At 38.0% G+C, this 115,343-nt stretch carries 109 protein-coding genes and 2 pseudogenes (1 of these 111 running past the window's edge); 27 read left to right on the plus strand and 84 right to left on the minus strand.

Annotated features, from left to right (window positions below):
* Positions 1 to 197 precede the first annotated feature (197 nt).
* From FZF09_RS13435 to FZF09_RS13505, 15 genes are all read right to left on the minus strand, one after another.
* Positions 198 to 1,217 carry a TRAP transporter substrate-binding protein gene (locus FZF09_RS13435; RefSeq protein ID WP_158737128.1) on the minus strand — a complete coding sequence of 340 codons (1,020 nt, stop codon included), beginning with the start codon at positions 1,215 to 1,217 and terminating at the stop codon, positions 198 to 200.
* Between the two features lie 167 nt (positions 1,218 to 1,384).
* Complete coding sequence (locus tag FZF09_RS13440; RefSeq protein ID WP_158737129.1) at positions 1,385 to 2,266, minus strand: hydroxymethylglutaryl-CoA lyase; 882 nt, start codon at positions 2,264 to 2,266, stop codon at positions 1,385 to 1,387.
* 345 nt (positions 2,267 to 2,611) lie between these two features.
* A complete protein-coding gene (locus FZF09_RS13445) occupies positions 2,612 to 3,517 on the minus strand; it encodes a CE1 family esterase (RefSeq protein WP_158737130.1) in 906 nt (301 codons plus the stop codon).
* A 15-nt stretch (positions 3,518 to 3,532) separates the two neighbouring features.
* Complete coding sequence (locus tag FZF09_RS13450; protein ID WP_158737131.1) at positions 3,533 to 4,945, minus strand: dihydrolipoyl dehydrogenase family protein; 1,413 nt, start codon at positions 4,943 to 4,945, stop codon at positions 3,533 to 3,535.
* Entirely contained in the window at positions 4,946 to 6,127 is a 1,182-nt protein-coding gene (locus FZF09_RS13455) for a dihydrolipoamide acetyltransferase family protein (RefSeq protein WP_158737132.1), read from the minus strand.
* A 33-nt stretch (positions 6,128 to 6,160) separates the two neighbouring features.
* Positions 6,161 to 7,159 carry an alpha-ketoacid dehydrogenase subunit beta gene (locus FZF09_RS13460; RefSeq protein WP_158737133.1) on the minus strand — a complete coding sequence of 333 codons (999 nt, stop codon included), beginning with the start codon at positions 7,157 to 7,159 and terminating at the stop codon, positions 6,161 to 6,163.
* Positions 7,159 to 8,226, minus strand: coding sequence for a pyruvate dehydrogenase (acetyl-transferring) E1 component subunit alpha (gene pdhA / locus FZF09_RS13465; protein WP_158737134.1), 1,068 nt, complete (start codon positions 8,224 to 8,226; stop codon positions 7,159 to 7,161). Before pdhA ends, FZF09_RS13460 begins: the two co-directional genes overlap by 1 nt.
* 977 nt (positions 8,227 to 9,203) lie before the next feature.
* On the minus strand, positions 9,204 to 10,088 hold the full coding sequence (locus tag FZF09_RS13470) for a glycine betaine ABC transporter substrate-binding protein (RefSeq protein WP_158737135.1): 885 nt from the start codon (positions 10,086 to 10,088) through the stop codon (positions 9,204 to 9,206).
* Between the two features lie 23 nt (positions 10,089 to 10,111).
* The gene (locus FZF09_RS13475) at positions 10,112 to 10,942 is read right to left on the minus strand and encodes an ABC transporter permease (RefSeq protein ID WP_158737136.1); all 831 of its coding nucleotides are present in this window, start codon (positions 10,940 to 10,942) and stop codon (positions 10,112 to 10,114) included.
* A complete protein-coding gene (locus FZF09_RS13480) occupies positions 10,939 to 12,138 on the minus strand; it encodes a quaternary amine ABC transporter ATP-binding protein (RefSeq protein ID WP_158737137.1) in 1,200 nt (399 codons plus the stop codon). Before FZF09_RS13480 ends, FZF09_RS13475 begins: the two co-directional genes overlap by 4 nt.
* A 35-nt stretch (positions 12,139 to 12,173) precedes the next feature.
* Positions 12,174 to 12,650: a thioesterase family protein gene (locus tag FZF09_RS13485; protein WP_158737138.1), complete on the minus strand. Its 477-nt coding sequence runs from the start codon at positions 12,648 to 12,650 to the stop codon at positions 12,174 to 12,176.
* Positions 12,643 to 13,626, minus strand: a complete 984-nt coding sequence (locus FZF09_RS13490; RefSeq protein ID WP_158737139.1) for an L-carnitine dehydrogenase — start codon at positions 13,624 to 13,626, stop codon at positions 12,643 to 12,645. The genes FZF09_RS13485 and FZF09_RS13490 overlap by 8 nt, the downstream gene beginning before the upstream one ends.
* A gap of 110 nt (positions 13,627 to 13,736) precedes the next feature.
* Positions 13,737 to 14,615 carry a beta-keto acid cleavage family enzyme gene (locus FZF09_RS13495; protein WP_158737140.1) on the minus strand — a complete coding sequence of 293 codons (879 nt, stop codon included), beginning with the start codon at positions 14,613 to 14,615 and terminating at the stop codon, positions 13,737 to 13,739.
* On the minus strand, positions 14,616 to 15,167 hold the full coding sequence (locus FZF09_RS13500; protein ID WP_158737141.1) for a GbsR/MarR family transcriptional regulator: 552 nt from the start codon (positions 15,165 to 15,167) through the stop codon (positions 14,616 to 14,618).
* 818 nt (positions 15,168 to 15,985) lie between these two features.
* Complete coding sequence (locus tag FZF09_RS13505) at positions 15,986 to 16,195, minus strand: hypothetical protein (protein WP_158737142.1); 210 nt, start codon at positions 16,193 to 16,195, stop codon at positions 15,986 to 15,988.
* A gap of 102 nt (positions 16,196 to 16,297) precedes the next feature.
* Between FZF09_RS13505 and FZF09_RS13510 the strand changes: the two genes are divergently transcribed.
* Positions 16,298 to 16,558 (plus strand): DUF6154 family protein, encoded by a 261-nt coding sequence (locus tag FZF09_RS13510; protein ID WP_158737143.1) that lies wholly within the window; start codon positions 16,298 to 16,300, stop codon positions 16,556 to 16,558.
* A gap of 467 nt (positions 16,559 to 17,025) precedes the next feature.
* On the opposite strand, the gene FZF09_RS13515 is transcribed toward FZF09_RS13510, so the two are convergent.
* The 15 genes from FZF09_RS13515 to FZF09_RS13580 all read right to left on the minus strand — a co-directional run bounded on the left by FZF09_RS13515 (position 17,026) and on the right by FZF09_RS13580 (position 34,570).
* Entirely contained in the window at positions 17,026 to 17,739 is a 714-nt protein-coding gene (locus FZF09_RS13515; RefSeq protein ID WP_158737144.1) for a FadR/GntR family transcriptional regulator, read from the minus strand.
* 66 nt (positions 17,740 to 17,805) lie between these two features.
* Positions 17,806 to 18,510: a LutC/YkgG family protein gene (locus FZF09_RS13520; protein WP_158737145.1), complete on the minus strand. Its 705-nt coding sequence runs from the start codon at positions 18,508 to 18,510 to the stop codon at positions 17,806 to 17,808.
* Complete coding sequence (locus FZF09_RS13525; RefSeq protein ID WP_158737146.1) at positions 18,510 to 19,934, minus strand: LutB/LldF family L-lactate oxidation iron-sulfur protein; 1,425 nt, start codon at positions 19,932 to 19,934, stop codon at positions 18,510 to 18,512. Before FZF09_RS13525 ends, FZF09_RS13520 begins: the two co-directional genes overlap by 1 nt.
* A gap of 16 nt (positions 19,935 to 19,950) precedes the next feature.
* Positions 19,951 to 20,673: a (Fe-S)-binding protein gene (locus tag FZF09_RS13530; RefSeq protein ID WP_158737147.1), complete on the minus strand. Its 723-nt coding sequence runs from the start codon at positions 20,671 to 20,673 to the stop codon at positions 19,951 to 19,953.
* A gap of 15 nt (positions 20,674 to 20,688) precedes the next feature.
* Positions 20,689 to 22,476, minus strand: a complete 1,788-nt coding sequence (locus FZF09_RS13535; protein ID WP_158737148.1) for an L-lactate permease — start codon at positions 22,474 to 22,476, stop codon at positions 20,689 to 20,691.
* Positions 22,477 to 22,709: 233 nt separating this feature from the next.
* The gene (locus FZF09_RS13540) at positions 22,710 to 23,147 is read right to left on the minus strand and encodes a DinB family protein (protein ID WP_233269503.1); all 438 of its coding nucleotides are present in this window, start codon (positions 23,145 to 23,147) and stop codon (positions 22,710 to 22,712) included.
* Between the two features lie 196 nt (positions 23,148 to 23,343).
* Positions 23,344 to 25,524, minus strand: a complete 2,181-nt coding sequence (locus FZF09_RS13545; RefSeq protein WP_158737149.1) for a malate synthase G — start codon at positions 25,522 to 25,524, stop codon at positions 23,344 to 23,346.
* 297 nt (positions 25,525 to 25,821) lie between these two features.
* Positions 25,822 to 25,956 carry a hypothetical protein gene (locus tag FZF09_RS23080; RefSeq protein ID WP_255450563.1) on the minus strand — a complete coding sequence of 45 codons (135 nt, stop codon included), beginning with the start codon at positions 25,954 to 25,956 and terminating at the stop codon, positions 25,822 to 25,824.
* 154 nt (positions 25,957 to 26,110) lie between these two features.
* Positions 26,111 to 26,881: an IclR family transcriptional regulator gene (locus FZF09_RS13550; RefSeq protein WP_158737150.1), complete on the minus strand. Its 771-nt coding sequence runs from the start codon at positions 26,879 to 26,881 to the stop codon at positions 26,111 to 26,113.
* A gap of 122 nt (positions 26,882 to 27,003) precedes the next feature.
* Positions 27,004 to 28,125, minus strand: coding sequence for an oxidoreductase (locus tag FZF09_RS13555; protein WP_158737151.1), 1,122 nt, complete (start codon positions 28,123 to 28,125; stop codon positions 27,004 to 27,006).
* A 29-nt stretch (positions 28,126 to 28,154) separates the two neighbouring features.
* The gene (locus tag FZF09_RS13560) at positions 28,155 to 29,132 is read right to left on the minus strand and encodes a zinc-binding dehydrogenase (RefSeq protein WP_158737152.1); all 978 of its coding nucleotides are present in this window, start codon (positions 29,130 to 29,132) and stop codon (positions 28,155 to 28,157) included.
* Between the two features lie 399 nt (positions 29,133 to 29,531).
* A complete protein-coding gene (locus FZF09_RS13565; protein ID WP_158737153.1) occupies positions 29,532 to 30,101 on the minus strand; it encodes a glycerol-3-phosphate responsive antiterminator in 570 nt (189 codons plus the stop codon).
* A gap of 29 nt (positions 30,102 to 30,130) precedes the next feature.
* Positions 30,131 to 31,816, minus strand: a complete 1,686-nt coding sequence (locus FZF09_RS13570) for a glycerol-3-phosphate dehydrogenase/oxidase (protein ID WP_158737154.1) — start codon at positions 31,814 to 31,816, stop codon at positions 30,131 to 30,133.
* Between the two features lie 385 nt (positions 31,817 to 32,201).
* Entirely contained in the window at positions 32,202 to 33,692 is a 1,491-nt protein-coding gene (gene glpK, locus FZF09_RS13575) for a glycerol kinase GlpK (protein WP_158737155.1), read from the minus strand.
* A gap of 29 nt (positions 33,693 to 33,721) precedes the next feature.
* On the minus strand, positions 33,722 to 34,570 hold the full coding sequence (locus FZF09_RS13580; RefSeq protein WP_158737156.1) for an MIP/aquaporin family protein: 849 nt from the start codon (positions 34,568 to 34,570) through the stop codon (positions 33,722 to 33,724).
* Between the two features lie 406 nt (positions 34,571 to 34,976).
* Between FZF09_RS13580 and lhgO the strand changes: the two genes are divergently transcribed.
* A complete protein-coding gene (gene lhgO, locus FZF09_RS13585; protein WP_158737157.1) occupies positions 34,977 to 36,161 on the plus strand; it encodes an L-2-hydroxyglutarate oxidase in 1,185 nt (394 codons plus the stop codon).
* Between the two features lies 1 nt (position 36,162).
* Here the strand turns inward: lhgO and FZF09_RS13590 are convergent, their stop codons facing one another.
* The gene (locus FZF09_RS13590; protein ID WP_158737158.1) at positions 36,163 to 37,506 is read right to left on the minus strand and encodes a (Fe-S)-binding protein; all 1,344 of its coding nucleotides are present in this window, start codon (positions 37,504 to 37,506) and stop codon (positions 36,163 to 36,165) included.
* Positions 37,499 to 38,902: an FAD-binding oxidoreductase gene (locus FZF09_RS13595; RefSeq protein WP_158737159.1), complete on the minus strand. Its 1,404-nt coding sequence runs from the start codon at positions 38,900 to 38,902 to the stop codon at positions 37,499 to 37,501. Before FZF09_RS13595 ends, FZF09_RS13590 begins: the two co-directional genes overlap by 8 nt.
* A gap of 339 nt (positions 38,903 to 39,241) precedes the next feature.
* On the opposite strand from FZF09_RS13595, the gene trhO reads away from it, so the two are divergent.
* Positions 39,242 to 40,207: an oxygen-dependent tRNA uridine(34) hydroxylase TrhO gene (trhO, locus tag FZF09_RS13600; protein ID WP_158737160.1), complete on the plus strand. Its 966-nt coding sequence runs from the start codon at positions 39,242 to 39,244 to the stop codon at positions 40,205 to 40,207.
* Between the two features lie 246 nt (positions 40,208 to 40,453).
* Here the strand turns inward: trhO and FZF09_RS13605 are convergent, their stop codons facing one another.
* The 11 genes from FZF09_RS13605 to FZF09_RS13655 form a co-directional block, all read right to left on the minus strand.
* Positions 40,454 to 41,512 (minus strand): LacI family DNA-binding transcriptional regulator, encoded by a 1,059-nt coding sequence (locus FZF09_RS13605; RefSeq protein ID WP_370514458.1) that lies wholly within the window; start codon positions 41,510 to 41,512, stop codon positions 40,454 to 40,456.
* Between the two features lie 68 nt (positions 41,513 to 41,580).
* A complete protein-coding gene (locus tag FZF09_RS13610; RefSeq protein WP_158737161.1) occupies positions 41,581 to 42,627 on the minus strand; it encodes a Gfo/Idh/MocA family protein in 1,047 nt (348 codons plus the stop codon).
* Positions 42,628 to 42,811: 184 nt separating this feature from the next.
* Positions 42,812 to 43,837, minus strand: coding sequence for an inositol 2-dehydrogenase (iolG, locus tag FZF09_RS13615; protein ID WP_158737283.1), 1,026 nt, complete (start codon positions 43,835 to 43,837; stop codon positions 42,812 to 42,814).
* Between the two features lie 29 nt (positions 43,838 to 43,866).
* Positions 43,867 to 45,612 carry a solute:sodium symporter family transporter gene (locus tag FZF09_RS13620; RefSeq protein WP_158737162.1) on the minus strand — a complete coding sequence of 582 codons (1,746 nt, stop codon included), beginning with the start codon at positions 45,610 to 45,612 and terminating at the stop codon, positions 43,867 to 43,869.
* A 618-nt stretch (positions 45,613 to 46,230) separates the two neighbouring features.
* A complete protein-coding gene (locus tag FZF09_RS13625; protein WP_304503066.1) occupies positions 46,231 to 47,241 on the minus strand; it encodes a Gfo/Idh/MocA family oxidoreductase in 1,011 nt (336 codons plus the stop codon).
* A gap of 64 nt (positions 47,242 to 47,305) precedes the next feature.
* Positions 47,306 to 48,319, minus strand: a complete 1,014-nt coding sequence (locus FZF09_RS13630; protein WP_158737163.1) for a Gfo/Idh/MocA family oxidoreductase — start codon at positions 48,317 to 48,319, stop codon at positions 47,306 to 47,308.
* Between the two features lies 1 nt (position 48,320).
* Complete coding sequence (locus FZF09_RS13635; RefSeq protein WP_158737164.1) at positions 48,321 to 49,166, minus strand: sugar phosphate isomerase/epimerase family protein; 846 nt, start codon at positions 49,164 to 49,166, stop codon at positions 48,321 to 48,323.
* A gap of 147 nt (positions 49,167 to 49,313) precedes the next feature.
* Positions 49,314 to 50,228 (minus strand): myo-inosose-2 dehydratase, encoded by a 915-nt coding sequence (gene iolE, locus FZF09_RS13640; protein WP_158737165.1) that lies wholly within the window; start codon positions 50,226 to 50,228, stop codon positions 49,314 to 49,316.
* Between the two features lie 394 nt (positions 50,229 to 50,622).
* Entirely contained in the window at positions 50,623 to 51,432 is an 810-nt protein-coding gene (locus tag FZF09_RS13645; RefSeq protein WP_158737166.1) for an IclR family transcriptional regulator, read from the minus strand.
* A 233-nt stretch (positions 51,433 to 51,665) separates the two neighbouring features.
* Complete coding sequence (locus FZF09_RS13650) at positions 51,666 to 52,685, minus strand: transketolase family protein (protein ID WP_158737167.1); 1,020 nt, start codon at positions 52,683 to 52,685, stop codon at positions 51,666 to 51,668.
* Entirely contained in the window at positions 52,663 to 53,520 is an 858-nt protein-coding gene (locus tag FZF09_RS13655) for a transketolase (RefSeq protein WP_233269504.1), read from the minus strand. Before FZF09_RS13655 ends, FZF09_RS13650 begins: the two co-directional genes overlap by 23 nt.
* A 274-nt stretch (positions 53,521 to 53,794) precedes the next feature.
* Between FZF09_RS13655 and FZF09_RS13660 the strand changes: the two genes are divergently transcribed.
* The 4 genes and pseudogenes from FZF09_RS13660 (at position 53,795) to FZF09_RS13675 (ending at position 56,244) form a co-directional block, all read left to right on the plus strand.
* Positions 53,795 to 54,589, plus strand: a complete 795-nt coding sequence (locus FZF09_RS13660) for a sulfite exporter TauE/SafE family protein (protein WP_158737168.1) — start codon at positions 53,795 to 53,797, stop codon at positions 54,587 to 54,589.
* Between the two features lie 15 nt (positions 54,590 to 54,604).
* Positions 54,605 to 55,123, plus strand: coding sequence for a LysR family transcriptional regulator (locus FZF09_RS23085; RefSeq protein WP_158737169.1), 519 nt, complete (start codon positions 54,605 to 54,607; stop codon positions 55,121 to 55,123).
* A gap of 10 nt (positions 55,124 to 55,133) precedes the next feature.
* Positions 55,134 to 55,520 (plus strand): annotated as a pseudogene (locus tag FZF09_RS23090) (LysR substrate-binding domain-containing protein); the annotation flags it as partial.
* A 100-nt stretch (positions 55,521 to 55,620) separates the two neighbouring features.
* Complete coding sequence (locus tag FZF09_RS13675) at positions 55,621 to 56,244, plus strand: LysE family translocator (protein WP_158737170.1); 624 nt, start codon at positions 55,621 to 55,623, stop codon at positions 56,242 to 56,244.
* A 92-nt stretch (positions 56,245 to 56,336) separates the two neighbouring features.
* Here FZF09_RS13675 and FZF09_RS13680 read toward each other — a convergent pair whose 3' ends face one another.
* Positions 56,337 to 56,831 (minus strand): LysM peptidoglycan-binding domain-containing protein, encoded by a 495-nt coding sequence (locus tag FZF09_RS13680; protein WP_158737171.1) that lies wholly within the window; start codon positions 56,829 to 56,831, stop codon positions 56,337 to 56,339.
* Positions 56,832 to 56,986: 155 nt separating this feature from the next.
* Entirely contained in the window at positions 56,987 to 57,676 is a 690-nt protein-coding gene (locus tag FZF09_RS13685; protein ID WP_158737172.1) for an SIMPL domain-containing protein, read from the minus strand.
* Positions 57,677 to 58,000: 324 nt separating this feature from the next.
* Between FZF09_RS13685 and FZF09_RS13690 the strand changes: the two genes are divergently transcribed.
* Together FZF09_RS13690 and FZF09_RS13695 are read left to right on the plus strand one after the other, a co-directional pair.
* Positions 58,001 to 58,147 carry a YwzD family small protein gene (locus FZF09_RS13690; protein WP_158737173.1) on the plus strand — a complete coding sequence of 49 codons (147 nt, stop codon included), beginning with the start codon at positions 58,001 to 58,003 and terminating at the stop codon, positions 58,145 to 58,147.
* A gap of 185 nt (positions 58,148 to 58,332) precedes the next feature.
* Positions 58,333 to 59,214 carry a glycosyltransferase gene (locus FZF09_RS13695; RefSeq protein WP_158737174.1) on the plus strand — a complete coding sequence of 294 codons (882 nt, stop codon included), beginning with the start codon at positions 58,333 to 58,335 and terminating at the stop codon, positions 59,212 to 59,214.
* A gap of 64 nt (positions 59,215 to 59,278) precedes the next feature.
* Here the strand turns inward: FZF09_RS13695 and wecB are convergent, their stop codons facing one another.
* A complete protein-coding gene (gene wecB, locus FZF09_RS13700; RefSeq protein ID WP_158737175.1) occupies positions 59,279 to 60,364 on the minus strand; it encodes a non-hydrolyzing UDP-N-acetylglucosamine 2-epimerase in 1,086 nt (361 codons plus the stop codon).
* 252 nt (positions 60,365 to 60,616) lie between these two features.
* Positions 60,617 to 62,032 carry a polysaccharide biosynthesis protein gene (locus tag FZF09_RS13705; protein ID WP_158737176.1) on the minus strand — a complete coding sequence of 472 codons (1,416 nt, stop codon included), beginning with the start codon at positions 62,030 to 62,032 and terminating at the stop codon, positions 60,617 to 60,619.
* A gap of 471 nt (positions 62,033 to 62,503) precedes the next feature.
* Here FZF09_RS13705 and FZF09_RS13710 point away from each other — a divergent pair, with 471 nt between their 5' ends.
* Positions 62,504 to 63,718 (plus strand): glycosyltransferase, encoded by a 1,215-nt coding sequence (locus FZF09_RS13710; protein ID WP_158737177.1) that lies wholly within the window; start codon positions 62,504 to 62,506, stop codon positions 63,716 to 63,718.
* Positions 63,719 to 64,007: 289 nt separating this feature from the next.
* On the opposite strand, the gene FZF09_RS13715 is transcribed toward FZF09_RS13710, so the two are convergent.
* Positions 64,008 to 64,685: an N-acetyltransferase gene (locus FZF09_RS13715; RefSeq protein WP_158737178.1), complete on the minus strand. Its 678-nt coding sequence runs from the start codon at positions 64,683 to 64,685 to the stop codon at positions 64,008 to 64,010.
* A gap of 130 nt (positions 64,686 to 64,815) precedes the next feature.
* A complete protein-coding gene (locus tag FZF09_RS13720) occupies positions 64,816 to 65,634 on the minus strand; it encodes an FkbM family methyltransferase (protein ID WP_158737179.1) in 819 nt (272 codons plus the stop codon).
* 340 nt (positions 65,635 to 65,974) lie between these two features.
* On the opposite strand from FZF09_RS13720, the gene metK reads away from it, so the two are divergent.
* Positions 65,975 to 67,207: a methionine adenosyltransferase gene (gene metK / locus FZF09_RS13725; protein ID WP_158737180.1), complete on the plus strand. Its 1,233-nt coding sequence runs from the start codon at positions 65,975 to 65,977 to the stop codon at positions 67,205 to 67,207.
* Between the two features lie 281 nt (positions 67,208 to 67,488).
* Here metK and FZF09_RS13730 read toward each other — a convergent pair whose 3' ends face one another.
* Positions 67,489 to 68,565 (minus strand): glycosyltransferase family protein, encoded by a 1,077-nt coding sequence (locus FZF09_RS13730; protein ID WP_158737181.1) that lies wholly within the window; start codon positions 68,563 to 68,565, stop codon positions 67,489 to 67,491.
* A 272-nt stretch (positions 68,566 to 68,837) separates the two neighbouring features.
* Between FZF09_RS13730 and FZF09_RS13735 the strand changes: the two genes are divergently transcribed.
* A complete protein-coding gene (locus FZF09_RS13735; protein ID WP_304503068.1) occupies positions 68,838 to 69,443 on the plus strand; it encodes an acetyltransferase in 606 nt (201 codons plus the stop codon).
* A 367-nt stretch (positions 69,444 to 69,810) separates the two neighbouring features.
* Positions 69,811 to 70,941, plus strand: a complete 1,131-nt coding sequence (locus tag FZF09_RS13740; protein WP_158737288.1) for a DegT/DnrJ/EryC1/StrS family aminotransferase — start codon at positions 69,811 to 69,813, stop codon at positions 70,939 to 70,941.
* Between the two features lie 206 nt (positions 70,942 to 71,147).
* Here FZF09_RS13740 and FZF09_RS13745 read toward each other — a convergent pair whose 3' ends face one another.
* The 6 genes from FZF09_RS13745 to FZF09_RS13770 form a co-directional block, all read right to left on the minus strand.
* The gene (locus FZF09_RS13745; protein WP_199256799.1) at positions 71,148 to 72,233 is read right to left on the minus strand and encodes a DegT/DnrJ/EryC1/StrS family aminotransferase; all 1,086 of its coding nucleotides are present in this window, start codon (positions 72,231 to 72,233) and stop codon (positions 71,148 to 71,150) included.
* A 224-nt stretch (positions 72,234 to 72,457) separates the two neighbouring features.
* Entirely contained in the window at positions 72,458 to 73,423 is a 966-nt protein-coding gene (locus FZF09_RS13750; protein WP_158737183.1) for a Gfo/Idh/MocA family protein, read from the minus strand.
* A 118-nt stretch (positions 73,424 to 73,541) separates the two neighbouring features.
* Positions 73,542 to 74,255 (minus strand): glycosyltransferase family A protein, encoded by a 714-nt coding sequence (locus tag FZF09_RS13755; RefSeq protein ID WP_158737184.1) that lies wholly within the window; start codon positions 74,253 to 74,255, stop codon positions 73,542 to 73,544.
* A gap of 36 nt (positions 74,256 to 74,291) precedes the next feature.
* A complete protein-coding gene (locus FZF09_RS13760; RefSeq protein ID WP_158737185.1) occupies positions 74,292 to 75,017 on the minus strand; it encodes a GT-D fold domain-containing glycosyltransferase in 726 nt (241 codons plus the stop codon).
* A gap of 151 nt (positions 75,018 to 75,168) precedes the next feature.
* Positions 75,169 to 75,852 (minus strand): glycosyltransferase family 2 protein, encoded by a 684-nt coding sequence (locus FZF09_RS13765; protein WP_158737186.1) that lies wholly within the window; start codon positions 75,850 to 75,852, stop codon positions 75,169 to 75,171.
* 341 nt (positions 75,853 to 76,193) lie between these two features.
* Positions 76,194 to 77,501, minus strand: coding sequence for a nucleotide sugar dehydrogenase (locus FZF09_RS13770; protein WP_370514460.1), 1,308 nt, complete (start codon positions 77,499 to 77,501; stop codon positions 76,194 to 76,196).
* A 392-nt stretch (positions 77,502 to 77,893) separates the two neighbouring features.
* Here FZF09_RS13770 and FZF09_RS13775 point away from each other — a divergent pair, with 392 nt between their 5' ends.
* Positions 77,894 to 78,580 (plus strand): galactosyltransferase-related protein, encoded by a 687-nt coding sequence (locus tag FZF09_RS13775; protein WP_158737187.1) that lies wholly within the window; start codon positions 77,894 to 77,896, stop codon positions 78,578 to 78,580.
* Positions 78,581 to 78,669: 89 nt separating this feature from the next.
* Here FZF09_RS13775 and FZF09_RS13780 read toward each other — a convergent pair whose 3' ends face one another.
* The 4 genes from FZF09_RS13780 to FZF09_RS13790 all read right to left on the minus strand — a co-directional run bounded on the left by FZF09_RS13780 (position 78,670) and on the right by FZF09_RS13790 (position 82,121).
* Positions 78,670 to 79,035, minus strand: coding sequence for a M67 family metallopeptidase (locus FZF09_RS13780; protein ID WP_158737188.1), 366 nt, complete (start codon positions 79,033 to 79,035; stop codon positions 78,670 to 78,672).
* Between the two features lie 46 nt (positions 79,036 to 79,081).
* The gene (locus FZF09_RS23095; protein WP_255450569.1) at positions 79,082 to 79,207 is read right to left on the minus strand and encodes a hypothetical protein; all 126 of its coding nucleotides are present in this window, start codon (positions 79,205 to 79,207) and stop codon (positions 79,082 to 79,084) included.
* On the minus strand, positions 79,197 to 80,744 hold the full coding sequence (locus FZF09_RS13785) for a hypothetical protein (protein ID WP_158737189.1): 1,548 nt from the start codon (positions 80,742 to 80,744) through the stop codon (positions 79,197 to 79,199). The genes FZF09_RS23095 and FZF09_RS13785 overlap by 11 nt, the downstream gene beginning before the upstream one ends.
* A 213-nt stretch (positions 80,745 to 80,957) precedes the next feature.
* Positions 80,958 to 82,121, minus strand: a complete 1,164-nt coding sequence (locus tag FZF09_RS13790; RefSeq protein WP_158737190.1) for a BMQ_0737 family morphogenetic spore coat protein — start codon at positions 82,119 to 82,121, stop codon at positions 80,958 to 80,960.
* A gap of 192 nt (positions 82,122 to 82,313) precedes the next feature.
* On the opposite strand from FZF09_RS13790, the gene FZF09_RS13795 reads away from it, so the two are divergent.
* Both FZF09_RS13795 and FZF09_RS13800 read left to right on the plus strand, forming a co-directional pair.
* Positions 82,314 to 83,528: a hypothetical protein gene (locus tag FZF09_RS13795; protein ID WP_158737191.1), complete on the plus strand. Its 1,215-nt coding sequence runs from the start codon at positions 82,314 to 82,316 to the stop codon at positions 83,526 to 83,528.
* A gap of 711 nt (positions 83,529 to 84,239) precedes the next feature.
* Positions 84,240 to 86,174 (plus strand): hypothetical protein, encoded by a 1,935-nt coding sequence (locus FZF09_RS13800; RefSeq protein ID WP_158737192.1) that lies wholly within the window; start codon positions 84,240 to 84,242, stop codon positions 86,172 to 86,174.
* A 116-nt stretch (positions 86,175 to 86,290) separates the two neighbouring features.
* Here the strand turns inward: FZF09_RS13800 and FZF09_RS13805 are convergent, their stop codons facing one another.
* From FZF09_RS13805 to FZF09_RS13820, 4 genes are all read right to left on the minus strand, one after another.
* Entirely contained in the window at positions 86,291 to 87,754 is a 1,464-nt protein-coding gene (locus FZF09_RS13805; RefSeq protein ID WP_158737193.1) for a catalase, read from the minus strand.
* 286 nt (positions 87,755 to 88,040) lie between these two features.
* Positions 88,041 to 88,229, minus strand: a complete 189-nt coding sequence (locus FZF09_RS13810; RefSeq protein ID WP_158737194.1) for a hypothetical protein — start codon at positions 88,227 to 88,229, stop codon at positions 88,041 to 88,043.
* A gap of 58 nt (positions 88,230 to 88,287) precedes the next feature.
* Complete coding sequence (locus FZF09_RS13815) at positions 88,288 to 89,112, minus strand: aldo/keto reductase (RefSeq protein WP_158737195.1); 825 nt, start codon at positions 89,110 to 89,112, stop codon at positions 88,288 to 88,290.
* A gap of 243 nt (positions 89,113 to 89,355) precedes the next feature.
* Positions 89,356 to 89,628, minus strand: coding sequence for an HU family DNA-binding protein (locus tag FZF09_RS13820; protein ID WP_091587735.1), 273 nt, complete (start codon positions 89,626 to 89,628; stop codon positions 89,356 to 89,358).
* A 292-nt stretch (positions 89,629 to 89,920) separates the two neighbouring features.
* On the opposite strand from FZF09_RS13820, the gene FZF09_RS13825 reads away from it, so the two are divergent.
* The gene (locus tag FZF09_RS13825; protein ID WP_199256794.1) at positions 89,921 to 90,076 is read left to right on the plus strand and encodes a YjcZ family sporulation protein; all 156 of its coding nucleotides are present in this window, start codon (positions 89,921 to 89,923) and stop codon (positions 90,074 to 90,076) included.
* Between the two features lie 56 nt (positions 90,077 to 90,132).
* Here the strand turns inward: FZF09_RS13825 and FZF09_RS23355 are convergent, their stop codons facing one another.
* The 4 genes from FZF09_RS23355 to FZF09_RS13840 all read right to left on the minus strand — a co-directional run bounded on the left by FZF09_RS23355 (position 90,133) and on the right by FZF09_RS13840 (position 94,001).
* Positions 90,133 to 90,324: a M15 family metallopeptidase gene (locus FZF09_RS23355; RefSeq protein WP_370514464.1), complete on the minus strand. Its 192-nt coding sequence runs from the start codon at positions 90,322 to 90,324 to the stop codon at positions 90,133 to 90,135.
* A complete protein-coding gene (locus FZF09_RS23360; protein ID WP_370514461.1) occupies positions 90,308 to 90,673 on the minus strand; it encodes a M15 family metallopeptidase in 366 nt (121 codons plus the stop codon). The genes FZF09_RS23355 and FZF09_RS23360 overlap by 17 nt, the downstream gene beginning before the upstream one ends.
* 708 nt (positions 90,674 to 91,381) lie before the next feature.
* Positions 91,382 to 91,873: an HI0074 family nucleotidyltransferase substrate-binding subunit gene (locus FZF09_RS13835; protein WP_233269510.1), complete on the minus strand. Its 492-nt coding sequence runs from the start codon at positions 91,871 to 91,873 to the stop codon at positions 91,382 to 91,384.
* A 106-nt stretch (positions 91,874 to 91,979) separates the two neighbouring features.
* The gene (locus FZF09_RS13840; protein WP_158737196.1) at positions 91,980 to 94,001 is read right to left on the minus strand and encodes a molybdopterin oxidoreductase family protein; all 2,022 of its coding nucleotides are present in this window, start codon (positions 93,999 to 94,001) and stop codon (positions 91,980 to 91,982) included.
* 109 nt (positions 94,002 to 94,110) lie between these two features.
* Here FZF09_RS13840 and FZF09_RS13845 point away from each other — a divergent pair, with 109 nt between their 5' ends.
* Entirely contained in the window at positions 94,111 to 94,248 is a 138-nt protein-coding gene (locus FZF09_RS13845) for a hypothetical protein (RefSeq protein ID WP_158737197.1), read from the plus strand.
* Here the strand turns inward: FZF09_RS13845 and FZF09_RS13850 are convergent, their stop codons facing one another.
* Positions 94,249 to 96,351, minus strand: a complete 2,103-nt coding sequence (locus tag FZF09_RS13850) for a sensor histidine kinase (RefSeq protein WP_158737198.1) — start codon at positions 96,349 to 96,351, stop codon at positions 94,249 to 94,251.
* A 134-nt stretch (positions 96,352 to 96,485) separates the two neighbouring features.
* On the opposite strand from FZF09_RS13850, the gene FZF09_RS13855 reads away from it, so the two are divergent.
* Entirely contained in the window at positions 96,486 to 96,884 is a 399-nt protein-coding gene (locus tag FZF09_RS13855) for an ArsR/SmtB family transcription factor (RefSeq protein WP_158737199.1), read from the plus strand.
* A gap of 60 nt (positions 96,885 to 96,944) precedes the next feature.
* On the plus strand, positions 96,945 to 97,595 hold the full coding sequence (locus FZF09_RS13860; RefSeq protein ID WP_158737200.1) for a LysE family translocator: 651 nt from the start codon (positions 96,945 to 96,947) through the stop codon (positions 97,593 to 97,595).
* A gap of 38 nt (positions 97,596 to 97,633) precedes the next feature.
* On the opposite strand, the gene FZF09_RS13865 is transcribed toward FZF09_RS13860, so the two are convergent.
* The 6 genes from FZF09_RS13865 to FZF09_RS13890 all read right to left on the minus strand — a co-directional run bounded on the left by FZF09_RS13865 (position 97,634) and on the right by FZF09_RS13890 (position 104,469).
* Positions 97,634 to 98,509, minus strand: coding sequence for an aldo/keto reductase (locus FZF09_RS13865; protein WP_158737201.1), 876 nt, complete (start codon positions 98,507 to 98,509; stop codon positions 97,634 to 97,636).
* A 17-nt stretch (positions 98,510 to 98,526) separates the two neighbouring features.
* Entirely contained in the window at positions 98,527 to 100,026 is a 1,500-nt protein-coding gene (locus FZF09_RS13870; protein ID WP_233269505.1) for an MDR family MFS transporter, read from the minus strand.
* On the minus strand, positions 100,004 to 100,885 hold the full coding sequence (locus tag FZF09_RS13875; RefSeq protein WP_158737202.1) for a TetR/AcrR family transcriptional regulator: 882 nt from the start codon (positions 100,883 to 100,885) through the stop codon (positions 100,004 to 100,006). Before FZF09_RS13875 ends, FZF09_RS13870 begins: the two co-directional genes overlap by 23 nt.
* A gap of 508 nt (positions 100,886 to 101,393) precedes the next feature.
* Positions 101,394 to 102,584: an FtsW/RodA/SpoVE family cell cycle protein gene (locus FZF09_RS13880; protein ID WP_158737203.1), complete on the minus strand. Its 1,191-nt coding sequence runs from the start codon at positions 102,582 to 102,584 to the stop codon at positions 101,394 to 101,396.
* Between the two features lie 162 nt (positions 102,585 to 102,746).
* Positions 102,747 to 102,905 (minus strand): hypothetical protein, encoded by a 159-nt coding sequence (locus FZF09_RS13885; protein ID WP_158737204.1) that lies wholly within the window; start codon positions 102,903 to 102,905, stop codon positions 102,747 to 102,749.
* Between the two features lies 1 nt (position 102,906).
* Positions 102,907 to 104,469, minus strand: a complete 1,563-nt coding sequence (locus tag FZF09_RS13890; protein ID WP_158737205.1) for an FAD-dependent oxidoreductase — start codon at positions 104,467 to 104,469, stop codon at positions 102,907 to 102,909.
* A 184-nt stretch (positions 104,470 to 104,653) separates the two neighbouring features.
* Between FZF09_RS13890 and FZF09_RS13895 the strand changes: the two genes are divergently transcribed.
* From FZF09_RS13895 to FZF09_RS13910, 6 genes and pseudogenes are all read left to right on the plus strand, one after another.
* On the plus strand, positions 104,654 to 104,872 hold the full coding sequence (locus tag FZF09_RS13895; protein WP_158737206.1) for a stress-induced protein, KGG, repeat-containing protein: 219 nt from the start codon (positions 104,654 to 104,656) through the stop codon (positions 104,870 to 104,872).
* Between the two features lie 229 nt (positions 104,873 to 105,101).
* Positions 105,102 to 105,268 (plus strand): annotated as a pseudogene (locus FZF09_RS23365) (manganese catalase family protein).
* Between the two features lie 108 nt (positions 105,269 to 105,376).
* Positions 105,377 to 105,487 (plus strand): manganese catalase family protein, encoded by a 111-nt coding sequence (locus FZF09_RS23370; RefSeq protein WP_370514462.1) that lies wholly within the window; start codon positions 105,377 to 105,379, stop codon positions 105,485 to 105,487.
* The gene (locus tag FZF09_RS23375; protein ID WP_370514465.1) at positions 105,477 to 105,695 is read left to right on the plus strand and encodes a manganese catalase family protein; all 219 of its coding nucleotides are present in this window, start codon (positions 105,477 to 105,479) and stop codon (positions 105,693 to 105,695) included. Before FZF09_RS23370 ends, FZF09_RS23375 begins: the two co-directional genes overlap by 11 nt.
* Positions 105,696 to 105,721: 26 nt before the next feature.
* Positions 105,722 to 105,901: a YjzC family protein gene (locus FZF09_RS13905; RefSeq protein ID WP_158737207.1), complete on the plus strand. Its 180-nt coding sequence runs from the start codon at positions 105,722 to 105,724 to the stop codon at positions 105,899 to 105,901.
* A 347-nt stretch (positions 105,902 to 106,248) separates the two neighbouring features.
* The gene (locus FZF09_RS13910; protein ID WP_158737208.1) at positions 106,249 to 106,545 is read left to right on the plus strand and encodes a YrhK family protein; all 297 of its coding nucleotides are present in this window, start codon (positions 106,249 to 106,251) and stop codon (positions 106,543 to 106,545) included.
* 194 nt (positions 106,546 to 106,739) lie between these two features.
* Here the strand turns inward: FZF09_RS13910 and FZF09_RS13915 are convergent, their stop codons facing one another.
* From FZF09_RS13915 to FZF09_RS13930, 4 genes are all read right to left on the minus strand, one after another.
* Positions 106,740 to 107,840, minus strand: coding sequence for a M20 family metallopeptidase (locus tag FZF09_RS13915; protein ID WP_158737209.1), 1,101 nt, complete (start codon positions 107,838 to 107,840; stop codon positions 106,740 to 106,742).
* Between the two features lie 96 nt (positions 107,841 to 107,936).
* Positions 107,937 to 109,001, minus strand: coding sequence for an ATP-grasp domain-containing protein (locus tag FZF09_RS13920; RefSeq protein WP_158737210.1), 1,065 nt, complete (start codon positions 108,999 to 109,001; stop codon positions 107,937 to 107,939).
* 165 nt (positions 109,002 to 109,166) lie between these two features.
* A complete protein-coding gene (locus tag FZF09_RS13925) occupies positions 109,167 to 110,003 on the minus strand; it encodes a 1,4-dihydroxy-6-naphtoate synthase (protein ID WP_158737211.1) in 837 nt (278 codons plus the stop codon).
* Positions 110,004 to 110,651, minus strand: coding sequence for a futalosine hydrolase (locus tag FZF09_RS13930; RefSeq protein ID WP_158737212.1), 648 nt, complete (start codon positions 110,649 to 110,651; stop codon positions 110,004 to 110,006). It lies immediately after the preceding gene.
* A 158-nt stretch (positions 110,652 to 110,809) separates the two neighbouring features.
* Between FZF09_RS13930 and FZF09_RS13935 the strand changes: the two genes are divergently transcribed.
* Positions 110,810 to 111,646 carry an alpha/beta fold hydrolase gene (locus FZF09_RS13935; RefSeq protein ID WP_158737213.1) on the plus strand — a complete coding sequence of 279 codons (837 nt, stop codon included), beginning with the start codon at positions 110,810 to 110,812 and terminating at the stop codon, positions 111,644 to 111,646.
* Between the two features lie 51 nt (positions 111,647 to 111,697).
* On the opposite strand, the gene FZF09_RS13940 is transcribed toward FZF09_RS13935, so the two are convergent.
* From FZF09_RS13940 to FZF09_RS13960, 5 genes are all read right to left on the minus strand, one after another.
* Positions 111,698 to 113,413, minus strand: a complete 1,716-nt coding sequence (locus tag FZF09_RS13940) for a DUF6044 family protein (protein ID WP_158737214.1) — start codon at positions 113,411 to 113,413, stop codon at positions 111,698 to 111,700.
* Entirely contained in the window at positions 113,407 to 114,537 is a 1,131-nt protein-coding gene (gene rffA, locus FZF09_RS13945; protein WP_158737215.1) for a dTDP-4-amino-4,6-dideoxygalactose transaminase, read from the minus strand. The genes FZF09_RS13940 and rffA overlap by 7 nt, the downstream gene beginning before the upstream one ends.
* Entirely contained in the window at positions 114,524 to 114,721 is a 198-nt protein-coding gene (locus FZF09_RS13950) for a hypothetical protein (protein WP_158737216.1), read from the minus strand. Before FZF09_RS13950 ends, rffA begins: the two co-directional genes overlap by 14 nt.
* Positions 114,722 to 114,798: 77 nt before the next feature.
* Positions 114,799 to 115,164, minus strand: a complete 366-nt coding sequence (locus tag FZF09_RS13955; protein ID WP_158737217.1) for an EamA family transporter — start codon at positions 115,162 to 115,164, stop codon at positions 114,799 to 114,801.
* 21 nt (positions 115,165 to 115,185) lie between these two features.
* Positions 115,186 to 115,343, minus strand: the end of a protein-coding gene (locus tag FZF09_RS13960) for a GNAT family N-acetyltransferase (RefSeq protein ID WP_158737218.1). It continues 514 nt past the right edge of the window; the window shows 158 of its 672 coding nt (coding positions 515–672); its start codon lies off the right edge, out of view; it ends in the stop codon at positions 115,186 to 115,188.

Consider the following 115,343-nt stretch of genomic DNA (forward strand, 5'->3'; position numbering starts at 1 on the left):
GTCGCGGTTTTAGCAAAAGTTCCTCTTTATCGTGTGCGCCTGAGCGGCTGGGCGCTGAAGCTAGACATGTAAAACGCCAACTATTTATAATTTCTTACCTTTTAAAGAAAAAAGAGTCCTTCTTGGGCTTGTACTCTTTTCCCTCTATTACAAACCCAAGAAGCGTACGGAAAAAACATAACAGATTGAAATAATAATTAGTCTTGGTTAGCTTCTTCAATATCTTCCTCTAACCCTGGGGCTAACATTGTTTCCACAATTTCATCTGTAGCAGGCATGGCTGCTTGTCGAAATTCTTCTTTGTCCACTTCAATTATTTCCATACCTTCCTCTTCTATTGTTTTTACAAATTCTTTGTTTTCTTCCTCAACTATATCTGCTAGATAATCTACTGTGTCTTGAACAGCTTCCTCTAAAGCATTTTGTTGATTTTCATTTAATTTGTCCTGCCATGTTTTTTCACTTACTAAAAACTCATACACCGCTTCGATGTGACCTACATCAATTGCATAATCCTGATATTCCCACATCTGTCTGCCTACAATATTATTAAGGGTATTTTCTTGTGCATCGACTGTGCCTGTTTGCAATGCTGACACAATTTCGCTTGCAGATATAGGGGTTGGAAGGGCACCCAGCTCTTCAAAAACAGGAATCCATGTTTCAAATTCAGGCATTCTTATTTTTAATCCTTCTAATTCTTCAGGATTAGAAAAGGGTTTATTTGAAGTAACCCAGCGCCCACCATAGCTTTGCATACCTAACGTCCGTATCCCGCCTTCTTCTATAGCTTTTTCATTAATCTGCTGTCTCATGTCATCATCGATAAACTTCTGCATAGCTTCGAAGTCTTTAAATAGAAACGGAACATTAATGGCATTGTACTCGGGATAATAAGCGTCTGCATGCAACACCCCCATTCCTAGATCAATTTCTCCAGCTTCCATTTGGCTTAACTGTTCATTTTCGCCTCCTAATTGCCCTCCCATGAAATATTCTACTTCAATAGAACCGTCACTTAATTCAGTAATACGTTCATCAAAATGTTCTCTCATAGCTGCTGTGATTCCTGAATCATCGTTTGTTGTAGCAAAAGTCAGATGTACTGTATCGTCAGAGCTTCCAGTGGTTTCATCAGATCCTCCAGCACTTTCTTCTTCTCCGCATCCTGCAAGTAAAAAAACAACGGCTAAGGGCCCCATTAAATATTTTTTCATTTTCCCACCTCTTCATATTCTCATATTGACAACGCTTACAAAATAATATTTAATCCCTACTACATAAATAGAGACTTTGATTAAGTTAAACTAATTTTCTTTCCAATTTTATTCATCCAATACATTTATTCTAAATATTAAGAAATTGTATACATTAATGAGTGAAGTTAACTCTTAACCTTATTTTGTTTTTCGTACAGTACTTCTGGAAAATCGTGATCAAACGTTTTTACATCATCCAATTTGATTTCAAAGTTGGTACCTTGCCGCTCCATAAATTCTAACACTTGGCTTGCTTTAATATTCCCGGGCGACCCCGGAGCATATGGACAACCCCCTAAACCTGCCTGTGCTACATCATACAATCTAACTCCTGCCTGCATGCCTGCTAAAACATTTGTTAAACCATACCCATAGGTATCGTGCAGATGCAGACTAATTAGTGTATCAGGAAACTTATCCGCTAACCTGCTGCAATATTCATACACCATTTTAGGAGTAGCTGTTCCTATTGTATCACCAAGTCCCAATTCATCGACCCCGCTGTCAATCAATCGTTCTGCAATTCTTTCTACCTCTGAATAAGGTACGACTCCGGAATAAGGACACGTAAATGCAGTAGCAATCCCCCCGACTATTTTTCTCTTGTCTTGCCGGGCCTGCTGTATTAAATCTCCTACTGCATTTAAAGATTCATCCGTGGTTTTATTAAGATTCGCTTTATTATGAGCATTACTTGCCGATAGAAAAAATTTAGCCGTACCAATACCTGTATTCATAAACCTCTCAAGACCTTTTTGATTAGGAATTAACGCCTCATACTCTACCCCCTCTACTAACGGGAGTTGTCTTGCTAGTTCGTCAGCATCACTAAGAGCCGGCACCCATTTCGGGTGTACAAACGATGTTACTTCAATACAAGAAAATCCAGCATTAATAATACGATCTAGCCAACGTAGTTTATTTTTTGTACTCAAGTGATAATTTTCGTTTTGCAAACCATCTCTTAAGGTTACGTCTCGAACATTTATTTCTTCTGGAAATATCAAGTGTTTTGCTCCTTTCTGTTCGTTATTTTAATATTTTTTTGTATCCATCACATTTTCTATTTCTGTTGTTTATTGACTAAACGTGATGACCCTGTTTTAACGTTATTGTTATTCCTTGTTGTATGTACCTTCATTAAATAGATTACAATCTGTCCTAGTTAACATGACTTCCCTCCTGACAAGCTACTGTTCAGCATAAATAATCTGAAAATTCAATTAATGTATACACTTAATTTCTCTAAACATATCAATGTCCAGTGTTTTTGTCAATATGTTTTAAAAATTATTAATTATTGTAAATTTAGTATGAAAATGAAAAATCTTCATTCTGTCATTATTCATCTCCTAATTAAATGATTTCTGTTGATGTAATAATTGAAACGAGTCCCATAGCAATTTGCTAGTATTTATTTGGCTGCTTACCTTACCGAACGCTGGAACTTGCACTTTCGGACCACCCGGCCAAGTATGCCCTCCTCCTTTCACCGTGTAAAGAACTGCTGTCATCCCCCCCTTTTCTGCCACGTAAAGACTTCCTTCTACACGTGTGGGATCGTTAAGAGATATAGGAGATAAGCGTTCATTTCTTATTTCCCAGGAAGAAGCAGATTGATAGGTCCACCATTCTACCGTCGACTTCGCTCCTAACAATCCATCGACTTCATAAGACACCTCCCCTTTTGCATCTTCCTCTGCATATGGCACAACAGGGTCCTCATTTCCCATCACAAATATTAATGGCGGCAGCACACCAACCTCCTTCTTTTTATAAATTTCCGGTAGTGGACCAGCTACAGCTCCCACAGCTGAAAATGTGTCCGGCATTTCTATTGCCAGTCTTAAACTAAAACTAGCTCCATTCGAAAAACCAGTTGCATATACTTGATCAAAAGCAATGTTATGCGTTAAGTTCCATTGGTTCAGCAATTCTTCAACAAATTCGACATCTTTTACTCCCGCTTCATAGGCCAGACTTCCTTCTTTTCCTTCATTCCATTGTTTTGAACGAGGATCCTCATTCTTTAATTGTTTAGAGTCAGGATAAATAACAATAAATTGTTCTGATTCTGCTAACTTATGAAAGTTCGTTAATCTGCTGTGATAGTTTGCATCGCTGCCTGCTCCGTGAAAGCTGAAAAGTAGAGGGACTGATGTGTCATCCTGAAGGGAGGCAGGTATATAATATAAATACTTTCTTGTCTCTCCTGCTGTTTCTATTGTTTCTTCGACAAGTTCTCCTTTTGTAACCACTTTTCCACCCCTTTTCTAAGGTTGATGCACTGCTTTTCCGAGAAGTCCTTCTGCTGCTTCTAACCATGCTTCATTGATACTTGGGTGAGGATAATAGGGATAAGTGACATCTTCCACGCGCCCTCCCATTTCAAGAACTTGAACGGCAGCGGTAATCATTTCTGCTGATCCGTACCCAATAGCATGATACCCTAAAATAACGTCTGTTTCTTTTTCGCTGATGATTTTAACAAGTCCTTCTGGTTCATTGGACAGGGCAGCGTAGCCGTTCGCTCGCAGTGGAAATTGGCTTATTAAGATATCATGTCCTTCCTGCAGAGCTTCCTCTTCGGTCAGACCAACAACCGCAATTGGTTTTACCGTATGAACGACTACTGGACAAAGACCCGGCTCCCATTCACTATTTTTTCCTGCTGCCTGTTCACCAGCTGCTTTACCCTGCTTGATTGCTTCTACGGCTAGAGAGCCTGATGCTGTAACATCGCCGACAGCATAGATATGCGATTTACTCGTCTGAGTCGTATTCGTTATAGGTATAAATCCATTTTCCGTTTTTTCAACTCCACACGCTTCTAGTTGCAGCAAGTTTGTGTTAGCTGACTGCTCACCAGCTGCAAATAGATGGGATGCTTCTATTGTGGTTTCCCCTTTAGAAGTGACGACGGTCACATGAACGTCTTCTTTGGACGCGTTCACATTTGTGATTTTTGCTTCTTTGTATACTTTTATTTTTCTTTTTTTCAATAATCGAGAAAGTTCTTTATTAATACTATTATCAAAAGAAAATTCACGTTTTTCTTTATCCAGTATCATTGATATTTTAGATCCAAAGCTGGCGAATACAGATGCTGCCTCTAATGTCGTATAATCCGATCCATATAATATAAGATGTTTGGGGATTTCTTCTAATCTATAAAGAGAAGCACCAAGTATTATTCTCTCGTTGTTAGCTGGTATTTCTTCCGGAAGCTTATAAGATGCTCCTGCAGCGATAATTGCCTGCTCAAATTTATATTTTTCAAAAGCATCTTGTCGTTCAACACCTATTTCCGTATCGGATATAAAAGAAGCAGTACCTTGGATACGCTCAATTTTATATTTTTTCAATAATGCTTCTACTCCCTGGTTAAGAGAACCTATAATTTTATCTTTACGTTCTTGGAGTGTTTTCAAATCAATGGAAGGTTCACCATTTCCGTGAATACCGAAAAACTCCATTTCTTTCGCTTTTTGTATCCTCCCTGCTGCTTCGGTAAAAAGCTTAGAGGGTATACAGCTGTCATGTAAACACATTCCACCTGTCTTGTTCTGTTCAATGATCGCTACTTCTTTACCTAGCTGAGCAGCACGGACAGCCGCATGATAGCCTCCAGGGCCGCCTCCGATAACGACAACTTCTATTTCGTGAGCAAAATCTCCAACCACCATTTATATCAGCTCCACAAACAAAAGGTTCGGTTCTTCTATTAATTGAATGAAATAACTCATGAATGCACTAGCTTCAGCTCCTGTCGTTACACGTCTGTCACAAGTAAGCGAAACGTCCATTAACTGGCGGATATGGATTTCCTTTTGATACACAGCCGGTTTTTCTTTTATTCGATGAAAGGTCATCATGTTTCCTTTTGAATAGCCAATCGGTGTTGGACGAACCGGGGGTTGCTCAGGGTCTATGTTGCTTACAGCAAAGGTAATCTTACCTTTTTGATTTTCTTTCCCTTGTTTTGCTTGCTCTGTTACAGTTTTTAGTGTTTCATCGATCTGAGAAATAGACAGGTTTTGTACATCTTCCAATACTGGAACTCTCATCCCGTTCTCCAACTCTGTAACCAGCCCCAAATGGCATCTTTCTTCTCCACTATTTAAGGACTGATAGTGGCGGAGAGCTTCTCGCAAAGCTTTTATTAAAAACGCCTGAACGGTTATTTCCAAGTTGTACCGGTTATATAATTTATCTTTTATTTCTAAAATATTGGTCATATCTACTTCGTTCCAATAAGTGAATGAAGGCAGGACAAAGAAAGAACCGGTCTCTCGCTGTTGTTGATCATCTGTACTTTGCATAGCTGTTGATTCTGATATCGGTGCTTTAATATCAGAAGTATCATTGCTGTCATCACCATGCTTTTGCAGTCTGATATATGCATAGACATCATCCTCAACAACTCTGCCCGCCGGCCCGCTGCCTTTAATTTGTTCAATATCAACATCGTTATCTCGGGCAATTTTTCTCGTGTATGGTGCAGCGATTACTCTCTTTCGCCGAGGCGGGGTTACAACCGCGTTAAAACTGGAAATAGCAGCTCCACCAGTTGGAGAGGGGGCTTCTTCTTTTGACTGGATATGTTCTGCTTTTGGTTCGTGCTCGCCTTTTTGACCATCATTAATAAGAAGAATCGTTTCTCCAACTTCGACCACATCTCCTACTTCTGCCTTTATTTCATCGATAGTACCTGCTTTTGGTGCTGACAATTCAGCACTCATTTTATCTGTTTGAACCTCTACAAGCGGTTGATCATTTTTAACGGTATCGCCCGGCTGCACATAATAATTCAAAATTTCAGCTTCATGCATGCCCTCGCCAATATCATGAAGTTTTACTTCTATCATTGGGACGTCTCCTTTCCTTTAAATTGATATACTTCAAAACGATATACTCCGCTGTATGGCGTTTTTTATCTTTTCCGGGCTTGGAATATACTCATTTTCCAATGAATAAACAGGTACCGGTATGTCAAATCCGCATACCCTTTCTACAGGGGAACGCAGATATAAAAACGATGTATCATTAATTACCGACATAACTTCTCCGCTAACACCTCCAGTAGCTGGGGCCTCATGAACGATGAGTGCTCTTCCTGTTTTTTGTACGGAAGCTGCAATGGTGTCTTTATCCATTGGATACAGAGTCCGTAAGTCAATGACTTCACATGAGACATTTTGTTCCTTTTCGATTTGCTCTACAGCCTTCATCGTTTCAATTGTCATCGCTCCCCACGTGAAAACAGAGATATCTTCCCCTTCTTTTCGCACTGCTGCTTTTCCGAGTTTTATTGTATATTTTTCTTCCGGCACCTCCACTCGAGAAGAGCGATAACAACGCATGGGCTCTAAAAATAAAACAGGGTTCGGATCGTTAACACTTTCAATGAGAAGCCCTTTTGCATCATACGCATTTGATGGGACAACTACTTTAATACCAGGCATATGCGTAAATAGAGCTTCGACACTATCGGAATGAATTTCTGGAGCTTTCACCCCTGCACCGTACGGAGCACGAATAACGATCGGAGCTGTATAACGTCCCATAGAACGCTGGCGTATCCGGGTCGCGTGGGTCATTATCTGATTAAAAGCTGGATAAATGAAACCGAAAAACTGCATTTCCGCAATTGGCTTAAAACCGTTGACTGCAAGACCAATGGAGGTTCCAATGATACCGGATTCAGCAAGCGGTGTATCAATAATCCGTTCTTTTCCAAACTCCTCATAGAGTCCTTCTGTCGCTCGAAACACCCCGCCGTTCACGCCGACATCCTGCCCCATCACTAACACGTTTTCATCTTCTGCAAGCATTGTTCTCATAGCATCATTAATACCTTGAATCATAGTCATTTTTTTCATTTGAACAGATGTCGTCATTAGGATTTCCTCCCTTTTACCGCTAGATGTTCATCAATTTGTTCTTGTATCGTCCAAGTTGGCACATCAAACACATGATCAAATAATTGACTCATATCAGGCTCTGGATAATTTTCCATTTCTTCCAAGGCTGTTTCGATTTCTTTATTAATATCTTCTTGCAATGCTGCCGTCCAGGCGTCTTCCCATTCCCCTTCATTTTTCAAATATCGTTCCAGCCGCAGAAGTGGATCAGTTGTCTCCCGCCTTTTCTCACTTTCTGATTGATCTCGGTATTTTGAAGGATCATCTGCCGTTGTATGTGCTCCATAGCGCCAAGTCACCGCTTCCAGTAACGTCGGCCCCTCCCCCTTACGAGCACGTTCAACCGCTTCTTTTACTGCAAAATAAACAGCCAATATATCATTTCCGTCTACACGGGCACATTCCATATCATAGCCTAGTCCTTTTTGGGCAATCGTCTTCGTATTCATTTGCTTTTCCATCGGCACACTGATTGCAAATCCATTATTCTGGTTAAAAAACACTGCCGGCACCTGGAAAACGCTTGCAAAATTTAACCCTTCATGAAAATCCCCCTCTGATGTAGCACCATCTCCAAAGTACACGAGGGATACACGATCACTGCCGCGTTTTTTCTCGGCCCACGCAGCGCCGGCCGCATGTGGGAGCTGGGATGCAATTGGAATAGCAGGCGGAAAAATATTAATTCCTTCAGGAGGAAGCCCCCCTTCAATTCGCCCCCGCCAATTTAACAAAAGATTTCTCATGGAGTGACCAAACGTTAATGTTGCTGCATGATCGCGATATGTCGGAAACATCCAATCGCCTTTTTCTAATGCCGCAGCACTGCCAACTTGTGCTGCTTCCTGACCCTCATATTGCACATATGTTCCTATCCGGCCCTGACGCTGCAGTTTCACCGATTTTTTGTCCAGTAGACGAGCTCTTAGCATGAGATAATAGAAATGTTTTATTTGTTCAATCGATATTTTGTCTATCCCAGCGTCTGGATTGACTTTTCCTTCTTCGTTTAAGATTTGCTGCATAGGAAATTTATCTAACATTGTTTACGTGCCACCTTCCTTTTTCTTAAGAATTATTGATAGCAAATTTTCCAGCACATTCATTTTAGTTTTTTAAAAAATCCGTAAAATATTAATATTATGAAAATGTGTTTTTAACCATGAATAGTCTCTGTGTGGACAAATCCATAACAGGGTGAATCAATTAAGAAATTTATTTAACCAGCTTTGTTATTTATTCGTCCGCTTATTATTGAATCAATAATCGGTGGTTAATTGTAATGTTATAGCTGTTTAAATATTCACTCAAGAATGTCATTTAAAGCTTAAATGCTTTTAAGCAGTAAAATGATTGTGTATTTTTATATGTGAGATATTAAGTCATTAATTGTGTAACCCTTGATTTAAAAGAATTTTTAATAAAAACCAAACAGTTAGTGGACAGCTTTCATATACGATAATTGTTTTAGTTATATATGAAATCCATATATACAACGCTTGCCATTTCCGCATAAAATAGTAATTGGGAAAACTTGGATTACTTATCCTTTGATCCTTTTACTAAAGTAAGAAAAGCGCAAGCGTCCTGGTCAGCCGCGACAGATTCTGGAGCTTTCGCGCAGGATCGCCTGCGGCCCCGAGTCGAAAGGGAAGGCATAAGACGTTCAGCTCATTTTAATGAACTTCCACTAAGATCGCACACGTCGACGCATAGGATGTGCTAATATCGCCAATGCCACAGGACGTGGCGTTTTTGGCGACGAGTGTGCAACGTAGAAGTCACCACATCGTGTGGAAGGACGTCCTGTGACAACGCTGAACGGGCTTGCACAGGATGTGTTGACTTTTGCGTTGCGACAGGACGTTCCGGTTTTAGTAAAAGTTCCTCTTTATCGTGTGCGCCTGAGCGGCTGGGCGCTGAAGCTAGACATGTAAAACGCCAACTATTTATAATTTCTTACCTTTAAAAAAGAGCAGGTTTCCCCTGCCCTTTGCATAATTTTTCGTATGAAGTTGGTTTAATCGTTCTTCATTTCTTCGATTTCATCTTGATGATCGTCAACCCACTCTTGCGCTACTTCTTCTGGACCTCGCTCATTTTCATCGATTTCGACAATCATTTTTTCAACATCTTCAATATTAATGCTCCAGTTGCTCAAAAATTCATATGCTTCTGGCGCTTCTTCTTGCAAGTTACTATTCGTAATAACCCGTACTTCCGAGGTCTCAAAGAATTCCTGCGGGTCTTCAAGCACTTTTAAGTCATAATCATTAAACATAGGGTGTGGACGCCAGCCGTAAAACACTACTGGTTCTTCATTTTGAATTTTACGGGAAGCCTCGGCAAGCATTCCTCCCTCACTGGACGCTACTACTTCCATATCTAAGTCATAGCCTTCTGTCATTTCACGAGAGGTTTCTGTTGCTTCTGCTCCCTCTTCTATACTGTACATCTCATTATCAAACTTATCTTCGTTCCCTTTTAAATCTTCCATAGAATCAATTTCTTCCATATAAGATGGGACAACCCAGCCAATTTCTGCTTCTGGATAACTTACAGCTGTTTCGTCAATACTGTCTCCAAATTGTTCTATATAATTTTTATGCATTGGAAACCAGCCATCCATAAATACATCAAGGTCTCCTCTAGATAGACCGGTAAATACTCCCCCGACATCGGCTTCCGTTCTTTCTACTTCATATCCCATGTCCTCAAGAATGAGAGCTGCCACTTCTGTTGGAGGAACTGTACTGCTCCATGGTGTTACACCTATATTAATCGTTTCTCCACTACCGGGAGACCCTTCATTTCCTCCGCTTGCTTCTTGCTCTTCTGAATCCCCGCATGCTGCTAGTGCAGTGATACTCATAGCTGCTAGTATACTAATACCTATTTTTTTCATAAAATATCCACTCCTCTATTGATTTAAAGTTTATCTCCGATCCCTTGGGTAAGCCGGTCAATAATAATCGCTAATACGACTATTCCTAAACCGCCAGTTAAGCCTAGTCCTACATTAACGTTCGATATACCTGACAGAACGGTTGAGCCAAGTCCTGGTGCTCCAATCATGGAGGCGATAACAGCCATGGAAAGAGCCAGCATAATGGTTTGATTTACGCCAGCCATAATGGTTTGAAGAGACATTGGAAGTTCCACTTTAAACAACATCTGCCAAGTAGTAGAGCCAAATGCTTTCGAAGCTTCCACAATATCTTCTGGAACTTGTCTAATTCCTAAATTAGTCATTCTTACAGCTGGCGGAGTTGCAAAAATAAAAGTAGAAATAACTGCAGGAACACCGCCGAGGCCGAATAATAAAATAGCTGGAATCAGGTAAACGAAACTTGGCAAAGTCTGCATAAAATCAAGCACCGGCCGAGTTAATTGATTCATAAATCGATTCTTGGCACTTATAATACCAAGTGGTACGCCAATAATGACTGATAACAGGGTCGCGACAATAACAATTGCTACCGTCTGCATGGCTTCGGGCCATAAATCCACCGCACCTAAATAGATACATCCTGCAAGTGAGAATAACCCTACCCCTTTGCCTGCTAACCAAAAAGATAAAACCACGACAATGAATGTTAGAAGAAAAGGTGGAACAATAAGCAATCCATCTGTGACTCCATCTACTATCAACTCAATACCGTCACTCAATTGATTGAAGAAATCACCGAGTTCTGGGAGGAGCCATCCATTTACAAAGGAATTAGTCCAATCTTCTAAAGGGAGGTGCAAGTTTTTCATACTGCGCTCACCTCTTCTTTCTCCTTACCTAACACGAGACCTGATAGAATAGAAACGCGCGATATAATTCCTGTTAATCTGCCCTCTTCTGTAACCGTAATAGGGTATTTTGTCTCAGCTGCATAAGCAATCAATTCGTGAAGAGGAGTATCTTGTCTAGTAGAATGATAGTCAGTACGTAAAACCTCTTCCATAGATATATCATTTTTATATGCTTTAATAGCATCATCAATCGTTAATAATCCAATAAGACGTTTTGTTTTATCGACTACGAAAATACTAGATACACCTGCTTCTTCCATCTTTCTTACAGCTACTCTAGGCCCGTCTTTATAAGCGGCTAACACGGCTGGTTTTTTCATGACGTGAGCAGCGGTAAGTACTTTCGAACGGTCAACATCTTTCACAAAATTCGATACATATTCGTCTGCTGGATGTTCTAGTATTTGTTCTGCCGTACCAACTTGTACAATCCGTCCGTCTTTCATAATTGCGATTCGGTCTCCAAGTTTTAAAGCTTCATCCAAATCATGAGTGATAAAAAGAACGGTTTTGTTTAATTTATTTTGTAAATCTAGCAATTCATCTTGCATTTCTTGACGAATGAGAGGATCGAGTGCACTAAACGCTTCGTCCATTAATAGAATGTCTGTGTCATTTGCCAGCGCTCTTGCCAACCCAACCCGCTGCTGCATTCCACCGCTTAATTGATCTGGATAACTATTTTCATAGCCTTTCAAGCCAACATCTTCAATGGCACGACGTGCTTGTTCCTCTCGTTTACTTTTTTCAACCCCTTGAATTTCAAGTCCGTACGCCACATTGGCAAGTACTGTTCGAAAAGGGAAAAGGCCGAACTTTTGAAAGACCATCCCTAATTTTTCTCTTCTCGTCTCGGTTAATGTTTGCTTGTCCATCTTTGTAATGTCTTCATCATCGATTAGCACATTGCCATCAGTAGGATCAATCAAACGATTGATTAATCGAATTAGTGTTGATTTTCCACTTCCGGAAAGCCCCATAATAACAAAGATTTCTCCGGCTTCCACAGAAAATGAAGTTCGATTAACACCGACTGTCATGCCTGTTTTTTCAAGAATCTTATCTTTCGTTTCTCCTTGCTCTAGATAGTTCAGCCCTTCTTTTGGGGAGGAACCAAATATTTTCGTTAATTCTTGTACGTTGATTTTACTCATGAACCATTCTCCTTTGAATGCTTCTTTCCTATAATTTATTTTTTCCTAATTCCAATTTTTCTTCCCGCTCGTTCAGGAACAGACCAGCTTTCTTGTTGTTTACTCGCAGCCTTTATTACGTCATACACCTCTTCAGGGAATGGAGAAGGCCGCTCTTCCTTGATATCAATGCCCATTAGCATTTGTTCACTTACTGCCAATTCTTCTCCATTTTTATTTGTCATGAAAAAAAATACGTGCATTCGCTTTGCATCATAGTCAAGCAGTTGAAAAGTGATATCTAGCTCTTCACCTTCATGGGCTTCTTTCAAATAACATAAATGAGTCTCAAGCGTATATACCGTATATTGGAAGTGCTCTCTTCCGGCTTCATCCAAACCGATTAATTCCATCAATTTATTAACAGCTAAACTGAATACGCTGGCATATGCGGCATCGTTCATATGTCCGTTATAGTCTACCCACTCACGTTGAACAGTTTCTGACGTAATGGGTTTTGTGAAATCAACCATTAGAAAGCTCCTTTTTGTTTTCCATTATGCTTTGTGGTTCTGGCCAGTATTCTTCTACTAAATCAAGCAGCCGTACTAAAAATTCATTTCGCTTAGCTTCTAATTCTTCAACAGAATGATTTCCAGCACTCGTCTCACAGCCTTCAATCACACGTTCTTTCAACTCATCCGTTAATTCGGGGGCTTCTAGTTTTGTCCAAGGCAGTTTTAATGCTGGTCCAAATTGATGCAGCATGTGGCGCATGCCTTCTTCTCCACCTGCTAGATGAAAAGTTAAAAATGGTCCCATTTGTGCCCAGCGCAGTCCAGCTCCATAAGTGATGGCTGCATCGACCTCTTCGGTTGTAGCTACTCCGTCATTAACAAGATGCAAGGCTTCCCGCCACAAAGCCTCCATCAAGCGGTCTGCTACGTGGCCTTCAATCTCCCGTTCGATTCGAAGCGGCTTCATTTCAACCTTATTATAGATTGCTTCAGCTTGAGAAATGCTCTCTTGGCTTGTAGCTGTACCACCTACAATCTCAACCAGAGGAAGCAGGTACACCGGATGAAAAGGATGGGCTACAATCACTCTTTCAGGATGGCTGCAGTCTTGCTGCAATACTGACGGTGTAATACCGGAAGTACTAGAAGCTATAATAGCGTCTGTATCAGCATGTTTGTCGATTTCTGCCAACACTTTTCGCTTAAGTTCTTCTCTTTCTGGGACATTTTCTTGGATCAAACAAACATTCTGAACAGCTTCTTTCAAATTATGTGTAAAAGACAGCCGTTCCACAGAAGCTCCCGCAGCTAGACCTCTTTGTTCCATATAAGGCCATGCATGTTTAACCTTTTTTCTCATTTGAGCTTCTGCCCCATCTGCAGGGTCTGTGGCTATTACATTAAACCCTTGAGCTAAAAACCTTGTAATCCATCCTGCGCCGATAACACCAGTTCCCACTACTGCCACCGTTTGTTGTTTTTGTGTCGACATGGTTGTTTTCCTCCTGTTGATATATAAATAATTACATTTTTTCCTATAAATGGATATATAAAGACTGATATTCTAAGGATGGACATACAGCCTATATCCTATTTTATTTTCTATGGTTTTCTTAATTTTAATTTTTCACGCGCTTCTTGGGGAGTTAGTACATTTGCTCCTAGACTTTGCACAATGTTTACTGCTTTATCTGTCAGCTGTTCATTTGTTGCTAATACGCCTTTTTTCAAATAAAGATTATCTTCTAGTCCTACTCTAACGTTTCCGCCTTGTAGTACTGACTCTGCGGCAATAGGCATTTGCATAGCACCTATTCCAAAAGCTGCCCAATTACTGTCTTCTGGGATACGTTGTTTCATGTATGAAATGGTTTCGGCATCTGCTGCTGCGCCCCACGGTATTCCTAAACAAAATTGGAATAATGGCTGTTCTTCAACTAATTCTTCTTTCATTAATTGATTAGCAAACCGGATATGTCCCGTATCAAAGCATTCAAGTTCTGGTTTAACTCCACTTTTTTTAATTAATTCGGCTTGTTTTCTCAGCCAGTCAGCTGGGCTAATGTAAATCTGATCTCCAAAATTCACACTTCCGCAATCTAGAGTGCAAATTTCAGGGAGGAGCAGTCCAACCGGCTCATGACGCTCTTCAGGGGTTTGAATGTCCGTTCCTTCTCCGCCTCTTGTGGGATCTTCATCACTTGGAACCCAATCTCCGCCGCCGCCGGCTGTAATATTAATGATGACGTCCGTATCTGATTCTCGGATTCGTTCGACAACTTCTTGAAATAAGCTTACATCATGGCTAAGCTGGCCGGATTTAGGGTCACGCACATGAATATGGGCAATAGCTGCTCCCGCTTTTGCTGCTTTTATGGCAGAATCAGCAATCTCTTTCGGTGTTACCGGCACTTCAGGGTTTTTTGAAGCTGTATCTCCTGCGCCCGTTACAGCGCATGAAATAATAACATTTTTATTCATTTACTTTTCCTCCTTCGGATTTTTAGGCACATGATTGAATATTTCTCCGCTCTCAAAGAATTCTATCAGCCGTTGAATCCAGTCATAATATTCAATCCATTGATGTATTTCATGTAGAAGATCATTCACCTGTTCTTCCGCTTCCTCGGTCAGTTCTTCTTCTTTTTGAATCGTTTCTAACCTTGTTCTTAATCGTTGTTCAAAATACTTGCTTTTATTTATCGCTTTTCTCCAATTCGACGTGAATAGGGAGATAAACGTTTGATAATAGTCTTGTTCCACCTGATATAAATCTTTGCGAACTCCTGCTTGAAATACACGCTCTGCGATATTCAGATCAATCATTTCACGAACAACTTGACTCATTCTCGTTTTGCTCATTCCTGTTTCTTTTGAAAGTTCATCTAGCGTCATAGGTTCTCGATTCATATAAATAATACCTAACACTCTGCCCACCGTCGTGGATACGCCAAAGGAATGCATATTATCAGCAATCTTTTCTACAAATTGTGTTTGTGTTTGCTGAATATCATTAAACGCCTTTTCTTTCATCGTCATCCCCCTATCAACTTTTCTGTTTATGAACTTTATCATACAACGAACCAAAGCCAAAAATTCAATCAAATAAGAAATCAATAGATATAACAAGAAATATAAAGATATCTCTCTATAAACTTTATAAACAAAAAAGTTTATATAATTTCCGTAAATATTGTGCAGTTTATAAACTTTATATTTTATAAATTGCACACATTGGTATAAAAAATACCAGTCTGCCGGTCATTTTGGCAAGACTGGTTTATTTCATTATTTTTCCTTTTGCACCAATATTTTTTCATTGTACGTAGAAACCTTTATTTTTCATATTTTTCCATTTGTGTATGCAATTTTTAAGGCACAAAACAAAATGAGCCTAACCGATTATGTCTGGTTTTATTAAATATTTAAAATTTCAACCTCTTCTTCTATTCATTCAGCACCATCATACTCTATTTTTCCTCGATCCATTACAAATAAATAATTACCTGCTTTTTCGGTAAACGCCTTGTTTGGTTCAACAATGATCACGGATAAATATTTAACTTACCGTCTTGGATTTTTTTCACCAGGCTCATCAATATGCTGCCTTCGAAAAAAGCTTCAGTCATAGAACAGCAGAAGCTTTTCAGAAGCGATAGGTACCATATCTTAATAACATGAAACATAAGAGGAAGCAGACTATTTCTCTTTAATCAGGGGAAATATTAATTCACTTGATAAATTGTTAAATAAATGAATTGTTTATTTTGGGCTGTCCCTAAAGGTTTTTTCAGCTGAAGTTTATTAAAAAATGTAGCCACTCCGACTTAAGGGACAACCCCGGCTCTTTATTATGAGTTATTAAACGTTTGAGAGATCTCCTTTTCAGCAAAATCTTCATTGGCTGCTTCTAATTGTTTATGCTCACCCACAGAATCACCTGCAAAATTGTCTTCCGTATCAAAAGGTTTGTTCATTTTTAAACTAGTATGAGCACCAATTTCACCTGTAGTATTAGCCTGTGTTGGAAAATTAAATTTCTTTTTTGATTGCTTTTTCATTTTCTTCACCTCTCTTATAGCATGTGAGTTTTTTTAAGAATAAAACCTGTAAATTAAACTTATGCTACATATACGTCTAAGTATTGGGAAAGGATCGGTACCATGGAATTTGTAGATGACCTGTACGACTTATATAAAAATAAACTCACTGGAGACGAAGAAGACGCATTAATTATTATTGAAGGAATTATCCAAACCTTTAGCAGAAAAGACGTGAATCAGTTAATAGATAATCTTTCAGAAAAAGAGCGTTACGACATGCTCGCATTATTTCTATATGAAAAATTTCGGCAGAAAATGGCTGAAGAAGGGATTGGGCAAACGAAGAACCGAGATGAAGAAAATGCAAAATATTATCATTAAGTAACTCTTATTTTCAGCTTCCTATTCTTATCCTGTTGCACCAGCACTTTTGTAGGTTTTATTAACTAATAGCAAATTTTATTGACATAAGAAAAGCGCAAGCGGCCCGGAGTCGAAAGGGAAGACATAAGACGTTCAACTCATTTTAATGAACTTCTCCTAAGATCGCACACGTCGACGCATAGGATGTGCTAATGTCGCTAATCCCACAGGACGTGGCTTTTTTGGCGACGAGTGTGCAACGTAGAAGTCACCACATCGTGTGGAAGTACGTCCTGTGCCAACGCTGAACTGGCTTGCACTGAAGGTGTTGACTTTTGCGTTGCGACAGGACGTTCGCGGTTTTAGTAAAAGTTCCTCTTTATCGTGTGCGCCTGAGCGGCTGGGCGCTGAAGCTAGACTTCAAAAACGCCAACTATTTATAATTTCTTACCTTTTAAAAAAAGATGCCCGCTGATGGACATCTTTTAGCTTTCTAACCCTTTTATTATCGTTTTTTCCACATTGGTTAAATGTTCAAACATACCTGTTCTTGCCCGCTCGGCATCTTCTGCTTTAATCGCAGCATAAATAAGTTCGTGTTCTTCATAAAGTCGTTCTAGCGTTTGTTTTTCCGAAAACAGCCAAACACGCCTGCTTTCAAACATGGTTTTTCGAAGTGTGTCTGAAAGCTGGTTCATCATATCAAGCATTAATTTATTTTGAGAAGCCTCTGCAATAGTTAAATGAAAAGCTACATCTGCAGATTCGCCAACATTGTTTTCACCGGAAGCATGCTTCATATCTTGCAGGGCATTGTCTATGGAAATTAAATGATTTGCCGTTCTTTTTTTTGCCGCCAGCTCAGCTGCTCCTACTTCCATGATTTTCCTTATCTCAAACAATTCAAGCATTTCTTTTTTCGAAATAATTCGTTCAGGTTTCATCGGATCAAGTACGCTGGAAAAATCATAATTGTTTACAAACGTGCCTTCCCCTTGCTTAATTGTTACAATCCCCACTGCCCGAAGTGCGCTCAACGCTTCACGTACAGCTGATCTGCTCACTTGAAATTGATCCGAAAGCTGAACGACAGAATCCAGTTTTTCCCCAGGCTGCACGTCGCCTCGTTTAATCATTTCTTCTATTTGCTCTCGAACTATTTCCGAGATTTTTTTAGATTCAATTTGTTTAAAGCTCATGCAGGAGTCTCCTTCATTGCCTTTTGAGCTATCATTATATCACAAGAGCCGCTCAATTTTCTTCCATTACCTGTCATCGATTAAAATATAACAAGCTCTTACTGGACCATGCACTCCCACCACCAGGTTCAGTTCAATGTCCGCACTATTACTTGGACCAGAAATAAAATTTATACAGGACGGAACTCGATGACCAGCTTTGGCTTCTTCATGAATTTTTTTGTTCACTTGGCTCATGCGCGGTACGATCGTACTTAATGGAATCAAAGCAATATAATAAGTTGGAAGCAGACTTACAGATTGCCCTTTTCCGCCTCCGTTCATCAAAACGACTGTACCTGATTCTGCCAGCGTATAATCAGAAAATGTAATACCGACATCAGCCTGCTCAGTGATTTTAATATCATCTTCATCAGGCGCCGAGCCCCAGATGTTTACATCAGGCCTTTCTACAAAAGGCGCCAATCCATACTCTACAAAACGAGGATCGTCCCAAATCGAAGCTTTTTCAGCCCCATACTCTTTCATCACATTATCAATTACAGCAGCCAGCCCGTCTATATTTGTTTCTCTAACATCCGTATGAATCGCTGTGCATTGCTCTTTCAACACATCAACAAGCTGATCGGTTGTATAATCAGCCATTATATCCCATTGAGGCTGTTTTTGATAAGAGGGCCGCTCTACACCGGAGGTTTTTCGTTCACGTCCAAGTTTTTCAGCAATATTATTTAAAAAGGATTCTTTATTTTGTATTGTTCCTTGCCTCATCAAGAATCCTCCTTCTTTCTGTTTTTAAACCAATCACGGAAACGCTCTTTCTCTGGAGCAGGAAAGCTTCGCACGTCCGTCCATCCACTGAGCGGTCCAGGGCCTTTTTCTATAAATCCATCTTTTGAAAATGGCGATAACATGTAAGGCGCCGTTTTTGCAGCCATCTGGAACAGTCCCGGCGAACTTGCTGCTAATCCGAAACCTTTCATCGCATATCTTTCACCAATAGATGTTTTCTTTTCTTTTTCGGCAATGACTTTTCGATGTTCAATCAGCAGTTCATGAAGAGGTATTTTTACTGGACAAGCGTCTGTACAGGCGGCACAGAGACTTGATGCGTACGGCAAATCTTTATGGTCTTCATAGCCTTCAAGTAACGGAGAGAGTACTGCACCGATCGGGCCTGGATATATAGATCCGTAAGAATGGCCGCCGACATGGCGGTATATCGGGCACACATTGATACAGGCTGCACAACGTATGCAGTGAAGCGCTGATTGGAATGCAGTCCCGAGAATGTTGGAACGTCCGTTATCTACAATAACGAGATGGAATTCTTCTGGTCCATCCAGGTCGCCTTCTTCACGAGGTCCGCTAAGACCTGTTACATAGCTTGTCAGTTTCTGGCCGACGGCGCTTCTGCACAGCATACTAACCAAAACATCGAGCTCTTCCCATGTAGGGACAATTCTCTCCATACCCATTACGCTGATTTGCGTTTTCGGGATCGTTGTAGCAAGACGGGCATTTCCTTCATTGGTAACAAGCGCAACACTTCCCGATTCTGCCACAGCAAAGTTACAGCCAGTGATACCGATATCCGCTTCTAAAAATTCTTGGCGGAGCTGTTCACGCGCAAACTGCGTTAATTCTTCGGGCTTAGACGTTTTATCGTACCCTTTTAACCGTTCAAACGTTTCGCGAATTTGTTCTTTGTTTTTATGCAGAGCTGGAGCGACGATGTGAGATGGTGGATCGTGATCATCAATTTGCAGAATATATTCTCCGAGGTCTGATTCAATCACTTCACAGCCTGCTCTTTCTAAAGCATCGTTCATGCTGATTTCTTCGGTCACCATCGATTTTGATTTAATAATTTTGTTAGCTTCTTTTTTAGCCGCTACTTCTTTCACATATTCATTCGCTTCTTCTGCGGTTTGAGCAAAAAACACATGTCCCCCATTTTTTACAACATTTTCACTAAGCTGTTCTAAATAAAAATCGAGGTTTTCGAGAGTGTGTGAACGAATTTCCTCTGAAAGTGTCCTCCACTCTTCCCACTGGCCTAAGTCTTCCTCTGCTTTTGCTTTATTTGTATGAAGCCTGCCTTGAGCTTCTCGGACAGTTTCTCTCATATAAGAGTCGTCAAGCCCTTTATTCACACGGCTCTCAAAAGAACGTTCCCCAATTTTCATTGGCATAGCCGATTCCTCCTTTTTAGGCTTCCCTGCTGTTGAGCACTTGCGCAATGTGCATAACTTTAATAGGTTTATTTTTCCGGTTCATACGTCCACCAATGTTCATTAAACAGCCGCTGTCTGCTCCTATTAAAATATCAGCTTCCGTTTCTTCCACGTGATTTACTTTTTCATCTACCATCTGTTCTGAGATAGAGGTCATTTTTACAGCAAAGGTGCCGCCAAAACCACAGCAGTTTTGCTTATTCGGCAGATCTTTCAACTGAAGTCCTTTTACGTTTGATAGAAGCTGAAACGGAGCTTCCTTTTCTCCAAGCAACCTAGTCATGTGGCAGGATGTATGATACGTCGCTTTTGCCTCTAGAAATGCTCCAGTATTCGTAACATGCAGCACTCTATATAAAAACTGCGTTAGCTCATACGTTTTTTCTGCCAGGGCTTCAGCTTTTTCTTTCCATTTCGGTTCATCTTCTAATAGTTGTGGATATTCTTTAAGCATCGCAGCGCATGAACCGGAAGGAGTGACAACGGCATTGGCATGTTCAAACGTATTTATCATATGCTTTGCGGCTTTCTTTGTATCTTTATGGTAGCCGCTGTTGTATGCAGGCTGCCCGCAGCAAGTCTGATTTTCCGGAAAATCTATTTCACACCCATGTCTTTCTAACAGCTCGACCATATCTTTTCCGACGCCAGGATAAAACACATCGCCAAGACATGTAATAAATAGAGATACTTTCATTAATTATCCGCCTCCTTAGGCACTTCGGTTCCATTTGTAAAACTTTTGCTCTGCTTTATTTTGAAGCTGTCCTTGATAGCAAGCATAAAGGAACAATACAACGATAATTGCAGCCATCACTGTTCCAATATTGAGGCCAAAACCGTGAATGAATATATATCCTGCTCCTCCAGCGAAGAACACATAGTAAACAGTTGGTATTAAGGTCTTTCTAATTAGTTCTCCTTCTTTTCCAATTAATCCTGCAGCAGCCGAAGCCGCGACAACATTATGCACACAAATCATATTTCCAGCAGCACCACCGACTGCTTGAAGAGCAACGACAATCGATGGATTAATACCGACATTTTGTGCGGTTCCAAATTGGAATAAAGAAAACATCATGTTACTAATCGTATTACTTCCTGCTACAAAAGCTCCTAATGCTCCAATGGCCGGTGCAACAGCTGGCCAATTGCTTCCTGCAAGCCCCGAAACACTTTCTGCAAGCACAAGCGGCATGCTTTCAAAACCCCCACTGTTGGTGTCGGAATTAATAAAAACTTGGACCATTGGTACAGAAAAAAGCAATGCAGGTGACGCTGCTAAAATTGTTTTTCCTGACTCTTTCCAGGCCCTTCCGTATGCGGAACGATTCATTTTATATAAGAACGCAGATAATACAGAAACTATTAATAATATGAACCCGGGTAAAAATAAAGGGGTGCTTTCGATAGAAATCGAGCTCCCAAACACATTTTCTGCTTTTATGACAAATACTTTAAGCCATTCACCAAATGGAAGCGACTGCAAACGCGTGATAACAAGCAATGCCCCTACAATAATATATGGAATCCATGCTTTTACTGGGGATATCGGCTGCAAGGTTTGAGCAGGTTCAATGTTCAGATTTCCAGTCCAAGCCGGATCCCATGTGGAAGATGGTGCAAAATCCCAATCTTTTTTCGGCATAAATAATCCTTTTTTAGCAGCAGGCACGACAATCGCAAGTCCGATCAATCCGCCAAACATCGCAGGGAACTCAGGACCAAGTAAATTTGCTACTAAAGCAAAAGGGATCGTAAATGAGAGCCCCGCAAATAATGCAAACTTCCAAACGGCCAGACCTTCTTTAATCGAACGATTTTCTCCAAAAAAGAACGTCAGCATGGTAACCATAAACAGCGGAATCAGCAAACCGACAATTCCATGAAAAATGGCTACTTCTCCACCAATCATGCGAACATATTGTTCTAATGTCATTCCTATTGAGGCTGCTGTTTCTTCTACAGCAGAAGAGCCGGCAAGGCCCGACTGCACTCCTATTAATATCGGTGTTCCGACTGCCCCATATGAAACGGGGGCAGATTGAATAATTAAGGCAACCATGACAGCGCCCATCGCTGGAAATCCAACTGCAACTAATAATGGAGCTATAATAGCAGCCGGTGTGCCCCAACCAGATGCACCTTCAATAAAAGAACCAAATAACCAGCAAATAATAATAGCTTGAATTCGTCGATCCGGACTAATATCAGTAAACCCTTGACGAATAGTTTGTATCGCGCCGCTTTCTTTTAACGTGTTCAGCATTAATATGGCGCCGAACACAATAAAGAGAACTTCCAAAGCCGTAGTAATTCCTTGCATACTAGCCCCTGCAATCTGATTAACAGGTACTTCCCAAACAAAATACGCAACCAATACTGTGACGAGAAAAGCAATCGGCATCGCCTTTTTTGCCGGCCAGCGAAGAATTACAAGAAAAAATAATACTGTTATGATAGGTATTATGGCTAATAATGACAAGGCTCCTGTACTCAATTGTTCCACTCCTTTTTACTATACAACACATAGTGTCATTAGGTCATCAGATGTCTAATATGTAAGTGTTTTCATAATAACAATGTTTGGGATCGTTTTCAATAGGAAAATGAGAAAAGTCCGGCCTAAGTATAAAAAAAGCTTCTTATTAATGTAATAAAACATTTATAAGAAACTAAGAAACAACTATTTATTTTTATACTTTGAAATATGATAGTTTTCTACTGAGGTATTCACATGTTCCAATCTCTTCGCCACTGTTCAGGTAATTTAATTCCAGCTTGTTGAAACGCTATATAGTATTGCCCTTGATGGATGCCTTCATGTTGAATGGCTATGTGAAGCAGTTCCTCCGGTGTAATATATTCCTGATACATAAGAATTTGGTGCTTCTGTGTTTCTTCAAACGCCCAGGACAATTCTTCAGTGCTTCGTCTTAATTCAAGAATGATAGATGCATCTTCTGGCACTAAATGTCCTGGAAATTCTACTTTACCTGTCATAAGAGAACCAGCGTAAACGCCTCTGACTCGAATCATGTGCATAAACCATTTTCGAATTGTTCCCAATTCAGCAATTAATGGCTTATCCCATAACTTTTCGGGTAATTCTTCGGCCAATTGGTTTGTCATATCAGCGGCATATATGAAACCATTGGTATTAATTATCACCACACCCTTTTAAAGTTATTGTTTCTTCATTTAAATCAATTTTCCTGCTGAAATCACAATAAATGTTTAGAAAACTCGGCTTATCCAATAACACACGTCCGGTACGGTAAATGACGCAGTTTAACTTAAACTGATGACAATACTTAACAGGTAAAAAAAGCTGCCCCGTCTTAAATCGGAGCAGCTTTGTCTAACATTATTTCTGTGCCGGTATTTTCTTTTTAGCTTCGATGCGGCGCTGATGAAGAATTGGTTCTGTATATCCACTTGGCTGGTCATAGCCTTGAAAGACTAGGTCACACGCAGCTTGGAAGGCAACAGACTCATCGTAGTTTTCAGACAATGGTCTATATCCCGGTACGCCTTTATTTTGTTCATCTACCACTTTTGCCATCCGCTTCAGTGTCTCTAGGACTTGATCTTTTGTACAAATACCCTGATGAAGCCAGCTTGCCATGTGCTGACTGGAAATACGAAGGGTTGCCCTGTCTTCCATCAAGCCGACATTATTAATGTCCGGTACTTTCGAACAGCCGATGCCCATTTCCACCCAACGCACAACATAACCTAAAATACCTTGGGCGTTATTATCGAGTTCTTGTTGAATTTCTTCTGCACTCCAATTTGGCTCTTCTGTGACAGGGATTTGAAGAATCTCATCTTCAAGATTTTCTGAGCTTTCTAGTAAATGTTTCTGAACTTCTTTTACATCTACTTGATGATAATGAAGGGCATGCAAAGTAGCTGCAGTAGGTGAAGGCACCCACGCTGTATTGGCACCAGCTTTTAATTGGCCTGCTTTTTGTGCCAGCATATCTGCCATTAATTCAGGCATAGCCCACATCCCTTTACCAATTTGGGCATGGCCTTGCAATCCTGATTCTAACCCTTTAAATACATTTGATTTTTCATACGCCTGGAGCCACGTAGACGTTTTCATTTCCCCTTTTCGTATCATCGGACCAGCTTCCATAGAGGTATGAATCTCATCTCCTGTACGATCCAAGAACCCAGTATTAATAAATATAATTCTCTCTTTTACTTCTCGAATACAAGCTTTCAGGTTCAAAGACGTTCGCCGCTCTTCATCCATGACCCCGATTTTTAAGGTATGACGTTCAAGTCCTAACAAATCTTCTATTTTATTAAACAACTTGTCAGCAAAAGCGACTTCTTTTGATCCATGCATTTTTGGCTTAACGATATATACGGAACCTTTATCAGAGTTTTTATATTTTCCATTTTCTAAAAGATCATGTTTAGCAATTAAACTTGTGATTGCTCCGTCTAAAATCCCTTCAGGTACTTCTTCCCCGTTTTTATCTAAAACAGCATTGATCGTCATTAAATGGCCGACATTTCGTATCAGCATATGTGATCTTCCCGGAAGTGTCAGTTCTTCCCCATTTGAGGATTGATACGTACGATCTAGGTTGAGGGACCGAGTTACGGTTTTCGCCCCTTTTTGGAAAGTTTCCGTTAGGTCACCTTTCATCAATCCAAGCCAGTTTCGATAGACAAGCACTTTATCTTCGGCATCTACCGCTGCAACGGAATCTTCACAATCCATAATTGATGTGATAGCGGATTCAAATAAAATATCTTTAACACCTGCCAGATCTGATTTGCCTATTGCATGTTCTGGATCAATTTGAATTTCAAAATGAAGATCGTTGTTTCGTACCAAAACGGCTGTAGGTTGTTCTTTGCTTCCTTGGTAACCTGCAAATTTGGCAGCATCCTTGAGAGTTGAAGCAGCACCGCTTTCAAGCGTTACTTTAAGGGTATCGTTATCGATGGCATAACTCACTACTTCTTTATGGGACCCTTTCTCTAATGGAATAATTTCATCGAGAAAATTTTTCGCATATTCTATAACTTTTTGACCGCGGGTTGGATTATATTCACTAGTCTTTTCTGCACCGCCTTCTTCACTGATCGCATCTGTTCCATATAATGCATCATACAAACTTCCCCATCTTGCATTCGCTGCATTTAATGCATATCTTGCGTTACTCATTGGCACCACTAGCTGCGGACCCGCCTGCAGGGCAATTTCATCATCCACATTTTGGGTCGATACTTGAAAGTCCTCTACTTTTGGTTCTAAATAATTTATTTCCTTTAAAAAATTCTTATACTGATTGAAATCAAATGAACCTTTATGTTCTTTATGCCAGCTATGGATTTTTTCCTGGATGTCATCACGTGTTTCTAATAATTCTCTATTTTCAGGTGCCAGGTCATGAATAATATTATCCAGTCCCTGCCAGAACTTTTCACTTTCTATACCAGTCCCCGGTATAGCTTCTTGATTAATAAATTCATACAGTTCAGATGCTACTTGTAAATTACCTGTTTTCACATAATTACTCATTGTCATTGCTCCTCTCATATTGTTGCTTATTATGAAACGTTGTTTCTATTTGTTTATATTTTATCACGACCTCATTACTTTTTCAATTGTTCAGACATTTTTTAAAGGAAACTTGGCTTGCGGGGAGTCTTTTAGCGAAGTCGATTACCTAGTTGCACTTATAATGATCTCCTCGAAATTTTGACAACGTAAATGATTCATCCACTGTCGTACTTGTGCCCCGAGGGTGAAAGCCGCCTTCCGTACAATCGCTGTAATGTTCGTTTTGATAATCAAAATAGCAATTATGAAATTGATTCAAAGTATAAGAAAAGCGCAAGCGCCTTGCTCACGAGCGACAAGTCCTGGAGAGTCGGCATATGGAAAGCTGATCTTTGCTTTCCATTGACGAACCGAAGGAATCTCGAGCGAGTAGGCGCTTGCGCTAGACATGTAAAACGCCTAATATTTATAATTTCTTACCTTTTTAGAAAAACTTGGTTTGTCGCCCAGTCCTTAATGGCGAAAGCCTTATTTTTTCTTATACTTTAACCCTTTAATAATGTTAAACTTTCTTAAATTATAAAAAAATGGAGAACAAGTTATATTAAACTTCTTCTCCACTGTTACCGCCATAACCCAGTCGGCGCGAGACTCGACTGCCAATGTCCAAAAATTTATTTTTTAAATCATTCATCCTCTCTTCCCCCATTCGAATGGAAGGGCCGGAAATACTGATAGCACCTGCAATTTCGCCTCGGAAATTAAATATGGGAACGGCAATACATGTAATGCCTACTTCATTTTCTTCTCTTTCGATCCCATATCCCCGGTATCTAATTTCCTTAATGTTTTCCATTAATTTATCAGGTTCCGTTATCGTTTTGTCTGTATGAGGAGGCAGTCCTTTCTGATTAATAATTTCTCTCACTTCCCCTTCTGGTAAATAAGCTAAAATCGTTTTTCCAGCACTTGTACAATGCATCGGCGCTCTTTTGCCAACCTGTGAATGCATTCGAAGCGTTTCATTACCTTCCAGCTTTTCAATGTAGACAGCTTCTTTTTGCGAATAAATAACCAGGTGAATCACTTCATTCGTTAATTCTTCAAGCTCCTTAAGATAAGGTGCTGCTTCTTTACGAATATCAATAGAATCAAGCAGTTTTGAGCTCAATTCTAAATATTGGTATCCTAAGCGGTACTTTTTCGTTTCTGCATCCTGTTCAATAAATCCGTGCTCCATTAGTGTAGAAAGTAAACGGAATATAGAACTTTTGTTTAATTCTAGCTTACTGGCTAATTCCGTAACCCCGTACCCATCTTTTTTTGTACTGACCAGTTTAATAATCGTCAATGCTCTATCTACTGATTTAACCATGCCGATCCCTCACTTATTTCCCGGTTCACACAACCTTCAAATATAATGTCCGTCCATTATAACATTATTTAGAAAGTAAAAACTTTGTCCGCAAGTGGACAAAGTTTTTGATGTATCAAATATTAATCCTCTCTTACCAGTCCTTGTTCTAATTCAAAGTCCTTCACGTAAGCTTTCGGAAGCATAATCTTTTCTTTGTCAAAATCGTCTAGATTCATATTTTTACGTACTCGATTAGGAGTATCTGGGTTTGCTAGAGCCTGGCGGGCAATCGCAATAAAGTCTGCAGCTTTTTGATCAATAAGGGAAGCCGCTTTTTCTGGATTGCTGAGACTTCCGCATGCTATCACAGCCACATCTGTGAATTTTTTTGCAGCTTCACTCATTGTCATAGTCCCTTCGCCAAAACCAGGAGTTGCTGCATCATCATCAGACAGGTGTATATAATCAACGTCTAAATTTCCGAGAGTACTAAATATAACCTCAGCCTCTTTTTCTCCTCCAGACCAGCGAAATCGCAGGTTGGTGGCTTTTAACTGAGAAATACGAATCCCAAGAATCATATGAGAGCCTATGGCCATTCGAACTTCCCGAATCAGCTCTAATATAAATCGCAGCCTCTTTTCAACAGAACCTCCGTACTCATCATTTCGAACATTTATTGTTTCGGATAAAAATTGATCAAGAAGATAGCCATTCGCACCGTGCAGTTCGACTCCATCAAAGCCAGCCTCTTTTGCATACACAGCTGATTGTATAAACCCTTTTTTTATTTCTTCTATTCCTTCTTTTGAAAGTTCTTCTGCCTCCGGGAAAGGACCATTCCCGCCATATACCGGAATCATGTCACTTGGGGGCTGAAACGGAGAAGGTGCTACTGTTTTATCGGTATAATAGTTTCCTTGAGACTGGGCACCAGCATGCATTAATTGAGCAATTATTTTGGAACCTTGCTTATGAACATCTGAAACAATCAGCTTCCATGCCTGTTTATGCTCTTCTGTTGCCAGACCTGCTTGATATTCGTAACCCTGGCTGTAAGCTGTGTCTGGATAGATCCCTTCGGTAATAACAGCAGAAAATCCACCAATAGCGAATCGCTCATAATATTGACGCACCCGATCATTTGGAGTGCCATCTGCTTCTGAGCTTACTCTCGTCATAGGAGCAACTATATAACGATTTTTAAAAATATGGTTACTAATATGCCCTTCATCAAATAATGTTTCTTCATATGATCTCACAATATCACCTTATTTCTTATAAGTATCGCTTATATTCGGGCTACAATATTACCGCGGACACGACCTTTCTTTATCCGTTGCAAGCCTTCAGGTATGTTTTCTAACGAAATTTCTTTTTCTACCATAGGAATGATCTTGTTTGCAGCAGCTAGTTGACCTACTTCTTTAGCCATATTGCCTAGATCTACAATCTGCTCTTTGTCATCGGAACGATATACAAACCCAAGTGCAATTTCATGAATGCTTGGTGCTAATGTCTTTGGGTCATACTGAGAAAAATCAGGAAGTTCAACTGCACACAACAAGTGGCCATTGAAAGCAAGGTAATCAAAGGCGTCCGTTGCTGTTTGTTTGCCAACCATATCCATAGCAATATCTACACCTCGGCCATCTGTGTACCGGTGCACTTCTTCTACCACATTTTCTGTGTTATAATCAATCACTTTATGAGCACCTAGCTGCATAACATGTTCATTATTTCCAGGAGAACAGGTTGTTATTATATTTAATCCAGCTAAACTAGCAAGTTGAATGGCAAATCCGCCGACTGCACCAGCACCAGCTTGAATCATTATTGTTTGTCCTCTTTTCATTGTCAGCTTTCGGTGAAGCGCCTGGTATGCCGTTAATGCCGGTGTTGGAAGAGCAGCTGCTTCAGTAAAACTCCACCTCTCAGGCAGTGGTGCTAACACTTTCTCAGCAGCTAATGTATACTCTGCAAACCCTCCCTGATGAGCTAAACTGCCATGAAAAAATACTTTATCCCCCGGCTTCCAACCCGTTACGCCAGTTCCTACATTATCAATGACTCCTGCTGCATCGAGCCCTGAAATGTGAGGGTATTCCCATTCAGGAAGAGGATTTTCGATTAATTTATAATCGACCGGGTTCAAGCCCACTGCATGCACTTTCACCCGAACTTGTCCGGGCAGCGGTTCTAGCTTAGGGACCTCCACTATTTTTAAATTGTCTATTGACCCCGGTTCTTCTACGGCTAAAGCACGCATGTTAACAGCCTCCTTTTTCTTTATTATTTATACCTCCTCTCAAGCTCCTTCAAACAAAATAAGAAAAGCGCAAGCGCCTTAAAAGAAGGAAGTTCGGCTACGAGCGTCACGTCCTGTGACAACGCTGAACTGGCTTGCACAGGAGGTGTTGACTTTTGCGTTGCGACAGGACGTCGCGGTTTTAGCAAAAGTTCCTCTTTATCGTGTGCGCCTGAGCGGCTGGGCGCTGAAGCTAGACATCAAAAACGCCAAAATGTATACTTTCTTCCCCAACAAGAAAACTATGCTTGTCGCCAAGTTCATATGACGTATCCTCTACCAATTACATTTTATATGTTTTAACAGTTCTAGAAAAACATAAGCCCCTGATACATTTACCAGGAGCTTGTTGCGCTTACCCTAATGCTTACTCTTTTTTCCCTCTTTCCACAATTCGCTGCGAGAAGTTGTAATACTGACTACCCCTCCTTCAAAAGCAGTTTTTACATCCTCTTTATCCCGTATGAGTCCGCCTGCAATAAGAGGAACTCCTGTTTCATTTTGCACTTCATGTATAATTCGAGCTGGTAAAATTCCGGGGAGCACTTCAATATAATCTGGTTTATTCTTTTGCATCAGCCGATAACTCGTTTCAAGTGCCATCGAATCTAATAAAAATAAACGCTGGATCGCTAACAGTCCTGCCTGTTTTGCTGCGGCTACGACATTATTCCGTGTAGAAATCAAACCCGCCGGCCTGATCGATTGAGAAAGAAATTGTGCCGCATACTCATCATTTCTCAGTCCTTGCACCATATCAGCATGTAAAAGTACTTTTTTATGATTTCGTTTCAATTCCTTTACTAGACTGCTAAGCTGGCCAATATGAGTATGAAGTAAAACAATATACTCAAAATCACTTTCCATCAGCCGTTCTACTTCTTTTATCGAACGGGCTGCAGGAAGGATTGATTGTCCTCCAAAATGCATTAGCATGCCCTCCTCCCTTCACGTTTTTTCTACGAAGTTAATTTCACCTTACTTTCTTCATTTAAAGGTTTCACCGCATCTTGTAAGGCATTTTCTAGTTCTGCGCGGTATTTTTCGCTTTGATCTTCCGTCCATTCTAGTTCTTCACTCATCAATTTCTGCACTTCATCTTTCCATTGCTGTACCCACTGGATATTAAAAAACAAAGCTCCCGTTCTTCTAACAAAGAAATCTGTCAGGGTTCCCGCCATTTCTTCTTCTATAGCATACATTACTTGAGCATAAATAGAAGGGGGAAGAGGTGACGTACCTGCTTCCTGTTTTCTTTTTACTACATGATCAAATAAGACATCTACATTAGAGCCGTACATTTTTGCTAATGATTCAGCTTCTTGTCCAGACAGCCCGATCTGAATGCCTGCTTTTATTTTTTCTTCAACGAATGACGTAAAATTACTTGAACCGCCTACGTTCCCTCCAGAAAGCGGCCACTGCTTTGTCTGACAAGGCTGATAAACGATGCCATGTTCTTCTTTTACCTTTTTAGAAACTTTATCGATCACCATTTCTGCCATCTTTCGGTAGCCGGTAAGTTTTCCACCGGCGATGGTCAAAATACCAGAATCGTGTTCCCATATTTCATCTTTTCGGGATATTTCTGAAGGATCCTTTCCTTCTTCATAAATAAGCGGACGCAGTCCAGCCCAGCTCGATTCTACATCCTCTGCCGAAATATGAACCTCTGGAAACATATAATGTATGGCATCTAACACATACTGCCGGTCTTCTACTGTCATTTTAGGATGAGCAGGATCACCTTTATACACTGTATCAGTCGTACCGGCATAAGTCTTTCCATCTCTTGGGATCGCAAATACCATACGGCCGTCCGGTGTATCAAAATAAACAGCCTGATTTAGAGGAAAAACGCTTTGATCAAATACTAAATGAATTCCTTTTGTTAATCGAAGGTGTTTTCCATGTTTAGCTCCATCTTTTGAACGTAACGTATCTACCCATGGTCCCGCTGCGTTAATAATTTTACGTGCTCTTATCTGATAAGTTTCACCTGTCCATTGGTCCTCTACGACTACGCCTTTTGCCTTGCAATCTTCATATAAAAAATCAGTGACTTTTGTATAATTTATTAAGGAAGCGCCATTTTGAACTGCCTCTTTTGCTGCTTCAATCGTTAATCTAGCGTCATCTGTTCTGTATTCCACGTAATATCCGCTTCCAAGCAGACCTTCTTTTTTTAATAATGGAGCTTTGTTTAAGGTTTCTTCTCTGTTAAACATTTTTCTTCGTTCGCTGCGCTTCACTCCAGCTAGAAAATCGTATACTCGTAGGCCTATGGAAGTTGAAAGCTGACCAAAATTTCCGTTTTTATGGAGAGGCAGCATCATCCATTCTGGAACGGTAACATGAGGGGCATTTTCATACACAACGGCTCGTTCCTTCCCTACTTCTGCCACCATCTTCACTTCAAATTGTTTTAAATACCTCAGTCCCCCGTGTACAAGTTTCGTCGAGCGGCTTGAAGTACCAGCTGCAAAATCCTGCATTTCTATGAGTGCAGTTTTCATTCCTCTTGTAGCAGCATCAAGTGCAATCCCACTCCCAGTAATTCCTCCACCAATAACTAACACATCAAATTCTTCACTTGTTAATTGTTCTGTTACCTTTTGTCGATGCTTATTTGAAAAAGTATTCATCTCTAAGATGCCTCCTTTATATTACACAACACTTAGCTACTGCTCCATTTAGTCTTAATTTGTTATTCAAACTATGCATTTCTAAGCAGAAAAGCGCAAGCTCCCTGTTTTAAATGACGTTCGGCTAATGTTAATCAACTTCTACTAAAATTCGCACCAAGATGCACTTACTTTTTGCACCCGGAACACGATGTTCTAATAAAAGTTCTTTAAACTGTCTTGGGCCTCCAAGCGGCTGGGCGCTGACTTGAAAAACGCCTGCCTTTATATTTTTCTATCTTTAAAAGTAAAAAAAGAAACCAGAAAATCCCCTCCTCATTCTGGAAAGGGTTTTCTGGTTTCTCCTTGTCTCCAACCATCTATTAACTTATTATTATTTGACTCTTTATTTAAATGCCATCGCAGCTTTTACTGCCTTCTTCCATCCATTATACAGGTTATTACGCTGTTCGTCACCCATTTGAGGCGAAAATGTTTTTTCTACTTTCCATTGAGTTGCTATTTCCGCTTGATCTTTCCAATAGCCAACAGCTAAACCTGCCAAATAAGCGGCACCTAGAGCAGTTGTTTCATTAACAACCGGCCGTTCTACCGGCACATTTAATAAATCTCCTTGAAATTGCATCAGAAAATTATTTTTGACCGCACCGCCATCGACACGGAGCGTCTTTAAATCGATGTTGGAATCTGCAATCATTGCATCGAGCACATCTTTTGACTGATATGCCAATGACTCAAGCGTTGCTCTGACAAAGTGTTCTTTCTCTGTACCACGAGTAATCCCAAAAACGGCTCCGCGAACATCTGAATCCCAATAAGGCGTTCCCAGCCCTACAAAAGCTGGAACTACATATGCCCCATCTGTCGAAGAAACCCGATTGGCATATTTCTCAGAATCAGCTGCATCATGAAACATTCGCAGGCCATCGCGCAGCCATTGGATTGCTGAGCCGGCGACAAAAATACTTCCTTCAAGGGCATAGTCAACTTTCCCATCAATACCCCAAGCTAATGTTGTGAGCAGTCCATGGTCTGAAACAATTGCTTCCTGTCCAGTGTTCATCAGCATGAAGCAGCCTGTACCGTATGTGTTTTTAGCCATCCCTTTTTCAAAACATGCCTGCCCAAACAATGCAGACTGCTGATCACCTGCAGCCCCTGCAATCGGAATATTTTCTCCAAAAAAGTGATATCCTGCTGTGTTTGCATACACTTCAGAAGAAGGACGTACTTCAGGAAGCATGTTTTTTGGAACACCTAAAATGTCTAATAGCTCTTCATCCCACTTTAATTCATGTATGTTATACATCAGTGTTCTAGAAGCATTCGAATAGTCTGTAACATGAACTTCTCCTCCGGACAGCTTCCATATCAACCACGTATCGATTGTGCCAAAAAGCAGGTCACCGCGCTCTGCCTTTTCACGAACCCCATCCACATGATCTAATATCCATTTCACTTTGGTACCGGAAAAGTAAGCATCAATAAGAAGACCCGTTTTCTCTTTAAATGTATTATTCAGCCCCTGACCTTTTAATTCTTCGCAAATATCTGCCGTTTGTCTCGACTGCCAGACAATCGCGTTATAAACGGGCTTTCCTGTATTTTTATCCCAAACAACTGTCGTTTCACGTTGATTGGTTATTCCGATGCCAGCAATTTGTTCCGGTTTAATATCAGCTTCGGCTAGTGCGGTCGCAACAACTGCTAAAATGCTCCCCCAAATTTCACTCGCATCATGTTCTACCCAGCCTGGTTTAGGAAATTGCTGCGTAAATTCCTTTTGTGCGACTTTCACAATCTCTCCATCCTGATTAAAAAGAATTGCCCGAGAGCTTGTCGTTCCTTGATCTAAAGCCATAATATACTTTTCCATCTTCAACCACCTCACCTGTTAATATCGTACTAGACAGACTTTTCTGCATTGATAGGTTCATTTTGATTTATTACGTTAGCTTCATTATACTCGCGTGCGTTTTGCACTTGAGCATAAATGAAAAGAATAATTATAAAGACACTCATCGGCCAAAACATTGATCCTATTTCCCCTAAAAAGACGGCTTTATGAAACAATCCCCCGTATATACCTCCAATTATAGGTCCAAAGATCGGCACCCACGCGTATTTCCAATCCGATGTCCCTTTTCCTGGAATCGGAAGTAAAAAGTGAGCAATTCTCGGACCAAGGTCCCGTGCCGGATTAATAGCATATCCAGTAGTGCCTCCTAGAGACATACCGATAGCAACGATTAACAGCCCGACAATTAGCGGATTCAATCCTTCTGTAAATTCATTAGCACCGATAAATGAAAGCCCAAGTACAAGTATAAATGTTCCTATTATTTCACTTACAAGATTCGCCGAATAACTTCTCACGGCAGGATCGGTAGAAAATACTGCTAATTTTGCTCCTTGGTCTTCTGTTTTTCTCCACTGCGCTAAATAATGGAAAAAAACAATGCAGGCACCAATAAAAGCTCCTATCATTTGTGCGGTAATATAATAGGGCACATCAGCCCATGGAAAATCACCGGAAGCTGCTAGGCCGAGTGTTACTGCCGGATTAATATGCGCCCCGCTAAAATTACCAACAGCATATACCCCCATTGTAACGGCAAGACCCCAACCTATTGTTATAACAACCCATCCTGCACCTTCTGCCTTGGACCCTTTTAATACAACACCAGCGACCACTCCACCTCCGAAAATGATTAGAATCATTGTTCCAATCAGCTCACCAATAAAGGGCGACATAGAATGTTCCTCCTATTATTATACGTATTTGGTTAAAAAGATTAGATGGATAGATTTTTTGAGGCCTCAAAATTAGAAAAACTCGGCTTACCGCGTTTTTTTTATGGCGGATGCCGCAGTTTGTCTTATACATTGATCCTTTAGCAAAGTTAACTTTCCTAAAGGACAAAAAAATCCACGCCAATTCTTTTTAGGCACAGATTGCTCTATTGAGCAAGCCCTAAAAATTTGGCGTGGATCTCCTAATCTCCATCACGAATTATTAACCTATTGATAGGTTACTATACTATGTAAGCGTTGTCAAACTTTTGTGAAAGATTTTTTATTTCGTTGACAGATGCCCATAAAGAACATACATTTACGTTAACCGTTCTACCATCATACTAGTACGACAGGAGGAAATAATATGTACGATTATGCCATTATCGGAGGAGGAATTGTTGGTCTTTCTGCAGGTTATGCGCTTGCACGGCGTCAACCGGGATGCTCTATTTTAGTTATCGAAAAAGAATCCAAATGGGCAGCACACCAAACCGGTCACAACAGCGGAGTCATTCATTCTGGTATTTATTATAAGCCTGGCAGCTATAAAGCTAGATTTGCTAGAACCGGAAACGAATCTATCATTTCTTTTTGTCAAAAACATAACATTCAACATGACATTTGCGGAAAAGTCATTGTAGCAGCAAACGATATGGAACGACCTTTACTGAATAACCTTTGTCAACGCGGATTGGACAATGGATTGCAGGTCCGAAAGTTATCAAAAGAAGAGTTACATGAAAAAGAACCTTATGTGGATGGAGTAGAAGCCATTCATGTACCAACTGCAGGGATCGTTAATTTTAAGCAGGCCGCTGAAACGTTTGCTTCTCTCATTGAAGAAAACGGCGGAGATTTGCGCCTTAACACAAAAGTGCAGAAAATTACTGAAAAAAACGAAAGTACGTTTATCGAGACGAACCGCGGTACTTTTGAGACAAAAACACTCATTAACTGTGCAGGGTTACATAGCGACCGTATCGCAAAAATGGCGGGGTACTATACAGACATGAAAATTATCCCGTTTCGCGGGGAATATTTTAAGCTAAAAAAAGAAAAACGGCACCTCGTTAATAATCTGGTATATCCCGTACCCAACCCTGATTTTCCATTTTTAGGGGTTCATTTTACCCGAATGATAAATGGTGAAGTAGAGGCAGGACCGAACGCTGTTCTAGGTTTCAAACGCGAAGGGTACCGCAAAACAGATTTTCATGCTAAAGACTTCCTGGAAGTCATGAAATACAGCGGTTTCTGGAAGCTGGCCAAAAAATATGCAAAAGAAGGAACGGATGAAATGATCCGCTCCTTCAGCAAAAAGAAATTTATTCAGAGTATGCAAAAACTCATTCCTGACATTACCGGAGAAGATGTAGAGCCAGGCCCCGCTGGAGTAAGAGCACAAGCTTTGAAATCAGATGGCAGTTTAGTAGATGATTTTCATATTATCCAGGGTAAACGAAGCCTTCACGTCTGTAATGCTCCGTCTCCGGCTGCAACGGCTTCTATCCCAATTGGAGATGAAATCGCAGCCCGCATTCTTGATTAATTTATTTGCCAATACCTAGATCACACACGCTGCCTTTTCCTATTGAACTTTTAGGGCGAGGAAAAGCTTCCATCAATAATTCTACTAGATGAAGGGCCTGAACCTCGCCGCTTTTTCCTTCTCGCTCTACTCCTAGTTTCATTTGCAGTAAACAGCCAGGATTTGTCGTAACAATCACTTCTGGATTCGTTTTATTCACAGCTTCCATTTTTTTATTTAAAATTTCCATGGAATCGTCGTAATTTACAATATTATAAACACCCGCCGAACCGCAGCAGAAATCAGGGTTATTCATTTCACGCAGCTTAACCCCCGGCACCTGTTCTATTAATTGACGAGGCGGCTTCGTTACACGCTGCACGTTTGTCATGTGACAAGAAGGTTGATAGGTTACTAATTTTTCTACAGGTGCAGAAAACTTCAATCCATCAAGTTTCACCAACACTTCAGATATGTCTTTTACTTTTTCGGTAAAAGCTTTTGCACGTCGGTGCCACTCTGTTCCTTCTTCAAATAAGTGATTGTATTCTATCAAACGAGCACCGCATCCCCCGGCGTTGTTCACAATATAATCAATGTTCTCATCTTCAAAAGCTTTAATATTTTCCATCGCAAGTTCTTTCGATAATCCGACCTTGCCCGAATGAGCATGTAAAGCACCACAGCATGTCTGATGTTCTGGCAATATAACTTCCGCGCCTGAACGCTTCATTAATTCTATCGTTTGTTGATTAATTTCAAAAAAGACACTATCCATCACACAACCGGTAAAAAAGGCGATTTTCGCGGCAGGTGTTCCTTCTGGTTCCACACGCTGCATCCGTTTTTTTCTTACAAATGGGGAAGGCTGCGAAGGGATAACTTTTTCAAATTCCCCTAAGTGTAATGGGGACATCGCAGTCAAACGAAGAGAACGAGCGACTTTTTGCAAGCCTGTTGCCTGGTACAGCCAGGTGGCATTTCCTAACCTATTCATCCATCTAGAGGAAGGGAAAAAAGAGCGGAACAAAAATTCTTCTGTTTTCTCGCTTCTCTTTGTCTTTTCTTTATTGTCCTCTAGAGTTTCTTTCACCCCTTCTAAAATAGCTCCGTACTGCACATTTGTTGGACAAACGGTTGTGCATGCCATACACCCTAAACACTTTTCAATGGGTTCTTCTAAATCCTCTAGAGAAGCTTTCCCTTCAGCAGCCATTTTAACCAGGTTAATCCGCCCTCTTGGTGAATGGGTTTCTTTTTCCATTGTTTCATAGGTTGGACAAGCAGGAAGACAATAGCCGCATTGCACGCAATCAAATGTTTTATCGTATTGCAATTTTTCTTGAAGCGCTTTTAAATCATTCATGTCGCAGCACCAACTTCTGGCCACGTTCCGGAAACATTTTGCCTGGGTTCATGATGCCATTTGGATCCCAGCTGTCTTTTATTCTTTTCATCATATCAAGTCCTGCTGATCCTAGTTCTTGTTCCATAAAAGGAGCTTTCATTGTGCCGATACCATGCTCGCCCGATAAAGTGCCGCCTAGGTCAACTGCCGCTTGAAAAATTTCTCCGACTGCTTGTTCAACTCTTATCATCTCGTCTTCATCACGTTTATCACACATGATATTAGGGTGTAAATTCCCGTCCCCGGCATGGCCGAAAACAATAAGTTCAATATTGTATTTTTCTTTTATAAGCTCCAGCTTTTCCATCATTTCAGCAATTTTACTGCGCGGGACAGTGGCGTCTTCTGAAACTTTTGTCGGTTTTATTTTAGCTATAGCGGGGGACACCTGCTTTCTAGCCTGCCAAATCTTTGCTGCTGCTTCTTCCTTTTTTGGCACCACAATATCTTTTGCACCTAGTTCCTTCATTATTTTCTCCACCTGGACTGCTTCAGCTTTTATCGCTTCTGGGTGGCCATCAAGTTCTATCATTAATAAAGCTGCGGCATCAACAGGGAGACCAGATGGCTTGTAATTTTCCACTGCCTGTATAGAGGCTTGATCCATAAATTCCATTTTAGAAGGTAGAATACCAGAAGTCAGAGTCTTTGAAATGGCTCTTCCAGAAAGCTCTACCTCATCAAAAACTGCCATTAACGTTTGCATTGCAGGCGGCTTTGGCACAAGTTTTAATGTAGCTTCGATAATAACCCCGAGCGTCCCTTCTGATCCAATTACCAGCTTGGTCAGGTCAAAACCAGTTACATTTTTAATTGTTCTGCCGCCAGTTTTTATGATTTCCCCTTCTGGTGTCACCAGCTCTAAACCAATAACATAATCTTTGGTCACTCCATATTTCAGGCCGCGCGGGCCGCCTGAATTTTCTGCGAGATTGCCTCCGATCGTTGAGACATGGGCACTGCTTGGATCAGGGGGATACATAAGTCCAAATTTTTCTACTTCCTGATTAATAGATGCCGTTAACACTCCTGGAGACACTACGGCAATCAAATCATCTGGAATTACCTTAATATTTGCCGGCCATTGAGAAGTGTCCAGTACAATTCCGCCTTTAACCGGAAGAGGTCCGCCGCTTAAACATGTTCCCTGCCCTCTTGGAGTGACCGGTACTTTATAACGGTTTGCCATTTTCATGACGTGGACAACCTCTTCTTTTGTCTTGACTTGCACTACAGCGTCAGGAAGATATTCTCCAAATGAGCCATCGAAACTGTAACTGTATCGATCGGCTAGTTCTGTCAGCACTTGATTGGCAGAAAAAGTAGTCTTCAGTTCATATATCCATTCTTTCATGTAAATCCCCTTTTGATAAGCTTTTGTATGTTTTTATCATACCAGATCGTTTATTTTCAGATACTCTTATTTTCCTGATTTATGCCGCTCTTTCTTCTCTTTATGAGCCAATTTGTTACTTTTATGATCCTAACCCTCTCCTTTTTGAACTGGCTTCTCCAATTTCTGTCCACCCCAACGTATAATAAAGAAATTGTATGTTCCAAGATTTACACTTCTCCACATAAGATCTCCCCTTTCTTATTCTTTACGAATCGTTTACAATAGTACATTGTAAGAAAGAGTCGTATGCGCCTATACGGTTGATATCTTGCAAATATTAAACAATAGGTGATGAAAATGGAAAAAAATTGTCGTGTATTACTTTATTACAAATACGTCCCTATAGAGGACCCTGAAACATTGACAGCAGAGCATTTGGAGTATTGTAAAAACCTCGGGTTAAGAGGCCGTATTTTGATTGCTTCTGAAGGAATAAACGGAACCGTGTCAGGTACGGTGGAACAAACAAACAAATATATGGAAGATCTGAAAAAAGATCCCCGTTTTGCTGATATTGAATTTAAAATAGATGAAGCAGAAGACCATGCCTTTAAAAAAATGCACGTCCGTCATCGTGACGAAATTGTTTCGTTACGGCTAAATGAAGACATTAATCCTAACGAGCAAACCGGAGAGTATTTGGAGCCAAAAGAATTTTATGAAGCAATGAAGCAAGATGAGACGATTATTTTGGATGCCCGTAATGATTATGAATATGATCTTGGCCATTTTCGCGGTGCGATACGCCCTGACATTAACAGTTTCCGCGAACTGCCTGATTGGGTAAAAGAAAACAAAGATAAATTAGAAGGAAAACAAATTTTAACGTACTGCACAGGCGGCATTCGTTGTGAAAAGTTTTCGGGCTGGTTAAAAGAAGAAGGGTTTGAAAATGTTCGTCAACTGCACGGCGGCATTGTCACTTATGGAAAAGATGAAGAAGTGAAAGGGGAACTCTGGGACGGAAAATGCTACGTGTTCGATGAACGTATCAGTGTTCCTATAAACCAAGTCGATCATGTCGTAGTCGGCCGTGATCATTTTGACGGAGAACCGTGTGAACGTTACGTCAATTGCTCAAACCCTGATTGTAACAAGCAAATAATTTGTTCAGAGGAAAATGAGCATAAATACTTGCGCGGCTGCACCCATGAATGCCGAGTTCATCCAAGAAACCGCTATGTAGAGGAACATGACCTTTCCCAAGAAGACGTAAAAGAACGTTTGAAACAGCTTGGAGAAGAATTCTCTCAAGAAGCATAAGAAAAGAATCAAATTAATTGTTATCCATCCAAAAATGGAACTGGTTTATATCCCAGTTCCATTTTTTATATTTTAGGATAAGGGCTCGAAATAAGCCGAGTTTTTTAAAACGTAATACGTAACCACTAACATCTATGATGTCCTGACAGTTTGTTGTAATTGGTCCACTGTTTCGAGTGCTTGGCATGAAGATAAAGGTCGTTTTCTGTTTACATATTTCAGCATAACTAGTATTTGATTTACTTTTTATCTCTCCATATCCACTGTTACATCGTTAAATACAGCAGTTGTGCCGCGAACAATCAACTCGGGATTATACAAGAACCGCTCCTTTAATGATTTTCCTGCCTTTATCTCTTTTATGAGAACATCTACTATTTTCTCACCCATTATTTTAATAGGTTGAGCCACCGTTGTTAAACCCGGCACGGTAGTTGTGGCTAAAATAGTATTATCAAATCCAACAATTGATACATCTTTTGGAATTTGAAGACCTTTTTCTTTTGCTGCTTGAATAGCACCTATTGCCAGCTGATCGTTACAAGCAAAGATGGCTGTGGGCGGTTCAACATCCCTTCGACTAAATAATTTTTCAAAGTATTTCTTACCATTTAATATGGACCCCGTTGTACGATAAATATATTCCTCTTTAACTACGGATCCATATACTTCATGTGCGGCTCTATAGCCATTCATACGCAAGTTGCTGCTATAAGCATATTCGGCAATAATTGCAATGTTCTGGTGTCCGTTAAAAAAATGATGCGCTGTTGCCTCATATCCACCTTTAAAATCATCAACTGTAACTTTTGATACATCAAGAGAGGGCTCATCCTGGGTAAGCATAACAAGCGGGATGTTATTTTTAATTAGTTCTTGCAGCAAATTTTTATCATGAAAACTTGCACCTACAATAAAACCATCTACTTGCTTTCTCTGTAATAGCTCTACATATTTTTTTTCTTTCTCAGGATTATCGTCTGTGCTGCACATAATCACATTCATTCCTTGTTCATGGGCACGATCTTCTATCGTACGAGCCATTTCAGAAAAAAGAGGGTTGGATATATCAGGAACGAGTAATCCAATTGTTTCAGTCTTCTTACCCATTAATGCTGATGCCATTACACTAGGTTGATAGTTTAGCTGCTGCATTATTTCTAGTACTCTCTGCCGTGTAGATTCTCGCATACTGCCAGTATTGTTTATTACTTTAGAGACAGTGGCAATAGACACTCCCGCTTTTTTTGCTATATCATATATCGTAACCTTCATACTTTTTGCCTCACTTTTGCTATTTTCCATGTGTGAAACGCCTCTCTTGCATGATGCTTCTATTTCCAGCAGAACTTATTGTATAGCACTAACATATATTAATTTTTCACTAGTTGTTCGGCTTGTATATTAACGAGCTGCCGTGTTTCAAAAGATTTTTTGCAAGCATAGCCCAATCTTGTTGATTCTACTCCATCATGGACTGTCACATCAGGCTTTTTTCCTTCTAAAATACAATGGGCAAATTCTTCCACTTCGCTTGAAAATGCTTGTTCAAACCTTTCCAGGAAGCCATCATAGCATTCTTTTACGGCCCCATTTTCTTGCATCAACACAATTTGGTCGCGTTCAGGCAGCGTGCCAATTCGTATACTTCCTTTTGTGCCGATAATTTCTGTTTCTATATGGTAACCGTGAGCGCTGTTTCTTCCCGCTACAAAAATACCAATAGCATTATTTTCGAATCGTACCATGGCAGCACCAGTTTCTGCATCTTGAATGTCTTCAAATTCTGGACGTGAATAGGCACCGCCAATGGCCCATACCTCTTGTGCTTCCGTTCCCATATACCAGCGTGCTAAATCAAAGTCATGAACAGACATATCTAAGAAAAGGCCTCCACTATAATTCGCTTTTGCAAATTTTAAGAAGTTGTCCATTTGGCTGGCTGGGTCTAATCCATAACAACGAATTAAAGTTGGTTCACCAATGTCTCCATTTTCAATTTTCTGCTTAGCAGCTGCATAAGATCGGTCATACCGCCGCATAAACCCGAGCATAAATACTTTATCTGCATGTTTTTCAACTGCTTTTTGCACTTCTAAGGCCTCTTCTAAATATAATCCTAACGGCTTTTCACTGAATACATGAAATCCGGCATCTAAAGCTTTTATGATCTGGTCGCAGTGAAATCCTGAAGGTGATGCAATAAAAATGGCGTCTAATTCTTTGTTCGTTAACATCTCATCATAGCTTGTGTAACCATAAGGGATTTGCCATTTTTCTTGAATTTCTGTGATTTCCGCTTCTATTACACTACATACTGCAGTAAGTTCACAATTCGGGATACGAAAAGCCAAATTCTCGGCGTGCTGACGTCCTAATCGGCCAAGCCCTACAATACCTACTTTCACCTTTTTCACCATATTTGAAACACCTTCCTTATCCACTACTCATCACGGTTTTACGACAATTTTGTTATGTTCAGCACCTAAATTGAGTAAGCGCTTAATTTTAATTTTAGTTTATCGAATGATGAATCTTGTTACATTGCAGTCTCTGACATCTTTTTTTCATATTTTGGGAGCTCTCGAAGACAATTACCAGGTTTCACGTTGCCGTTACCGTAAATACTTCAGACAAGGAAACAGAACGCTTTTCTTTCCAAGAAACACTTGCTGCAAGAGCCAGTAATTCTGCTTTATAACCATCTTCACCAGTGCATAGCAAAGGTTTATCTTCTAATATGGCTTTTGCAAATTGATTAATTTCTTCAATATAAGCATCTTTGTATCGATCAAGGAAGAAATGTTTCGGATGGTCTATCGTAACAGACTCTTTTGTAGCAATTTGGACATTTGTCTGTGCTTCATTTTCTGCTGAAACGGCACCACTATCTCCAAATACTTCAATTCGCTGATCATAACCATAAACCGCTTGGCGGCTGTTATCGATGACTGCGATGGCACCGTTTTCAAAGGTTAGGGTAATAACGGCCGTATCCACATCACCATTTTTCCCGAACATCGGGTCTACCAAGTTTGCTGCTTTAACTGATACGTCAATTACTTCACTTCCAGAAAGATAACGAACCATATCAAAATCGTGAATTGTCATATCCATAAACATCCCGCCGGAGCGTTTCACGTATTCTTCTGGCGGCGGCTCCGGATCACGCGAGCTAACCTTTATAATATGCGGCGATCCAATTTTCCCAGCTTGAACTGTATCACATACTTTACGAAAATGTTTGTCAAAGCGGCGGTTAAAGCCAACTTGGAATTTCACTCCTGCCTCTTTAACTGCTTGTAACGCTTCTTCCGTTTCTCCTAAATTAAAACTGATTGGTTTTTCGCAAAGAATATGTTTTCCAGCTTTGGCAGCCGATTTTATAAAATTTAAGTGTGTATCTGTCGAGGAACATATAAATACAGCATCCACCTCAGGATCTTGAAATATTTTCTCTGGATCCGTGGTAATAACCGGTACCTTCTGTTCATAAATAGTTCCCTTTAAATGTTCAATATGAATATCTGAAATCCCTTTCAAATTTAGCAAACTTGAACTCAATATATTACTCGCATGCAGCTGGCCAATCCTGCCTGCTCCAATTATTCCGACATTTAACATGTTAATCCCCCTACATTACTAGCTTATACATTCTATTATACTGTTTTTCTCTCTTCATCAGGTATCACTTCACTGTTATCTTCTACAGAATCAAGCTTTTTGTTTGTTTTCCGCCAGAACCATAAAGCTGCTCCAATAAATGCTAGTGTTCCTACAAGATAGACTATCATCCAAGGCGAGTATTCTGCATTTGCTTCTGCCACTCCAATTGGAGAGAAAAAGGCATATACTGCAATCATTAATACAACAATACCTAATGAAAAAGGTTTCGCATATTTCCATGGTGTCAAATCTACTACATTGGCTTCTTTCATCACATATGGTGTTTCTCTAGGCTGCAATCTTCCTACGATAAGCATTACAAATATATTCAGAGGTAATAATATCCCTAGAACATACAAGAAATTAATATCCGGAATGATCACTTTCGAAGCTGCGTATACTACTACGTGTACCAATATCGCAATTTTCGGAGCCATAGCAGGTACCCTCTTACTGAAAAAGCCGACGATAACCATTGCAATGATAGGCATATTGTAAAATCCAAACATTTCTTGTAAATAAGCGTATAATCCCTGAGGCGCATAAAGAATCAACGGAGCAACCACAACCGAAACAGTTGCTAACACAGCGGCAAATATCCGCCCTGCTTTTACATAATGACGTTCATCTGCATTCGGCTTAAAAATTGGTTTGTAAATATCCATTGTAAATAAAGTCATGGAACCATTGATCGTATTGTTAAATGAACTCATAATAGCGCCGAATAATACGGCCGCCAATAAACCGGATAATGCAACCGGAAGTACATCTACCACAAGTGTTGGATAAGCTGTATCTGCATTTGAAATGGTATTGCCATATAATAGATAGGCAATGATTCCTGGCATTACCAGGAAAAACAATCCAAACACTTTAACTAATCCTGCAAAAAGAACACCTTTTTGACCTTCGGCTAAATTTTTTGCAGCTAATGTCCGTTGAACGATCGATTGGTTCGTTGTCCAATAGAAAAGATTATTGAATAACATCCCGGCAAACAAAACAACCCAAGGCACAGATGAATCATGAAAGCCGATTGCATTTAATTTGGATGGATTTGCATTCAGGAGGTTGTCAACTCCTGACTGCACATTTCCTCCACCTAATGCAATTAATCCGAGAAAAGGGATCAGTAATCCGCCGATAATTAAACCAAATCCGTTAATTGTGTCACTCATTGCAGTAGCTTTCAAGCCGCCCAAAATCACATAGCTTGTGCCGATAATTCCAATAGCCACAGAAACAAGTAAAACGATCATGAAAGGACTCATATTAGTAATCGATGATATCGAAAATATACTATCGAGTACTAAGGCACCCGAATAGAGGATCGTTGGTAAGTAAGCGACAGCATAACCCATTAAAAACAAAACAGAAACAATTTGCTTTGTCCGCATGTCAAACCGTTGTTCCAAAAAATCTGGAATGGTTGTTATTCCCGTTTTCAAATACCTTGGAAGTAACACAAATGCCAGGAAAATCAAAGCAAGCGGCGCTGTTACTTCCCAAGCCATCACCACCATCGATTCTCCATACGCTTGTCCATTCAACCCAACAATTTGCTCAGTGGATAAATTTGTTAAAATCATTGAGCTGGCGATGACGATTCCGCTTAGGCTTCGCCCGCCTAAGAAATAGCCGTCCGAACTTTTCAAGTCCGTCCCCCTCGTTTTGTACCATGAAAACCACATAACAAAGACTGTGTAAATGATAAAAGATGCGAAAATAACCCAAACCATAGATATCCTCCTATTCAAAAAAATCTGTAAGGTAAGCGCTTTATCAACAGGATAAAAAATAATAGAAATGCGGTACTTCTTTTAAAATTCTAACACTATATCAAAAAAAAAATTGTCCGTACAATAACAGTCTTTCTATTCCTGTTTTAAGCGCATACATATACGGTCAGCAACGCTTTAAGCACGTTTGGTATACAACAAAAAATGCAACTGAACGTTTATGCTCTATATGTATATCTTCCCTTTTTATAAGGAAAGCGCTTAACCACAGTATAGTTTTTTACTATATATAAATCAAGTAAAGATTTAAAACTTTTTTATGTTAATCCAAAGAAAAAGCTGTCCAAACGTTGACGTACAACGAATGAGGACAGCTTTCTTTTTTACACTGATAGAAAAGTATAGCATTTTAGCATGGATGAATCATCGACGTCGTCAAAATGTTGAGGAAATCAGTATAAGTGCAACTAGGAACCGCCTCCACTTAAATGCCCGGCGCTAGTTATACTTTAGAAATGTTTAACTTTGCAAAAGGATCAAATTAATAAGCAAAACTACGACTTCCGCAACGCCATCTGGACTTGGCGGCAAGCCAAGTTTTTCTAATAACTATTTTCTTTAACCCACTATTTGTTTATCTGCCGTTTCAAAAGATTTTTTAGCTGCTGCTGCAACCTCCATATTTTGTTTTCCATCCACTTCTGTAATAAGCGGTTTCTGGTCGTTTTTTATGCAATCTATAAAATGTATCATTTCTAACCTAAAAGCATCTTTAAATTTATCTTGAAAGTCAGGAACATTTTGATGATAAGACCCTGTTTGATTTAATGTATTCACTTGCTTTTCTTTTAATGAGCCTATTTTAATTGTCCCTTCCGTGCCTATCACTTCTCCTCTGATGTCATACCCATAAGAAGAATTACGACTGCCTTCAACCGAAGCGACTGATCCATTATCGAATTCTAAATAACTGATAGACTGGTCAACATCATTATATTTATCCATAAATGGATGAAGAAGTGTTTTACCAAAAGAAGAGACAGCTTTCACATTTGCTCCTAATAAATATTGAGCAATGTCATATTCATGTATACATAGATCAAGAAAAATACCACCGCTATTTTTTATAAACTCTTCAGGAGGAGAGCCGGGATCACGGCTTATTCCTATATATTTCAACGGTCTGCCAATCGCCCCGGATTCAATAACTTTCTTTGCTTCTGCATAATCCGGATCAAATCGTCTCATAAATCCAACCATACACTTTACATTATTTTGTTTGATTATTTCATTTACTGTCTTCGCTTCTTCTACTGTTTCCGTTAAAGGTTTATCTACGAATATATGTTTCTTGTGAAGTGCAGCGTCTTTCAATAATTGTGTATGTGTATTCGTAGGTGTTGCTATTATGACCGCATCAATTGACGTGTCCTCAAACACTTCGTTTACATCTGTTGTCCACTTTTCTACTCCTAACTTTGCAGCTGCTCTTCTTGCACTTTCTTCTCTAGAAGTGACGATATAAACGAGTTCTGCACCTTCAACGTTATAAACTAAGTTTTTTGCATGTACGTACCCTAGTCTCCCTACCCCAATTAATGCACAGCGAATGTTTCTTTTGGTTATCAATCACATACTCTCCTTTCATCTTAGAAAATAACGGATATTCCTTATATTTAAGTGCCGTTTGACGCTATGAATAAATAGCTTGCAGTTTAACTGGTTTATTTGTATGAAAAGATTTTGTTGCTGCCGCAGCTGCTTCAAGCGCTATCTTTCCATCGATTTCATTACATAAAGGGGCTTTGCTTTTACGCAGGGAATCTATAAAATGTTCTAGTTCTAAATAATAAGCATCCTCGAATTTCGTAGGAAAATCCGGAATCAATTCATGGCTGCTCCCTGATTTATTTAATATATTAATGTTGCGGCGTCTCATCGACCCGATTTGAATCGCCCCTTCGCTTCCTATCACTTCACCTCTAACATCATATGCATTATGGGCAATCCAGCTGGCTTCAATATCTCCTGCAGCACCTTGATCAAATGTCAAATAGGAATTGGCCGAATCGGCATCATTTAAATCTTTCATAAAAGAATGTAACAAAACGCTTCCAGTTGAATGAACTTCGGTTATTTCTTGATCTAATAAAAATCTAGCAATGTCATATTCATGTATAGCTAAATCAAGGAAAATACCACCGCTGTTTTTCAGAAATTCTACTGGCGGAATATTTCCATCTCGACTAACTCCTTTAAAATATAATGGCTGTCCAATATCACCATTTTGTATTCTTCTTTTTGCTTCCGCATAATCTGGATCAAATCGACGCATGAATCCTACCTGACAAAAACCCTGATTTTTCTTTATAACGTCAATAACCTGATCGGCTTCATTTACATTTTGAGTTAATGGCTTTTCTACAAAAATATGTTTTTTGGCATCAGCCATTTTAGTGATAAGATCAGCATGTGTACTAGTAGGAGTGACGATGACGACCGCTTCAACATTGTCATCTTTAATGATGTCTTCTACGTCTTGAGACCACTTCTCTGCTCCGAGCTCTCGGGCCACCTGTTCCGCTCTGCCTTCTAGAGGATCAACCACACATGTAAGATTTGCTCCCTTTATCTTTGTTAGGTTACATGCATGCCAATATCCAAGTCTCCCTAATCCCAAGACGGCACAATTAATAGTTTCTTTCATATCACTCACCACTTCCTTTAGTTGAAATTGATAGGATAGTACTTTTTAGAGTGTCTAGATCCTTTTTAATCAATGTTAATTCATCATCATGTTCTAATCTTAGGGGCTGTAAATCATAATAATTTTCTATATTAATCCAACCCGTATACCCGCTTTTTATCAGTTCTTCCATGGAAGAATGAAAAGACGAATCTCCTTCTCCTAAAAGGCAGCTGCTGATGTTATCTTTACCATCTTTGGCATGCACTTCACAAAAGTAAGGGTGTAATTCCTGTATCATAGAAGTGGTATCATACCCTTTAAATAAATAATAGTTTTGTGTATCGAAATATAGCTTTAAGTTCGCTCGGTTTACGTTTTGAAATAACCTTTTTGTTTCATCAACAGATAGAACATTCTCTGTTCCAATGGTAATGTTATAGTTTTCTGCCATATCACAGGCCTCTCTAAGACACGCTGTCACATTTTGCAAATCTATTTCGTTTTTGATTTCGCCATCCGCAAAGCTTCCCAGCATCACAATGGGAATATCCATGTCTCGTGCTGTTTCAATGGCTTTCTCGATTCCTTGTTTCGCAATTTGCTTTTCCTGCGACCGGTCGGGCCGGGTCATTCCGTAGTAATCCAACTCTCTAACTGCGATGGAAGGAAAATCAATGTTATATGTTTTTCCCATTTCCAGATATGCATCTTGTATATATTTTTTCGATAAAGGAAATCCTCTTTCATACGTTCCTAATTCTAATTGAATCCCTTCAAATCCTGATTCAGAAGCTAATTTACAGGCATATGGCCCCTCAATGGGCAAGGACCAGATGCATATCCCTTTTTTAATTGTTCCATCCAAAAGTGCGACCTCCTAAGATTGGGTAAATATAAATGCTTTCTACTTTATTGCCTTTCCGGATAAAAAAGGCGGCTGTACTGAATTGACATACTTTGGTTAATACAAACCTAAGGTAAGCGCTTTCTCATTTGCCGTAAAATATCTTTGTTATCTTTGCAAATAAACCCCTGCAAGTTTTTCGAGAAAAGCTTTTGAACGTTTTGCATATTCATACGGATTATAAATTTCTGGATCTTGTTCACCTTCTATTAAGGCCCAGCCAGAATAATCGTTTTCAATTAAATAGGTAATAATTGGTGCAAAATCTAGGCAGCCCTCACCCGGCACAGTGAAGATTCCTTCTCTAATACATTGTCTGATACTGTATTTTTCCTGTCTTGCCCTATCTAAAATGTCTTGTCTAACATCTTTTAAATGAATATATTTGATACGATCAAAATGTTTTTTCAGTAATTGTAATGGATCATTCCCTCCATAATACCCGTGGCCTGTATCATAAAGAAGAGATACAGCATCTTTGTCCGTCATTTCCATTAAACGATCAATTTCTTCTGGCTGCTCAACGACTGTACCGGCATGATGATGATACACCAGATGCATGCCGGTTTCCCGGCAGATTTCTCCTGCTTTATTTAACCCTTCAGCCAAGTACTTCCACCCATCATCATCGAGCCTTTCTACATAGGTTTCGTCCTGACCGCGACGTGGATCTTGATTAAGCATAGATCCGCCAATTTCTGCAGTACTAACTACTTTACACCCAAACCTTTTTAAAAAATCGACATGCTCTCGGTACGATTTCCATTCCTTTTCGTGTTGATCTGGGTCAGAAAACAGAACGGACTTCCATTGTGTAGTCAATTGCAGATTATAATGATCCAATGCATTTTTTAATTCTTTTTCATTATTGGGAAATTTCCGACTAACCTCGGTTCCTTTAAAACCTAATGCAGCTATTTCTTCCATTACCTGATCATACGAATAATAATCTCCGTGTTCTAATACATCTTCTCCAACCCAGTTAATCGGGTGAACACCTATATTAAAAGGCAATTCTGTCATGGACATTTTAACCTCCCTAATAAACAAATCTCTATCTTAGACAACTATTGTGCAATGAAATGTTTTAACCTGCAAATTTAATTAGTTCAAATAAAGAACCACTATTTCTCAATTAGAACTTTAATGAAAGTTTATAATAGCTGCTATATACAGTCAACAATTTTTGGTAAATTGATTCAGTTTTACTGGCAACTAATAATTGATATTCTTCTACATAAAAACGTGATGTAACGTGCGAGAGTATATAAAGAGGTTTGTTCGTACTCTTGTATAAATATAAGAGGATACCTCAAAGTCCGTTTGTTGAGGTATCCTCTTACGTTGCTGATTCTTCATCTAAAATAAGTGCGAAACGCAATAGCAGGTATCTGATTAATGAAACATTAATTTCTTTTTATTTATTATTAACTGTCCATCCCATTAGCCGGGAAACTTCTTTCGCTGCACCTATAACATGTTCGGCAATATCTTTTTCTCTTTCTTTTGATATTCTATGAACAGTGCTGCTTACACTAACTGCTGCCACAACGTTTCCACTGTGATCAAAAACAGGTGCTCCTAAAGCAGCCACCCCAAGTGTAACATCCTCTCGGCTAATAGAATATCCTGTTTCTCTTATATCTTCCACCATATTCCAATACATCTTCGGGTCTGTAGGCGTTTTAGATGTGATCGGTTCAATTGATTTTTTTGACAATATACTTTCTATCTCTTTATCTTTGAGATTAGCTAGTATTGCTCGAGGAGCAGCCCCTTGATAAAGCGGCCATGAATCTCCAACTCTCATTGCTAACACTTGAACATGTTCACCTTCTATACGTTCAATACATACCGCCCTGTCTTTATTTAACAAGCATAAAAAGCTGGTCTCTTCTATTTTTTGTGTTAAATCGGTTATCACAGGAAGTGCAAGCTGCCGCAAATTGATTCTTCTTTGTACTGCGCCCCCAAGTTCAAGCATACGAACACCCAGCCGGTAAGTGCCTTGACGCTCACCGTACTCAACCATGTTATCTCCCATTAATGTGTGTAAAATTCGATAACAGCTAGTTTTATTTACTCCCGTACGCCGGGCCACTTCTGTTAAACCAATACCATCTTTTGTATCTTCAAGTGCCTCAATCACTAATATCGCTTTTTCCAGCACACCTACCGTTTTGCTTTGCTTACTTTCTGTAGTCGTCTCTTCAATGCTAGAATCCATTCATGGCAACCTCCTGAACCTATTTTCATTTTTGCAGTTAAAAATTCTTTTATTTTTGTATTTGCCATAAGTTTATCACAACTACAATTTCGGCCGCATGCTAGTGACGGGTCAGCAGTAATGTACTGGTCCCATTATTGTCCATTAGTTTTTCCAAAATAATTATCCGCCAATGACGTAATTTATTGACATAACGTTACTTTATTAATGTAAGAATTTATGCTGCTTTTCACTTATTCATTATTAGATCCGATTACAAATTCGCGTATTCTTTTAGCAACACCTTCTGCATCAAGGTCATAATGATTATATAAGGCAGCTGGCGGACCAATTAGTACATATTCATCGTAAATTCCATGACGCGAGAATTCACAATTTAAATTATTATCAGCTATCACTTCAGCTGCACAACTACCTATTCCTCCGATAACAGAATGTTCTTCTACGGTCATAATTTTTCCTGTTTTTGCAACGGCCCGTTTTACAGCTTCATCATCAAACGGTTTTATCGTGTGCATATCAATAACATTTACACTAATACCTTCTTCTTCTAATTGAGCAGCTGCGTCCACGACCGACCTCAATGTCAAACCGTTTGTAATGACACTGACGTCTTTTCCATCACGCAGTTCATTGGCCTTACCAAGTTCGAAAGCCTCCGATACGTTTTCATATACCTGTTTATCTCTCCCGCGTCCCATCCGGAAATATATTGGACCTGAATGATCAACCGTTGACCTAATCGCCGCCTCCGCCTGCACAGGGTCTGTTGGACAAATGATCGTCATTTCTGCCATCGAACGAAGAATAGAAAGGTCTTCTAACGCATGATGAGAAGTACCGTAGAAACCCATTGTCATGCCGGAGTGATGACCAATTAAACGCACAGGGAGATTTGGGTAAGCAACAGACGTGCGGATTTGTTCACAACTAAGTAGAGACAGGAACGAAGCGAAAGTTCCAATATAAGGAATTTTCCCTGTCGTTGCTATACCTGCAGCTGCTGATACCATATGCTGCTCGGAGATACCAAAATTGATAAACGACTCTGGATGGGCTTTTGCAAAATCGGCTAATCGATTGGAGTACATGACGTCTGCGGTAAAGACTACTATGTCATCCCGTTCGTTACGTATATCGGCCAATACTTTTCCACTTACTGCCGAGCTCCCTTCACCATTTGCAATGCTAATATTCCATGAACCTTCATCTAAACTATTATCAAATTTTTCATGTACGGGATTGTAGACCACGGTGAATTTCCTCCTCTACTTTTTTTCGATCTTTTTCCGCCAGGTAACCTAAGTGCCAATCGTTATTTAACTCCATCCCTTCAACGCCTTTACCTTTCAGCGTATCAGCAATAATCACTAGAGGTTTTTCTCTTTTTGTGGAAGATATTTTATCAAACAACTCGACTAAATCAGTCAAATTGTGACCATCAACGTGACAAGTTTCCCAACCAAATGCTTCAAATTTTTGGTCAATCGGATTTACTGGCATAATGTCTTCTGTAAACCCATCTAGCGACATTTGATTACGGTCCACAATGGCAACCAGATTATTTAATTGCAAATTGGCTGCTGATAAAATGGCTTCCCAGATTTGTCCTTCATTTAATTCACCATCACCGAGCATGCAATACACTTTATAATCTTTATTACTCATTTTGCCTCCAATAGCCATACCAGCCGATACCGAGAGCCCCTGGCCTAAAGAGCCTGAACTGAAATCAATCCCGGGTATTTTTCTCATATCTGGATGATCTCCGAATGCGCTTCCAACTCTCGTGTAACTGTCTAGCCATTCTTTTGGAAAGAAACCATGATCAGCCAGTACAGGATACAAACCAACTGCTGCGTGTCCTTTACTTAATACAAACCTATCGCGATCTTCCCAGTCAGGATTGCTCGGGTCCACGGACATTACATGATAATACAAAACCGAAAACAGTTCCGCGCATGAAAAAACACTGGTATAATGCCCGCTCTTCGCTATATCAATAAGCCGAACTGTCTCTAGACGAATAAATTTTGCTTTTTCTTCTAAGTCTCGAACTAACTTTTGATTATTCACTATTTCAGACAAAATATTTCCCTCCCCATTATAGTTCACATTTAGAATTTATATTTCTTTATTTGAACTTACATAAATGTTATAACAATTAAACAAAAATAGTCAATATTTTTAGTCATTTTCAGATGCAGAAATTACTGTGAATATATTATTTAAACTAGTTTTTGGTATTAATTTAGAAAATACAGCCATTATAACAATCAGTTATCGACTATTCATATTTGTCTTATTACCACTTTATCGGCTTCCTCCATGATATAAATGAAATTAGCTAGGAGGTAAACAAATGGTTATTACAGCTCTTATTTTACTTGGTTTTACTGCGAGCACTTATGGCACCATTATTGGTGCAGGCGGAGGATTTTTGTTCGTCCCCGTTTTGATAATGTTTTATGATATTTCTCCAGAAGCAGCTGCTGCCACTGGTCTGGTTATTGTTTTCCTAAACGCTGCTGCCGGATTGCCAGTATTTTTAAAACAACGCCGGGTTTTGCTTCGAACCGGTTTACTTCTTGCCGCCGGAGCCTTCCCTGGAACACTGTTAGGAGAAAGACTCGTTCGATTTAGTCCTGAAGCAGTTTTTTACGCTTTATTTGCATGTCTTTTAATCGGCCTCGGTTTATACTTAATTTTAAAAAAACCACCTCAGGCAAAAGATGAAGTAGCAGCAACAGTAGAGAAGAGTTATACTTTAAATGAAAAAGAATTAAATGAAGATCAAACGATAAAACTGCCTGTACTGTTAGGTATTGGCGGTATGCTTGGTGTTATTTCTTCGTTCTTTGGTATTGGCGGCGGTTGGCTCCTCGTTCCCATTTTGGTTTATGGCTTCGGGTTGTCATTAAAAGCAGCAACCGCTACTTCTATTTTTTCGCTTGCTTTATATTCTCTCAGCGGTCTTATACCTGGTATTGTAAACAATGTAGTGGATTGGTATATCGTTCTCTGGAGTGGAGCAGGGGTACTTGCAGGTGCCCAGGCTGGTGCAATTCTTTCAAAAAAAATGAAAGGGACCACCATTACAAGGCTGCTTGCTGCTGTAGTCATTGTTATGGGAGGTAGCATGATTTTTCAAATGTAAAGGAAGATGTTATCTATGCGCATCCAAACGTTCCAGCTTTTTTGTTACGTCATAGAAGAAGGAAGCATAAGCAACGCCGCAAAAAGAGCTTATTTATCACAGCCGGCTGTTACAAAAAAAATAAGACAGCTGGAAGAACATTATTCCACCCTCCTTTTTGATCGTGAACATAGCACTGTCGTACTGACCCCTGCAGGTGAAAGACTGTATCATCATGCTAAATTTATCGTAAAAGAATATGAACAGTCGGTAACAGCTATTGAAATGTTGCGCGGGGTCCAAACACAATCCTTAAAGATAGGTTCGTCTTATACTCTCGGCGAATATGTCCTTCCAGAAATTATCAGCGCCTTTCAACAGGGAAGCCCCTCTTTTCAAATACATTTGTCAATCAGTAACACTCCTCATGTACTGGCAGATCTCGAAGAAGAAAATATTGACCTTGCTTTTGTTGAAGGAGCCGTACGTAATCCCGAACTTGATAAAAAAGTTATTGCAAGCGACAATATTGTTTTGATCGTACCCCCTAACTAACCATCGTTGGGCAGAGAAAAAACATATTGTACCAAGAGAGCTTTTGAACGACCGGATGATTCATCGGGAAAACACTTCAGCGAGCCGGAAGATTGTTGAAAACCATCTATCTGAAAAAATAAATCTCAACCAGTTGGAAAACACACTAGAATTAGGCACGACGCAAGCCATAAAAAGTGCTGTCCAGTTTGGTCTTGGTTATGGTTATGTATCACGACTTGCGATAAGACATGAACTTAAAGCAGGCCTTCTTTATGAAGTGGACGTCAGCGGCATCCACATTCAGCGACCGCTTTGGGTAGCTTCGAAAGTACAACGGTTTGCTAAAGAATCGTTCAGTCAATTTAGTGATTACGTACGTCACTTTTTACAAAAGCGATCCTCTATATTTTCTTAATAAAACGTTTCGCCCATCATATTAGGTGCTGCATTTCATACGATCACTTTCTCTTGTATACTCTTATTAGAAATTAATCGTTTGCAAAGGAATGGTGCACATGGACCCTCTTGTCATACTAGCATTTTTAGGAACTGCAGTGGCGCTGACGCTCACTCCAGGACCTGACATTTTATTTGTTATTGCACAAAGCATCTCTCAAAATAAACAAGCAGGAATTGCCACCGCGCTTGGTCTCTGCTCCGGGTTGCTTGTGCATATTATAGCAGCTGCGGCTGGAATTTCTGCTATTATCTATCAATCTTCCATTGCATTTTCTGCCGTTAAATATGCGGGAGCGATTTACCTTCTATACCTAGCGTGGCTTGCTTTTCGAGATAAATCTAAAGTTGGTTTGTCTAACGGAACAAGCCCTTTTCAATACCTGGCACTATACAAAAAAGGTATTATTATGAACTTGCTCAATCCTAAGGTATCTCTGTTTTTTCTAGCTCTGCTTCCTCAATTCACAAGCCCTGAAGCTGGTTCTGTAACAATACAAATGTTGACACTCGGACTTGTTTTTCTTGTTCAGGCTCTTGTCATTTTTTCTATCGTTAGTATCGCAGCCGACAAAGCAAGCCGTTTTGTGTTGGAAAATCCCAGAGTTTCCAGACGTATGAATGTCATTCAAGGCGGATTGTTTACTATTATAGGACTTCAGATTTTGTTTAGTGAAAAATAACAAGCGCACCGAAAAACGATGCGCTTTTTTTATTTTATTTGTTAATCAAACGTTTGATTAATCAGCTATCCTGCTACTTTTCCCTTTCACCTCTAAGGAACGAGCAAGCCATATCCTGAATAAATGACATCAGGTGAAAATCCCGTTCTGCCTTGATTCATAGAAATAACAGCCTGCGGCGATACATCTAGCTTCCTGCTTATACTGGCCAACGAATCACCAGATGCCACGACGTACACCCTCGCCGGTATTTCCACCATACTAAATGCCTGTAATATTTCCGGACTTTCCATCTGCGGGTTAGCTTCAATAAGCTGGTTGACTGGTACTACAAAACTGCGCCCGATGGACTGTAATGTGTCTCCCGGCTGCACGAAATAAACGACCTGACTGCGCGGGTTGTATGGATAAGGAACAATAATCCGCTGTCCAGAAAATATTAAACCAGGATCAGTAAAAGGCGGGTATAGTGCATTTAAAAGAGTAATATCAGATACATTGCTGCCCAACCTGTTCGCTATGCTGTATAAGGTATCTCCCGGCTGAATGGTATAAACAAAATACATTCCTTTTCGAACAATAGCCACATACTTTCCTCCTTTGCTGACATATGCCTATTACAGCATAAACAACAAAGGCCTGACCGGTTACAATTATTTCAGCCCACTTGGAAAAACGAGACGTTACCTTGACCTTCTCTGTATACTTGTACAATTATGAGCTAACGAACATGTTTATTAACTTAATTCAATTGATAGACAACATCAACATACTGTACGACTTCTATTTCTCCCGCTTCCACCGAAGTTCCATTTGGTTCAGCAGTATCTTGTGCAGCTGACTGTTCTTCGGCTGCTTCTTGCATTGGAAATTGGATCTGAGCATCTCCCTCAGCAATTTGCAGTACTTCTCCGCTTTCTTTTCCAGCACTTTCTGCCATCGCTGCTGCTTTTCCTTTCGTTTTTTCAATAGCTTTTTGTAATGCTTGCTGCTCTGCCTCTGATTCATCTTGCAAAGCAAAACGAGTTTGCTCTATCCGATTCGCTCCCGCCTCTGCCGCGGCATCCAGCAGCTCTCCAACATTATTGATTTCTTCATATTCAATCTCAAGAATATGCTGGGCACGGAACTGTTCCTCACCTTCCTGACCTGGCTCGTGATAAGGATAAACACCAACATTAGCAGATTGTATATTTTCTTCCTTTACACCAAAAGCCTCAAGTTGTTTTCGAACCCCATTCATTTGCTCACTTACTTCACTTTGCGCATTATCTGCTGAGGAATCGGTTGCTTCTGCACCCAAACGAATATGGGCCAAGTCCGGTGTCACACTAACAGTCCCTTCTCCCCTGACGACCAGTGTACCTTCCTGCACGGTTTCTTGTGCACTTACTGCATCTGTGTCACCAGCAGAACCATCAGCACCTGACATATAAAGTAATCCCGCGCCTGCTACTGCAATTGCTAATGCAGCAAATTGTAATATTTTCTTATTAACGATAAAAACCCCTCCTAAACCCTTGTTTGTCTTCGATAAAAAGTGGTAGTTCGTGAAGTTTCTTCTATTTTTACAGTCGTGAAAGGTCACATAATGTTACAAGAATATTTCAAAATAATTAGTCTATTGCTGATATTCGACTTACTTAAGAGGGATTTCTAATGTTTCAGACACAAAAAGGTAATATCCGTTCTAGCCGTTGCTCAATTACATGAACCTCATACAATAACGTATGTTCTAATAAAGGGAGACTAAATAATGAAAAATTCCTTTAATGGTTTTGATAAAGAGCAATTATTAAATATTCTTCTGTACGCCTATGTACTTGGAGAAAAAGATAAAAAAATGACACCAAAAAAAATGGTCAGAGCCCTCAGCGATAAATTGAAACCGTTTTATGAATAATATCTTTGATAATAAATGGATACCAACGAAAAAATTAAATTCCAATAAAAAATATATTCAAGCAGTTTCTTGTTTGACAACGTACTAACTTTCGGAGGGTTCTTGGTTTTCACTTCCCCCTCACGATCCTTTTTTAACTGACATAATATATTTAGGAAACGTTCTATAATGGAGTGAATAAACTTATGAAAACATCCTCACCTGAGATTTCCATTATTTTTCCTGCTAAAAACGAAGAAGATAATGTCAAAAAAACACTTAATTCGTTATTTTCAAGCCATACTAACCATAAATTTGAAGTTATCGTTGTAGATGATGGATCAAGCGATGGCTGTTGTGATTTTCTTAAACATTATTCAAAACGCCATTTCGTAAAACTTATTCGTACAGAAGGCATAGGAGCAGCCAATGCAAGAAATCTTGGAGCAAAAAATGCCAATGGAAAATATCTTGCCTTTTGTGATGCACACTTATTTTTTAATAACTTATGGATCGACAAGTTATTAGCGCCCTTAAAATCTAGCAAAACAGACGCTATATGTCCAGGGATTGCAGATGTGAACAATCCATCTTCAGTCGGTTATGGACAGACACTTAAACCAAACCTTGTAATACGGTGGAATAAAAAACATATAAATTTAGCAGAAACGGCTGTAGTACCAGGCGGATGCTTTATGATTTCTCAATCTACCTTTAATGATGTGGGTGGATTTGAGACAGGTTTTAAAACTTGGGGATATGAAGATATCGAGCTTTCTATCAAACTTTGGTTATTTGGATATAAGTGCAGTGTACTTTCAAGTGTGAAGGTTTTACATGTATTTAGAAAATCCCATCCCTATCAGTTAAGCAATGAACATATAAATTATAATTTAATGAGGATGGCGTATTCTCACTTTAATCAAACTCGTATTAAGAAATGTAAAAAGTTAATAAAAAAAGGAGATCCTTCAAAAATAGAAAAAATGGTGCTTAAAGATGGGGTATTAAATCAAAGGAATACTTACTTCACAAAAAGAACCTATGATGATAACTGGTACTTCAAAAAATTTGGTGTATTGTTTTAATATTTAACAAAAGGAAACCACTTCCAATAATTTTTTAATTAAAAAAGAAACGTAATTATAATACCTAATGTTTACCTGTTTTTTTACACAGAATTTTATAAATAGTTTCAGAGGTATCTCCGTTACCAAACAGATTGGGATACGCTTTTGGTACTATAGTTTTTCTCACTACATCTAAGATAGTTTGTGAATCAGAAACACCAGTTACATGATTCCAACCTGCTTGAACAGTTTCTATCCACTCCGTTTCATCCCGTAACGTAATACATGGAGTACGTAGCATATATGCCTCTTTTTGAACACCTCCAGAATCAGTCAAGATCGCTTTTGCATGGCTTTCAACAGTTAGCATATCGAAATAGTTTATTGGCTCAATTACTTTTATATTTTTAGATGATAATAAATCCAATAGGTTCCAATGTTTGATTCTTTGTTTAGTACGAGGATGTAGAGGAAAAACAATATTCTCGTTTAATTGTGTTAATACTTTAAGCAGCGTTCTAAGACGATGAGGGTCATCAGTATTTTCTGCCCGATGAACCGTGACGAGATAGTAATTTTTAGGTTTAATATTCAACCTAGCACATATATTAGATTGATGAAGTGCAATAGATTTATAATGGAGAATTGCATCGTACATAATATCACCGGTCATATACACTTCATTCCGTATTCCCTCCTTCTCTAGATTTTCTACTGCAGTTTGTGTGGGACAGAATAACAATGTTGACATGTGATCAGTAAGTACACGGTTAATTTCTTCAGGCATTTTCTTATTAAAACTTCGTAATCCGGCTTCGACATGTGCCACAGGAATATGATGCTTTGAAGCCGCTAGACTCCCGGCAAGTGTTGAGTTAGTATCTCCATATACTAGGACTATATCTGGCCTTTCCGATAAAAGAACTTCCTCTATCTTTGATAACATTCTTGCCGTTTGTTTCCCTTGTTTATCAGAACCAATTCCTAAATTATGATCCGGTTTTGGCAGTGCTAGTTGAGAAAAAAAAGCGTCCGACATATTGTGGTTATAGTGTTGCCCTGTGTGAACGATAACTTCCTTAATAATTGATTGTGATCTAAGTTTCCTAGACAGCATACAAGCTTTTACAAATTGAGGTCTCGCTCCAACAACAGTTAGTATTTTCAAACCTTGTTTGCCCTCCTAAGTTTGATTTTAGTAAAGTACATTTACCAATTCATATTGTTTATATATTTGGTTATGAAAAGGAAAAAATATTGATAATTGTGACACTCAAGAGTACTATGAACCTAGTGAATTGGTAGCTTTCTGCTACGAGGCGTATAAACTCCTAATATAAGAGGTTAACAACTCACTAGGTTGTATCTAAAAATATTATTTCTATATAATAAAATAATGCTTTCAAATAATAATATTACATTATTGTTTAGTAACTCCATTTTGTATAATTCGTGTAAGAATGGAACGTAACTTTACTGGAGAATAGATAGATTTCTTAAGTTCTTTTAAATTTTCTTTAAAATGAGTACCATTAATAGATCTAGGTTTTGCTACAACGATATAAGGATGATCCGTAGATACTATCTTCTCACTATCATAAAAAAGAGATTCAATTAATTTTTCTCCTGGTCGAACACCAGTGAATTTAATTTGAATATCACTATCTGGTTCATACCCAGATAAGCGAATGAGATTTTTGGCCAAATCAAGAATCTTTACTGGTTCACCCATATCTAACACAAATATTTCTCCACCTTTTGATAAAGACCCAGCTTCTAAAACCAGTAGAACTGCTTCTGGAATGGTCATAAAATAACGAACCATATCAGGATGTGTAATCGTTACAGGCCCACCAGCCTTTATTTGTTTTTTAAATATAGGAATCACACTTCCACGACTCTCCAGTACATTCCCAAATCTCACAATGGAAAATTTGGTTAATTTATTTTCCGAAAATTTTTGAATTACCATTTCTGCAACTCTTTTTGTCATACCCATAACATTAACTGGATCAACAGCTTTATCTGTTGAGATAAATATAAAACGTTCTGTCTTAAAACGAACAGCTGCTTCTGCAAGAATGTTTGTTCCAATAATATTGTTACGAACTGCTGCTCCTTCATTCCGTTCCATCAAAGGTACATGCTTGTGTGCAGCGGCATGGAACACTATCTCGGGTTGGTGTTGTTGAAATATTTTTTCTATATATTGTTTATCTTGTATATCCGCAATAATAAAATGTGTCTTAATATGAGGAAAATTATTAGCCATATTCAATTCGATGTTATATATACTATTTTCACCGTGACCAATTAATATTAGTAGCCGTGGTTGAAATGTTGCAACCTGGGATACTAATTCACTACCAATGGACCCTCCTGCTCCGGTAATAAGTATCGATTTATTTTTCAAATAGTTTTTTAACCTGTTCGTTGGTTCGATCATTTCTCTTCCTAGAAGATCCTTAACATTAATATCATAAATTTGGTCAGCTATAATTTTACTATCCAACAAATCCTTTTCACGAGGCAAAAGCTTAATTCGAACGGATGTTTTTTTACATTGATTTACGAATTTTAGAAGTACAGATTGTTCTACAGAGGGCATAGCTATAATAACGTCTGATATGCGGTAATCATTTATTACTTCCGGAATTTCGGAGATTTTTCCTAGTACAGGAACTTTGTTTACTTTAATGTTTTGCTTTTTAGGATCATCATCAATATAACCAATTATGTTGTATTTGGACTTTTTTGTTTGTAGAATCTGTTGTCCCAACAAAGTTCCAGCCTCTCCTGCTCCAATTATTAAAGTTCTGCGTGTAGGGTGATTCATTCATTCTGTGCACCTACCTTATATTTTTCATTTACTCTATATTATTTAAAATAGAAATCTTTTGTTTCGGATAAATATCTATTTAAAAAAAAATGAGCTATAGCCTTCTAGACAAATTATAAGAAAAGTATGGTTCAGCTATATTTTGTTTCAATGAACTTGGATATGTTCTTTTACAAGAGAAATATTCACCATATGAGTTAAGGATCGTGTTCTACTTTGGTCAAGCTTTCAAGACAATAATGCCTTTTTACCCCATGCAGTATAAAATTGAACCAATTGTTGTTTGTCACGAATACAACCCTTTATGCTTTCAGGAATGGACTCCCATATATATCCACCCAGTACACCAATTATTTTAAACCTCCATATAATGGAAGCAAAATTATATAAAAAATCACCAGTAAAAATGAATAATATAGGTAGTTATTAAGTTAAGGTTATAACTTATACAAAAAAGGAGATTATAAAATGAGAAAAGTGTTATTTATAAGCTATTTTTTTCCCCCTATTGGAGCCAGTCAAAGGAGTTTAAAGTTTGTTAAATACCTCCCAAACTTTGGATGGTCCCCTATTGTTCTTGCTCCTCAAAAATCAAATTACTTTCGTAAGGATCTCACATTGGAAAAAGAAATCCCTAAAAATTGTAAAGTCATTAGACTTCCTTCTTGTGAGGAGGTACCGGGAAATCCATATGTAAGACATCAAGATTTAAAGAAAGGTTGGTATCCTCTTACAATTAAAAAAGGAACTCAACTAATTAAATCTCAAAACATTGACATGATATATACCACTGCTGCTCCATATGTATCCCATCTAGTAGGGTTACAAATAAAAAAACTTACTAATAAACCATGGGTAGCTGATTTTAGAGATGAATGGACTACCAATCCTTTTTTTAAAGCTGTAGAAGGTAGATATTCATCAGACCTGTTAAGAATGAATAAACGTTTTGAAAAACAAGTTTTAAACTCTGCAGACGGAATTATTTCTGTTAGCGATTCGATAACAGATATATTGTGGAAGTTGTCAAAAGAAAAAACAAAAGAAAAATTTCATACAATAATGAATGGTTATGACCCCGCTAATTTTCAACGTTTGAAGAAACATCCAAAGACTCAAAAGTTTACAATTTGTTATATGGGCTCTTTATATGGAATTCGAAAGGCTTTTGCATATAAATTCTTCGATTTGTTACAAAAAGCAATCGCTGAAAAAAGGTTACCTCAAAAAGAAATCGAATTGTTAATGGTAGGGGCTCCATTGAAAAAAAGAGGAGATAATTTAAACAAAATAGTGAAAAATACTGGGTACGTTAACCACTATGAGGCTTTAAATAATGCTTCTTCTGCAGACCTTATGCTTCTATTTATAGACCCAAAAGAAGGTGGTCAAACAGTGACTAGTAAAGTTTTCGAATTAATAAACTTAAAAAAACCTATATTAGCTTTAGTTCCACCAAAAGGCGTAGCTGCAAATATAATCCGAAATACAAAGACTGGCATCGTAATTGATTCTGCTTCTCCTGAAAAAGCAATACCTTATTTAATAAAATATTTTAAATATTGGAAAAAAGGCAGATTGAACATTTCTCCAAATATTAATGAAATTGCAAAATATGATCGTTCAAAACAAACTAAAAGACTCACTGAAATTATGAACTCTATTTTGTCTAGCAGCACTTAATCCTTCATTAGCTATCTCAAATACTCGAAAAATATTAATTAATAGGATGTTCGTTTCATTACCTGGTTTACTACAAATAATTAACCAAAAGCCAACTCTATACTCATGTCTATGGACGAAATTTAAGCCTTGCTTAAATTTCGTCTTATTTTATAGCCCTGAATCTTTTGCACCTTCATATGTAATTAAATTGATGTAATCATAGCCACTTTTCATATATATAAAAAAAGTACCCCCTCCACATAAAATCAGCAAATAATTGTGATGGGATACGCTCTAGAAGAGAGAATTATCTTATTTTTTTAATAGGCACTCCAGCAACCACTTCACTATTTTTCACATTTTTAGTTACGACTGCACCAGCCCCTACAATAGAATATGCACCAATAATAACACCTGGTAAAAGGGAAGCGTTATTCCCTATTTTTGCTCCTTTTTTTATAATCGGACCTTTTAATTCATAATCTTTTGCCCCCATGTATTTGTCATTTGACATGGAAACACATGGACCTAAAAACACATTATCCTCAATAACAGTATTGCCTGTGACATAAGCAAGCGTTTGAATCGTGCAACTTTTTCCAATAGTACTATTTAACTCAACAATTGCAGCCCTTCCAACAACAGACCCTTCCCCAATCATGACATTTTCTCGTATACTTGCGTGATCCCCAACAAATACATTTTCAGCTATTTTAGTACCAGCATATATAGATACAAGGTTTCCTATTTTTGTATTCTTCTTTAAAATAAGTTGATCATTAGAAGCAAATGAGTTTCTCATTTTTTTATTTCCACTCGGTTGAATACCTAATACACAATTAGAATTGATACTGACCTCATTTTCAATACGAGTACCTTTTAAAATAACGGTATTGTGGCCGATAGTTACTCTTTCTCCTATTTGAACCCCTTCTTCAATTACTACGTTTTTACCAACCTTTGCACTCTCCGGAATATGAGTCATAAGAAAACTACCACCTTCATGGTTTTTAAGATAGAAATTCAGGGATTATCATATTTTATGAGAAAATTTATGAACTTAGTCCTTATTTAATTTTTTCTCCAAAGGAAAAAATCCAATTTACTCTTGATTTTCACAAATCAGTAAGCTTAACATCCAGCCCCAATTTATTAATAAGTGTTTTATTGGATAATAAAACTAGATCATTACACCTTTTATCTGAGGCAAAATATTTTTTTACATTCTCTAAGTTTAATGACTTTATTTTTATCAAGTTATTATCTCTTCCAATTGGATATACATAAAATTTTTTATCCAAAAACCTTAAAAATTGTTCAACATTTATTCCTACTCTCTCTAAATAGGCAATATTAAATTCAATACACCCTGCCGATCCATTACAAGTTTTCAGAGTATTAAGCATTCCTTTTAACACATTCCATTCATAACCCTCTACATCAATCTTGAAAAGTAGTGTATCTTTTGCAAAAGATCGTTGTGAAAACAATTGGTCAATTTTCACACTGTTTACTTTCACTTTTTTTTGTGGGCGAACTCCTGTTGAGAATACTGATGAATCTCCCGATCTTTGATTAATATAGAAATTTCTGAATTTTGAGTTTTTATCTGATGCAAGGGCATATATTATCTTTATTTGATCTCCGTTTGGATGTTTTGTCAATGTTTGATTAATATACGGACTAAGTTTAGAATTTGCTTCTATCCCTGTTATTACAGTTTTTGGGTGATATTGAGTTGAAAATAGAACTTCTCCGTAATTTAAACCAACATCAAAAACAACGGTAGGATTTAATTTCTTAACGGCTCTTCTCCAAAAATTAACCACTCGAGGTTGTGAAAATCCATTTGTTCTAATTAAATCTTTGCCTTTTTTATCGTTTTCATCTACATATATTACATTGTTACATCCCGATATTAAGACTTTTTTCAATTTTAGCTTCTCCTCCCTTAAGGAAATATGCCCTAATAATAATTAATATCTCAATAAAAAACAGACTATCGACGTTTTTAATCCTTATCATTGTATGATGGACTGTTTTATAAAGTTATTAAATTAATAGAAAAATGAATAGAATAGGCTTAAATAGAATCCATTTATATTTATATATATGTACAGTTTCACTGAAAAAAGACTTTAGCTGATACCAGACCCTACATTTAAACATATACTAAACCAATATGCGGAGGTACCTCATAAAATAGGTTCTCAGAATTCAAAAAAATAAATGACTATAGAAGAATCACCACAAATAGAAAGGAGAGAAACAAGTATGAGAAAACCTTTTACAGGATTTATAACATCCGAATCAGTTTCAGAAGGCCATCCTGATAAAATATCAGATCAAATTAGTGATGCAATACTAGACAACATCCTAGAACAAGACTCTCATGCCAGGGTTGCATGCGAGACTTTTACTACTACGGGAATGGTATTAGTTGGCGGCGAAATAACTACATCTGCATATGTTGATATCCCCAAGATTGTTAGAAAGACATTAGATGATATTGGGTATAATAAATCAGATTATGGTATCGATTCTAAAACTTGCGCTGTTTTATCAACTATTGATGAGCAGTCTCCAGATATTGCAACTGGTGTCAATACTTCATTTGAATCAAGAAGTTTAAAAGACAATCAACCTATAGAACCTAATCTAAATATTGGGGCAGGAGACCAAGGGATGATGGTTGGTTATGCTACCAATGAAACACCATCTTATACGCCTATGCCAATTACAATAGCTCACCAGTTGGTTAGAGAAGCAACAAGGCAAAGAAAGTTAAAAAAGTTAAAATGGGCAAGACCAGATATGAAGTCACAAGTTACTGTTAAATACTATAAGGGTGAAATTGTAAGGATTGACACAATTGTTATGTCAGTACAACATCATCCAGATATTTCGTTAGATAAGTTAGAATCTGATTTAAAACTTTTTGTTATCGAACCTGTATTAAAAAGTTTTGGCTTTAAGTATGATGACATAAAGAAAGTATTTATTAATCCATCTGGCAGGTTTGTTTTAGGAGGTCCGCATGGTGACGCCGGTTTAACTGGCAGAAAGATTATTGTTGATACCTATGGAGGCAAAGCAAGGCACGGTGGCGGGGCATTCTCAGGTAAAGATCCTACAAAAGTTGACAGATCCGCCGCTTATGCAGCACGGTACGTTGCTAAAAATATAGTAGCTTCAGGCCTAGCAGATGAGTGTGAAATACAATTATCCTATGCTATAGGTGTAGCTAATCCCATTTCCATAAATATTGAAACTTTTGGTACAGGTAAATTTCCAGAAAGTAAACTAATCGAGGCAGTTCGAAATGTGTTTGATCTAAGACCTGCTGGTATTATAGAAATGTTGGACCTAAGAAGACCGATTTACAGACAGACTGCTGCTTATGGACATTTTGGCAGAACAGATGTGGATCTCCCTTGGGAAAAGTTAGATAAGACAGAAACATTATTGAAAATTCTTTCAAGTGAGGTTGATAGCAAAGACAACTAAATTTGGTAACACAAACTTTAGTGGGTTTTTAGCATAATACATTTAAATTTTGCTTCTCCTAAAGGACCTCTGCCTTTTTCCCAGAGAGATGCTACAACTTTTCGCACAAACTCTGCAAGCGGCCCTCGTTTAAAACAGTATAGATATTTTAATTGTCAGCTCGCGCAGGTCAATGCAGCTATCTTCATTCAAGGGGGCCACAATTAACATTTGAATTCGATTAAAACAAACTTGGAAAACTGCAATGTTCGTGAATTGGTTTATTGCTAGATTTAGTAACTTTATAAGTTTTTATAAACTGTAACAAGCTGACGAGCTATTTTATCCTGATGATGGTGTTTTGTAGCATATTTTCGGCCTTTTACTCCAAGCTTATATCGTAATTTTGGATTTTTTATTAGATTATATAATTCTTTTTCAATTGTATGTGGAGTAGCAGATATCACTGGTAATCCAGGTGGATATTTATATTTGAGATCCTCTCTTATAAACGATATAACCGGCTTTCCAAAAAGCATGCTTTCTATAGAAACCGTTCCATATATACCCAAACGAAGTTGGTCCACCACAATATCTGCTTTTTTATACCAAGTTAGTGCTTGATCATTTGTCATATTTTCAATAAGGACAAAATCAAATTTAATTACCTTTTTAAGATTTTGTACGGCTTTAATAATATACTCAGTACCTTTTACATTTCGATGTGTTGGAGCATGCACTACTAATGGCTTTTTATTATGAATATTGGGATAAAACGGAGTGAATAAAGTTTGGTCAATCGATGCTCTAATAATGTAGATCTTCTTAAAATATCCATATACGTATTCTAATAGCTCGTGATCTGGAACTATGGCTGTGTCCATATAACTAGAAATTATATTCAGTCTGGAAACAATTAATTTTTCATTAGGTTGTTTTACTATTGCGAAAGAGTTTTTCTTTTTTGCAATAGACAATCTTCTAACCTGCGTACCCCAATAATTCATGACCATTTTTTTTTTCTTCGCTTTAAGTAATGGTAAATCCTTATAAGAATACCTTGTGAATGATTGGCCAAAGTGAAAGTGAAAAATATCGTATTTAGCAATATTTTTTTTTGCGAATTTTAACATAGCCGCTTCTCTTTGTTTTTTTGGTAAGTTTTTAATAGGAGACGCTACATCTGTTGGAAATTGGAATTTTGACTGATAATAATCACAGAATGATGTATTAACCCCTAGCTTTTTGAGTGCTAGGGCTTGTGTACTCATTTGCCCCGCAGCATTATATGGTAAGTGTAAAACCCGCCCTATTTCATTTGGATTGATCGGTTCTTGTATAAGCGGAGGTTCAATCACGGTGCTTTTTATTTTTGACATGTAATTCTCCTCTCTTCATTTTTTATACATTTACTTCTAAACAAATTATATGGTGCGTAATAGTATTTAGCACAATCATAGACAAAATCTTGACCTCACTCATACGATTTCATTTTTTGTAAAACTGATACCCCCGTCTTATTTGGCTTGTTAATAATTAACCAAGGCAAAACCAATTGCATAGACTGTTCTAAAAGAAAAATAGAATAAGGGGGATTGTTCCTATAAGTAGGGATGTTAAAAACAAAGAGGAAAAGCAAAGTCTTATTATTATAGGTTTGGGAGGCCATAGCAGGGTTGTTAGTGATGTGGCTTTACGCAATGGATATTCAATTCTTGGGTATATTGATGATAAACCTCAGCCAAACCAAAGAAATTATATTGGTACTTTTAGAGATTTTATGAATTGGAAAATATATCATGACCACAAGATTTTTATTGCAATAGGAAATAATCATATTAGAAAACAACTTTCAAACAAACTTCAACATCTATCACTTTCTTACGCCACGTTAATCGATCCAACTGCAATTATCGGTAGTGATGTAAAGATTGATGAAGGAACTTTAATTATGCCCGGAACAGTTATAAATGCGAACACACGAATAGGTAAACACACAATTATTAATACATCTGCAACAGTAGACCACGATTGTATTATTGCAGATTATGCTCATCTCTCTCCTGGAGTCCATTTGGCAGGAGGAGTTAGAATTAACAGCCACGTACATTTGGGGATTGGTTCATCTGTCATCCCATCCATAACAATTGATTCACTGTCTGTGATTGGAGCAGGTGCTGTGGTCACTAATGATATTCCAAGACAAGTAACAGCAGTAGGTGTTCCAGCCAGAGTTATCAAAAAGCATCGGAATTAAACAATCTCATTAATGGGTAAACATCTATAAAATAAAGTAGTCCGCTTCCATCTTTATTAAAACAGTAAGTAATAAACCGTTTAGAGCCAAAAAATCCTGTATTGAAATACTTTTCATACGGGATTTTTGTTGACGGAAAGACTCTAAAACAGTCGTTTTACTATCATTTTGGCTTTAGATGGTAAATAAGGAGAGTATTACAAAAGAATCTGAAATCTGTAGTGAGCGAAAAATTCACACGTTTTTTCTGTTAATAGTTCAAATTGTTGTTAGTTTGTTATCAAACAATACGTTTTTACATATATTTGGTGTAAGAAATTTCATTAAAGGAAGGGTTAAACAAGTGAATAAAAATGATACTACTAAGATGATTTACCTTTCCCCGCCACATATGAGCGGAAATGAAAAACGTTTAGTTATGGAGGCATTTGACTCGAATTGGATAGCTCCTTTAGGTCCTCAAGTAAAAGCTTTTGAAAAGGAAATGGCAGAATACGTTAATACTAAGGGAGCATTAGCCTTAAATTCCGGCACAGCTGCTATTCATTTAGCTTTAAAACTTTTAAACGTCGGGCGAGGAGACACAGTTTTTTGCTCGTCTTTAACCTTTGTAGCAAGTGCAAATCCTATATTATATCTAGGGGCTGAACCTGTATTTATTGACTCGGAACCAAGTAGTTGGAATATGTCTGCGAACGCTTTAAAACGGGCCTTCATAAATGCTACAAAAAGCGGGAATATGCCAAAAGCTGTAATTATCGTTAATATTTATGGTCAAAGTGCTGATATGGATTCCCTTTTGTCAATTTGCAATTACTATAATGTTCCCGTAATAGAAGACGCTGCGGAATCGTTAGGAGCTACTTATAAAGGAAAGGTCAGCGGTACATTTGGGGAATTTGGAGTTTATTCGTTCAACGGAAATAAGATTATTACAACTTCAGGTGGCGGTATGTTAGTCTCTAATGACTTAGATGCTTTAGAAAGAGCTCGTTACATGGCTACACAGGCTCGTGATCCTGCTTTACATTATCAACACAGTAAAATCGGTTATAATTATCGTTTGAGTAATATCCTAGCAGCAATTGGAAGAGCTCAGCTTAAGGTATTAATGGAAAGGATTACATCCAGACGTCAGATATTTAATAAGTATTATACTGAGCTTCACAACATAAAAGGGATAAAATTTATGCCGGAAGCTGCATATGGTCGATCCACTCGGTGGCTAACCGCTCTAACAATAGATGAAAATCATAGTGGTGTTACTTCCACAGAGATTGTTGAATTTTTACTAAGCCAAAATGTTGAAGCACGTCCTGTTTGGAAGCCGTTACACCTACAACCCTTATTTAAAAACTGTGCGTATTATTCTCATAGTAACGAAAACGTTTCTGAAAAATTATTTACAAAAGGTGTATGCTTGCCATCAGGATCAAGCCTCTTAAAAGAAGAGCAAGAGCGGGTTATTAAATGTTTCTTAAATGCATTAGGTATATAAAGTAGTTTCAGTTCTTTATTTAAACTATAATTAAATAAAACTAGCACATAATCGTCTTGAAACAAAAAGGCAAAAACGCTGTATTGGTTTACAATCCGATATCTCAGCGTTTTTGTCTTTAAATAGAGGGATCTAGACGTACCTACACGCGATTTTAATAGTTTTTAATAATACTTTTGTCAGCAGCGTTCTATTTAAATTAACCTTTAACTTAAATATTCTTTGATCGAAAAAATAATATAATCCTGAATATCTTTAGTCATTAATGGATATATGGGGATGGCTAAAATATTTTTAGATACTCTTTCAGCTATTGGAATTTGTTTTTCTTTATACCCTAGATATTTAAAGGCTTTTTGAAGATGAAGGGGTATAGGATAATAAACAGCTGTTGCAATTTGCTTCTTATTTAAAAAAGAAGATAAAGCATCTCTCTTCTTTGTCTGAATACAATATTGGTGATAAACATGTACTCTATTTTCTTCTGGAGCAGGAATATCAACAAATTCCTTTAAATGATCAGAATACCTTTTGGCAACTTCTCGTCTCTTATCAGTCCAATCATCTAACATTTCGAATTTCACTTTTAAAATCGCAGCTTGGATTTCATCTAAACGACTATTTAATCCAATCTGTTGATGTATATATTTTTGAAGACTCCCATGGTTTCTGAGTAATTTTATTTTTTCATATAAATTTTTATTATTTGTTACTACCATCCCACCGTCACCAAAAGCACCTAAATTTTTAGACGGAAAAAAAGAAAAACAACCAACATCACCTAATGATCCTACTTTCTTTTTTTTATAGGTTGCCCCGATAGATTGACATGCATCTTCGATAATTTTTAAATCATGTTTTTTAGCAACCTTTAAAATTGGATCCATATCTGTTGGTTGGCCAAATAAGTGAACAACGATGATTGCTTTTGTTGTTTTTGTTATCGCTTTTTCTAGTAAATTTGGATTGATATTACAAGTCTTTGGATCAATATCTATAAATACTGGGACTGCTCCAATACGTGCAATTACTTCAGCTGTAGCAAAAAAAGTGAACGCTGTTGTAATAACTTCATCACCTTTCCCAATGCCCAAACCTTCTAATGCAAGCAATAGAGCATCTGTACCATTCCCCACTCCAATGGCATACGACGTATCTGAATAGGCAGCTATAGCAGCTTCTATTTCTTTCACTTTTTCACCCAATATAAAAGAACTACTTTCAAGTACATCATTGATTTCCTGTTGGATCTGAGTCTTTAACATTTCATACTCAGCCTTTAAATCAACCATAGGAATCACAGTTGCCACCCCTTTTTTCATTCATTTTTACTGGTGTATTGACCCAGAAAGGACTCTAAAATGATTGTAATACTTAAATATGAATGTTTGGCTTTAATGGGAAGAATGTTTTAAGAAAGGATCGAAATATAGTAATAACTTTTGGGTTTTTATTACTCAACAGCTTACAATTCTGTGAATCGATGAAAAATTAGATAAGTCATAAAAAGTAAGAATCAGTTCTTCATTTTAGTTGAAACTAATTCTTTTATTTTTAAAGCTACCTCTAATGATTTGCCAGCTTCATGAATTCCTATTAATGGTGCCTTATTCATATGAATAGATTGAACAAAATGAAGAATTTCTGAATGGAGGGGTTCATTACGCGGTACTAATACTTTTTCAATAATGCTTTCTTTTTTATAGGGTAAACTATTTTCAGACGTTGAATTAATACCTTGATAAATATATAAATTCCTCGTTAGACAATCAGCTTTGAAAACCTTGTCATATTCAGTAATTGTTAACAAACGAGCTTTTTCTTTAGAAACCCTGTTTGCCACTAAATTAGCAATAATTCCATTTTCAAAGGATAAGACTGCATAAACAATATCCAATTCCTCTTTATTTACTACTGCCCTGCCATCTGCAGCAATCTTCTTTAATGGACTATTTACTAAAGCTAAAACAGCATCTATATCATGAATCATTAAATTAAGGATTACATCAATGTCTATATTTCTTTGAACTTGCCCCAAACGTCTTGCTTCTATTGCTAGCATATTTTTTGGAGTAACTGCTTTATATAGATTTTGAAAAGCGGGATTAAATCTTTCAATATGCCCAACTTGAAAAATTAATTTCTTACCTTTTAACAATAATTTAATGTCTTCTGATTCTTTCAAAGATGTTACAAAAGGTTTTTCCACTAAAATATTTTTATTTTTATTAATTGCTATCTTTATTAGTGAATAATGGAAAGTAGTAGGGGTTGCGATAATAACTGCATCTACATTTACTAATAAATCTTCATAATTATTAAAAGACTTTACATTAAACTTATTTCCTACTTCACTACATTTTTGAATATCTTTATCATATACACCAACAAATTCAACATCGTTAATCATCAATTGTAGAGTTTTACAATGATTTTGTCCCATTATTCCAACACCAGCAACTCCTATCTTAATTTTGTTCATCTTTATCACCCGTGACTTCCTTGATTTACATATTTTTGTTTTACTGTATCTTCCACTTTTTCTTCACAGGATATTAAATAGACTCCTCTTTTATTAGCTATAGCTGAATCTTCATCATTTACTCACCTTTAAACTCTTTCAATATCGTACTAACTTTTGATGGATTCATTATTTTGTTTTTGTTGTTAAACTTAGAAGAAGTATTTATTGAATGGATATTAACTATAAAATTGTATCCTTTTAAAATCTTATGAGGTAACTTTATAGCATCTCTATGCTTTGGAATCGAATACCTTACCCCATTTAAATAGTCATCTGTTTTATAAATTAAAGTATAAAAAGGTGGAGAGGGGTTACTATACGTTGCCATTTGATTAGTTAAACTATTATAAACAAAACCTTTTCGATTAATGAGAACTTTGGTGTCAGTATTGTGCTTAAAATCGTACAATCTTTGTATATATGTCTTATGATACATATCATCTGAGTCTAAACGGACTAAATAAAAGTAATCATAGTGTATTATCAATTTTTTTATATGGCGGGAGAATTTGCTATTCTTCACAAATATTACATTATTGGGGACTTTATCATATTTTCTTAAAGCTTCCCTAATGAGATTTTTCGTACAGTCTTCATAACGAACCAAAGCAATAAAGTTATTATTAGTTTGATTTGATAAACTTTTCATAGCATAATTCATAAAAATATCCATACGATTTTCTATCCATTCTTTAGTTAAAACTGTTTCAGGTTGAGGTCTGGGGGGAACGTGAAACTTTCTTAATACATTAAAAGCAATATTTACAATAATTATTTTATTTTTAAGCATTAACACTATTCTCTCCTTCCCTTAATGATCTATATTTTAAAACCTCTTAGTCGGATTAGTGGCTTTTTGGTTATGATCTTCTGTTAATATAAATTTTGATGCTTTACCAAAATCAATAGCAATTTTACCAGTTAATTCGCTAATTCTTTGCGAAAGTATAACCGAGTTCACTCCACAAGAAACTAAGGCTATATCAAACTTATTTTTATTACGTAAAACAAGTTTTAACGTTCGGTTTATTTGATTATAATGGGAAAAAGGAATAGCCAGGTTAACTTTAAGTCCATAATTGTTTTGTAATGTTGTTTTTAGATTTTCTGCATTCCCATAGATTATTAGTATTTTTTTTCTTCTTAAAATTTCCCAAAAATCATGATTTCGCATTAACTCTCTATTGATGGTTGCACTACATGTTAATTTGGGTTGAATGTTATAATGACGAAAAACTTTATCTGTTAATTCACGTTTCACATGTTTAGGAGCATTAATCATATCTCCATGTTTAGGAAGAATACCAACAACATCTGCCTTTTTTATAGAGGTTACCATTCGATTTCGTAATTCAAAATTAGGAAGATCTATTCCTTTTCTTCCTTTTCTTGCACTACGTCCCCAAGGTTCTCTTAACACCCTTTTAACTGGCCACACTGATCCGTGAGCTAATACTAAATTTTCACCATCACCTATTCTTACTAAAGAAAACGGAGAGTTTTTTTGTGACGCTTTTTTTATAAGTTGTAAAATCCGCTTTGTCTCATTCAAACTAATCACTCCATTTTTGCAGAAAAAAATGGAAATCTTTTTAAATTCTGCTTTCTATAGATTATTAAATTACATGATTATTGTGTAGTTATGAGTTTGAAATTATAATATGAATACTGCTATTTTTCTGAAAATATGATTGCTCCCTCTATCAATGTTTAATAAATGGTTCATAATTGGATGTATATCTTAATTTCTTTCCATACTTTAAAAGTTGTTTGTCACTTAATTTCCAAGTGTGGTATCTTTTGTTTGCATTTCTTAAACATACATAGTTAAATCTGTCAGCGGAATATATTTTCAATCCTTTCTTCCTACATTTCACTTGAAAATCTTGATCTGACCCCTTATTCATTTTTCCAAATTTAACATACTTAAAGACATCTTTTTTTATAACTAAAGTTGCTCCTGCGACATGTTTGCTATATTTATTTTCATTATTTGGAAGATGAAGACTAAGAAGTTTTAATTGTTCAAAGTACACATAGAAACTAGTTTTTCCTACAATTGATACGTTACTGTACTTAAATGGACGAAGCATCGTTGTTAAATAATTCGGAGCATAGTAATCATCATCATCAAATTTAGCTATAAAAGAAAAACGAGATTTTTTCACTCCAAAATTCAAGCATTCTCCCAAAGTTAGCTTTTCTGTTAATTGATAAACTGTTACATTTTTGTAGCCTCTTGCTTTTTGTTTCCATTTATTAATATTCATGTTATCTTTATTCAATATAATAATTAGTTCTTTATCAGGAAGCGTTTGGCGATCATAATTTTGAAATACATTATCCAGAGCAGAATCTCTTATGGTGCAGGTAATAATTGAAACCATTGCATTCTCTCCTTTAATATTTAATCACCTCCAAATATCTTGAACTTCCTGGTGGTTTATTGGTAATCTCATAAAATCAATATCATAGACATTAAAACAACATTAAATATGTTATTTACATTGGGAAATATACATTTTTTTATGTTTAAAAGGGGATCACTATACTATTCTTGACCCCTTGTTTTCCTCCTAAATTATTACATTTTGACACGTTTTTTAACCAGTACTTCAACATTCCTACTGTAAGGTACATCACACATAAGATATTGAATAAGAACTTATAATGTCAATTACTGGCTAATGCTTAGGGTTATAGAGGATTCTCTCTTTCATAGTTGTTTTTAAGAAACCCCTGTTCCTAAATGATACACTTTTGCTTTTCCACTATGCCCTCTTGTGACATTACGTGTGTCATAAACTATTTTGGCATCATTTAATATTTGTTCTATAGGAATAAGGCGGTGATCCGTAAGGATAATAACACAATCAACATCTTTTAACATTTCTTTGGTAAGAGGTACACTAGTGAGAATATCGTTATCATTTACTGTCAATTTTTCTACATACGGATCGTGATAGTATACGTTCGCCCCTTTATCCTTTAGTTTTTGAATAATTTTTATAGCGGGAGTTTCTCTTGCATCTTCAATATCTGGTTTGTACGTAACTCCATATATTAATATATTTTGATTCTTTATTGTTTTACTATTAGAAAGAATGTTAGTGACTTGATCTGTTATATAAGTGGGAAATGATTGATTTATTTTTTTTGATAATTCAATGAATTCCTGTGTTGCTCCAATTTGTTTTGCTTTAAACATTAAATATAGAGGATCTATGGGAATGCAATGCCCTCCAATCCCCGGGCCTGGATAAAATGGTTGAAACCCATAAGGCTTTGTGCTGGCTGCTTCAATAACCTCCCATACATTAATATTTAACTTATCGCATAAGATGGCAAATTCATTAATAAACGAAATGTTTATAAAACGATAACTATTTTCTAACAACTTTGTTATTTCTGCTGCTTCAGTGGAAGAAACTTTTACGACAGTATCATATATTTCACTATAAACATTATAAATTTCTTGTAAGCAACGTGTAGTTACCCCGCTAACCAATTTAGGGATTTCATTAAATTGAATTTTTTTATTTCCGGGGTCAATTCTTTCTGGAGAATATGCTAAATAAAAATCTTTCCCAACTAATAATCCATTTTGTTCTAATATTGGCTTAAAAAAATCTTTTGTAGTTCCAGGATAAGTGGAACTTTCTAAAACAACCAATTGCCCTTCTCTTAATCTTGATGTTATTGATTCTCCTGCCTTTTTTAGATAGCTTAAGTCAGGCTCATCATGTTTGTTTAATGGGGTTGATACACAAACGATTAAAATATTTTGTTTTTTAATCGTGTCAAAATCTGAGGTGGCCATAAAACGTCCTGAAGTCATAGCATTTTTAACGTGTTCATCCTCAATTTCCGAAATACAGCTCTTCCCTTGATTTAATGTTTGGATTTTATTCTCATCTATATCAATGCCTGTGACATTAAAACCTTTTTGATGAAACAATAAAGAGAGAGGCAAGCCAACAAATCCTAATCCAATAACTCCAACCTTGAGGGTGTTATTTTCAACCTGTTCAATCACTCTAAGGCCTCCTTTCGATATAAATTCCAGGTTTAGAAATTTATATGCCTTCTAATTTTCGTATTGTATACATATATAAGATATTCTGTTCTACTTTAGATGACAGTGCGTTTTACCTAAATAAGATAAATCCTTTAATTAATGGGGATGATAGTTCCTATTACATAAAAAACACTATTCTTATTTAAGAACAGTGTGATGAAAAAGTTATTAAATTTTTTTCTGTATCTATGAAACTATTAATTTTATATTCATTTTTTAACAAAACTTCACAGTTCTCGACCTGCTTTACTTTTTATCAAAAAAACAACTAATCACATATTATGTATTATTTACCAATAGTTTATATAAAAGAAAACCCTACAATATTGCCCTTAGGTGGTGAAAAACTCTTGATATCAATATTAATACCTTTTCAAACGGATAACGGTCCAAGAGAGAAGGCTTTTAAATGGGTCAGACAATTTTATTCAATTAACATGCAAAATGCAGAGATATGTGTGGGCAAATGTAATACGCCCCCATTTTCTAAAGCACATGCGGTTAATAAGGCGGCAGCAAAGGCTGCAGGTAACGTTTATATTATATTAGATGCTGACATTATCTGTAGTCCACATTTGCTCCTATACTCTCTTCAGCTTCTTAATAAATACTCTTGGATTATTCCATATTCTCAAGTCAAAAATGTCTCTAAAAGCAGTACACACACATTACTTAACACCCGACCAACTTGGCCGCTTCAGATTAATATGGATACAAAAGTAAATCATTTTGGGAAAGTACTTCCTGTCGGTGGTGTGAATGTTATCTCTAAACAATGCTTTAATAAAGTTGGAGGTTTTGATGAAAGGTTTTATGGTTGGGGTGGAGAAGATGACGCATTTGCTTGTTCCGTTAATACATTATGCGGGCATTATAAAAGATTAAACACAAGTATCTTTCACCTATGGCATCCAAAATCATCAGCTGCACGTAACCCATATTATTCAAAAAATGTAGAGCTGGCGCATAGATACTGTAACTCGTCTGGTAATAAAAGAGAAATGAAACGAATAATAAATGAACGTTCTTATTTATAGACTTTTACTCTCCTATTTCATTTGTTTTTATGGAATACTAGAAACCCAAAGGCATTAATAAACCTTTGGGTAAAAATGTGTACCACGAATTATTCATATAATTTAATTTTCATTGGCAGCACTTTTTTATTAATAATTCGAAAAGAACGCACTTTTGGTCGAGAACAGCCTAAAGAAATAATGATATATGCAGCTTCTGGATAATGAGCATTGAAAATATCTGGTTTAGAAGGATATGGAGCTGCTTTTGGATGTGAGTGATAAATACCTGTTAATGTTTGCCCGTTTTTTTCTATTAACCGAAACAGTTTATCTGTTTCCTTTTGACTTATTTCAAATGAATGTTTACTTTGTTTAATATTTTTTGTTTTCCAGAGAGCTTCGCATTTTCTATTATATCCTGATAATAGTCCGCATGCTTCTATTGGCAGTTCTTTTTTACAGTGATTAATCATATCCTCCCAAACAGCTCTTTTTATGAATACAATGTTGTTTCCATTATTATTTTCCCCCGCAGCCGCAGCCTTTGCGTTTTTTAGGTTTAGCACTTTTTTTATTACCGATAGGGGTTCCTATCGAAGCAGCTTTATGGCGTCTGTAAATTTCACGAACTCGATTAGGTTTCATTCTTGCTTTCCCCTCCTTTATTATCATTTATATATTTATAGGGATTAAAAACAGTCGATTGAGACTGTGATGGAAGAGGAATATTATAGTAATCTTCCATATTAGGCTGCATGCTTCTTGCATTGCTTTTTCCTTGACTTTGAGGTGATAACTGTCTCTGTCGCAAAGCTTCTATATTTTTATCTTTTTCATCTAATCTTTTCTTTAAGGCCTGCATGTTCTTTTCATACTTTTTCACTTTATCATGAAGATTTTTCAATTTTTGTTCGTAATTTTCTTTCATCTGTAATTGTTCATTTTCTCTGTCAGTCTCTTGTTGTTCCTCTTTCTGGAGCTTCTCTTTTAATTGAACAATCTCTTCTTCATAATGTTTTTCTATATCTTTATATTGGTCTAATTTTTTCTCAAGAGAAGTATAATGCTGCTCTAAAGTATGGTACTTCTCATACATTTCATTCATTTGAATTTGATATTTTTCTTTCATATCACTCTCCTTATTGTAGTAATCTTCCTCTTTTTCTTTATAACTGTTAACGGTTTCTTTTAATTCATTCAGCAGAGTGGATAAATGAGTATCATTTTCTTGGTTTGTTTGAATATTTTTATTTAATTCTTTAAATATATTACTATAATTATTAAATTCACTTTTTAATTCTGCTATTTCTTCTCTTATTTTCTCTATTTTTTCTTGGGACTCCCGTTCCTGTTCTTTATCGCTGCCCCAAATATTCCACACTTCCATCCACCATCCTTTGTTATTCTTTTTTAACGTTTCAAATTCTAATTGATTATCTCGCACTTTTTCTTCTAAATTATTCAACGTATGAACTAATTTGTTTTCTATCTTAGAAAAATTTATGGTGTCATTTATCGTATTTTTTCTTCTTTTTTCATAATCCAAAATCAAATTAGTTAAATCGATGGTATTTCTTTTATATTTTTTAAGCTCTTCTTCTTTTTGATGATTTCTTTTTTTCCATTCTTCTTCTGTCTTTTTAAAGTATTTTAATGATTTGTTTTTTTCTTGGATCACTTTCTTCATTTTTTTCTTCGTATCCAATTGAAGATTTATCATGTGATTTTTTTGGTTTACTTGATTTGTCAATGATCTTTTTATAGTTTCATCGTTTGAAATCTGTTGTTGTAAATTTCTTATTCTTTGCTGTAAAACCAATTGTTTATCTTTATATTGATTTATTATTTGATCTTTTTGTTTTAATTCTTCCTCTTTTTCTTCATTGTGCTGCTGCTGAGAATATACGTATTCCATTATATTGTTTAATAAATGATTCATAGTAAGCAGCTCATATTTTTCTCCAGCACCATAAATTTTAATGTCTTGAATTGATTCTAGGTATTGCTTTTTTTCTTTTAGATCTCTCCTAATCCAAGATCCTTCCTCATCTAATTTTTTTAGTTTTCTGCTTACATTTCCCAGCTCTTTGGTTTGACTTTTTATACGTTTTTCAAAATGAATAATGGTGTGGAGAACAAACCGTTGTTCATTGTTTCGTTGAACAATTTCTTCGTTTGACATATTGCCCCCACCTTACATGCATATATTTAAATATATGTATAAACAAATGTTTATGTTAAAGAAAACTTGGCTAGTTCTAAGCCTTTAGGTGCAGGCGTTTGCCTAGTTGCACTTATAATGTTTTCCTTAAAATTTTGACGACGTCGATGGTTTATCCATGTACTTTCCTATTAGTGTAAAAAACGGAGGAGGGTCTCCTCCCCCTGTTTATATTTATCCGTTTCCATTACCATTATTGTTATTTAATAGATCAGCAAAGGTGTCGCATTCATCGTATCTAACTAATGCATCTACAATGCCACTATCAAACACTACAGCACCAGCAGTATTGCGTAGAATTAACTGGAACCCGGCTGGGTCACTGAAGATTCGAAGCTCATAAAAGACATGCTCAGGTGTACCGTTGAAGGAGCGCTCCCCTTCACCAAACACACTTAAAGAACCAACTTCTGTATTACATACGACTTCTTCTATTGTTGTAGGATCAAGCGTGAAGCTAAAGTCTGGAGAAGGTGTTGGTGTTGGTCCGTTTCCATCTTCGTCTGTATCAGTAAATGAGTAAGTGAAGCGGCTGTCTGCAAGTGCACACTCTTGGCAAATTTCAGCTTCTAATGTTGATGTTCCTGTTACGATCGTTCCATTCGTACCAAATGTAGCAAATGTTTCTTCATTTCTTGCTAATGCCGTTGCTTGACATTCACAGTTGTCTACTGGGAAGAAATCGCACTGCGGCGGGAATTCAAATGCGTCTAAAGGACACTCAAGTCCGTTTGGTATTGGAATATCATTTGGACGAGGGAAGCAGAACTTACCTAGCACTTCTAATTTTACTGGGAATTCTACTTGTACGTCTTTGCACAACAACACTCTTACTGGAATCATCGGACCAAATGGATCTGGTCCCATCAATGGACCTTGTGATCTGCATTGCACATCGGTTGCTTTACAGTGGATGTGTTTGTCTTTAATTCCTTCTGGAACACATAACATGACCTCGTCGTCAAATTGGGTGCGTACTGTAAAGGAACAAATTTTCTTCTTTTTCTTGAATATTTTCACTCTTACCGGAACAGTCCATACGATCGATACTCTTCCTGGGTTTCCGTGTTCAAGAATTTTAGCACGGCATTCCACATCTTCTGGGTCAGCAGGGAAACACTTTAGATCAATATCAATTCCTGCTTCTAAAGCTTCACTGACTTCTTTTCGGCAATGTTCATCAGGAATGAAGTTTTTATTTTCATACTGATTAGAAAAGAAGACCCAGTCATATACTTTATCGACCTTAATACATTCTGGCGCTAAATCATTCGGATCCAGCGGAGTAGGGGTCGGTGTTGGTGTTTGCGAGCCCTTAATTGGTCTGCGTTTATTCACTACAATCCTTCCTTTCACATGAGTATATTCATATCACACTATAGAATATGGAAGGTGGAACAAATTGGTATGGGCATTACGCGTGATTTTTCTTAATTCAGCTAACGTATTGTACTTTTTCTCTTTCATTTTTTTCAGCTGTAATTCATAAAATGAGCCATGAGTGTCATGTATTTTTCGAGGAGGAAAAAAATGAAAATAGATGTGAGCTATCATAATAGACATATTGGCAAGGTAGAGTCTGACTCGCTTGTGCCTTTTATTCAATACTGTGAAGCACAAGGGTATGTTTTGGCCTGGGACTTGGAAAATAGAAAGCTAGATCTCCAATCTGGATTAAACACTCAAGAAATCACAATTATTAATAAGGAAGAAGATGAGTATCAAACGGAGTTAAGAAAAGAAATCAAGTCCTTTCTAATGGAAACAGGTGTCAACATAAAAGAGACAAACGATGATGAATCATTACTTGGCAACCATATATTTCTCAAACTGACTTCCATATCTTTCGTTGACAGTATCGATTCCCCTATCGTAAAGGTTGGTTTTAGTCTCAACCCCAAACAAAAAGGTCTAAGAACTTTTATTCAGCATCAACTTAAGGCTTTTCATATAGAGCATGAGTTTAACAAAGATAGATCAGACACCCGCGGCCCGTATCTAACGTTAGAATGCGAAATGCCAAAATATTTTGATAAGGAAGATTGGAAGTTATTTCGTAATAAGATCAGCCTTAGTTTAGCGCTTGGCTTAAGCCAATATCTTTGTAACAGCCTTGATAAAAAATCAACTTCCATTTCAAATGTATTTCTCCATGCCTTTTTTGATGAAAACGACCATCAAGAGACAAATGAAATCCAATCGAAAAAGTCACAGCAATCCTTTAGTCAACAACAACAGGCCGCAACTTCTCCTGGGAATCAAACCCTGTCTGCAGCTAAGGAATCAAATGCTGAAGTATATTTTAATTACACGGTCCACGCTGCCAAATCTAAAGACCAATATATGGCTACAGGAGATTTAAATATAAAAAATACAGGCGATACGGATTTACTTAATCCTCTCCTTTGTATAAAGGTTCAGCCGATTGAAACCATTAATTTAGGCGGTCAGATTATACCTCCGGAAATGGCGGACACACTTGGTGTTCAGAGCTCGGGAGGAATGAGAGGGTGGAAGTTTATGGAGGATGACTGGTTTGAAAAAGCCCAAGAGAGAGGAGAATACTGGATTGGGCCGATTGAAGAGCTTCTTATTTCACCTGGAGAAACTGCTTCTTTACCGCACTTTCAATTAACCTTTGAAACACCCGAAGAGAAAAGTATGGCCATCGTCCGGAGTGTTGTTTATTTTCAAGACAAAAACATTTCCTTCACGGCAAATAATGATATTAAATTTTCTTTTTAATAATGGGTAAAAGGCATATCACTTCTTCTTCTTATCCATAATATGAAGTAAGAAGAGGGGGTGATGAGTTACAGTAACAGATGATCATTAAATAAATGTTTTATTGAATCTGGTTCGTTGCTTTTATATATTTATACCCTTTCATTTGATCTGTATTTATATTAAATTATTATAATTTTTACCCTTAATTGGTCTGGTTTTATAGTATATTTTATATCCTTTTATCCGCGTCCAACATGAGTATAGAACGGAATATAGCTCTTCAGGTCTAGACTGAGGAACAAATGCCTGTGAATCAAAATGATTCACAGGTTTTTTAATAGTAAAAACTAGAGATTTTACCCTACAGGTAGTACTTCTACACAACGTAGGGACTTTTACGTTGCCTTCAGCGCAACCCGAACTGAACCTTAGAAGAAGTTCCTTAAATCTGTTGCAAAAACACCGCGTCCTGTGCGTTCGTCTCCAAAAACACCACGTCATGCAGCATTGGTGACATTGGCACGTTCTGTGCGTTACGTATGCGTTTTCAGAAGACGTTCCTTTCCCTGGCAGTTTTTGATTCATGGCGTCCAGCATATTTTTTTGAGGTCAAAAGTTAATTCACCTTCAATAAAAGCTTCAGATTTCTAAATATTACAGGGATTTTTCCCATACATATAATTAAGGCCCGTCAAGCAATTAGAAACAATTTAAGGGAGGCACTTGAAAATGTATAATGAACCAACTTCACAGGCTGAGGTTTATCATAGTGATGAATTTCAGCTGCAGCAAAAGCTCATCCATTATAAATCGGAACTGGAAAAATACAAAGCCAGAGTAAGAGAATATGAAACAAATCATAAGTATAATCAAATCAAAAAATTATTATTTGAAAATGAACAATTAAAAGAAGAAATGGAATACCAAAAACAACAATTAGAAGAAAGCAAACGAAGAAAAGTTGATGAAAAGAAGAATGTCATTTTAAACATGCAAAATATAAACAAAAAGTTAGCAGATGATATACGAGACTTAAAAACCGAGAACTTTCAATATGTCGAGTCATTGGAAAAGGTCAAACATGATAAAAATGCATTACAAGACCAATTGAGTAATATCGAAAAACAACATCTTAAATTATTGAAAAATATGGATGGAATAGAACAGAAAAACAACCGTCTTTCTATAGAGCTTGACAATACAAATTTAGAAATTAACGAAAAAAACATTCTCATTCAACGTTTACAAGAAGAAATCGATGAATATAAAAACAAACAAGTAGAAAATAAGTTAAGACTTGAAGAAACAGAAGATAAATTGGTTAAAGGAGACTCCCTTAACAAGGAATTAAAAAATAAAATTGACGAGCTTTCTTATCGATTAAAACAATCGGAACATCAACAGAAAGGTTTAGAAAATGATAAAAAAGAACTTCATCATGAATTTCTCACAGTCGCCGAAGAAAATAAATCGTTCAAGCGAGAAATCACTCGATTAAACGATTTGAACAGTGAGCTATACCAAGAAAATCAACAGTTTGAAACAAAGATGGAGGATTTGACGAAAGAAAGAGATGTCCATCTCTCCTCTATAAGTAATTTACAAGAAGAGGTGAAAGAGCATAAAAGCAAACTGGCAAACAATGAAAAAGAAGTACAACAGCTAAGTAAACTGCTTGAACGAGAAAAGTTCGAAAAGGATAACTTGCAGCATCATGCTAACCAGCTTTCTTGTCGATTAGAACAAAAGGAAAAAAAAAGACAAGAACTTCAGAATAAATTGGATAAGGCCTCTGAAGAAAAACAACAGCTTGCTGGTAAAATCGCAGACATCTCGAGAAAAGTAAATATTTACCTTTCTTCTATTTCAAGTTTGCAAGAAGATGTAAAAGTAAATAAAAAGAAACTGGCAGACAAAGAAAAGGAAGTACAACGATTAAATGGACTGCTTGCACAAGAAAAGTCCGGAAAAGAAAGCTTGCAGCATCATGCTAATCAACTTTCTTACCAATTAGAACAAACGGAAACAGAGAAACAAGAGTTCGAGCATAAACTGAATATTTCTTTAGAAGAAAACCAGCAGCTTGTAATCAAAATCGACAATATGAATAAAGAATCAGAAATTCATCTGTCGTCTATTAATAATTTACAAAAAAAACTAGAGGAATATAGAAATGCCCTTTTAAATAATGAAGATAAGATGAAGCAATTAAATGAATTTCTTGAACAGGAGAAAGCCCAAAAGAATGAATTAAAACACCAAAACAATGAACTAGCTCTTCAACTCAAACACACGGAAGAAAATAAGCAAGCCCTTCAAAATAAATTTGTCCAGGCAACTGATGAAAACAAGATCTATAAAGATGAACTTTCTCACTTTAAATCGCTGCATGAAGGAATGATGGGAAAAATTCATGAATTAAAGGATGAAATTACTCATTTTACGATGGAAAAAACAGAAGAACCCTCTGAAAATGACTCAGATCACACAGAAGGACTTGAAGAATTAGAACAGCAAATTGAACAGCTCATTGTAAAAATAAATAACTATGGAGACAACCTAAAAAGAAGTGAAGAATTAATCCATCAATTAGAATTAGAGATTAAACAGCAAACCAATGATATCAACTCATTAAAGGAGACACTTTTCACTTCGGATGAGTAAATGCATCAGCTTATGGCCGCAAGGAAGCTGCCTTAACACCAAAAACGGGTATCCAGCTATTTAAGCGCGGATACCCGTTTTTTAGAGAATAAAGAGAGAATCAATTTGTTAAAATTTTAAACTTCCTGCTCTTCCGGAACTTCTAATCCAAGTCCTTCCGCAACACGGCGGCCGTATTCCGGGTCAGCTTTATAGAAATGCTTAATTTGGCGAAGCTTGATTTCATCTTTTTTGACTGGTTTCATATGGCCTACGACAGCATGGATGAGACGATCTTTTTCATCATCACTCATTAAACGGTAAAGATCTCCGGCTTGCGTATAATGATCTTCACTATCATAGTTCACACTGTCTGCTTGACCAGTTACCTCAAAAGGATTGATTCTGGCTTCTTCTGATTCTTTCGGGCCATCATAGCTATTTGGCTCATAGTTTATCGAACCGCCGCCATTATCGTCCGCTCTCATATATCCATCACGCTGATAATTGTTGGTTCCGCTGATCGGACGATTAATAGGTAGTTGTTCATGGTTGGCCCCAACACGATAACGGTGGGCATCCGAATAGGCAAATAAACGACCTTGCAGCATTTTATCCGGAGAAGCTTCAATACCAGGTACAAAGTGACCAGGTGAAAACGCAGCCTGCTCTACTTCAGCAAAGTAGTTTTCAGGGTTGCGGTCAAGCACCATACGACCCACTTCGATCCGTGGATAGTCTTCTTTAGACCACACTTTTGTTACATCAAATGGATCCCATTTATACGTTTTAGCATCTTCATACGGCATAATTTGCACGTACAATCTCCATGCTGGATAATTTCCTTCTTCAATTGCGTTGAAAAGATCTTCTGTGTGGTAATCAGGATTTTCTCCTGCCAGCTTATTGGCAACTGATTCATCCAATGCTTTAACATCTTGCTCACTAATAAAGTGATATTTTACCCAATAGGCGTCCCCTTTTTCATTCACCCATTTGAATGTATGGCTTCCATACCCATTCATATGACGAAGTGTTGCCGGCAGTCCGCGGTCTCCATGTAAGTATGTGACCTGGTGCAGAGATTCCGGCGAGAGCGACCAAAAGTCCCAAACCATATTTGGATCTTTCAAATGTGTACGCGGATCACGTTTTTGAGTGTGGATAAAGTCCGGAAACTTAATAGCGTCGCGTATGAAAAAGATAGGGGTATTATTTCCTACTAAATCATAATTCCCTTCTTCTGTATAAAACTTCACAGCAAAACCGCGCGGGTCTCGTACAGTATCGGCAGAACCTAATTCTCCTGCTACCGTAGAAAACCGAATGAACATCGGTGTCTTTTTGCCAACTTCGTTAAGAAAGTTTGCTTTTGTATATTTTGATACATCATTTGTTACTTCGAAATAGCCGTGCGCACCTGCACCTTTAGCATGAACCACTCGTTCTGGAATACGTTCACGATTAAAATGTGCAAGTTTTTCCAATAAGTGAACATCTTGAATTAAGGTCGGGCCTCTAGAACCAGCTGTTATGGAATGTTGATTATCACCTACTGGAGCACCTGAGCTTGTGGTGAGATGTTTATTATTTTTACTCATGCAAGATCACCTCTTATTTTTTCTATAAATCTATGATAACACCTATCAATAAAAAATCAATACTAAATTATAATTATTATAATTTAAATATAGTTTCAAAATACAGTGCATCTTTTCATTCCTTTTATGACAGTTATAAATTAAAACTAACCTTTATTATTAAATGCTTTTGCAGTTGACTGTTATGATATTTTCTACTGTTAAAAATGTAACAAAAATCATTTTAATTGAAAAAATATCTGCTCACATGAAAATAAAAAGGGGGAGCCTGATGTAACTAAATGTTTTACTTGATATAGGTGTTATCCCTATAAAGAAAAAAGCCACGTCCTACTATAAGAAAAGCGCAAGCGCCTTGCTCACGAGCGACAAGTCCTGGAGGGGCGGCATATGGAAAGCTGATCTTTGCTTTCCATAGACGGACCGAAGGAATCTCGAGCGAGTAGGCGCTTGCGCTAGAAATGTAAAACGCCAAATATTTATAATTTCTACCTATTAAAGAAAAAAGGACGTCAAAAAGACGCCCTCTTCCTTTATCTTATATTCATTTCACTTGGCTTCGGCCCTTTGCGTTCACTGCGGTCTAAGTTATTGATTTTGTCCATATCTTCTTCGGTTAGTTCAAAATCAAACACATTAAAATTTTCTTCAATACGAGCAGGAGTTACTGATTTTGGAATCACAATAGAGCGGTTTTGCAAATGCCAGCGGATGATAACTTGAGCTGGTGTTTTGCCGTGCGCTTCAGCCAATTCTGTTATAATCTCGTTATTGAGCACGTCTCCCCCTTGCATCAAAGGACTCCAGGCTTCTATATAAATATCATGCTGCTGGCAAAATTTCTTTAGCTCCTTTTGAGCGAGATATGGATGACATTCTACTTGGTTGAGGACCGGTTTCACTTCACATTCATCTAACAACCGCTGTAGATGGTCTATATCGAAATTGCAGACTCCAATGGCTTTCACCCGTCCATCTTGATAAAGCTTTTCCATAGCTTTGTAAGTCTCTATGTAGTCATCATGTTCTGGAGCAGGCCAATGAATCAGATACAAATCAACGTAATCCAATCCGAGTTTCTCAAGACTATTATCAAATGCTTGAAGGGTGTTGTCATAGCCTTGATCTGCATTCCAAACTTTTGTTGTAATAAACAATTCTCCCCGCGGAATGTCTGCAGTACTGATAGCTTTCCCAACACCGCGTTCATTTTTATAGATAGCTGCTGTATCAATGGAACGATAACCTGTTTCGAGAGCTTTTTTTACAGCAGGTGCTGCTGCTTCATCTTCTACCTGCCATACTCCAAAACCAAGCTGCGGCATTTTCAATCCGTTATTCAGCGTAACAAATTCCATGGAATCGCTCCTTTTCTTAACTATTGTATGTAACAAGAAAAGTATAACACAGAAGCTAATGAGTCTAAGTTTATCCTGCTCACAGCTTTGATTTTAGCAAAACTCGACTTGCCGCCAAGTCCCAATGGCAGAAGAGGTAGTTTTGCTTATACTTTGATTTTTTTACAAAGGTAAGATTTTCCTAAAGTACAAAAAACACCTGTCTATTCTCATAATAAACAGGTGCTGACATTCACTTATTTTTTAGTTAACTGCTTCTTTTAATTGTTTCCCTGGTTTGAAAGCAGGAACTTTAGAAGCAGGTATTTTAATTGTTTCACCGGTTTGCGGGTTACGTCCTTCTCGTGCAGCTCTTTCACGAATTTCGAAATTCCCAAATCCGATTAATTGTACTTTTTCACCGGATTTTAGTGACTTTTCAATGTTTTCAAGAGTCGCATTTACAGCTGCCTCTGTATCTTTTTTACTCAATCCGGATTGTTCAGCAACTTGATTAATAAGATCTGTTTTATTCATTCTTTTCCCTCCTTATGCTTGTATCTATTATTCTTTCAATATAAAGAAGAAATATACCTTTTTCTGCTGAAAATTTATTTTGACTCCATTTTTCATCTAATCAAACGTTTGATTAATTGGCTTGATAGTGTAACAGCAAACATTGAAAGTCCTGTCCACTGCCTCTTATTATGTTTATTGATTATGAGTACAGCCAGTAGAAAACTATGAAACAAGATACTAACCTAACCGTATGTTCTCCTGATTTCATACAAATATATAGAAACCAAATTTTTCTTAAGGAGAGATTAAAATGGGTTTTGTTGGAGGTTACGGCCCTGGATATGGTCCTGGATACGTTCCAGGTTACGGTGGAGGCTATGGTTATGGGGCTTGGTTGATTGTTGTGCTCTTTATTTTAGTCATCATCATCGGTGCCGCCTGGTGGTGGTATGAGAACTATAAATAAGGGATTGAATAGCAGCAGGTAAAGCCTCTTAGAGAATATACTCTCTTTAAGAGGCTTTATTTTAGCTCATTGGTCTTTCGTTGAAGCTCATGCATACTTAAATCTGTGTCTAACTGAAGATGACTGTAATCTCTTAGCCCCGGCCAGTCGCCTCCCCATTCAAATCCAAGTTCCTTCGCAATTTCTGCGGTTTCTTTCCAGTCAGATTTCCCATTTTCATTTCCATCATATTCAGTATTCCACGTTATTTCTCCATCTCCTGTTTATGGCAAAATCAATCGCCAGGCCGTAATTATGATACGATTCGCCTCCTTGTGCATTCGTTACAACACTTCCAGGCTGCGACCGGCCTTTTTCATATAAATTGTTTTGTTCCTCCAGTGTCCGGTATCCTTCGGTAATTACTACATTTATTCCTCTTTCTTCAGAGCGACGCAGAAGCTTATTTTTCTTTTCTTCAACAATAGGATGCAGTTCCGTTAATTCTGTCAATTCTTCTGGGGTGACTTCCTCTGTTTTTTCTTTTGGCCAAAAGAAAAAAAGTGCTGCCCCAAAAAGAAAAAGCAACGTCATATCCCAGCCAGCATTCGTTCGCAAATTCCAAATCCTTTCTTCTGTAATAAGGAAAAGATATTACGGTAGAAAGGAAATGTCAATTTATTTACTTCGTAATAGCGTCCGTTTTTAGAGGCAATGTATCCCCTTCTTGATCAATATGTTGTTTTAAATTTTTATTTTGCAAAGCATCATAATGGAGGACATCAGAAAAGCGCAAGCGCCTTTTTCACGAGCGAGTAGGCGCTGGAGCTAGACATGTAAAACGCCAATATTTATAATTTCTTACCTTTTCAAAAAAATAAGGAATGGGGTACTCTTCATTTAATTTTTCATAAAGATCTCGAATGTCCTGCTCTGTTAGGTTTGAACCTTTTACAGCATGATTTATATTTGATCCTTGTTTATAATTGCCCTTTGCTTACTGCCAAAAATGATTGCTTCTTCTACAGACGGGAATGTAGATATAGCTTTTCGTATATACATAATGTCTCTTTCTATTGAACTACCCCCACTTAATTTCTGGTGAAATTTGAAGTGGGGGATTCCTGCGAACACCAGTGTAGCCACCAGTTATATTAGCAGGCTCTATCCGTAGTCCCTACGGTGAAAACAAAAAACTTGTACGTTGGACTCGCCACACGTCCTACTTTAGCTTGGTTTTCGCAACTTCGGTACGTGTGGGGCGATTGTTGGTTGGATATTTTACGTGACAAAGCATTTCTTGCCACAACCTCATTTATCCAGTTTTCAAAGAGCAATCTGTACAGGAATATTATACCACACAAACATATGTTTTGTTATACAAAAAGGCGATTCATCCCCCCCCTTATTTTTGGGCTGCGCGCCCTGCACAAAATGTAAGAGGGAGTCTTCTCTTCTAAAATGATAAACCAAACATACCTGCACTTCCTTTTTTAAATCTTGCTGCAGCACTTTTATCACTGGGAAATATTTATTAATGATTAAAGATCTTACTTTCTCTGCCATTGTTTCATCGTAAGTATAAGTTGTTAAGTTCCGATTAGACAGACCATCTATCCAAACATATCCATCTTCTATTATTCCCATTTGAACCGCAGTTTTAATGGCATCTCTAGGGCTTCTCACACTATAAATCTGAGCCTCTCCGTAATCTTTCATCACATTCCATGAAAGTTCAAAAGCCATTTCAAACAATTGAATGACTCCTGCCCGCTCTAATTCTGTTTGCGGTCTAGTTTTTGTATATTTTTCAAGCAGGTCATATGCCTTTTGAAAATTTCATATCTTTGTCTCCAGCGAACTTCTTTATCAATCATTTTCGCAGCCACATCCCTAATACTTGATTCAAAGTTTAATAAACATCTTACGCTTTCTCCATATGAACCCGACTTGAAAAGAACACCGCTCCTTCCCCCATATCAGATAAGCGGTCTGGAGTTAGAGTGTTTACATTGCTGAACCCTCTTGCTTCATCCGACCACAACCCTTGACATACCACTACACCTGGAAGTACATTCTGCCCTGCTGCTGCTTTCATTTTACATTGTCCTCTATTATTCCAGATTTTCACCATATCCCAGTTCTTAATACCCTTCGCGTAAGCATCGTCTTCGTGTATATGAAGTATTGGTCCTTTTTCTAGTTTTCTATGTTTTTCATTGTTAGAAAACGTAGAGTTTAAGAAACTGTGATTTGGACCGGGTACAAATAAAAAAGGTTCTTCTTCCTCTGGTAAAGGGACATAGGTTGGCAGCGGCGGATGTCCTAGTTTCTCCATTCTTTTTGATAATAATTCTATTTTCCCGCTGGGGGTGGGAAGATCGTCTAAAATGTTCGTTGAACGTAATGCTTTACCATAGTGGTTTTCTTTTAGATCGGTCCATTCCACATTTGAATGCTTCAGCGCTTCTCTTAGCATCACTTCGTCAGAATCATAAAGTTCTTTTTCTTTAAATCCGAGAGCTTCTGCTAATAAGCGAAACACTTCTGAATTCGTTTTACTCTCTTTATAGTGTTCAACAACCGGGTACTGCAATTGCATGTAATGGTGCCAATAAGAAGTATAGAAGTCAGTGCTTTCAAAGCTTGAGGCTGCAGGAAGAATAATGTCTGCATACTTAGCCGTTTCCGTTATAAACATATCGTGCACCACAGTAAAAAGATCTTCTCTTTTTAACCCCTTGCGCACTTTATTACTTTCTGGGGCGACTAGCGCTGGATTACTGTTATATACATAGAGTGACCGAATCGGCGGATCCTCTCGATCTATCAGTTCTTTTCCTATACTATTCATGTTAATGGCGCGAGTCGTTTTTTTCTCTAAAAGATCTGGTCTTTGCAGGGCATATTGGCTAAATTGAATGACCGAACCATTTCCTTTAATCGCACCACCGCCTTTTTGCAGCCATTGGCCTGTCAACGCTGGCAGACATGCTATGGTGCGAATGCACATCCCTCCGTTATCGTGATGCTGTATACCATTGCCGATGCGAATAAAGGAAGGCGTAGTTTTACCGTACAGACGTGCCAATTCATATATGTCTTCGACCGGTACTCCGGTAATTTCAGACACCGTGTACGGATTATATACTTTTACATGGTCTCGAAGCTCCTCGTGGCCAACTGTATATTTTTTCATAAAAGGTTCGTCGGTTAAACCTTCCTCAAATAAAACATGCATCATGCCAAGGGCAAGCGCCGTATCGGTTCCCGGCTTTATAGGAATAAACCAATCTCCCCAGCGTCCGGTCTGATTTTTATGTACATCGATGACTACTATTTTTGCCCCGTTTTTTCTTGCCTGCTGTGCAAGCGTCACCTGATGCATGTTAGTACTGACTGCATTAATTCCCCACATGATAAATAACTTAGCATGTACGGTTTCTTCCGGGTCTGTGCCAAAACTTCCTCCCATTGTAAAAGCATAACCGGCTGCACCTGCAGACGAACAAATTGTACGCTTAAGCCTGCTGGCACCAAGACGATGAAAAAAACGACGATCCATTCCTTCTGCACTAATACGTCCCATATTCCCATAAAAGCTGTAAGGAAGAATACTTTCAGGACCTTCTTTCTTTATCAAATCCTGCCATGCTGAAGTAATGATCTTAACGGCTTCTTCCCAGCTTATACGTTTAAATCTCCCTTCCCCTTTAGGTCCGACTCGTTTCAAAGGGTGGCCAATACGCTTTTTATCATATAGACGTTCTGTCATATGACGAACCTTGTTACAAATAGCCCCTTTTGTGACGGGGTGATCTAGATCTCCATCTACCTTTTTTATTTTTCCGTCTTTTTTATATAAAACAAGGCCGCATTGATCAGGGCAATCTAGCGGACACACTGATTTAAAGACTCCGTTCCGTTGAATACTGTGATCCTCCAATGTAGATGCTCCTTCCGGCAGGATAATTGAGTTTCTACATCAACATTTCAACGTATCATATTCTATTCCTTCAAAAGCTTGATTTTTAGTTGAGAATGGAACTTTTCCTATGGAAGAAAGGAAACTGGGTGCTGATACTGTTGTTTCATTACAAAGTAAGGCTCAAACGACTGCTGATATAAAGGGCAGCCGTGTTGTCCTTCCTTATTCCTTCGTATCCGTTCACAGCATCTTTCAGCTAGTATAGTCAATCATTCACGGATTTGTGCATTTGAACCAACGATGAGGATGGGTCCGAAATTAATGAAAAAGTAAAATAAAAGGTACTGCCTTGTCTTTCTTCACTGTTTACTCCTATTGTTCCGCCGTGTCCACGAATAATCTCTTTTGAAATGGCAAGACCAAGTCCAACACCTTCTCCTTTCCTATTTTCCATAACGCCCCCTCTATAAAAACGGTGGAATACATAGGGCAGATCATCTTTATTTATTCCGGTTCCCGTATCGTGTATAAAAACGCCCGCTTCATTACCTTTATCATCATTTATCAAAGCTAATTCTATAATAATCTGCCCGTCAGAAGGCGTGAATTTCTTAGCATTAAACAAAAGATTAGTAAAGACTTGTTCTATTCGAATCTGGTCGATGCTTACCAAAAAGTCTCTCTCTTTTCCCGGGAGGTTATTAATAAAGATCATTTGTAAACCGGTTTTCTCTATTTCTGATTGGTACGTTGAGGCCAGATTTTGAATAAATGAAACAATATACGTTTTCTCAAACTGGTAGGAAATCGTTCCTGATTCCAATTTTGCAAGTTCCCTTAAATCTTCAATAATTTTTCCGAGAAAGATTGTTTTATTATATACTAGGTGCAAATATTTAGGGTTGCTGCGATCGACAATGTTATCAAGCATAGCTTTGACATAACCTTGAATGGACGTTAGTGGAGTATTTAGTTCATGAGAAATATTTGACATGAGTTCGCGTCTGGTTTTATGCATTTTCGAAAGTCTCGCGTTGGCCTCTTTTAAGTCATTATTGGCTTTTACCAGCTTTTTTGTACGTTCATGAACTTTTTCTTCTAGCGTTTGATTTATATTTTTCAAGCGTGATGACAATTTTTCAGATTGAGTTAACGCATCGGTAAAGACACTTGAAAGATGAAAGGATTGAGCAAAAAGGTAAATAAACAATCCGAGCGATACCGTTTCGCCTGTACTTACGATCTGGTTATAATATAGAATGTCATTTATAACAAAAACAAAAAGTACAGACATAGCAACAGCATGAAGTACAGCCCCTTTTCTTTTTCGTATAAGTGCTTTAAACAAGACATAAATAAGATAAGCAATGCCCAAGGATGCTAATAATTGCAGCAAAACCATTGCTTCTGTAAAAATTCGCGCGGGAGTAAAGAGGATAAAAATACTAAAACCAGTCAATGCCCCTAACAGAAGATTGCGTATTCCTTTTTGCATTTCTTTCTTATATTGAGATTGGATAAATAATATTAAAAAAATCATGCCAAAGCTCGCACCCCAATATTCCAACTTTAGCGAAAACTCCCAGTTAATCCAGGGAGCAAAGCGAATAAGCAGCACTTCACCGAGTAGAAGTGTACGAACAGCCACCGCTGCACAAATGCCTCCAAAATACAGAGCAGAACGGTCTTGTGGACGTAATAAATATAAACCAAAATGATACAGTGCCATTACTGCAAGACTGACAACAAAAATAATTTCTTTTGCAACTTTTTGTTCCCGCAGCTGTTGAATAGCTTCCGGAGAACCAAGCTGAAAGGCATTTGCCCATCCAGCCTTCCGTTGATGAAAGTCAGAAACGTGGATAACAATATCCATTTCGGATGACTCCGCCTGAAAATATACAATTTGGGGGTAATGCCTGGGCTCCATTTCTGAGTGGTTCGTACCTACCTTGCCATTAGACGCTAAGAGTTCTCCATCCACCCACATTTTGTAGGCAGTTGAAATACTAGGAATATACAAGCCTAGTACATTATCATTATCAGGAAGGAGTACACGAAGTCTGTATGTAGCATAGCCCCTATGAGGCAATTGATCTTCTTCCATCTTATTATGCCAGCTTCCTGGAGTGTTTATATACTCAGGCTTTACGAAATAATCGTTCTCTGGATCTTGAAACTCGTTCCATTGAAATAACCATTCCCCATCAAGATGAACCGTCTCTTTCGTTTCCATATCCCAATTTCTTAAATCAAGACTTCCTTGTTTGGCCTCTTGGTGTACGTCTGTGGTCGTTTGAGTGCTGCATGCTGCAGTTGATAATAAAACAATCCACCCAAATAAACATAATAGAAACTTATTTGTCATCCCCACCGCCACCTTAGAAAAGCTTGGCTTGCCGCAAAGTCCAATGGTAAAAGCTGCAGTTTATCTGATACTCTTACTATTAAATTCTTTATCAACAGTGAAAAAGAATCACATCTTATTTCCTAAAGTATAACATGTTAATTTTTTCTATTTTTAAATATTTGATAAAAACTTTTAATCACTGTACAATTCTACATATGTCGAAATATAAAATTAATTCTAAAGATGTAACAGCTTTTAGTGAAATGTTTAAAGCATTATCAAACCCTTATCGTCTTCAAATTTTTCTTTACCTGGCAAATAATTGTTATCCAGGAGAGATAAGTACACCAGAAGAGATGCGCACAAGCGTAGGAGAGCTGGGGGAAGGCTTAGGAATTGCAGCTTCGACAGTGTCACATCATTTAAAAGAGCTGCGGCAAGCAGGGTTAATTCGCATGGAAAGAAAAGGGAAAAATATTGAATGTTGGGTTGAATCGAATACAGTAACACAACTCGCACTCTTTTTTAAAAACGCGAAAGGAGGAAAGTAAATTTTTTTGACCATTCAATTCGATAATTTTCGAATATTAGAATTAAAAGGGGAAATTAATATGATAAACATATTGGTAAACGGTTTCATTTTAGGGTTTGTTGCTTCACCTACTTGTCCTAGCAATGGTGAAGAAATAAAACAAGGAACACGCAGCGGCTTTTTATTTGCCCTTTCTGTAGGTTTAGGGGCCGTAACAGGAGATGCAATAATACTTGCTGCTGTATTATTAGGGGTTATGCCGGTTATAAATACATTTCCTATCGTTAATTCCTTATTATGGCTTACTGGAGGTGTAGTGTTAAGCTATGTGAGCTGGGGGATTTTTTCTGAAATCAAAAATATACAGGGGGTTTCTTCTCAAAACAATGCTGCAAACGTAATTTTAAACAAGAAAAAAATTCTTCAAGCATATTGGGCAGGAACAGCCATTACAACTTTTAATCCATTTACCTTGGTATGGTGGACAGGATTGCTTTCTCCCATGATGATAAACAACCAAAACCTTACTATCTTTTCTTTAGCAGTACTGGCCGGGTCCCTCGCATGGTTTACTATTTTAGCCATTTTCCTTCATGCAGGCAGGAAATACTTGAATAAACGATTTCTTCAAATAATAATCACGATAAGCGGAATGGTTATACTTGGATACAGCCTCTACTTTTTTTGGCAATTTATCAGCGAATTAATTGAGATAGGGGGAGGTAACTAACCTCCCGACCCTCTTTCTATAGTGATTCATCAAAAGTTTTAAATAATATCAAGTGGTGTTTTTCTTGAAGGGGGTGGAAAAGCGCTATCTAGCTGGTTTTGTTCTTCTATTGTTAATTCAATGCCCGCAGCTGCTGCATTGTCAATTACGTGGTTCTCTTGACCGGCTTTTGGAATGGAAATAATTTGATTTTTTCTTATTGTCCAGGCAAGTGCAATTTGTAATGGTTTTGCCTCATGGTTTTTCGCGATCTCTTGAATGACAGGATGAGTAATTAATTGCTTTCTAAGCATACCGCCTTGAGCCAATGGACAATACGCCATTACCGGCATATGATGCTCTTCTTGACAAGGCAGCAAATCAAATTCGATACCTCTTGAACTTAAATGGTATAATACTTGATTCGTCGCACAGTTAGAACCGTAGTTAAGGTTCCTTAATTCTTTCATATCATTTATATCAAAATTGGAAACGCCCCATCTTTTTATTTTACCTTCTGCCTTCAGCTTTTCCATTCCTTCTACTGTTTCCTCTAAAGGAACTCCTCCCCGCCAATGCAATAGATACAGATCTACATATTCTGTCCCCATTCGTTTCAAACTGTTTTCACAAGCAGTCTTAATCGTTTCAGTTCCGGCATTATGAGGATAAACTTTTGAAACCAAAAAAACGTTATCTCGCCGGTCCTTTACCGCTTCCCCTACGACGCGCTCCGATTCACCTTCCCCATACATTTCGGCTGTGTCAATTACCGTCATACCTAAATCAATTCCGCGCTGTAAAGCTTTAACTTCTTCGGCCTTTTTCATTGGGTTTTCCCCCATATGCCATGTTCCTTGTCCTAAGCACGGTAGAATAGTCCCGTCTCTTAACGTGACAGTACGTTTTTTTAAATGATCCTCCCAATAAGTCATTTTTTATCCACCATCCTTTATATTCCGGCTTCTGCTTCTTTTTCTTCTGCTGCTTTTCCTAATTTTTCTTGTTCTTTAGAGCGAAGAAACAATGAAAGTAAAAATGCTATCAATGCTAGTATCGTACTTCCCATAAATGCCCATTGATAACCATTCAATTGAGCGAGCTGCATCATTTGGGTTTGTGCCTCCTCTTGAGGCATGCCTTCGATAGAACTGTCTGGGCTAAAACGGCTGGCACCTACACTGACAAATGTCACCAATATTGCTGTCCCAATGGATGCCGATACTTGCTGCATCGTATTCATCATAGCAGATCCATGCGAATAAAGGGTTTCCGGAAGTTGATTCAAAGCCGAAGTAACTACTGGCATCATAGCAAATGAAAGACCAAACATTCTAATAGCATATATAGTGGTCATATAAGTAAACGATGTTTCTAACGTTAGATTTGTAAATAAATATGTGGTGATCGTTACAATCAATAAACCACTAATGGCCAGCCACCTTGCCCCAAATTTATCAAACAAGTGACCGGTAATAGGAGACATAATGCCAATCACAATAGCACCAGGAAGCAGCATTAATCCAGATTCTAACGGTGTGAAATCCATAACGGTCTGCATATAAAGAGGCAATAAAGTTTCCGCGCCAATTAATGAAATCAACACCGCCATCGTAATAAGCATTGATAGAGTAAAAACTGGATATTGAAAAACGCGAAACTCAAGCATTGGGGCTTTAAGCTGAAGCTGTCTTCTAATAAAGAAAAATAAAATGACCATTCCGCCCGTAATGCTTGTCACGACCGATAAACTACCCCATCCGCTTTCTGCTGCGATACTGAATCCATATAAAATCCCGCCAAAACCAAACGAAGAAAGAATAATAGAAATAACATCAATTTTAGGTTTCGTCAGTTGTGTTACATTCTTCATATATAAAAATGCTAGTATCATAGTGACTGCCACTAATGGCAGAACGGTAAAAAACAGCGCTCTCCACTCAAAGTGAGCAAGAAGCCAGCCAGAAAGGGTCGGTCCAATAGCTGGGGCAAACGAAATAACAATTCCAGCCATCCCCATTGCTGTTCCTCGTCTTTCTACCGGAATAACTGCTAACAACACGGTCATTAACAATGGTAGCATGATCCCAGAACCGGATGCTTGGATGACACGAGCCAAAACAAGAACAGGAAACGAAGGAGCGATTGCAGCAACGAGCGTTCCTGCTCCAAACAAACCAATCGCGCTTAAAAATAAACCTCTCGTTGAAAACCGCTCAATTAAAAAAGCAGAAATCGGAATCATAATTCCATTTGTTAATAAGAATACCGTTGTTAACCACTGCACTGTATTTTCTTCGAGATTAAACACATTCATAATTGTCGGAAGAGCAGTGGCCAGTAGTGTTTCATTTATTATTCCCATGAAAGCCCCTGCCATTAAAGCTGTAATCATTAAACCTTTTTGGATAGGAGGGAGGTTCCAGGATCTATTGGTTGGTGAACTCATCATTTATTTCTCCTTTCCATTCTTCCCACATATTCACTAATTTTTGGATTTCATTTTTTAAATAGGGACGATGTAAGAGATACAATAGTAAGGCGTCTACTAAAAACTCTCTCCTGTCGCTGCGTTTTATTTCGGTAAGCACCATTTGAACTGTTTCTCTGTCTTCTTTTTGAAATTTAGTTGGTTGTTTTTTGACATCGGTCTGCATTATTTCTAACTTCCGAATTATCGTTTGAATGTCTGTTTTATGTCTTACGTCTTCTTCCCCTACAGGAAGCAGTGGTTCTATATTTTTATCTTGATGTACAATTGCTTCTAATCGATAAAAGATAAAACAAGCAAGCTTAGGAAGGGACAGTGAATGGCCTTCCCACATATGGAGCATTAAATATTCTTTTATCATTCCTTCCATTATCGCAGTTAAATCTCTTATATAGGGGCGTACCCTGTCACCAAATGCCTCCAATAAAGCATTTTTATGCCATTCCCTTAAAGCAAGCTGCATTTCTTTTACTTTGTGGTTCACTTCATTATCATCGGTTGGAAAAAACTCGGTAAATAAAATGTGAAAGAAGGAACAATACTCCACAGACTTTGTTAGTTCCACTTCTATTTTTTGAACTAGTCGCTCTTTGGTCGTTATTCCCGGGTACTCCAAACGCTCCGCTTCAAGCAGCAAATTGTGATGATATCTCTCAAGTAATACAAGCATCATACTTTCTTTGGAGGTAAAGTGTTTATAAAAAGCACCTTTTGAAATATTGCAAGCAGTTGTAATCTCTTGGACAGAAGTGAAATGGTAGCCTTTTTTTGAAAACAAATTCACCGCTGTATCCATAATTTCTTGTTTTTTATCTGACATTTACGAACTCCTTTGACCAACTAGTCACAAATAGTAAACATATAGTCACCACTTTATATTAAAAGGTAAGTTCGTTACCGTCAATCATTATTACTCGGTAAGAAAAACTCCCTCTGTGTGATTGAGTTTTCTTTCAAACACTCGATTATTCGCAGGATTTCTAACTATTTTGCACTAGTGAAAATAAACAGGAATTAATTGGTAACCTATTTAAGCAAAAAAAGGCGGGTGCTTCTGTTGGAATACAATTCATTCCATAATATTCCATATAAAGCACTTACTCCAAATATCCCCTGGTGGTTCACCCTCCCCTGTTTCAACGGGTCTGTACCCTCTTAATCCTTCGTTTCACCTGTCCAAGAGTGGAGCCTGACTTCTGTTCGGTTTGCAGCCGACTACTTGAGGAGGCCGTAGTTTTACTTATACTTTCATCCTTTAACAAAGTTAAACATTCCTGGCGCATAAAAGCCTCACAGGCAGCATAGAAACATATGCCCGTGAGGCTTTCTTAAAATCTTGCTTTCTTTTGTTTACCTGAATGTTCAGAAGCAGAGAACATAAAGGTTTCGCGATGATACCGAACACTCATTACTAATCCAATCGCCAGCATCGTCGTTAGAAGAGAGCTTCCTCCGTAACTCAGTAACGGCAGTGTAAAACCTGTAACAGGAAGCAAGCCAATATTCATGCCAATATTTTGGAAAACTTGAAAAGCCAGCATACCAGCAATACCGGAACAAATATAGGTTCCAAACGGATTATGAGACCTCAAAGCTGTCATGATAATCATATACAAAAGGATAAAGTAAAGGGTAATTACAAAGGCTGCCCCCGCAAAACCGTGAGTATGACCAATAATAGCAAAAATAAAATCAGTATGTGCCTCTGGTAAATATACATCTGCGTCAGAACCAAACATTCTTCCTGTGCCAATGAGAGTAAGAGCCTGAGCTGTTTGATACCCTTCATCTACGAACTCAAAAGGGTTTAACCAGCCGTAGAAGCGTCTCACTTGATAAGCAGATAAATTAGAAAAAATATACTGCTCAACAATACCGGGGTAACGAAAAAAAGCATAAATGAATCCTGCCAACCCTAATATAGGCCCGCCGATCAAAACGGTTATAATCTTATAGGAAACGCCCGATACGATAACTAGTGCAATAAAGATGGAAAGGGTCATCATAACCATTCCCATATCAGGCTGTCTAACAAGAAATAGAATGGGAACAATGACGACTGCTGCCATTTTTGCTAGGAGTTTCAAATCGTTCGGCAAAGAACGGGTATGTTGTAAATTATGTCTGTTAATGATGTTGCTTAAAACGAGAATAACAAATATCTTCATTAACTCAGAAGGTTGAAACGAACCGATTACAGGAAATTCAAACCACCTTACCGCTCCCTTGTTTGGAGGGGCAATAGAAGCCGGAGCCACTGCTAAAAACAATAATAAAGCAAGGCCAAAACCATATAAAATCCAAGACAAATGCGTGTAATATTCAAAATCAAAATGAAGGACGATAAAAGCAACGGCAAATGCTGCAATAAAATAGATCGCTTGCCTTATGACAAAATTTGTATCATACTGAGCCATTTCCTGTGCGTTATATATGTATAAACAGCTGGCTACAGCGAATAAAAAAAGCACAAAAAAAAGATTAACATCGTATTTATCATGTTTTATATTATTTTGCATAATCCACCACACACATCATCTATTTCTTCCCTTTCTGCAGAAGTCTATAATAAATTATATCAGCTTTCTGCTTTAGAAGGGATGGGGCTGCCCAAAAAAGTATATCCCATGCAAATGGGTCATGTAAACAATACGGAGCAGCGCCCCTTATAATACTAAAGCTTATTTATGAAAAAAATCGTCCGGGTTTTTTTCACTTTCTTTACCCGCTTTTCTTTCATCTACTTGCCTTTCTGGGTCTGGATCTTTTTCTTTCTTATGCTTTTTTATTTTCTGTTCCGGCGAATCTTCATTTCTTCTTGCCTTTTGTTCCTTCGTCATTTTAAAACTCCTCTCTGTTAGATTCATTTATTCGTTTTAATGGCATAGTGGCAGGCCCTTCAATAATCTCCCCATCATAAGCGAAGCGCGATCCGTGGCACGGACAGTCCCACGACCGTTCTGCATCATTCCACTCTACATCGCATCCCATGTGAGTACATTTTGGTTCAACTAAAAATGTTCTTCCTTGTTCATCTTTATAGCCTCCTGCTTTTTTCCCTTTCCAATTCACCAGGCTTCCTTCATCTGGGTGAAGATCTTCTGCCTTTTGTCGTCCTCTATTTAATTTTCCTTCTGCAAACTCTTTTCCTACATTAGCATTTTCTTTTATAAAAGCAGAAATCTCTGATTTTTTTCGTTTTTTTCGAAGCGGAGTAAACACCTCATGGTACCGATTTTGTTGTTGCAGAACATAATCTTTGAGCAATAATCCAGCTATTGCTGCGCCTGACATGCCCCATTTTGCAAATCCTGAAGCAACTAGTACATTTTCTTTTCCAGAAACCATGGGACCTATATATGGAACCTTATCCAATGTAACTAAATCTTGTGCAGACCACCTAAAAGGAATTTCCTCAATTCCAAAGTTTTTCTCGCCAAATTCTTCTAAATTTTTGTAGCATTGAAATGTATTAGCCAGGTGTTTTCCTGCAGCGTGCCCTTCTCCTCCTATCAGTAAAAGGGTATCTCCGTAATCAGAAGGAGTATGACGGATCGAACGAGTTGGAGTGTCTATATTAATATACATTCCTTTTGGTACAGGACGAGAAGGACGTACAGCAAGAGAATAGGAACGCTCAGCGTGTAAACGTGAAAAATATTTCCCATCCCCATCATTAAAAGGAAAATGAGAGCACACAACAACTTGATTACTTTTTAGCTCACACCCTTTAGCAGTTTTGATTAGAGGCTGAGACTGATGAGTTATATCAACCGCCCTTGTATGCTCAAAAATTAGTCCGCCTTTCTCTTGAATAACCCGTACGAGTTCCCGAAAATATTTTACAGGGTGAAACTGAGCCTGGTTTCGAATAACGAGAGCGTCCTTGACATGATAGGGTAGTTCCACTTCACTTAAAGCATATCCACCGTTTATCCCAATTTTTTCATAGGCAGCTGCTTCATTTTGTATTTTCTTCTTTCCTTCTTCTGTACTTGTGTAAAGATACGCATCTTGTGTGCTAAAATCACATTTTATTTGATGGCTTTCTGCCGTGTTTCTAATAAAAGAAATAGCTTGTTCATTTGCTTCATAATACAGTTGAGCTGTTCTTTCACCGAAGTTTTGAAGGATCTCGTCATAAATCATTCCATGTTGCGATGATATTTTAGCGGTTGTGTGTCCTGTTGTTCCTCCTAATAAGGTATCGGCCTCAATAAGGGCTGTTTTCACCCCGTTTATTGCCAGTAAATATGCCGTTGTTATACCTGCTGCACCACCCCCTACAATGGTTACATCTACAACAATATCCTTATTTAAAGGCGGAAAAGATGGAAGATTTTCCTTTTGCAGCCAGAACGAACGGGCATATTTAGGGATGTTAGATCGATAACCGAAAACCATTATTCTCCTCCCTTCTTTTTATTTCTATTGGTCTGTTTCCCCTTTTTACTTCTTAGAAACAGGTAAATATAATTATCTAGCATTAAAGTTTAGTTAAATTGGAAGGCAGGAAGAGATTTAAGGTTTGCGGGAGTAAGAAAGGTGGTAAAGCTTCATAGAAACGATAGAAAGGAGGTTATAATCTATGGCTGAAAGGCAAATCAAAATGAGCAGAGAAGAAGCAGGTAAACGCGGAGGACAGACAACAAGTGAAGAATACAGTCAAAAACACTTTGAGGAAATAGGCCAAAAAGGCGGAGAAACAACGAGTAAAAAGTATGGCCAAGAGCATTTTGAAGAAATCGGCCAGAAAGGCGGCCGACATTCTAGTAATAATTCTAAAAACACCAATAGTAATCGTTAATGTTGAAAGCCGATTACCATTGGCGCTGTAAATAGTAAAGGGGCTCCCGCTAAAAAAACCCCTATGCTTTACATCTTACCACAAAACTACTGTTTCTTAAATTTCACCTCAAAAAGCCAGATTTTTTTTATGTTCTTTCATTAAAAAGAGCTTCCGTTTCATGCTAAACCTGAAAACAAAAAAGCTTCAAGAAATTCTTGGCGGTCAGTTTTGTGAAATTTCTGTAGCTATGCAATACATGTTTCAAGGGTGGAATACCAAAGGAAACGAAAATTATAAAGATTTAATTTATGGACAGAAAAATTAGGACACGTAGAAATGATCGCCACAATGATTGCCAGATTATTAGATGACGCTCCAGTATCCCAGCAGAAGAAGCAGCAAGTGATCCGGTAATAGGCACTTATAATGGAAGATATCCTACTCTCATCATGCCATTGTTTCGGGACTAAGTGCTATGCCGGAAAACAGTGCTGGGGTCCCGTAGATAAGGGAGTAAAAAAGATGCTTTCCTTTCTGCTTGCTAGAAATATCATGCATCAAAACCAATGGATTGCTGCCATCAAAGAGTTAGAAGAAAAAGATGGCGTGGTAACTCCAGCATCTGTTCCATAAGCGTGGGAAACAGAAGAATTTTCTCACCAGCTTATTAACTTTTCAGAAGGAGAAGACAGTGCAAGAGGAAGCTGGGCAGAAGGGGGAAACTCCTGATCCCTCTGGTAATTTGGAGTATGTGAAAGAACCAAAGCATCATGCAGGGAAGCCTGACCTGAAACCGGCTCCACCTTATATGTATAATACGCCCCCCTTTGATGATAAATAATAAACTAAATTCGGAGGTGCATTATTATGGCAAACAATCAATATAAAACAGGTGAAAAAGCTCCAGAGAGCGGCACTTACAAGGTAGACAAACTGGTGAATGGAAACAATGCTAACCAGGACAACACCACGATTGAAGTAAATGAAGGAGATCAGTTCCCTCCTTCCCCGTCTGAAAATGAAGCAGCTTATTGGGTAAAAGCATAGATCATCCCCTTAATATTTACCCCCATCTTTCACTCGCTCCCCTCTTGGAAGCCCAAGAGGGGATTTCAATGAAATAATATAGGAAACATTTTATATAAGAAAAGCGCAAGCGCCTTGCTCACGAGCGACAAGTCCTGGAGGGGCGGCATATGGAAAGCTGATCTTTGCTTTCCATTGACGAACCGAAAGAATCTCGAGCTAGTAGGCGCTGGAGCTAGACATGTAAAACGCCAACTATTTATCATTTCTTACCTTTTAAAGAAAACTTGACTTCTCGTCAAGTCCTTATAACCGAAGTTATGGTTTTAACAAAGTTAAAATAAAGTATTAGAAAGGGTGAGGCCTAATTGCCGCGGTTAAGTGATGCTCAAGATTACTTAAAAGTTAAATTTAAAAAATCCAACTTTTATTTTTGGAAAAGGTACAAAGTAATCAGTACAGTGAATGATCTATCAACAGGAATCTGGTTTACACTTGGAAGTATCTTGTTTCTATTTACCCCGCCTATCCAAACAGCAGGAAATATCTGTTTTATTTTAGGGAGCCTGCAGCTGCTCGCCCGTCCTATTATCCGAATTATTCATGATTCAGAGGTGAAAAAATTTCAGAGCTTAAAAGAAAATGAAACGGAGTATTATCACTAAAAAAATAGAAATACCGCCGTTATTTACACACTTCCTTTAACGGCGGCATTTCTTTAAGTTCTACTTATCATGCTGGATTCTTTAAAATCAGCACGGTACCAAGTATATCAGTGCTTTAAATATATTTATTCTTTAGCTTTCAAAAAGGCTGATATGTACTTCACAAGGTACTACCAGCCTTTTGTATTAATGTTTTATTTATTTTGCACTGCCCGCTCTTCTACCTTGGAAAATTGTAAAACAAAATCCAGCAGAATATCTTGGTAAGCATGGACCGTGTCTAAATATACTAATTCATTATCCCCATGCCAATTGTGGCCAAACGGTCCAAACTCTACCGCTGGTTTATTGTGCTTGGTAAAAAATTGACCGTCAGACGACCCGTGCTGGCCAAAAATGTTTGCTCGTTCTAACTGCGTCCTTTCTTTTACAGAAGCAGCTAACGCTTCAACATAAGGATCATCTGCTTTTGTTTTTACAGGATCGTTAATGATATGGACATCCACTTTTGCATCTGCCGTTTCTTTAATCTGTTTTATAATGTCATCTACCGATTGTTTCGGTAAATACCTTATATCAATAGACATTATGCAGTGTTCCGGGACTTTATTATAGACCGTCCCTCCTTCTATTTTTGCAAGGTTAATCGAAGGATTATTGTACATAGGAGGTTCAGTTTCTGCAGCAAATGGAAGTTTCAGAATTTCTTCATACAGCTGATATGCCTTTTTAATGGCGTTTTGTCCTTCCCACGGCCTGCTTCCATGAGCTGGCTTTCCTTTGGTTTCAATGTCAAGCTGCAGCACTCCTTTCGATTGAACACCAATCCCTAACTCTGTCGGTTCCCCGCAAATAACAAAATCTCCTAAATAACCTTGTTCCGTTAAATACTTAGTACCGTTTAAACCGCCTGTTTCTTCATCCGAAACAATTTGCAGTTGAATCTGAGAGTTAAGATTGTGCTTTTGTGCTTGAACTGCTGCCTCCATCATAGCTGCCACACCTGCTTTCATGTCAGCAGAGCCGCGTCCATACATTTTTCTTTCTTTAATATACGGAGAAAATTGTTCTTCCTTTCCTTTGACGACGTCAACATGACCATTTAAAACAACCGTTTTGTCTCCGCTTCCGATTTCAGATACTAACATGTGAAACCCGTTGTTTTCTAACTTTCTTACAGGAAGGCCGCGTTCTGTTAACCAGTTCTCACAGAACGCGACCGCCCGATTTGCCCCTTCCATTGTAGAGCTGTCAATTTTTATTAAATCTTTTAAAAGCTTTTCCGTATCGCTCATGAGTAATCCTCCTTACAGAACAACTGCTATTACGAGCGATCTCTCGTATTCTATAAAACTTTTACCGTCTGTTTATAGAAATAAACATAATACTTTTTATTTGGCTTCCGTCTTTTCTTTAATAGCGTCTTCTACTTTTCCTTCATTAATTCTAACCACGGTGTCATGCCGTGCAAGTTCCACGTCAGCATCATCTTCTAACCACTCTTGTTTTAATTCTTTTCCGCGAGCTAGAGCAATATAAGCTGCAGGAATATTGGCTCCGGCAGCGTGGGAGAGCGCATAGCTTCCTCCAAAGCGCGGATTAATATCAATAATGTAGTAATCCTTGCCATCGTAAAAGACATCCGTATTAATATATCCTACATGTTTCAAGTTCTCACCAATCTTCTTGCCTATTTGAAACAACTCATTGCTTCTTACCGATACAGCCTTATCTACATCTCCACCGCGCATTTCTAATTGTTTCAATGCTAAAGAGGTGAGAAACTGGCCATTTAAATCATTAAAAATATCTAAACTGAATTTTTCTCCTTCTATCACATCTTGTATAATTACATTCTCCTCCGGAATTTTAGAGGTAGCATCGTCTAAAGGCGTTTCCTTGATCGTTTGAACAGCAAGTTTATATGCAAATTCCATATCTTCTACATTATGAACGATCTCAATACCCATCGACGCAGACCCATTGCGCGGTTTGACGATCAATGGAAAGATAACCTCTTTATTTACTAAACCTTCTTTCGCTTCTTCTATGGTGAAATACGAACGCGGAGCTTTTACTCCATAGGAGCCAAGCAGCTTATGATACATTCCTTTATCTCGGACTTTATGAACAATATCTGGGCTTGGAGTAAATACCGCCACCCCCAGTGCTTCTAATTCTTTTTTATGATCGGCTAGTTTTGGTACTTCCCAGTCGTTTAAAGGTACCAGGCAGTTAACGTTGTTTTCTTTACAAATAGAAAATACAGCTTCGATATACCGTTCATCTGTTTGATGTGGGATAACGTAACTCCGGTCAGCCGCTTGCAGAGAGGGGGCATTTTTATCTGGATCCGCTACAATGACATTACCTAGTAGATTTTCATCTTTTAACGCTGCTTGAAAAAAACTGATAAAATCTATACGTCTGGCACCTGATGTTAATAATATATTCATAAATTTCATACCTCCAGCCTCTTTGTAGTACCCCTTCTTAAATCTTTCACTCTTTCATTCCCCTGATAGTCTATGTATACCCAAAAATAGGTACATTAACCTTAAAATTAGTGTAAGAAAAATGACTCCCTTGCTGTTAGCAAAAGGAGCCATTAAAAATATTATTTACTTTAATGCATTTAAATCAAAGGACGGCACCAGACCTTTCTCTGCTGCCCTTCCAAGCAGGGACTCTATCGCTGCGTAACCGTCTTCGCCAAGATCTCTTGTAAATTCATTAACATACAAATCGATATGAGATTGAGCAACATCTGGAGACATCTCTTGTGCGTGTTCTAGTACGTATTCACGTGAAGCTTCGGGATTCTCCCATGCATACTCAACAGAAGCACGGATCCAATCCGCAAGTTTGGCATGATTTATAGAATCTGAACGTTTTGCAATAATTGCGCCGAGAGGGATTGGTAAGCCTGTGTCCTCCTCCCACCATTCTCCGAGATCTTGCAGCAAATGAAGGCCATAATTTTGAAACGTAAACCTTGCCTCATGTATGACTAAACCAGCATCCACTTCACCGCTTTGAACCGCCGGCATAATTTTATCAAAAGGCATCACCCGGATTTCTCCAACGTCCTCAGGTACATTTTGAGCAACCCAGAGGCGAAAAAGTATGTAAGCAGTTGAACGATCACTCGGCACTGCAACCGTTTTTCCTCTAATAGCAGCAGCTGAGTTTGTTTTGTCAGCTGTCAAAACAAGCGGACCGCACCCTCTTCCTAATGCTCCGCCGCACGGGATAAGGCGGTAATCATCGAGCACCCAGGGCAGCGCTGCAAAAGATATTTTCATCACTTCTGGTCCTTGTTGTTTAGAAGCCCAATAATTTGTCTTATCAATATCTGCATAGGTTACATCAAAAGACGGAGCACTATCGATCAGTCCATGTACCAATGCGTGGAACACAAATGTATCGTTTGGACATGGTGAAAAAGCTATATTCATTTAAAATACCTCCTGTAAACCATTGCTTGCTTGTTCTAACGCAGCAAGCGCCTCTTTTATTTTCCAATTATCTCTATCTCTTGGACCAACGAAGTTTGAAATAGATCGAACTTCAAAAACCGGCACGTCAAGCTTTCGGGCTGAAACAGCAACACCAAAGCCTTCCATTGCCTCTGCTTTCGCTTCAGGTACACGAAAAACCAAATTTTCAGCTGTTTTAGCTGTACCGGTAACGGTTGCAGTCGTTAAAATGGGCCCTGTTTGAGCTTTCAGACCTCTTTCGGCGATGGTCGTACACAATTTGTCTGTAAGAAGAGGATCACATCGGTAACGAGAGCAGCCCAAGTTTAATTTTTCTAAATCATAAAACCCTTCGTTTGTTTCTGCTCCCAAGTCAGCTCCCCAAATCTCACTTGCTACCACAATGGATTCTAGTTCTGTTTGAGCTCGGAAACCACCTGCAATTCCTGCACTTACTACTGCACTATATGAATCTTTTGTAAGAGCAATTGCTGTACTTGCTGCTGCTTCAGCTAAACCGACACCACCTGCAATGACATCAAAACGACTATTGCGGTCTAATCCTCGCTCTACTGCTTCACGCTCTGCTTCTACAGCCGTAACGATTAAAACCTTACTTCCTGACATGTACTGGTACTCCTTTTTCTTAAATCTACCTTTATCATATCACGAATCTCTTTGAATATTAGAAATGAAAGCTTTACCTATTAATCCATGCAAAAGTCTCACTTACATTATGTGAAAATATGATAGAATTGTGTAAGATCATCGCAGGAGGAACAAGCATGTTCAATATTGTATATAAGAATAATAGAGTAATTATCTTTATTACCTCTGTCCTTATAATTCTCTGCAGCTTACTGCTGTTTTCCGATGAGCCGCAAACGAAGTCTCAAGACACTGATCATATCACGCCAACCTTGTTTATTCATGGTTTTAAGGGAGGCCCCGGTTCCTTTAATACCATGCTTCATCGATTTGAACGTAATGGTTGGGGCTCAAGAGGATTGATTTTTCATGTGAGTGCTGATGGAAAGGTGGAAACAGAGGGACAGCTTACTAATGACAATAATCCCTTTATACAAGTACTATTCGAACATAACAGAGCCAGTTTAGCCGATCAAACCGTTTGGCTTCAGCGTATTATGGCTTCTCTTTATGAAAAATATGAAATAAGACAAGTTAACCTCATCGGCCATTCTATGGGAGGTTTAACTTCTGCTAATTATCTCTTGCACAATGAAGGAAACAAATACCCAGCCGTAAATCGCCTGGTCGTTATAGGCAGTCCATTTAAAGGCATACATCAAAAAAGTTATTTCGAGATTAATACCGGAGCCGCTACGGTAGATTTACAGCCAAGCTCTGCAGCATTAGAAAATATGGTTTATAAAAAGGACCATTTCGATGAGCATGTATCGGTACTTGCGATTGCCGGTGTCATTAATAATGAGGAAACAGATGGGGTTGTAAGCAAGACCAGTGCTTATGGAATAAAAGATATCGTTCCTGCTGCTAACTATCAAGAAGAAACCATTTATGACACCAATGCCACCCATTCCGGTCTGCACGAACATACTGGTGTTGATAAAAAAGTAGCTGCGTTTCTCTGGGACAAATAACTTTTAACTAAACCTCCCGTTCCAACAGTGGATAACGGGAGGCTCTCTTTGTTATGAAGCTGGTTGGTATAAAAAGATACGCCAAGGAGAATCCTTTTTTTCAAATACTTCGAGCAGCTCTAAATTATTTTCTTCTGCATTTTCTAATTCAGCTGCAGAAAGAATATAATCTCCATCCATTTCTTTGAATGCTTCTGTACCAAAATCTACATTCTCTACTTTTTTATTTTTATCTTTAGTAAGAAGATAATTTTCTCCAATTTCATCTAGATATACATACACTCGGCCGCCCCACGTATCATAGTAATCTTTTAATGCCTCATTTTTTTCTAATTCACCTGATATCAAGTTTCGAAACTCATGTTTATACGAAAGCGGGTACATGGTTGCATATACATCAAGCGTATACATCCCGTTATATCGGGCCATGGCTGGATGCATTCCAATACTAACCACACGATAATCGCTTGGTTCTTCTCCAATATAATCCTTGATATCATCAAATAAACCTTCTGAATAAAATTCCTCAAATGAAGGGTAATCGATACTTCTATATTTTAACTCATGGTGTTCACCCGCCAGCACAGCTAATTGGCAGATAATCAGAACAGGTACCAGCCATTGGCTGTACTTTATTCTTCTACTAATAATAGCTAAAGCAATTGCAAAACTAATATACCAAAGAACAGCATTGAGTAAATGAACTCTTCCAAAGTTAAATGTATTAAACAGTTGATGGGCATCTTTTAATACACGCATTCCCTCCCAATACCACAGGGAGTACCAAAAGGAAAAAATAACTATAAGAAAGAAAAGAAATGGAAGCAATTTTTCCGATTGCAAAAATGTCAGGCTCGATTGATCTTTTTTCCACCGCTGTCTAATCCAGCTGCCTATTAAGAGTAATAAGGCAAATACAGCAACATACAAAATCACGTGTTGATGTAAAGATTCAGAATGGGTGTGAGCCGTAGTGAAATTTTCCCAAAACAGTCCAAGTGTGTCGGGAAAATTTTTATGACCTCGGGAAAATTCTTCCCGATGCGGGGTAAATCCTTGTCCAAATAACATACCTGTTACTAATCTGTATTGCTTCAATAGATAGATGGAACCCATCAATATTAAAGCCGTAAACATCTTCCAATTTACGTTTCTTTTTCTGATCCAATCAGTAAGCCACAGTACCCCCATTAAACCAAGAAAGAAACTAAACGATAATACTAAAAGGGAGTAAAATGGTATCAGCACGATAATAACCCAATCTTTAAACGATGATTCCTGGTTTCTTATATTCAAAAAAGCGTATAAGGCGAGCGGAATACCGGCAATGCTTAATGCTCCAAATGGCCAAAACGGAAGAATAGAAAACGCAAGAGCAGAGCCAACAGTGATAACAGGGCTGACTTCTTGGTTGCGGAAGATATGTTTTTTCAATAACAAGAACATGCCAATGAAAGCAATAAAACGCATAAGAAATGCATTTATCGTAATGACCGTAATTGGCTCAAACAAATAAAACAATAAAACATATAGATTCCATTCTGAATCCAATGAAGCACGCGGCAGACCATTCATCATATTCGGTATCTGTGCATCATTTTCTGCAAATATTTTTCCGCTTTCCACTAGCGTTTTATACCATATGAGATTGGAATCGAGGTTATCATGAATTCGTACGTGCGAACCTTCTCCAAGAATAACAAGCGGTGATAAATACACCAATAAACCTATACATCCGATAATAAGAAGTATGCGTTCCTTTAACATGCATAGAAGCTCCTAACTGTTTCCGCTATATACTTCACTTTTTCTTCCGTAAGGCCATAATACATTGGCAGCCGTACAAGCCGGTCACTTTCGCGTGTCGTAAACCGATCGTTTCCATAAAAGTGTCCAAAACGCTTCCCAGCATTAGAAGAATGCAGCGGTACGTAGTGAAAAGCACTTAAAATATCATGTTGCTTCAACCAATCAATGAGTGCTGTTCGCTCTTCTAGGTCTTTCGTTTTCAAATAAAACATATGGGCATTGTGTTCACAGTTATCGGGAATATTCGGCAGTTCTGCTCTTCCCCTTTCAGCTAAAGAAGACAATTCCTCATAATATTTATGCCATGCCTTCAGCCTTTCGTCATTAATCGTTTCCGCTAGTTCCAATTGGGCGTATAAAAAAGCAGCATTCAGTTCACTTGGTAAATAAGAAGAACCAGCATCCACCCACGTGTATTTATCGACCTGGCCGCGGAAAAACTGCGAACGGTTTGTTCCCTTTTCTCTAATAATTTCTGCACGCTCTTGCCATTGTTTGTTGTTAACAAGAAGAGCACCGCCCTCCCCGCTCGTGTAATTTTTGGTTTCATGAAAGCTGTAGCAGCCAAGGTCTCCGATCGTTCCGAGTGCCTGGCCCTTATACGTACTCATTACCCCTTGAGCTGCATCTTCAATGACTGTCAGATTATGATTTTTTGCTATCGCTAAAATTTCATCCATCTCACAAGCGACACCAGCATAATGAACGGGAACGATCGCTTTGGTTTTCGAGGTGATCGCTTCTTCAATTAAACGTTCATCCATATTCATCGTGTCCGGACGTATATCTACGAAAACGATAGCAGCTCCCCGAAGGACAAACGCATTTGCAGTCGACACAAAGGTATAAGAAGGCATTATTACTTCGTCGCCAGGACCTATGCCAGCAAGTAGAGCTGCCATTTCGAGGGCATGTGTGCAAGACGGAGTTAAAAAGGCTTTTGGACAATTCAAGCGCTGCTCGATCCATTGATTGCAAGACTTTGTGAAGCTGCCATCGCCAGCGAGCTTGCCGTTGTCGATTGCCTGATTTATATATTGCTGTTCATTACCGGTTATTGGCGGTTTGTTAAAAGGAATCAATGTTTGTTCCCCTCCTTATAAAGCGAAATTGTCCAATAGTTACAGCTAAGATGCTATTAAGAAAAGCGCAAGCGCCTTGCTCACGAGCGACAATTCCTGGAGGGTCAGCATATTGAAAGCTGATCTGTGCTTTCCATTGACGGACCGAAGGAATCTCAAGGTAGTAGGCGCTGGAGCTAGACATGTAAAACGCCAAATATCTATACTTTCTTTCTCACCTTTTAAAAAAAACAAAAAATGAATGAACCGAATGCGATTCACTCAGGCAGATTGGCTTGTTACAATAATCCCCGCAATGATGAGAAGGAGACCTATCATTTTGTGGGCAGTGACAGCTTCATGGAATAGAAAAATAGATAATAAAAAGACGAGCATAAACGATAAACTCATAAACGGATAAGCGTAACTAAGATCAAACTTAGTCATGGCGGCCATCCAAAAGAGAGATGCTACAAATGCCGAAAGAAACCCCGAAAGAATGAGCGGGTCAAATAAGAGCTTCAGGAGAAAAAATACCTTTTCCTGAAGCCCATCAGGCAGACCGCTGTACTTAGAAATCCGCCATTTTAACATGATTTGTCCATAGACAGTGAAAAATATCGTGCCAAATATATATAAATAACCCAATCTAAAAACCCTCTCTGCACCTTACTGATTTAGTTTATGATAAACATCGACCGCGTCTGCAAATTTAAACCCTAGAGAGGCAGTCAGATTTACCATTGCAAGGTTTGCAGCAGAAATAGACGTTTTAATTTCATCATGTCCTTCTTCAAATAAAGAACGAACGGCCCGGCTCCAAAAAT

The organism is Alteribacillus sp. YIM 98480 (assembly GCF_009765375.1).
Classification (GTDB): Bacteria; Bacillota; Bacilli; order Bacillales; family Marinococcaceae; genus Alteribacillus.

What these genes read in the sequence shown, in the direction of transcription:
- FZF09_RS13595 (WP_158737159.1), bottom strand. Translation starts at nt 38,902, where the DNA reads ATGAAAGAATGGATATATGAACTGAAGACTACTTTTTCTGCCAATCAA.
- FZF09_RS13915 (WP_158737209.1), bottom strand. Translation starts at nt 107,840, where the DNA reads ATGAGCGATACGGAAAAGCTTTTAAAAGATTTAATAAAAATTGACAGC.
- FZF09_RS13845 (WP_158737197.1), top strand. Translation starts at nt 94,111, where the DNA reads ATGGAAGAAAGGAAACTGGGTGCTGATACTGTTGTTTCATTACAAAGT.
- lhgO (WP_158737157.1), top strand. Translation starts at nt 34,977, where the DNA reads ATGTACGATTATGCCATTATCGGAGGAGGAATTGTTGGTCTTTCTGCA.
- FZF09_RS13935 (WP_158737213.1), top strand. Translation starts at nt 110,810, where the DNA reads ATGTTCAATATTGTATATAAGAATAATAGAGTAATTATCTTTATTACC.
- FZF09_RS13480 (WP_158737137.1), bottom strand. Translation starts at nt 12,138, where the DNA reads ATGAGTAAAATCAACGTACAAGAATTAACGAAAATATTTGGTTCCTCC.
- FZF09_RS23370 (WP_370514462.1), top strand. Translation starts at nt 105,377, where the DNA reads ATGCTTTCCTTTCTGCTTGCTAGAAATATCATGCATCAAAACCAATGG.
- FZF09_RS13690 (WP_158737173.1), top strand. Translation starts at nt 58,001, where the DNA reads ATGAAAAATTCCTTTAATGGTTTTGATAAAGAGCAATTATTAAATATT.
- FZF09_RS13590 (WP_158737158.1), bottom strand. Translation starts at nt 37,506, where the DNA reads ATGAATGATTTAAAAGCGCTTCAAGAAAAATTGCAATACGATAAAACA.
- FZF09_RS13645 (WP_158737166.1), bottom strand. Translation starts at nt 51,432, where the DNA reads ATGGATTCTAGCATTGAAGAGACGACTACAGAAAGTAAGCAAAGCAAA.
- FZF09_RS13895 (WP_158737206.1), top strand. Translation starts at nt 104,654, where the DNA reads ATGGCTGAAAGGCAAATCAAAATGAGCAGAGAAGAAGCAGGTAAACGC.
- pdhA (WP_158737134.1), bottom strand. Translation starts at nt 8,226, where the DNA reads ATGTTAGATAAATTTCCTATGCAGCAAATCTTAAACGAAGAAGGAAAA.
- trhO (WP_158737160.1), top strand. Translation starts at nt 39,242, where the DNA reads ATGGAAAAAAATTGTCGTGTATTACTTTATTACAAATACGTCCCTATA.
- FZF09_RS13880 (WP_158737203.1), bottom strand. Translation starts at nt 102,584, where the DNA reads ATGCAAAATAATATAAAACATGATAAATACGATGTTAATCTTTTTTTT.
- FZF09_RS13560 (WP_158737152.1), bottom strand. Translation starts at nt 29,132, where the DNA reads ATGCGTGCTTTAGCCGTAGAAGAACCGGGGTCAATAGACAATTTAAAA.
- FZF09_RS13745 (WP_199256799.1), bottom strand. Translation starts at nt 72,233, where the DNA reads ATGGTTGATTTAAAGGCTGAGTATGAAATGTTAAAGACTCAGATCCAA.
- FZF09_RS13565 (WP_158737153.1), bottom strand. Translation starts at nt 30,101, where the DNA reads ATGCATTTTGGAGGACAATCAATCCTTCCTGCAGCCCGTTCGATAAAA.
- FZF09_RS13530 (WP_158737147.1), bottom strand. Translation starts at nt 20,673, where the DNA reads ATGAAAGTATCTCTATTTATTACATGTCTTGGCGATGTGTTTTATCCT.
- FZF09_RS13705 (WP_158737176.1), bottom strand. Translation starts at nt 62,032, where the DNA reads ATGAATCACCCTACACGCAGAACTTTAATAATTGGAGCAGGAGAGGCT.
- FZF09_RS13545 (WP_158737149.1), bottom strand. Translation starts at nt 25,524, where the DNA reads ATGAGTAATTATGTGAAAACAGGTAATTTACAAGTAGCATCTGAACTG.
- FZF09_RS13805 (WP_158737193.1), bottom strand. Translation starts at nt 87,754, where the DNA reads ATGAGTAAAAATAATAAACATCTCACCACAAGCTCAGGTGCTCCAGTA.
- FZF09_RS13765 (WP_158737186.1), bottom strand. Translation starts at nt 75,852, where the DNA reads ATGGTTTCAATTATTACCTGCACCATAAGAGATTCTGCTCTGGATAAT.
- FZF09_RS13685 (WP_158737172.1), bottom strand. Translation starts at nt 57,676, where the DNA reads ATGTCAGGTGCTGATGGTTCTGCTGGTGACACAGATGCAGTAAGTGCA.
- FZF09_RS13870 (WP_233269505.1), bottom strand. Translation starts at nt 100,026, where the DNA reads ATGATGAGTTCACCAACCAATAGATCCTGGAACCTCCCTCCTATCCAA.
- FZF09_RS13825 (WP_199256794.1), top strand. Translation starts at nt 89,921, where the DNA reads ATGGGTTTTGTTGGAGGTTACGGCCCTGGATATGGTCCTGGATACGTT.
- FZF09_RS13950 (WP_158737216.1), bottom strand. Translation starts at nt 114,721, where the DNA reads ATGTCTAGCTCCAGCGCCTACTACCTTGAGATTCCTTCGGTCCGTCAA.
- FZF09_RS13455 (WP_158737132.1), bottom strand. Translation starts at nt 6,127, where the DNA reads ATGATAGAAGTAAAACTTCATGATATTGGCGAGGGCATGCATGAAGCT.
- FZF09_RS13470 (WP_158737135.1), bottom strand. Translation starts at nt 10,088, where the DNA reads ATGAAAAAAATAGGTATTAGTATACTAGCAGCTATGAGTATCACTGCA.
- FZF09_RS13675 (WP_158737170.1), top strand. Translation starts at nt 55,621, where the DNA reads ATGGACCCTCTTGTCATACTAGCATTTTTAGGAACTGCAGTGGCGCTG.
- FZF09_RS13520 (WP_158737145.1), bottom strand. Translation starts at nt 18,510, where the DNA reads ATGAGGCAAGGAACAATACAAAATAAAGAATCCTTTTTAAATAATATT.
- FZF09_RS13485 (WP_158737138.1), bottom strand. Translation starts at nt 12,650, where the DNA reads ATGGTTGATTTCACAAAACCCATTACGTCAGAAACTGTTCAACGTGAG.
- FZF09_RS23095 (WP_255450569.1), bottom strand. Translation starts at nt 79,207, where the DNA reads ATGAAACCTAATCGAGTTCGTGAAATTTACAGACGCCATAAAGCTGCT.
- FZF09_RS23085 (WP_158737169.1), top strand. Translation starts at nt 54,605, where the DNA reads ATGCGCATCCAAACGTTCCAGCTTTTTTGTTACGTCATAGAAGAAGGA.
- FZF09_RS13695 (WP_158737174.1), top strand. Translation starts at nt 58,333, where the DNA reads ATGAAAACATCCTCACCTGAGATTTCCATTATTTTTCCTGCTAAAAAC.
- FZF09_RS13905 (WP_158737207.1), top strand. Translation starts at nt 105,722, where the DNA reads ATGGCAAACAATCAATATAAAACAGGTGAAAAAGCTCCAGAGAGCGGC.
- FZF09_RS13550 (WP_158737150.1), bottom strand. Translation starts at nt 26,881, where the DNA reads ATGGTTAAATCAGTAGATAGAGCATTGACGATTATTAAACTGGTCAGT.
- glpK (WP_158737155.1), bottom strand. Translation starts at nt 33,692, where the DNA reads ATGGAAAAGTATATTATGGCTTTAGATCAAGGAACGACAAGCTCTCGG.
- FZF09_RS13450 (WP_158737131.1), bottom strand. Translation starts at nt 4,945, where the DNA reads ATGGTGGTTGGAGATTTTGCTCACGAAATAGAAGTTGTCGTTATCGGA.
- FZF09_RS13930 (WP_158737212.1), bottom strand. Translation starts at nt 110,651, where the DNA reads ATGTCAGGAAGTAAGGTTTTAATCGTTACGGCTGTAGAAGCAGAGCGT.
- FZF09_RS13875 (WP_158737202.1), bottom strand. Translation starts at nt 100,885, where the DNA reads ATGTCAGATAAAAAACAAGAAATTATGGATACAGCGGTGAATTTGTTT.
- FZF09_RS13920 (WP_158737210.1), bottom strand. Translation starts at nt 109,001, where the DNA reads ATGAATATATTATTAACATCAGGTGCCAGACGTATAGATTTTATCAGT.
- metK (WP_158737180.1), top strand. Translation starts at nt 65,975, where the DNA reads ATGAGAAAACCTTTTACAGGATTTATAACATCCGAATCAGTTTCAGAA.
- iolE (WP_158737165.1), bottom strand. Translation starts at nt 50,228, where the DNA reads ATGACAGAATTGCCTTTTAATATAGGTGTTCACCCGATTAACTGGGTT.
- FZF09_RS13460 (WP_158737133.1), bottom strand. Translation starts at nt 7,159, where the DNA reads ATGACGACATCTGTTCAAATGAAAAAAATGACTATGATTCAAGGTATT.
- FZF09_RS13750 (WP_158737183.1), bottom strand. Translation starts at nt 73,423, where the DNA reads ATGAACAAAATTAAGATAGGAGTTGCTGGTGTTGGAATAATGGGACAA.
- FZF09_RS13740 (WP_158737288.1), top strand. Translation starts at nt 69,811, where the DNA reads ATGATTTACCTTTCCCCGCCACATATGAGCGGAAATGAAAAACGTTTA.
- FZF09_RS13505 (WP_158737142.1), bottom strand. Translation starts at nt 16,195, where the DNA reads ATGAAAAAGCAATCAAAAAAGAAATTTAATTTTCCAACACAGGCTAAT.
- FZF09_RS13710 (WP_158737177.1), top strand. Translation starts at nt 62,504, where the DNA reads ATGAGAAAAGTGTTATTTATAAGCTATTTTTTTCCCCCTATTGGAGCC.
- FZF09_RS13785 (WP_158737189.1), bottom strand. Translation starts at nt 80,744, where the DNA reads ATGTCAAACGAAGAAATTGTTCAACGAAACAATGAACAACGGTTTGTT.
- FZF09_RS13580 (WP_158737156.1), bottom strand. Translation starts at nt 34,570, where the DNA reads ATGTCGCCCTTTATTGGTGAGCTGATTGGAACAATGATTCTAATCATT.
- FZF09_RS13570 (WP_158737154.1), bottom strand. Translation starts at nt 31,816, where the DNA reads ATGAATACTTTTTCAAATAAGCATCGACAAAAGGTAACAGAACAATTA.
- FZF09_RS13475 (WP_158737136.1), bottom strand. Translation starts at nt 10,942, where the DNA reads ATGAAAAACTTGCACCTCCCTTTAGAAGATTGGACTAATTCCTTTGTA.
- FZF09_RS13795 (WP_158737191.1), top strand. Translation starts at nt 82,314, where the DNA reads ATGAAAATAGATGTGAGCTATCATAATAGACATATTGGCAAGGTAGAG.
- FZF09_RS23080 (WP_255450563.1), bottom strand. Translation starts at nt 25,956, where the DNA reads ATGTCTAGCGCAAGCGCCTACTCGCTCGAGATTCCTTCGGTTCGTCAA.
- FZF09_RS13820 (WP_091587735.1), bottom strand. Translation starts at nt 89,628, where the DNA reads ATGAATAAAACAGATCTTATTAATCAAGTTGCTGAACAATCCGGATTG.
- FZF09_RS13885 (WP_158737204.1), bottom strand. Translation starts at nt 102,905, where the DNA reads ATGACGAAGGAACAAAAGGCAAGAAGAAATGAAGATTCGCCGGAACAG.
- FZF09_RS13855 (WP_158737199.1), top strand. Translation starts at nt 96,486, where the DNA reads ATGTTAATTTTTTCTATTTTTAAATATTTGATAAAAACTTTTAATCAC.
- FZF09_RS13780 (WP_158737188.1), bottom strand. Translation starts at nt 79,035, where the DNA reads ATGATTAATCACTGTAAAAAAGAACTGCCAATAGAAGCATGCGGACTA.
- FZF09_RS13730 (WP_158737181.1), bottom strand. Translation starts at nt 68,565, where the DNA reads ATGTCAAAAATAAAAAGCACCGTGATTGAACCTCCGCTTATACAAGAA.
- FZF09_RS13515 (WP_158737144.1), bottom strand. Translation starts at nt 17,739, where the DNA reads ATGAGCTTTAAACAAATTGAATCTAAAAAAATCTCGGAAATAGTTCGA.
- FZF09_RS13925 (WP_158737211.1), bottom strand. Translation starts at nt 110,003, where the DNA reads ATGAATATAGCTTTTTCACCATGTCCAAACGATACATTTGTGTTCCAC.
- FZF09_RS13660 (WP_158737168.1), top strand. Translation starts at nt 53,795, where the DNA reads ATGGTTATTACAGCTCTTATTTTACTTGGTTTTACTGCGAGCACTTAT.
- FZF09_RS13815 (WP_158737195.1), bottom strand. Translation starts at nt 89,112, where the DNA reads ATGGAATTTGTTACGCTGAATAACGGATTGAAAATGCCGCAGCTTGGT.
- FZF09_RS13715 (WP_158737178.1), bottom strand. Translation starts at nt 64,685, where the DNA reads ATGACTCATATTCCGGAGAGTGCAAAGGTTGGTAAAAACGTAGTAATT.
- FZF09_RS13525 (WP_158737146.1), bottom strand. Translation starts at nt 19,934, where the DNA reads ATGCCAATGAAAATTGGGGAACGTTCTTTTGAGAGCCGTGTGAATAAA.
- FZF09_RS13490 (WP_158737139.1), bottom strand. Translation starts at nt 13,626, where the DNA reads ATGTCGACACAAAAACAACAAACGGTGGCAGTAGTGGGAACTGGTGTT.
- FZF09_RS13620 (WP_158737162.1), bottom strand. Translation starts at nt 45,612, where the DNA reads ATGGTTTGGGTTATTTTCGCATCTTTTATCATTTACACAGTCTTTGTT.
- FZF09_RS13610 (WP_158737161.1), bottom strand. Translation starts at nt 42,627, where the DNA reads ATGGTGAAAAAGGTGAAAGTAGGTATTGTAGGGCTTGGCCGATTAGGA.
- FZF09_RS13495 (WP_158737140.1), bottom strand. Translation starts at nt 14,615, where the DNA reads ATGAATAAAAATGTTATTATTTCATGCGCTGTAACGGGCGCAGGAGAT.
- FZF09_RS13940 (WP_158737214.1), bottom strand. Translation starts at nt 113,413, where the DNA reads ATGTTAAAGGAACGCATACTTCTTATTATCGGATGTATAGGTTTATTG.
- FZF09_RS13865 (WP_158737201.1), bottom strand. Translation starts at nt 98,509, where the DNA reads ATGACTTATTGGGAGGATCATTTAAAAAAACGTACTGTCACGTTAAGA.
- FZF09_RS13800 (WP_158737192.1), top strand. Translation starts at nt 84,240, where the DNA reads ATGTATAATGAACCAACTTCACAGGCTGAGGTTTATCATAGTGATGAA.
- FZF09_RS13890 (WP_158737205.1), bottom strand. Translation starts at nt 104,469, where the DNA reads ATGGTTTTCGGTTATCGATCTAACATCCCTAAATATGCCCGTTCGTTC.
- FZF09_RS13850 (WP_158737198.1), bottom strand. Translation starts at nt 96,351, where the DNA reads ATGACAAATAAGTTTCTATTATGTTTATTTGGGTGGATTGTTTTATTA.
- FZF09_RS13755 (WP_158737184.1), bottom strand. Translation starts at nt 74,255, where the DNA reads ATGCTTAAAAATAAAATAATTATTGTAAATATTGCTTTTAATGTATTA.
- FZF09_RS13435 (WP_158737128.1), bottom strand. Translation starts at nt 1,217, where the DNA reads ATGAAAAAATATTTAATGGGGCCCTTAGCCGTTGTTTTTTTACTTGCA.
- FZF09_RS13630 (WP_158737163.1), bottom strand. Translation starts at nt 48,319, where the DNA reads ATGAAAGAAACTATTAATTGTGCCGTCTTGGGATTAGGGAGACTTGGA.
- FZF09_RS13510 (WP_158737143.1), top strand. Translation starts at nt 16,298, where the DNA reads ATGGAATTTGTAGATGACCTGTACGACTTATATAAAAATAAACTCACT.
- FZF09_RS13860 (WP_158737200.1), top strand. Translation starts at nt 96,945, where the DNA reads ATGATAAACATATTGGTAAACGGTTTCATTTTAGGGTTTGTTGCTTCA.
- FZF09_RS13500 (WP_158737141.1), bottom strand. Translation starts at nt 15,167, where the DNA reads ATGAAAGAAAAGGCGTTTAATGATATTCAGCAAACACAAACACAATTT.
- FZF09_RS13605 (WP_370514458.1), bottom strand. Translation starts at nt 41,512, where the DNA reads ATGGAAAATAGCAAAAGTGAGGCAAAAAGTATGAAGGTTACGATATAT.